At 53.5% G+C, this 115343-nt stretch carries 81 protein-coding genes and 4 pseudogenes (2 of these 85 cut by a window edge); 49 read left to right on the forward strand and 36 right to left on the reverse strand.

Going from position 1 to position 115343, the window contains the following annotated elements; all coding sequences use genetic code 11:
* The 14 genes from NQ519_RS12300 to NQ519_RS12365 all read left to right on the forward strand — a co-directional run.
* A protein-coding gene (locus tag NQ519_RS12300) for an ADP-ribosylglycohydrolase family protein (protein WP_019150856.1) crosses the window boundary here: on the forward strand, positions 1–1086 show its 3' portion. It extends 432 nt beyond the left edge of the window; the window shows 1086 of its 1518 coding nt (coding positions 433–1518); the start codon falls outside the window, past its left edge; its stop codon occupies positions 1084–1086.
* An 18-nt stretch (positions 1087–1104) separates the two neighbouring features.
* Complete coding sequence (locus tag NQ519_RS12305; protein ID WP_083871028.1) at positions 1105–2853, forward strand: ADP-ribosylglycohydrolase family protein; 1749 nt, start codon at positions 1105–1107, stop codon at positions 2851–2853.
* A gap of 44 nt (positions 2854–2897) precedes the next feature.
* On the forward strand, positions 2898–4454 hold the full coding sequence (locus NQ519_RS12310; RefSeq protein ID WP_019150854.1) for a glycoside hydrolase family protein: 1557 nt from the start codon (positions 2898–2900) through the stop codon (positions 4452–4454).
* A gap of 25 nt (positions 4455–4479) precedes the next feature.
* Positions 4480–6744, forward strand: a complete 2265-nt coding sequence (locus NQ519_RS12315) for a BACON domain-containing protein (RefSeq protein WP_083871024.1) — start codon at positions 4480–4482, stop codon at positions 6742–6744.
* 30 nt (positions 6745–6774) lie between these two features.
* Positions 6775–9924 (forward strand): DUF4838 domain-containing protein, encoded by a 3150-nt coding sequence (locus tag NQ519_RS12320; protein WP_083871022.1) that lies wholly within the window; start codon positions 6775–6777, stop codon positions 9922–9924.
* A 31-nt stretch (positions 9925–9955) separates the two neighbouring features.
* Positions 9956–11347 (forward strand): sulfatase family protein, encoded by a 1392-nt coding sequence (locus NQ519_RS12325; RefSeq protein ID WP_083871020.1) that lies wholly within the window; start codon positions 9956–9958, stop codon positions 11345–11347.
* 45 nt (positions 11348–11392) lie between these two features.
* Positions 11393–14512, forward strand: coding sequence for a SusC/RagA family TonB-linked outer membrane protein (locus NQ519_RS12330; RefSeq protein ID WP_227901107.1), 3120 nt, complete (start codon positions 11393–11395; stop codon positions 14510–14512).
* 12 nt (positions 14513–14524) lie between these two features.
* The gene (locus NQ519_RS12335) at positions 14525–16378 is read left to right on the forward strand and encodes a RagB/SusD family nutrient uptake outer membrane protein (protein WP_083871016.1); all 1854 of its coding nucleotides are present in this window, start codon (positions 14525–14527) and stop codon (positions 16376–16378) included.
* Between the two features lie 18 nt (positions 16379–16396).
* On the forward strand, positions 16397–19489 hold the full coding sequence (locus tag NQ519_RS12340; RefSeq protein WP_019150848.1) for a SusC/RagA family TonB-linked outer membrane protein: 3093 nt from the start codon (positions 16397–16399) through the stop codon (positions 19487–19489).
* 11 nt (positions 19490–19500) lie between these two features.
* Positions 19501–21195, forward strand: a complete 1695-nt coding sequence (locus NQ519_RS12345) for a RagB/SusD family nutrient uptake outer membrane protein (RefSeq protein WP_019150847.1) — start codon at positions 19501–19503, stop codon at positions 21193–21195.
* A 14-nt stretch (positions 21196–21209) separates the two neighbouring features.
* Entirely contained in the window at positions 21210–22232 is a 1023-nt protein-coding gene (locus tag NQ519_RS12350) for a DUF5627 domain-containing protein (protein ID WP_026076550.1), read from the forward strand.
* A gap of 11 nt (positions 22233–22243) precedes the next feature.
* On the forward strand, positions 22244–25420 hold the full coding sequence (locus tag NQ519_RS12355) for an alpha-mannosidase (RefSeq protein ID WP_227901106.1): 3177 nt from the start codon (positions 22244–22246) through the stop codon (positions 25418–25420).
* Positions 25421–25452: 32 nt separating this feature from the next.
* Positions 25453–28860 (forward strand): sulfatase-like hydrolase/transferase, encoded by a 3408-nt coding sequence (locus NQ519_RS12360; protein ID WP_147513183.1) that lies wholly within the window; start codon positions 25453–25455, stop codon positions 28858–28860.
* A gap of 101 nt (positions 28861–28961) precedes the next feature.
* Positions 28962–29939, forward strand: a complete 978-nt coding sequence (locus NQ519_RS12365) for a metallophosphoesterase (protein ID WP_019150843.1) — start codon at positions 28962–28964, stop codon at positions 29937–29939.
* A 117-nt stretch (positions 29940–30056) separates the two neighbouring features.
* On the opposite strand, the gene NQ519_RS12370 is transcribed toward NQ519_RS12365, so the two are convergent.
* The 10 genes and pseudogenes from NQ519_RS12370 to NQ519_RS16285 form a co-directional block, all read right to left on the reverse strand.
* Complete coding sequence (locus NQ519_RS12370; RefSeq protein WP_019150842.1) at positions 30057–32735, reverse strand: hybrid sensor histidine kinase/response regulator transcription factor; 2679 nt, start codon at positions 32733–32735, stop codon at positions 30057–30059.
* Between the two features lie 62 nt (positions 32736–32797).
* Entirely contained in the window at positions 32798–33295 is a 498-nt protein-coding gene (locus NQ519_RS12375) for a carbohydrate binding domain-containing protein (protein ID WP_019150841.1), read from the reverse strand.
* 71 nt (positions 33296–33366) lie between these two features.
* Positions 33367–34869, reverse strand: coding sequence for a DUF4185 domain-containing protein (locus NQ519_RS12380; RefSeq protein WP_161603983.1), 1503 nt, complete (start codon positions 34867–34869; stop codon positions 33367–33369).
* A gap of 45 nt (positions 34870–34914) precedes the next feature.
* On the reverse strand, positions 34915–36480 hold the full coding sequence (locus NQ519_RS12385; protein ID WP_019150840.1) for a DUF4185 domain-containing protein: 1566 nt from the start codon (positions 36478–36480) through the stop codon (positions 34915–34917).
* Between the two features lie 34 nt (positions 36481–36514).
* Positions 36515–38113: a RagB/SusD family nutrient uptake outer membrane protein gene (locus NQ519_RS12390; RefSeq protein WP_227901105.1), complete on the reverse strand. Its 1599-nt coding sequence runs from the start codon at positions 38111–38113 to the stop codon at positions 36515–36517.
* A gap of 11 nt (positions 38114–38124) precedes the next feature.
* Positions 38125–41061, reverse strand: coding sequence for a SusC/RagA family TonB-linked outer membrane protein (locus NQ519_RS12395; RefSeq protein WP_026076546.1), 2937 nt, complete (start codon positions 41059–41061; stop codon positions 38125–38127).
* A gap of 17 nt (positions 41062–41078) precedes the next feature.
* A complete protein-coding gene (locus tag NQ519_RS12400; RefSeq protein WP_052308431.1) occupies positions 41079–42665 on the reverse strand; it encodes a glycoside hydrolase family 172 protein in 1587 nt (528 codons plus the stop codon).
* Between the two features lie 24 nt (positions 42666–42689).
* A complete protein-coding gene (locus tag NQ519_RS12405; RefSeq protein ID WP_019150836.1) occupies positions 42690–43550 on the reverse strand; it encodes a carbohydrate kinase family protein in 861 nt (286 codons plus the stop codon).
* Between the two features lies 1 nt (position 43551).
* Positions 43552–44880, reverse strand: a complete 1329-nt coding sequence (locus NQ519_RS12410; RefSeq protein ID WP_026076545.1) for a sugar porter family MFS transporter — start codon at positions 44878–44880, stop codon at positions 43552–43554.
* Positions 44881–45146: 266 nt separating this feature from the next.
* A pseudogene (locus tag NQ519_RS16285) lies at positions 45147–45378 on the reverse strand (site-specific integrase); the annotation flags it as partial.
* A gap of 627 nt (positions 45379–46005) precedes the next feature.
* Between NQ519_RS16285 and NQ519_RS12415 the strand changes: the two are divergent.
* The 5 genes from NQ519_RS12415 to NQ519_RS12435 all read left to right on the forward strand — a co-directional run bounded on the left by NQ519_RS12415 (position 46006) and on the right by NQ519_RS12435 (position 51721).
* On the forward strand, positions 46006–47634 hold the full coding sequence (locus tag NQ519_RS12415; protein WP_019150834.1) for a tetratricopeptide repeat protein: 1629 nt from the start codon (positions 46006–46008) through the stop codon (positions 47632–47634).
* Positions 47635–47912: 278 nt separating this feature from the next.
* The gene (locus tag NQ519_RS12420; protein ID WP_019150833.1) at positions 47913–48287 is read left to right on the forward strand and encodes a hypothetical protein; all 375 of its coding nucleotides are present in this window, start codon (positions 47913–47915) and stop codon (positions 48285–48287) included.
* A 141-nt stretch (positions 48288–48428) separates the two neighbouring features.
* A complete protein-coding gene (locus NQ519_RS12425) occupies positions 48429–49049 on the forward strand; it encodes a tail fiber domain-containing protein (protein WP_227901104.1) in 621 nt (206 codons plus the stop codon).
* Positions 49050–49065: 16 nt separating this feature from the next.
* The gene (locus NQ519_RS16205) at positions 49066–50868 is read left to right on the forward strand and encodes a S8 family peptidase (RefSeq protein ID WP_018695190.1); all 1803 of its coding nucleotides are present in this window, start codon (positions 49066–49068) and stop codon (positions 50866–50868) included.
* Positions 50869–50926: 58 nt separating this feature from the next.
* Positions 50927–51721 (forward strand): class I SAM-dependent methyltransferase, encoded by a 795-nt coding sequence (locus tag NQ519_RS12435; RefSeq protein WP_019150831.1) that lies wholly within the window; start codon positions 50927–50929, stop codon positions 51719–51721.
* On the opposite strand, the gene NQ519_RS12440 is transcribed toward NQ519_RS12435, so the two are convergent.
* From NQ519_RS12440 to NQ519_RS12450, 3 genes are all read right to left on the reverse strand, one after another.
* Positions 51714–52187 carry a hypothetical protein gene (locus tag NQ519_RS12440; protein WP_018695192.1) on the reverse strand — a complete coding sequence of 158 codons (474 nt, stop codon included), beginning with the start codon at positions 52185–52187 and terminating at the stop codon, positions 51714–51716. The two genes, NQ519_RS12435 and NQ519_RS12440, sit on opposite strands and share 8 nt — an antisense overlap.
* Positions 52188–52561: 374 nt before the next feature.
* Positions 52562–53788, reverse strand: coding sequence for a conjugal transfer protein MobB (gene mobB / locus NQ519_RS12445; RefSeq protein WP_019150830.1), 1227 nt, complete (start codon positions 53786–53788; stop codon positions 52562–52564).
* Positions 53773–54192 carry a plasmid mobilization protein gene (locus tag NQ519_RS12450; RefSeq protein WP_018695194.1) on the reverse strand — a complete coding sequence of 140 codons (420 nt, stop codon included), beginning with the start codon at positions 54190–54192 and terminating at the stop codon, positions 53773–53775. The genes mobB (NQ519_RS12445) and NQ519_RS12450 overlap by 16 nt, the downstream gene beginning before the upstream one ends.
* Before the next feature lie 457 nt (positions 54193–54649).
* Between NQ519_RS12450 and NQ519_RS12455 the strand changes: the two genes are divergently transcribed.
* Positions 54650–55168 carry a DUF3408 domain-containing protein gene (locus NQ519_RS12455; protein WP_019150829.1) on the forward strand — a complete coding sequence of 173 codons (519 nt, stop codon included), beginning with the start codon at positions 54650–54652 and terminating at the stop codon, positions 55166–55168.
* A gap of 256 nt (positions 55169–55424) precedes the next feature.
* Here the strand turns inward: NQ519_RS12455 and NQ519_RS12460 are convergent, their stop codons facing one another.
* From NQ519_RS12460 to kduI, 4 genes are all read right to left on the reverse strand, one after another.
* On the reverse strand, positions 55425–56654 hold the full coding sequence (locus NQ519_RS12460; RefSeq protein WP_019150828.1) for a site-specific integrase: 1230 nt from the start codon (positions 56652–56654) through the stop codon (positions 55425–55427).
* A 242-nt stretch (positions 56655–56896) separates the two neighbouring features.
* Complete coding sequence (locus NQ519_RS12465) at positions 56897–57874, reverse strand: IS982 family transposase (protein WP_009598283.1); 978 nt, start codon at positions 57872–57874, stop codon at positions 56897–56899.
* A 113-nt stretch (positions 57875–57987) separates the two neighbouring features.
* Positions 57988–58782 (reverse strand): gluconate 5-dehydrogenase, encoded by a 795-nt coding sequence (locus NQ519_RS12470; protein ID WP_026076543.1) that lies wholly within the window; start codon positions 58780–58782, stop codon positions 57988–57990.
* Positions 58783–59103: 321 nt separating this feature from the next.
* The gene (gene kduI, locus NQ519_RS12475) at positions 59104–59946 is read right to left on the reverse strand and encodes a 5-dehydro-4-deoxy-D-glucuronate isomerase (protein ID WP_019150826.1); all 843 of its coding nucleotides are present in this window, start codon (positions 59944–59946) and stop codon (positions 59104–59106) included.
* A gap of 663 nt (positions 59947–60609) precedes the next feature.
* Between kduI and NQ519_RS16210 the strand changes: the two genes are divergently transcribed.
* Together NQ519_RS16210 and NQ519_RS12480 are read left to right on the forward strand one after the other, a co-directional pair.
* Positions 60610–60762, forward strand: coding sequence for a hypothetical protein (locus tag NQ519_RS16210; RefSeq protein ID WP_326929401.1), 153 nt, complete (start codon positions 60610–60612; stop codon positions 60760–60762).
* On the forward strand, positions 60759–61106 hold the full coding sequence (locus tag NQ519_RS12480) for a hypothetical protein (protein WP_015546599.1): 348 nt from the start codon (positions 60759–60761) through the stop codon (positions 61104–61106). Before NQ519_RS16210 ends, NQ519_RS12480 begins: the two co-directional genes overlap by 4 nt.
* Positions 61107–61157: 51 nt before the next feature.
* Here the strand turns inward: NQ519_RS12480 and NQ519_RS12485 are convergent, their stop codons facing one another.
* From NQ519_RS12485 to mobA, 10 genes and pseudogenes are all read right to left on the reverse strand, one after another.
* Positions 61158–64295 (reverse strand): helicase-related protein, encoded by a 3138-nt coding sequence (locus tag NQ519_RS12485; protein WP_019150825.1) that lies wholly within the window; start codon positions 64293–64295, stop codon positions 61158–61160.
* 201 nt (positions 64296–64496) lie between these two features.
* Positions 64497–66401 carry an N-6 DNA methylase gene (locus tag NQ519_RS12490; protein WP_026076542.1) on the reverse strand — a complete coding sequence of 635 codons (1905 nt, stop codon included), beginning with the start codon at positions 66399–66401 and terminating at the stop codon, positions 64497–64499.
* A 27-nt stretch (positions 66402–66428) separates the two neighbouring features.
* A complete protein-coding gene (locus NQ519_RS12495; RefSeq protein WP_019150823.1) occupies positions 66429–66605 on the reverse strand; it encodes a hypothetical protein in 177 nt (58 codons plus the stop codon).
* Positions 66592–67032 (reverse strand): DUF1896 family protein, encoded by a 441-nt coding sequence (locus NQ519_RS12500; RefSeq protein ID WP_026076541.1) that lies wholly within the window; start codon positions 67030–67032, stop codon positions 66592–66594. The genes NQ519_RS12495 and NQ519_RS12500 overlap by 14 nt, the downstream gene beginning before the upstream one ends.
* Positions 67033–67037: 5 nt before the next feature.
* On the reverse strand, positions 67038–68060 hold the full coding sequence (locus tag NQ519_RS12505; RefSeq protein WP_326929402.1) for a DUF4099 domain-containing protein: 1023 nt from the start codon (positions 68058–68060) through the stop codon (positions 67038–67040).
* A 12-nt stretch (positions 68061–68072) separates the two neighbouring features.
* Positions 68073–68303 carry a hypothetical protein gene (locus NQ519_RS12510; RefSeq protein ID WP_019150820.1) on the reverse strand — a complete coding sequence of 77 codons (231 nt, stop codon included), beginning with the start codon at positions 68301–68303 and terminating at the stop codon, positions 68073–68075.
* Between the two features lie 226 nt (positions 68304–68529).
* Entirely contained in the window at positions 68530–71661 is a 3132-nt protein-coding gene (locus NQ519_RS12515) for an SIR2 family protein (protein ID WP_227901103.1), read from the reverse strand.
* Positions 71662–71784: 123 nt separating this feature from the next.
* Positions 71785–73800, reverse strand: a pseudogene (mobC, locus tag NQ519_RS12520) (conjugal transfer protein MobC).
* 21 nt (positions 73801–73821) lie between these two features.
* A complete protein-coding gene (gene mobB / locus NQ519_RS12525; protein WP_019150817.1) occupies positions 73822–75114 on the reverse strand; it encodes a conjugal transfer protein MobB in 1293 nt (430 codons plus the stop codon).
* Positions 75099–75524: pseudogene (mobA, locus tag NQ519_RS12530) on the reverse strand (conjugal transfer protein MobA). The gene mobB (NQ519_RS12525) and the pseudogene mobA overlap by 16 nt, the downstream one beginning before the upstream one ends.
* A 581-nt stretch (positions 75525–76105) precedes the next feature.
* Here mobA and NQ519_RS12535 point away from each other — a divergent pair.
* The 6 genes and pseudogenes from NQ519_RS12535 (at position 76106) to NQ519_RS12560 (ending at position 81280) form a co-directional block, all read left to right on the forward strand.
* Positions 76106–76879: a ParA family protein gene (locus NQ519_RS12535; RefSeq protein ID WP_019150815.1), complete on the forward strand. Its 774-nt coding sequence runs from the start codon at positions 76106–76108 to the stop codon at positions 76877–76879.
* A complete protein-coding gene (locus NQ519_RS12540) occupies positions 76872–77255 on the forward strand; it encodes a DUF3408 domain-containing protein (protein ID WP_019150814.1) in 384 nt (127 codons plus the stop codon). Before NQ519_RS12535 ends, NQ519_RS12540 begins: the two co-directional genes overlap by 8 nt.
* Positions 77256–77257: 2 nt before the next feature.
* Positions 77258–77995, forward strand: a complete 738-nt coding sequence (locus tag NQ519_RS12545; protein ID WP_019150813.1) for a hypothetical protein — start codon at positions 77258–77260, stop codon at positions 77993–77995.
* Positions 77996–78195: 200 nt separating this feature from the next.
* Positions 78196–78453 (forward strand): DUF4134 domain-containing protein, encoded by a 258-nt coding sequence (locus NQ519_RS12550; protein ID WP_019150812.1) that lies wholly within the window; start codon positions 78196–78198, stop codon positions 78451–78453.
* Between the two features lie 3 nt (positions 78454–78456).
* The gene (locus NQ519_RS12555; RefSeq protein WP_019150811.1) at positions 78457–78771 is read left to right on the forward strand and encodes a DUF4133 domain-containing protein; all 315 of its coding nucleotides are present in this window, start codon (positions 78457–78459) and stop codon (positions 78769–78771) included.
* Between the two features lie 4 nt (positions 78772–78775).
* Positions 78776–81280, forward strand: a pseudogene (locus NQ519_RS12560) (TraG family conjugative transposon ATPase).
* On the opposite strand, the gene NQ519_RS12565 reads toward NQ519_RS12560, so the two are convergent.
* The gene (locus NQ519_RS12565) at positions 81277–81621 is read right to left on the reverse strand and encodes a hypothetical protein (RefSeq protein WP_173390131.1); all 345 of its coding nucleotides are present in this window, start codon (positions 81619–81621) and stop codon (positions 81277–81279) included. The pseudogene NQ519_RS12560 and the gene NQ519_RS12565 sit on opposite strands and share 4 nt — an antisense overlap.
* Positions 81622–81701: 80 nt before the next feature.
* On the opposite strand from NQ519_RS12565, the gene NQ519_RS12570 reads away from it, so the two are divergent.
* Genes NQ519_RS12570 through traN form a run of 6 tightly spaced genes read left to right on the forward strand, consistent with a single transcriptional unit; the run spans position 81702 to position 86364 of the window.
* Complete coding sequence (locus NQ519_RS12570; RefSeq protein ID WP_044118630.1) at positions 81702–82334, forward strand: DUF4141 domain-containing protein; 633 nt, start codon at positions 81702–81704, stop codon at positions 82332–82334.
* A gap of 9 nt (positions 82335–82343) precedes the next feature.
* On the forward strand, positions 82344–83363 hold the full coding sequence (gene traJ / locus NQ519_RS12575; RefSeq protein WP_026076538.1) for a conjugative transposon protein TraJ: 1020 nt from the start codon (positions 82344–82346) through the stop codon (positions 83361–83363).
* 13 nt (positions 83364–83376) lie between these two features.
* Complete coding sequence (traK, locus tag NQ519_RS12580) at positions 83377–84000, forward strand: conjugative transposon protein TraK (protein WP_019150805.1); 624 nt, start codon at positions 83377–83379, stop codon at positions 83998–84000.
* Positions 83990–84247, forward strand: a complete 258-nt coding sequence (locus NQ519_RS12585; RefSeq protein WP_019150804.1) for a hypothetical protein — start codon at positions 83990–83992, stop codon at positions 84245–84247. The genes traK and NQ519_RS12585 overlap by 11 nt, the downstream gene beginning before the upstream one ends.
* Complete coding sequence (gene traM, locus NQ519_RS12590; RefSeq protein WP_019150803.1) at positions 84222–85451, forward strand: conjugative transposon protein TraM; 1230 nt, start codon at positions 84222–84224, stop codon at positions 85449–85451. The genes NQ519_RS12585 and traM overlap by 26 nt, the downstream gene beginning before the upstream one ends.
* Before the next feature lie 7 nt (positions 85452–85458).
* Positions 85459–86364: a conjugative transposon protein TraN gene (gene traN, locus NQ519_RS12595; RefSeq protein ID WP_019150802.1), complete on the forward strand. Its 906-nt coding sequence runs from the start codon at positions 85459–85461 to the stop codon at positions 86362–86364.
* Between the two features lie 185 nt (positions 86365–86549).
* Here traN and NQ519_RS12600 read toward each other — a convergent pair whose 3' ends face one another.
* From NQ519_RS12600 to NQ519_RS12635, 8 genes are all read right to left on the reverse strand, one after another.
* Positions 86550–86822: an HU family DNA-binding protein gene (locus NQ519_RS12600; RefSeq protein ID WP_019150801.1), complete on the reverse strand. Its 273-nt coding sequence runs from the start codon at positions 86820–86822 to the stop codon at positions 86550–86552.
* Between the two features lie 116 nt (positions 86823–86938).
* Positions 86939–87181, reverse strand: a complete 243-nt coding sequence (locus tag NQ519_RS12605) for a hypothetical protein (protein ID WP_019150800.1) — start codon at positions 87179–87181, stop codon at positions 86939–86941.
* Between the two features lie 114 nt (positions 87182–87295).
* Complete coding sequence (locus NQ519_RS12610; RefSeq protein ID WP_147513181.1) at positions 87296–87559, reverse strand: hypothetical protein; 264 nt, start codon at positions 87557–87559, stop codon at positions 87296–87298.
* A gap of 50 nt (positions 87560–87609) precedes the next feature.
* On the reverse strand, positions 87610–89334 hold the full coding sequence (locus tag NQ519_RS12615; RefSeq protein ID WP_019150799.1) for a ParB/RepB/Spo0J family partition protein: 1725 nt from the start codon (positions 89332–89334) through the stop codon (positions 87610–87612).
* An 18-nt stretch (positions 89335–89352) separates the two neighbouring features.
* A complete protein-coding gene (locus NQ519_RS12620) occupies positions 89353–89583 on the reverse strand; it encodes a hypothetical protein (RefSeq protein ID WP_019150798.1) in 231 nt (76 codons plus the stop codon).
* Positions 89580–89837, reverse strand: a complete 258-nt coding sequence (locus NQ519_RS12625; protein ID WP_019150797.1) for a hypothetical protein — start codon at positions 89835–89837, stop codon at positions 89580–89582. Before NQ519_RS12625 ends, NQ519_RS12620 begins: the two co-directional genes overlap by 4 nt.
* 47 nt (positions 89838–89884) lie before the next feature.
* Positions 89885–90889, reverse strand: a complete 1005-nt coding sequence (locus tag NQ519_RS12630) for a hypothetical protein (RefSeq protein WP_019150796.1) — start codon at positions 90887–90889, stop codon at positions 89885–89887.
* 19 nt (positions 90890–90908) lie between these two features.
* Positions 90909–91184, reverse strand: a complete 276-nt coding sequence (locus NQ519_RS12635; protein WP_019150795.1) for a hypothetical protein — start codon at positions 91182–91184, stop codon at positions 90909–90911.
* A 314-nt stretch (positions 91185–91498) separates the two neighbouring features.
* Between NQ519_RS12635 and NQ519_RS12640 the strand changes: the two genes are divergently transcribed.
* From NQ519_RS12640 to NQ519_RS12710, 15 genes are all read left to right on the forward strand, one after another.
* Positions 91499–92158: an RNA polymerase sigma-70 factor gene (locus NQ519_RS12640; protein ID WP_019150794.1), complete on the forward strand. Its 660-nt coding sequence runs from the start codon at positions 91499–91501 to the stop codon at positions 92156–92158.
* A 166-nt stretch (positions 92159–92324) separates the two neighbouring features.
* Positions 92325–93263, forward strand: coding sequence for a FecR family protein (locus tag NQ519_RS12645; protein ID WP_019150793.1), 939 nt, complete (start codon positions 92325–92327; stop codon positions 93261–93263).
* 128 nt (positions 93264–93391) lie between these two features.
* Complete coding sequence (locus NQ519_RS12650; protein WP_227901102.1) at positions 93392–96862, forward strand: TonB-dependent receptor; 3471 nt, start codon at positions 93392–93394, stop codon at positions 96860–96862.
* 12 nt (positions 96863–96874) lie between these two features.
* Positions 96875–98641, forward strand: coding sequence for a RagB/SusD family nutrient uptake outer membrane protein (locus NQ519_RS12655; protein WP_019150791.1), 1767 nt, complete (start codon positions 96875–96877; stop codon positions 98639–98641).
* A gap of 29 nt (positions 98642–98670) precedes the next feature.
* Positions 98671–101445, forward strand: a complete 2775-nt coding sequence (locus NQ519_RS12660; RefSeq protein WP_044118628.1) for a SusC/RagA family TonB-linked outer membrane protein — start codon at positions 98671–98673, stop codon at positions 101443–101445.
* Between the two features lie 12 nt (positions 101446–101457).
* Complete coding sequence (locus NQ519_RS12665; RefSeq protein ID WP_019150789.1) at positions 101458–103146, forward strand: RagB/SusD family nutrient uptake outer membrane protein; 1689 nt, start codon at positions 101458–101460, stop codon at positions 103144–103146.
* Positions 103147–103195: 49 nt separating this feature from the next.
* Entirely contained in the window at positions 103196–104716 is a 1521-nt protein-coding gene (locus NQ519_RS12670; protein ID WP_019150788.1) for a BACON domain-containing protein, read from the forward strand.
* A gap of 12 nt (positions 104717–104728) precedes the next feature.
* Positions 104729–106216 carry a BACON domain-containing protein gene (locus tag NQ519_RS12675; protein ID WP_019150787.1) on the forward strand — a complete coding sequence of 496 codons (1488 nt, stop codon included), beginning with the start codon at positions 104729–104731 and terminating at the stop codon, positions 106214–106216.
* 17 nt (positions 106217–106233) lie between these two features.
* Positions 106234–107313, forward strand: a complete 1080-nt coding sequence (locus tag NQ519_RS12680) for a DUF4971 domain-containing protein (protein WP_229092003.1) — start codon at positions 106234–106236, stop codon at positions 107311–107313.
* 5 nt (positions 107314–107318) lie between these two features.
* Entirely contained in the window at positions 107319–108152 is an 834-nt protein-coding gene (locus NQ519_RS12685; protein WP_227901101.1) for a glycoside hydrolase family 16 protein, read from the forward strand.
* A 15-nt stretch (positions 108153–108167) separates the two neighbouring features.
* Complete coding sequence (locus NQ519_RS12690) at positions 108168–109787, forward strand: beta-N-acetylhexosaminidase (protein WP_083871008.1); 1620 nt, start codon at positions 108168–108170, stop codon at positions 109785–109787.
* Positions 109788–109816: 29 nt separating this feature from the next.
* Positions 109817–110785: a DUF6528 family protein gene (locus tag NQ519_RS12695; RefSeq protein ID WP_019150784.1), complete on the forward strand. Its 969-nt coding sequence runs from the start codon at positions 109817–109819 to the stop codon at positions 110783–110785.
* An 18-nt stretch (positions 110786–110803) separates the two neighbouring features.
* Entirely contained in the window at positions 110804–111955 is a 1152-nt protein-coding gene (locus tag NQ519_RS12700; protein WP_019150783.1) for a metallophosphoesterase, read from the forward strand.
* Positions 111956–111960: 5 nt separating this feature from the next.
* Positions 111961–114006, forward strand: a complete 2046-nt coding sequence (locus tag NQ519_RS12705) for a glucosidase family protein (protein ID WP_026076533.1) — start codon at positions 111961–111963, stop codon at positions 114004–114006.
* Positions 114006–115343, forward strand: the 5' portion of a protein-coding gene (locus NQ519_RS12710) for a beta-glucosidase (RefSeq protein WP_019150781.1). It continues 1137 nt past the right edge of the window; only the first 1338 of its 2475 coding nucleotides appear in the window; its start codon is at positions 114006–114008; its stop codon lies off the right edge, out of view. Before NQ519_RS12705 ends, NQ519_RS12710 begins: the two co-directional genes overlap by 1 nt.

Genomic DNA, 115343 nt, shown 5'->3' on the forward strand with positions numbered 1-115343 from the left:
AGCGGCCATTGGAAAAACAACCCGCATGCCGACGACATCGATTTCCAGATCGAGGCCGATTTCGCGGGATTGATGGCTCCGGGTATGGTCAATTCGGCTTCGGAGATCTGCGACAAGGTAGGACATATCATGTGCTACGGCGACGGGTGGTACGGCGGCGTCTACGTGGCGGCACTTTATGCTTCGGCATTCGTATATGACGACATCCATACCGTTGTGACGGAAGCCTTGAAGGTAATTCCTGCCGGGAGCAATTACTACAAGTGCATGCAGGACGTGATCGCATGGTGCAGCGAGAATAGGGATTGGAAAACGACTTGGCAGCTGGTCGAGGACAAGTGGGCCGATGAGATCAACTGTCCGCAGGGTACCAAGGCACCGTTCAACATCGACGCCAAGCTCAATTCGGCCTATGTGGTGATGGGGCTGCTCTACGGCGACGGCGACATGGACCGCACGTTGGAGGTTTCGACCCGTTGCGGCGCCGATTCCGACTGCAATCCCGCCACGGCAGGCGGTATCCTGGGCACGATGCTCGGTTACAGCCGTATTTCCGAAAAGTGGCTTAAAAATATCCGCGAGGTCGAGGACCTGAATTTCGACCATACCGATATTTCGCTCAACAAGGTCTACCGGATGAGTTTTGACCATGCGTTGAAGATGATCGAGCGAAACGGCGGCACGGTCGATGGCGACAAGGTGGTTATCAAGATTCAGAAACCCGAACCCGTGCGTTTGGAGCAGAGCTTCGAGGGGCTGTCGCTCGTTGAAAAACGGAGCGTCAACTACAAGAATTTCAAGAAACTCTACACGTATGATTTCGATGGCTCGGCCATTGTTTGCAGGGGCAAGGTCAATTCGAAGAAAAACCTCTGTCCGAAGGACTATGTGGCGGAATTGGCCGTGACTATCGACGGTAATAAGGAGATCGTGCGCATGCCGGCCGATTTCGCCAGCCGCAAATTCGACATCTATTGGAATTATGATCTGCCGGAAGGCAAGCATACGATGACGATTCTGTGGCTCAATCCCATTGCGGAAGCCAATGTGGTCTTGCAAGATGTGGTCGTCTATACAACGAAATAACCCGATGGAGGGGTGGCGATGAAAAAGTATGCTCTCTGCCTTGCGATGCTTCTCTCTCTGGCGGCGCTCCTGCCTGCGCAGGGCGCTGTCCGGGAGAGGCGTATAGCATTGTCCGAATACGCCGACAAGGTCCGTGCGGCTTGGTTGGGAAAGATGGCCGGCGTAGGGTGGGGCATCACCACCGAATTCAGGTACAGCCACCGGCTGGTTCCCGATTCGATGATGCAGCCCTGGCGGCCGGAGATGGTCAACGAGGGGTACAATCAGGACGATCTCTATCTGTCGCTGCTCTCGCTCGAACTGCTCTGGGAGTACGGCCCGGAGATTACCTCCCGGCAGGCTTGTCTCGAACGGCTGAACCGGCAGTTCGAATACGGCGGACGCAATGCACTCGTCACGCAGGACGGCATCGCCCCTCCCGATCTGGGCCATCCGCACTATAAACCTACGTCGGACGGTTGCGGCTATACCTGCGGAGCCGATTATTCGGGCATCGCTGCTCCCGGTCTTCCGGCAGTTTCCGTGCGCTTCGCCGCGACGTTCGGTTCCGACCGCTGCTACGGCGACGGCCTTTACGGCGGGGTCTTCGTCGGGGCGATGTACTGCGAGGCGTTTTTCACGGAGGACCTGCACTGCATCGTCGACACGGCATTGCGGTCGATCCCCGAACAGAGTCTGCTTGCTCAAGCAGTGCGCGACGTCGTTCGCTGGCACCGTCTTTATCCCGACGACTGGAAGCATACGTGGCGGCTCATCATGGACAAGTATTGGTGGAATGAAGAAAATAACTGGATTGCGTGGCCTTACGGCGGTGTGCGGAAGGGTATCAACCTCGATTCGAAGTCGATGGCGGCGATGAGCGTAATGGCGCTGCTCTACGGCGGCGGCGATCTGCACCGGACCATGCATATCGCTGTGCAGGGGTCTGAGGATTCGGACTGCAACGCCTCGATCGCGGCGGGCGTACTGCTCGCTTCGCGCGGCATGAAAGCCGTGGATGAGGAATTGCTTGCTGCGCTCGATCGCCGGCGGCGGTTCAAATACTTTGCACGGACCTTCGACGACATGGTCGCCCTTACGCTGGACGTGGCCCGACGGGTGATTCCCTCTTTCGGAGGCCGTATCGAGGAGCTCGACGGAGAGGAGTGGATCGTCGTTCCGGTTCGTGGCACAGACCTGCGGCGCACGGAATATCAGTCGTCGAAGACGCCCGGTCCGCTTACGGGAGCTCGTTATACGGCGGCGGAACTGGACCGTCTGGAACTGCTTACCGACCCCGGCTTCGAGAATGATGACCCCGCATGGAGTTTTTTCTCGGACCTGAGAAACAATCATATCCTTCCCGTGGAACGTGTAGGCCGTATCGAAGGTGTGGCCGAAAACCGGGCCCGGACGGGCTTCTGCAATGCCCTGCTTGGGTCGTGGTTCCGCAGCGGTTATCCGCGAGCCAATACGCGCCTGTTCTCCGGGGTCCGGCAGCTGGTCCGGGTCGCTCCGGGGCGTGAATATCGCCTGAGCTGCTTCGTGCGGACCGAGGGCGGAGGATTCGGCGGAAAAGGCGTTGTGCGGGTATTGACCCCCGGCGGCCGGGAGATGGCGTCGGTGACTTTCGGGGATAAACCCGAATGGACCCGGGTGGGACTCGGCGTGGCGAGCGGCGGCGAGGATTTGCTGGTCGTGGAGATCGGATTCCGGGGTGCTGAGGATCGGCACATGACGCTTCGCATCGACGATTGTTCGCTGAAAGTGAAACCGACGGCCCGATAAGATCCAGTAGCCGGAGATTGATAGTATGATAAAATCGAATCGGTATGAGAAAACTCTACTTTTTTACTGCAATTTGTCTCTTTTCGTTACTCGGAGCCTGTGGAAAGGACGAGACCCAGCCGGGTCCCGACGGCCCGGACGGTCCGGATATTCCTGTTTCCGAATGGCAGCTGGCATCCTATGACGACCCGGAGGGTTATCCCGGCGTGCCGCGCTCGACGATCTACTCCGTGACGCTCATCCAGGGCGACGAGCGGGAGACCATTCCCGTATTCCAAAGCTCCTGCCCGGTCTATCAGGCCGGTTATATGGACATGACGCCGACCGATTCCTATCCGCTCGGGATTTTCAAGGGGCGGAGCATCAGTTGGGCGAATTTCTCGTTCCGCGGCCGGGTTGAAGTCGAGGTTCGGGTGCTCGACCGTCAGAAGGTGCCCTTTTTCGGCGGTGTCAAAGTGCTGCCTTCCCGTTACGGCGTCACTCCGTCGGTAGAGGGTGATGTGGTGCGTTTCACGCTTACGAAGCCCGGCCAATGTTCGGTGGAGATTGGTTTTAACGGCTATAAGAACGGGCTGATGCTCTTCGCCGATCCGATGGAAGAGGATGCTCCCGCTCCGGACGATGCCGGGTATGCGGCACTCGAAAACGCCACGTCAGCCGATGTGGAAGCTGTCCCCGTTTCGGCGACGGGACTCTACTTCCGGCCCGGCGTCCATGATATAGGCGTTTATAAGGTTCCGGCCAACATTCGCGACATCTATCTCGAAGGCGGGGCGTGGGTTTACGGTTCGATCATTATGGAGGGACGTCCCGGTGTGCGGATTTTCGGTCGCGGCGTGTTGTCGCAGGGGCGGATGAAATACCGCGAGTCGCACATGATCGAGGCCACGGGAGGCAGTGACAATATCACCGTGGAGGGAATCACCCTTGCCGACAATAAATATTTCTCCGTGCGGCTTATCGGCAGGAACAACACCGTCCGTTGGACGAAGATCATCGGTGCCTGGACCTATAACTGCGACGGTATTTCGGCATTCGCGGGTTCCTCGGTTTCCAACTGTTTCGTCTGGGCGAACGATGACAATATCAAGGCTTACCGCGACAACATTACTTTCAGCGATATGGTGCTTTGGCAGCTGAACAACGGCGGTTGCATCCAGATGAGCTGGGGCGGTGCCACGGCGGCCGACGTGGCGATCCGGCGCGTGGACATCCTGCATGCCGAGTGGAACAACTCGGAGATCAACCGCGGGGTGCTGAGCTGCGTGGGGGACAAATATGAGGCGGGCAAGACGGGGTATCTGCGCAACTGGGTCATCGAGGACCTCGTGACCGAAACGGCCGTTCCGCTTGTATTCCGCATCTCGCCCCATCCGTTCAGCCCGTGTCCGATCCATGGCCTCACACTGCGCGACTGGAAAGTGCGGATGAATATCGAGACCGGCTTTAAGAATTACATCACCGGGAACGATCCGAAAGAGAAGTTCGACGGCTTCGTCTTCGACAACGTGACGATCAACGGTACCCGCCTGACTGCGGCCAACTGGATGTCGGCGGGAAATTTCGAAGTGGCGAACCTCGAAACGCCGGTGTTTGAATAACGAACCTAAAAACTACTGACCAGATATGAAAAGGTTTATTATGTTATTTTTCGTCCTCGCCGCGGGAGCGTTCTTCACGGGCTGCGACGACAAAGAGGACGATGCCGCCTCGAAATTCAACGTCCTGGCGGAACGGGTGAACAAAGACAACGCAGAGGCCATGAACGTTATCGTGATGGTCGAAGCCTCCTCCGATGTGGAATGGAAGGCTTCCGTACCTGAAGCCGACCGGAGCTGGCTGACCTTGGAGAAAGACAGCGGTATGGGCATCGGACGCATTATTTTTTCCCTCTCGGAAAACGAGACGATCGACACCCGTTCGACTTCGATTTCCGTTACGGGGCGTTCGACCCGCAGCGGACGGGAGTTTTCCGCTCCGGCGGTCGTCGTCACCCAGCTGGGTGCGGCGCCTTCGATCCTGATCGAACCTGCAGGCAGTGTCACTCTTCCGTCGGATGCCGTCGGGGCCTATACGATCGAAGTAACGGCTAATCTCGAATGGCGGACCGAGGTGGAGATTGTCTCCGGCGCTTCGGGATGGGCTTCCGTCGTCAGCCCCTCCGAACCCTTCACCGGTTCGGGACAGGCTGTGTTCTCGATTCTTGAAAATACGGACGAGGAGTCGCGAGCGGCTACGCTGCGTATTGTTCCCGTGGCAGATCCGGAGCTCTGCGCGGAGCTGACCGTCACACAACTGCGTGCCCCGGCCCGATACAATCTGACGATCGAGGGTATGGATGGAACGCTGCCGTTGGGTAACGCATCGCTGCTGATTGCTCCGGCTTCCGGGGAGAACCTGACTCGTTCGGGCAGTGTCGCTGTCATGGACTCGAACACCTCCATCAGCTATGATGAAGCGTTGCCGGCGGGTAAATATACCCTTGTCAGCGTGACGCCCGAAGGCGGCAGTTCCATCTATCTCGGCGGGCGTTTCACCATCGGCGAGGAGAGTGTTTGCATGGAGATGGAACATTGGCATGCCGTCTTCGAGTCGTTCGGCGGCGAATCGGCCGAACGCCCCATCCGGATTGCCAAACCCGCACATCTGTCGGGACTTGCGGCGACGGTTAACGAGGGGGATGATTATGCGGGATTCTATTTCCTCCAAACGACCGATATTTCGCTGTCGGAGTTTAGTAATTGGGTCGGCATCGGCTCGGCGGCCTGCAAGTTCGCAGGCGTCTACGACGGCGGCGGAAAGAACGTCACCGGGCTTACCGTCGCCTCTTCCGGAGCGGAGAGCCTTGACGGTGTGACTTGCGGGCATGCACTCTTCCGCCATGTAGGCGGTACGGACGCCGATCACAAGGCCGAGATTCGGAATCTTTTCGTTTCCGGCACGGCGATGGGCACGGCAGGGTATGTGGCCGGTATCGTAAGCCGTTGTGCCGATTTCACGCTTATCAGCGGCTGCGAGAGTTCCGTGACTCTGAAAGGGGCTGCTTCTGGGCCCGGCAACATAGGCGGTATCGTTTCTGTTGTCGCCGGCGGCAACGTGACGATAGAGAATTGCGTGAACCGCGGCGAGATCACCTCCGAGGGCTCGGGAGCCGTGAACAACGTCGGCGGTATTGCCGGACAGGCAGACGGATCTTCGGAAGAGGCCCGCGTGCTGATTGCGGACTGCCGCAACTATGCCAAGATCACCTATCAGGGCAATTCGGGAGGTATTTTGGGAACGACGATGGGAAATATCGACATTGTGCGTTGTGCCAACTATGGGGAAATGGCGAAGACCGGTACCACGGTGGTCCGTATCGGCGGCGTGGTCGGCAGTTTCCAGGGCGATGCGACCCTCCGCGAGAGCTTCAATCTGGGACGTATCGACGGCTACCGCCAGACGGGCGGCGTAATCGGCTGGTGCATGAACACGGGTACCGTAGAGAATTGTTACAACCGTGCCGAGATCGTTGCTCAGGGTTCGACGGGTAATACCGGAGGTATCGTAGGAAATATCAATACGAAAGGCTTCGTCGTGAAGAATTGTTACAACACAGGCCAGTTTACTCAGTATCTTGCAACGGATGCCAACCGCTATGCGGCCATTGCCGGGTCCGGCGGATCGAATACCTCCGGGGTGGAGGGTTGTTACTACGAAGCGGACAAGGGGATGATCGGCGGTCTGGGCCGGGGGCAAAAAAATCCGGCAGTGAATGTCGCTGGACAGTCCGAACAGAAAGATGCCGTGTGGTTCATTTCGGGGACGCCTATTGTCGGTTGGGACGCTTCCGTGTGGACTTTCTCTGCCGGGGTTTATCCGACGCTGACCGATAATCCCGAAAGACCGTAACCCGATTCCTCACTCCCGATTTCCGAACCGATGAAACCTAATCGCGTTTTCCGCTCCGGCTTTCTCCCGTTCCTGCTCGTTCTGGCATTTTGCTGCCTGACGGGCGGGAACGGCATGGCCGCGCCCCGGACCTTCTGGGTCGATTCCCGGACGGGTGACGACCTGCAGGACGGAACTTCGCCGCGCCGCGCCTGGCGGACGCTCGAACGGCTTTCGTGTTGCAGCTTACAGCCGGGTGATGTCGTGTCGTTTGCCCGGGGCAGCCGATTCGATGGGTGCCTTGACGTACATGCGTCGGGGAGTGCTGCGGCTCCGATCCGTTTTACGAGTTATGGCTGCAAGCACCTTCCCGCACCCCTGTTCACCAATTCGGATACTGCCGGTTTCGGGAATTGCATCCGCCTGCGGGGGGATTATCTCCACGTCGGACAATTGGCCTTTGCGCATACGCTTGCGGAGATTCCGCAGCAGCATCGTATCGCTTCCTTTACCGATATGTGGCAGCTGGGGGCCGTCGTGATAGACTCTTCTGCGCGCCATTGTGTCATCCGTGGCTGCGAATTCACCGACTGCGGCGTGGGTATCAAAAGTAACGGGGAGTATACCCTTATCGAGGGGAACCACCTGCACGACTGTACGCGCGTACTCAAACAGTGGAGTTGGGGCCCTATCGCCGTCTGGCTCGGTGCGGACCATCAGGAAGTGCGTTACAATGTCATTCGCAACTACCGGGCGGAGGATGCTTCGATTGTTTGGAAAACCGCGGGGCCGCTGGGAGCCGACGGCGGTGCCGTCGAGATTGACGATGGACGTACGCCTAAGCACGATATTGCAATACATCATAATTTCTCGCAGGGGAATCAGGGTTTCCTCGAAGTGACCTACAAGGATGTCGTTACGGCGCCGGATTACGGTGGATTGCACATCTACGACAACATCAGCGACGATTACCAGTCGTTCGCGCTGCTGTGGCATGGCCGGGACTGCTTGTTCGAGCATAACACGATCATCCGCCGCAAACGCAACGGGAACGAGCAGGGGGTATTCCGCATCATGCAGACGGCATCGGCGAATACCGTGTGGCGAAACCTGATTGTAACCGCAGACAGCGTGGTAGTCAGCCGCAACCGTCCCGGAGCCGGGACCGAACTCCGCGATAACTGCTACTGCCCGCTTGGGGGGCGCCTTCGCCCGGGGCGTGAACGGGAATCCGGAAAGCCGTTGACGGCATCTCTTGCAACACTTCCCGCTGGTTATGGAGCCCGTTCTACGGATGGACGGAGCCTTTGGTTCGACCGGCTCTGCGATGCGGCTGCTCTGACTTCCTGTGAATCGACAGATCCCGGTATGCCTGCCATTCCGGAGGACGAATCCGTCTGTGTCGTTCTCGCCCGCCACGGCAAGATGGCCGTCACGTTCGAAAATCTTGCTCCGCAGGATACGACAGTTGTTTATGCGTGTGAACAACTCAAAACCTACCTTACGCGGATGAGCGGGGCGGATACGGTCGCCTCGGCAGTTGCCGGTAAGATCGTTTTGGCGGCAGGCGGCATTTCCAAAGGTCAAAATTCCCCTCCCCTCGCGAATCCGGGGACCGGAGATAGTTACTCCATAACCGTCAGCGGCGGCGATATCCTGCTTTGGGGCGAATCGCCCCGGGCCTTGCTTTGTGCCGTTTACGGTCTGTTGGAGCGCTTGGGATGTTGCTGGCTGGCACCTGACTACGACTTCTATGAAGGTGCGGCCGAGGTGGTTCCGGAGACGAAAGCCTTGGTCTATTCCGGTCCAGAGCGGGTTGTGGTGAAGCCGGTGCTGCCCAGCCGTAAGATTTATGTCGAGGAGGGGCTTTCGCATGATGAGCGAAATCTCCGTCAACTGGTGGAGTGGATGCCCAAGGCGGGTTACAATACGCTGGTGGTGCCGATCGACTATCAGGGCAAGGGGCGCGTGATGTGGGATAAGATGCGCAGCTTTCTCATGCCGGAGCTTCGCAGGCGCAGCATAACGCTCGAAGTCGGCGGCCACGGCTATCAGAATTTTCTGAACGCTTCGTCCGACGGCGGTGCACTGTTCGGCGCACACCCCGAATGGTTCGGTATGGACGAGCAGGGGGAACGCCGCCGCGAACCGCGTTATGTGATCTGTACGTCGCAGTCCCGGGCCGTGGAGTACCTGATCGACTCCGTTAAAGGTTATCTGCGGGCGCATCCCGAAATTGATACTTTTGCATTCTGGCCGCCCGACGGTGCAAAATGGTGCCGTTGTGAAGCCTGCCGGGCGTTCGGCTCCGATTCGGAAAAGCATGTCCGGCTGGTCAACCGTGTGGCCGAAGCGCTGCGGGAGGAGTTTCCGCATCTTCGCGTAGAGTGTCTCGCTTATGAGGTGTATCTCGATCCTGCCCGTAAAAACGTTCTTTCACCGGCTGTAATGGTCGATTTCTGTCCCATTGATCAATGTTTCGAAACGCAGATCGACGACGCGGCGAATCCGAAGAACCGAATGTATGTCACGGCTTTTCGACAGTGGCGTGACCGTTTCGACGGACAGATCAACCTTTATTCCTATTATCGCAAATACGCCTGGCGGAGTCTTCCGCTGGTGCTACCGCATTATATCGCCGATGATGTGAGGTGGTATGCGGCCAACGGTGCGTCGGGAGTGAGCATCTACGGTGAACCCGGCGACTGGGCCGCCTACGAGGTCAACCATTACTTACTGGCGCGTGTTGCTGCAAATCCGGCACTCGACGTTGATTCGCTACTGTGCGGCTTTACGCAGGCGCGTTACGGCCGTCATGCGGCATTTGCGCGCGAAGTTCTCGACCTCTTCGAACGGCTTCCGCGGTGCGGAGCCGCTATTCCCAATACGACACTCAAAACCGTCGCCGAATACGACGGCTGGCTTGCCGAAATTGACGCGGTTGCTGCCGGGCTTGCCCGGAGAATACGCGGGAACGACACTTATTCCCGTGCCTTGAGACGTTTATCCCTGTCGCTGGAATACTTGCGCGATGAATTCACTCTTTGCCGGCTGCGTGCGGCGGGTGGTTCCGCGAAGGATGCCCAGGATATGATTGACCGGATGGTCCGCTGGGCCGATTCCTGTGCGGATCGGGGTGTGGTGGTTACTCGCAACTTTACTGCTTCGCGTCTCGGGTGGCGTCATGGGATAAAACGCTGATTATAAAATAAAACCAACAATTACGACCGATATGAATTCAAGTTTGTTTACTCCGGTTTCATCCTGTCTGCTGCTCTGTACGTCGCAGGCCGGCATGCCGTGTCGTGCCGCCGATCTTCCCGGGCGGAACGATCCGCGTCCCAACGTCGTCCTGATCTATGTCGACGATATGGGTTACGGTGATTTGAGCTGTTACGGCCATCCTACCATCCGAACTCCGCACATCGACCGCTTGGCGGCCGAAGGGGTGAAGATGAATTCTTTCTATGCGCCTGCGGCGGTGTCATCGCCTTCACGGGCGGGACTGCTCACGGCGCGCTATCCGGTGCGTTCAGGTATGTATGGCGACCGTGAGAGCGTGCTTTTTCCCGATACTCCGCGGGGACTTCCTGAAGAGGAGGTCACCCTCGCCGATGTGATGCGTGAAGCGGGTTACGCGACGGCACTCATCGGCAAGTGGCATCAGGGACATGCGCATCCTTACCTGCCCGACGACAACGGGTTCGACTATTTCTATGGTCTCTATTCGCCTAACAATTACCGGACGCTTCCTTTCATGGAGAACGAGACGGTGCTTCAGGAACATGCCGACCGGTCCAATCTGACGCAGATGTATACCGAGCGGGCCCGGGAATATATCCGGGAACACCGCGACGAACCTTTCTTTCTTTTCTTGTCGCATGCCTATCCGCATCTGCCGGTCATGGCTTCGAAGCAGTTCGAGCATGCCAGCCGCGCCGGACGCTACGGCGATGCTGTGGAGGAGCTCGATTGGAGTGTGGGCGAGGTAATGAAATGTCTGCGCGAGAACGGTTTGGACGAGAATACGCTGGTGATCTTTACCAGCGATAACGGTCCGGCCATCAAATTCACGCCCAACAATGGCGGCAGCGCAGGCCACCTGCGCGGCGGCAAGGGCAGTGGCTGGGAAGGAGGATTCCGCGTACCGGGGATTTTCCGTTTCCCGGCAGATATTCCGGCCGGAAGTGTCTGCATGGAGATCGGCACCCAGCTCGACTTACTGCCGACCATTGCTTCGCTGTGCGGTGCGAAAGTTCCGGAGGACCGCCCTATCGACGGAGTGGATCTGAGGCCGATGCTGACCGGAAAGCAGCAGTCCGTCCGTAGTGAATTCGCTTATTACCGGGGCAGCCGTCTGGCAGCCTTGCGTAAGGGCCGGCACAAGGCGATCTTCGAAGTGCCGGGTGATTGGTATACCCAGACGCCTTATTTGCAGGATACGGCTCGGGTCGAATTGCTGATTTTCGACCTGGACCTGGACCCGGGTGAGAAACGGAACATCGCTCCTAAGCGTCCGGAACTGGTGGAGAAGTTCATGCAGCTGCGCCGGAAATACATGCGTGAGGTGAATGTCGCACCCTCGATCAATGACGAACGTCCGTTCGGGTCGCACAATACCTGAAGCGGCGTGTTTCACGGAAACTACAAACCAAAAAATAAATGAACCATGGTAAAATTTACGAAAGCTGCTTTACGTGTCGCTTTTCTGTCGTTGCTGATGGTCCTGCCGTTGTGGGCGGGGGCGCAGGAAGGGCCGTTGTTCAAGGTGACAGGCAAAGTTACCGATAATGCGGGAGAACCGGTTATCGGCGCATCAGTGGTTGTGGTCGGTACTACGCGGGGCGTCTCTACGGACCTGCTCGGCGCCTATACGATCGAGGTCAGGCGCGGCGAGTCGCTGCGGTTCAGCTATCTCGGAATGACCGATCAGACGATCGTCGTACATGCTCAAAAGACCATCGATGTCACGCTTCAATCCGAGGCTCTCAATGTCGAGCAGGTCGTGGTGGTCGGTTACGGCGTGCAGAAAAAAGAGAGCGTGGTAGGCGCCATCACCCAGGTCAAGGGCGAACGACTTCAAAGCACGGGCGGCATGACATCGCTTTCGAGCGCCTTGAACGGACTGGTTCCGGGACTCACGGCCCTTTCGTCGAGCGGCAAACCGGGCGAAGAGGAGGCGCAGATTCTCATCCGCGGCATGTCGTCGTGGACCAGTTCGGCACCGTTGATTCTGGTGGATGGCATTGAGCGCCGCATGGAGGATGTAGACGTGAACGAGATCGAGTCGATGTCGGTGCTGAAGGACGCTTCGGCTACGGCAGTTTACGGCGTGCGGGGCGGCAACGGTGTCATCCTCATCACGACCAAGCGCGGCGTGGAAGGAAAGATGAGCCTGAACGTCTACGCACATACCACGCTGAAAACCATTTCGAAGATCCCGACGCTGCTCTCTTCCTATGAGGGGCGCGTGGCGCGGAACTTCGCCGTTGAAAATGCGTTGGGAGCCAAACCCGAGTTGTGGTCCTATATTACGACGATGAACGAACTGAAAAAATTCCGTTCGGGTTCCGATCCCTACCTCTATCCCAATGTGGACTGGCAGAACGAGACGCTCAAAAAGTTCGCCTGGTCGCACAAAGCCGGTGTGGATATCAGCGGCGGTACCAAATTCGTGAAATATTACGGATTCCTTTCGTATCTCTACGACGGAGATATTCTCCGCGGCCGGGATTTCGGGCAGGGATATGTTCCCAAGAACGATTTTCAACGTATCAATGTACGCAGTAATTTCGACTTTCAGATAACCCCTTCGACAGTGGTCAGTGCCGATATCGACGTGGTCGTCGGGCAGGAGCGCACCGTGGGCGCCAATGCCACCACTTTGTGGAAGGGCGTATGGCGCAAGGCTCCCGACGAATATCCGGTCCGTTACGAGGACGGTACTTTCGGCAACGACAAGGCCAAGACCGATACGGAAAACACCGTGGAGGTGCTCAACTATTCGGGACAGAACGTAGAGGTGCGGACCGATGCCAACGCTTCGCTCAAACTTAAACAGAATCTGGGTATGTTGGTGAAGGGGCTTTCGCTCAACGCCATCGCCAATTTCCGCAACTATTACACCTCCACGGGACCCAATATTTCGGGGGATCGCGCGCTGACCAAGTACGTCGATCCGCGTACGGGAGCCGTTACATGGAACTATCCGGGAACTTACAACAGTGCTACCCACGGGTTCGATTACTATCCCAATCAGGTGAAAGTAAGCACCTCGACAGCCGATAAGCAAGTCTATCAAGATCAGCTCTATCAGGTTTCGCTCAACTTCAAACGTTCTTTCGGCGAGGGGCATGACGTGACGGGGCTGTTGCTTTTCAAACGCCAGCAGTATGCCAAGGGCAGTGCATTCGCTTCGTACCGCGAGGAGTGGGCGGCGCGTGTGACCTACGGATTCAAAAACCGTTATCTGTTCGAGGCTAACGGCGCCTACAACGGTTCGGAGAAATTCGGTCCGGGCAACAAGTTCGGGTTCTTTCCTTCGGTGGCCGGCGGCTGGGTCATTTCGAATGAAAAGTTCTTTCGGGAACGCGTGAAATTCGTTGACTTCCTGAAAGTACGTTATTCATGGGGTATCGTTGGCAGCGACGAGGGTATCGCCAAATGGCTTTATTCGACCCAGTGGGCCAAAAAGAACAACGAAGGCGTTTTTGGCTATCCGATCGGACAGGCTCCGAATTTTTCGAGCGCTGAAGTGAAGGTGATCGGAAATCCCGACGCCCAGTGGGAGACCGCTTATAAGAACGATGTCGCTTTGGAAACCACGTTGTTCAACGGCATGTGGAAACTCGGATTTGACTATTACTGGGGCCGCCGTACCAATATCTTCATCAGCGGGGATCAGCGGGCCGTACCGCCCTGGTTCGGTGCGTCCGCAGTCTCGGCCAATATCGGCGAGACCAAAAACAGCGGTTGGGAGTTGGAAACCACGGTTCGCGGCAACATAGGCACGGACTGGTCGTATCAGGTCGGAGGTTCCGTCTCCTATGCCAAAAACGAGGTTGTTTTCCGCGAAGATCCCGAACTGGCGCCCGATTATCAGAAAAAGGCCGGCAAGCCGATCAACCAGCCTACGGGAATTCCCGGAACGGGTATCATCCAGAGTTGGGACGACATCTATACTCATGTGGGTGTGGACAATATGACCGGGTACGTGCCGGGCAACTACGCCCTGCTGGACTATAACGGCGACGGTGTGGTGGATGGTCAGGACAATGTCCCCTGCGATTACAACCACTATCCGCTTTATTCGTTTTCTCTCAACCTTTTCGTAGGCTGGAAGAATCTCTCTCTTTCGGCGCTGCTGGTGGGGCAGACTGACGTTTCGCGTCAGAATACCTATGAAGAGTTCCCCTCGCCCTCTTATTCGACGGCCATCGACCGCGATACGTGGGAGAATATGTGGATTCCCGGTTATAACGACAGCGGTTCGATCCGACATATATCGTTCATGAATTCGAACCGTTCGCTCTATGCGTCGCAACTCCAACGTGCGGACGGAACCCTGTGGCGGCTGCAATCGGCCGAGCTGAGCTATACTTTCAACGGGCCTAAACTCAAAAAGACCGGCATCCAGTCGATCCGTCTCTATCTGGCCGGCAACAACCTCTGGCTTTACTCCCACATGAGCGACGACCGCGAGGCCAATGCCACCCGTGCCAAGGAGAGCCATTCCGCCCAGTATCCCAAACTGAAACGCTACACGTTCGGTGTAAACATCAAATTTTAAAGGAGAAGGACCATGAAAAAGATACTATTACTGTTGCTTGCTGCCCCGCTGCTCTTTTCCTGCGAGGATTATTTGGAGCGGACGCAAAAATCGGACTTGGACGAAGAGCAGATTTTCGGCAGTTACCAGAATTTTACGGGATTCATCGACAATCTCTACGGGAAAAAACTCGTGCGTTATATCGACCAGGCTAATTGTGCGTGCCTCGATATGGGCGACGACGTTTATGGCTCGAAGGATTTCATCGCTTCGCAGACCTTTCCGCAGGGTAATTACTGGTGGATCTGGACCAATACGTGGCAGAATATGATTACCGAATCCTCGTCCGGCGGCAACTACGGTTTCTGGAACGGCTGGGAACAGATCCGTATCTGCAACCAGGGTTTCAAGAATCTGCACCTGTTGGTGGGCGCCACCGACGAACAGGTCCGGCTCATCAAGGGACAGCTCCATTTCTTCCGGGCTTGGTACCATTTCGAACTTGCCCGCCTTTGGGGAGGGCTTCCCTATATCGACCGTTTTTTGGAGCCGAGCGACAACATGCGCTTTCCGCGACTGTCGTTCAAGGAGACGCTTCTGCGTATTATCGACGATCTGAACGAGGCTGCGGAGTGTCTGCCCGTCGATTGGAATCAGACCCAGCAGGGGATTGCAGCTTCCGACGCCTATCTGGGGCGTGCGACCCGGGGCGCGGCGCTTGCGCTCAAAGCGCGAGCCTATCTTTATGCTGCGAGTCCGCTTACGACCCGCATCGAAAAAGGGGTGGCTGAATATGATCCTGAATTGTGTGAAGAGGCTGCCAAAGCCGCTTATGAGGTCATCAAGCTGGCCGATCAGGGTGTTTACAAACTGGTGGAGTGGAAGGATTATTCCAAAAATTTCATCAATAATACGACGGAGCAGCGTGTGGTTTACACCAAGGAGTATATTTGGTTCAAACTCACCACTGCACGCGGCAATAGTCAGTTGGTGCGTATCGGCAATATCCATAATTCGCAGCGTTTCGAGGGTAAGGGACAGGTGACGGCCGCCACGCAGAACATGGTGGATATGTACGAAACGAAGAAAGGGCTTCCGATCGACGATCCCGACAGCGAGTACGATCCCATGAATCCGTGGGCCGACCGCGATCCGCGTCTGTTGCAGACGATTTTGGTCGACGGTGTCAAGTGGGTGGCTACAAGCAATATATCACCTGCGGCGGATGCCTATGTGCAGCTTTATTCGACGGGCGGCTCGGGTGCCGGGAACGGTAAGGACATGAATTCCGGTTCAGGATCACTGACCGGATACCTGATCCGCAAATACATTCCCTACAAGGCCAATAAGTTTGATAAACAGACCGCGAACTACCAGTTCGGCATTCCTTATATCCGGCTTGCCGAGATGTACCTGATTTATGCCGAAGCAATCAACGAAGTCTGTCCATCGCCGACTGCTGTTCCTTCTTGGGCGCCCCTAAGCGCTGTTGAGGCTGTGAACATCGTCCGCCGCCGTGTGAAACTGCCTATCGACGAGGATGTCGCCAAGCCCTGTGAACTCTATACCTACGGCGGCGAATCGCTGCCCGACGTGGCCGCGAAATTCACGGCCGACCGCGAGACCTTCCGCAAGCGGATCTGGAATGAACGTTCCGTGGAACTGGCTTACGAGGGACACCGCTGGTACGACATCCGCCGTTGGTACGTGGCGCACCTGCCCGAATACAAGATCCGCTACAAGGGCGTATTCGACAAGCAGCACACGTATTTCAGAAAAGAAGTGGTTTGCAACGGCGTATTCGACCAGAAGCACTACTGGCTTCCCTTCAAACGCACCGATGTACAGCAGTATGAAGGCTTTACGCAGAATCCGGGTTGGAACTAACATTTAACGCGAAAAGTTATGAAAATCAAGATTATAATCATGTGTTTCCTTTTGCTGGCGTCAGGCCTTTTCCAGCCTGTATCGGCCCAACGGAAGCAGCGGAAACAGCAACCGGTACAGATCACGCTCTCGTCGAGAATCGTCGGGGCGGGGGGACAGCCGGTCGTCGGAGCCCTCGTCTACACCAACGAAGGCAAGACTGTCTCCCGGAGCGACCGGTCCGGGGCCTTTGCCGTGAAGGCGGAGCCGCAGGAAATGGTGCTTATCGAGGCTGACGGGTACGAACCGATGACGGTTGCGGCTGCCGACATCAACAAAGGTTCCGTCATGCTCACTGCCAGTGCTTACCAATCCGGAAAAAGCGATGAAGTGGATGTGCCGTTCGTGCCCCTCAAACGTCGCAATGTCATTGGCGCCGTGGATCAGGTGAATGTCGACAAACTTCGCGACACCTACTATGCCGACGATTGGCTGAGCTATCTCCAGACCTCCGGAACCGGTATTTTCGATGCCGCCAATATCCGTTATGCGGGTAACGTGGTCGTGATCGACGGCATGATGAAGGGAGACGAAGGACTTTCGTTCGCCGACTATCTTTCTCCCGACGAGATCGAGTCGATCAGCGTGCTGAAGGATGCCTCGTCGCGGATTCTCTACGGAGGCACCGGCCAGGGCGTCATCAACATCCGCACCAAGCGCGGTACGCCGCTGAAGAACTACCTGAACGTGCGTTATGAGTATTCGCTGGCGCGGCCGATCAAATATCCCGATTATATGGGGGCCGCCGACTATATGACCCTCTATAATGAAGCGCGTCGCAACGACGGACTGACGGATCGTTACGACGGGATGACGATTCAGAATACACGGATCGGATTCGACCCTGTGCAGTATCCCGACGTGGATTTTTACAACCGCGATTTCCTGCGTAACGTGAAACAGTCGCACAAGGCGGCCGTCGAAGTAGGCGGTGGCAACCGGATCGCATCGTACTATTTCTTGTTGGGTTACGACTATGACAAGTCGTTGCAAAAACTGGGCGAAGCGGCCGACGAGGGCGACAATACGTTCCGTGCTCGTGGTAACGTGGATGTGAAGATCACCGACTACCTGCGTGCCAAGGTCGATATGACCGTCGTGCTCAACAGCAATTACGTTTCCAAGGGTGATTTCTGGTCGATGGCCTCCACGCGACGTCCCAACCAGTTTGCGTTCTTGATTCCGATCGACCGGGTTGCAGCCGAGGATATGGACCTGGTGGAGGAGGCCCGCCAACAAAAATCGCTTATCGACGGCAAATATCTGCTTGCCGGAGACCATGTCTACACCACTAATGTTTACGGCGATAAGGTGCTTGCTGGTTACGACAAGCTCACGAATCGGGCGGCCAATGTCAACATCGGCTTTGACGTGGACCTGAAAGGTATCACGCCGGGCCTGACGTTCAGTACCTATGGTGGTATCGACAACAACAATGTCTACATGATTTCGCAGACCAACAAGTATGCGGTCTATACTCCTTTGTTCGAGATCAGCACGACGAGCGACGTGGACCGGATTCACCTGACCAAGCAGGGCGAGAACAATTTCGTCGGGGCGCAGTCCATCGGCAAGGTGGACATGAACCGCAAGATCGCTTGGTACAACGTGCTCAATTACAGCCGGGTCTTCGGCGGTGAACACGATGTGAACGTTACGGCTACGCACCGCATGAGCAGTTATGTGACCCAAGGGCAGATCTATTCCAAAAAACAACTGGACTATGCCCTGCGTGCGAATTACATGTACCGGAATCGCTACATCGCGGAGGTGGGCCTCGCGGCTATCGCTTCGCCCTTCCTTCCGGCCGATCACCGTTGGGGCGTGGCCAGCAGCTATGCGTTGGGGTGGATCGTTTCCGAGGAGAAGATCATGCGCAACAGCGGTATTGATTTCCTGAAAATAAAGGCGAGCTTCTCCAACCTCAAATCCGATCCCACCGACTACAACCTTTCGCGCGATACTTACAAAATCGGTAATAAGCACACTTACAACGACGGTTCGAACAGCAATAACTTCCTGCCCGTCGTGCTGGGAAATCCCAATCTGACGTTTGCCGACGTCTATGAGTTGAATGCCGGTTTCGAAATGGCTCTGCTGAAACGTTCGCTCTATGCTGAAGTGAACTATTTTCAGCGTCGCAAGACGGGGCTGATCGCCCGGACCGTCAATGAGTATATGGGTGTCGTCGGCGGCAGTGATTTCATTATGAGCCGCAATTACGGTATATCCGAAGGGCGTGGTTTCGAAATCTCGCTTGCTTACAACAAGCGTTTCGATCCTGACTGGTCATTGTCGGTCAAGGCCGGTATGGTCTATTACAGCGCCAAGAATATGAAAATCGACGAACTGAATTACGGCCCTGGATTGGAGTATAACCAGAAGACGGACAAGAGCCTCTCCGCATTGTGGGGATACGTTGCCGACGGATTCTACACGCAGGAGGAGATAGACCGGATCAATGATCCCGCCGACAAGACACTTGCCAAACCCTCTTTCGGTACGGTGCGGGCCGGTGATCTGAAATATCGCGACTTGAACAGTGACGGCGTGATCAACGACCGCGACCAGAAGGTGATCGGTGATTCGCGCAGTACTTGTGATTACCGCTTCGCGCTGACGCTGCGCTGGCGCAATTTCTCGTTCTACGCCCAGATGCGTGCGCAAACCGGCGGTTCGCAGTTCCTTTCGGGCGATTACTACCGGGTCAGCGGCGAGATGAAATACCCCTCTTACTTGATGAAAGCACGTTGGGCCTACGATTCCGAACGCGGTATCGACACCCGTTCGACGGCGACTTATCCCCGGTTATCGACCACGGGCAACGTGCACAATTTCCAGAATTCGACCTTCTGGGTTTCGGCAACCGGTTTCTTCAAGATCCCTGTCGTGCAGTTGACCTATCACCTGAGCGAACGTGTCGCCCGCAAGATCGGCATGAAGAGCCCGAACGTCTATTTCCGGGCGAACAACTTGTTGACGCTCGCTCCTGAAAAGGAGAAACTGTTGTTGAATATCGGGGCCGAACCTGCCTACACCTGGTTCGCTCTGGGATTTAAGGCTAATTTTTAAATTTCAGCACCATGAAACTGAAAAAACTGACCATCATAGCAGCCCTGTCTGTTCTTGCGGGTACGACCGGATGCACCGATTTTGTCGAGCCGGGCAAGGACAATGTGCTCACCCGTGAGGATGTCATTGCGAATCCGGTTCTGGCCGAAGGCATCTTGTTGAAAGCCTACGACAACCTGCCCACCACGCTCAACTATACGGAAGTGGCTGTGGACGACGCCCATTCGAACAACATTTCCAATGGTTACATGCTGGCCGCCCTGGGGGCCTGGCGTTCGACGAGCGATCCCTTTTCGCAGTGGCGGAATTATACGCAGATCGCTTATATCAACTATTTCCTCGATCGGATCGTCGACGACGTGAAGTGGTCCTATACTTCCGAGTGGCGTGCCGAGCACTTCCCCAACCGGCTCAAAGGCGAGGCCTATGCGCTGCGTGCTTACCACCATTCGCTCATTCTGCAAGCGCATGCCGGCCGATCTTCTTCGGGGGAGTTGCTGGGCGTGCCTTATATGGATCACTTCATCTCCTCGAAACAGGAGCAGGACGGTTTGCAGCGGCTTCCGTTCACGGAATGCGTCGGAAAGATCGAAAAGGATATCGAACGGGCGTTGCAACTGTTGCCCGATCGCTATGAGAACGCCCCGACCGGTACGCCCGACAAGGAGGATTACGATGCTGTTTACGGTTCGCGCAATACCAACCGTATTTCGGGACTGGCTATGAAGATGCTGCGGGCACGAGTACGGTTGCTTGCGGCGAGTCCGGCGTTCAACCCGGCGAACAATACCGTACTGTGGGAGAAAGCAGCTGAATCTGCGGCTGAGGTTATCGACGCTTTCGGCGGATTGAGCAACTTGACGCCCAACCGCGTGGTCTTCTACCTCGATAAGAGTAATAAAGATATCCTCTGGCGGGAAGATTACACCAACAGCAGTAATCTCGAAAAAGCGCAATTTCCGCCCAGTCTCAACGGCAGCGGGCGTGTAAGCCCTTCGCAGAATTTCGTAGACGCCTTCCCGATGAAGTCGGGTTATCCGATCGATGCCGACGGTTCCGGGTTCGACAAACGGAATCCCTTCGAAGGACGCGATCCCCGGCTGGCTCAGTATGTCATTTACAACGGAATGGTATTCAAAGGTTCGGTCATCAATACGGTAGACCATCCCAGCAACGGCATTAACCGTACGGAGTATTCCACTTGTACGGGCTATTACCTGCGGAAGTTTACCAACGAATCGGTGAGTCTCGAAACGGGGAATGTGGTCCCGGCCATCCATTTCAATACGCTGATGCGTTTTACCGAGGCGTTTCTGATCTATGCCGAGGCGGCCAATGAAGCCTGGGGGCCGGACGGAACGGGCCCGAACACCTATTCGGCCAGGGATGTGATGGCGAAATTGCGCGAAACGGCCGGTCTCGACCAGCCCGACTCCTACCTGGCTTCGATCACCTCGCCGGCTGACATGCAACGGCTGATTCGCAACGAACGCCGTCTTGAACTCTGTTTCGAGCAGGTCCGTTTCTGGGATGTGCGCCGCTGGCTGGACTACGATGCCATGAACGCTCCGGTGCGGGGAACTTTCGACGGCGGCCTGACGGCTGTCGATGTCAAGGAGCGTGTTTTCGAACGTTATATGATCTACGGACCCATCCCCAACGACGATGTGGTGAAGGGTTTGATCCAGAACGACGGATGGAATTGATAAATTTCGGAAAAATGAAAAAGATATTTGCTTTCCTGTCGGCAGCCGTGATGTTGAGTGCCTGCCATAACAAACCCTTCGACTACGAGGATTTCGACTATCAGACGGTCTGCTTCCCGTTTCAGTATCCTGTCCGGACGCTTTCGTTGGGCAACGACGTGCTCGACAACTCGCTGGACCGGGCCCACAAATTCAATATCGGCGTCGTGCTGGGCGGAGTCTACATCCACAACGACATTTCGCGCCGGGTCTATTACGAAGTGGACGAATCGCTGGTGAGCGACAACCTTTATAACCAAAACGACGAACGGATTCGGGTCCTGCCTTCGCGCTATTACAAACTTTCGACCGATGGCAGCGTCGAGATTCCCCAAGGCAAGCTCAACGGTCTGATTACGGTGCAGCTCGCTGATGAATTCTTCGACGATCCCGATGCCCATAAGGGGGTCTACGTGATTCCGATGCGCATTACCGAAGCCGACCGGATCGATTCGGTCCTTTCGGGGCGGGCCGCCGTGGCCAATCCCAACCTGCACGAGGCTGCCCATTGGGAGATTACGCCGAAGAACTACACCCTGTTCGGGGTGAAATACGTCAATCCTTATCATGGCAAATGGTTGCGACGCGGTGCGTTGATCGTGAAAAATCCTGCCGGCGAGGAGATCGACCGGATCGTTTACCGCACCGCCGACCTGGAGCTAAACGAAACGGTCAGCCTGACGACTGTTTCGATGAGCGACGTCGTGGGCGGCTGGCAGATCAAGGGGGAGAAATTCGCGCTGCGGCTCTCTGTGACCGACGGTGAGATCACCGTTTCGTCGCAGGAGAATGCTGCCATCGACGTTGCGGGAACCGGCCGGTATGCGGAGAACGACGCCGAGTGGGGCGGTACCGTCGAGAAGCCCCGCAAGCGCGATGTGCTCTACTTGAAATATGCTTACGACCGGGCCGACGGTAACAAATGTGAGGTATGCGACACGCTGGTCTTCCGCGACCGCGCTATCGTCTTCGAAGATAACAGACCCAAGATAAAATGAAACATTTCGGATTGAAATCCCTTCTTTGCACCGCTGCCGTGCTGCTATTCGCTGGCACGGCGCCGACGCAGGGACAGACCCCCGCGAAGAAATACCGTGCCTATCTCGTGTCGAACGCCCATTTCGACACCCAGTGGCGCTGGGACGTACAACGTTCGATTGACGAATTCCTGTTGAACACGCTGGACCAGAATTTCCAGCTGTTGGAGGATTCCCCCGATTATCTCTTCAATTTCGAGGGCGCCGTCAAATACGCCTGGGCCAAGGAGTACTATCCCGAGCGTTACGAGCGGTTGAAAAAATACGTGGCCGAGGGGCGCTGGCACCTGACCGGCAGTACGTGGGACGCCACGGACCCGAACGTGCCTTCGGCGGAGTCCTTCTTCCGGAACGTCCTGCTGGGACAGGAGTTCTTCAAATCGGAATTCGGACGCAAGGCGACCGATATTTTCCTGCCCGACTGTTTCGGCTTCGGATATACGCTGCCCACGATTGCCGCCCATTGCGGGCTGATCGGGTTCTCAACCCAGAAGCTCGGTTGGCGCACGCGGCCTTTTCACGGGGATAAGAAATATCCTTTCCAGATCGGATTGTGGCGCGGTGTTGACGGTGCACAGGTCATGGCGGCGCTCGACGGCGGGGGATACGGTTGGAATCCCACGGGCGACCTGACCCGGAGCGAGGAATTGGTCCGGCGCGCTGAAGAGAGCGGGATCGGAACGGCATACCGTTATTACGGGACCCGTTCCACCGAGAAGCGCGGCGACAGGGGAGGTTCTCCGCTGCCGCGCACTGTGCGAAACCTGTTCCGTTATCTCGGAAGCGACGGGCCAGTGGAGCTGATCGTGGCCCGGGCCGATCAGTTGTATAAGGACTATCTGCCTTTTTCGGAGCATCCCGAACTGCCCGTTTACGACGGGGAGTTACTGATGGACGTTCACGGTACGGGTTGTTATACGGCCCATTCGGAACTCAAACGTTTCAACCGACGTAGCGAACAACTGGCCGATGCTGCCGAGCGTAGCAGTGTGATAGCCGACTACCTCGGAGCATTTGATTATCCGAAACAGGCGCTTGACGAGGAATGGCGGCGTTTCATCTGGCATCAGTTCCACGATGACCTGACCGGTACAAGCATTCCTCGCGCTTACGAATTTACGTGGAATGACTATCTGATTGCCCAAAGTCGTTTTGCCGACATGACTCAGACGGCCACGGGGGCTGTCGCATCGCTGCTCGATACCCGTACCAAAGGGGAGCCCGTCGTGGTCTACAATCCGTCGGCTTACCGCAATCGCACGCTTGCCGAGGCGGAGGTGGCTGTTCCGGCAGGTTGGGAAGGGGTTTCGGTCTATGGACCCGACGGCCGCCGCGTTCCGGCACAGGTGCTTTCGGTGCATGAAGGCCGTATGCGGTTCTTGTTCGCTGCCGACGTGCCTGCGGTGGGATATGCCGTCTACGACGCGCGCCCCGTGCGCCGGGCGTTCTCGGGCGGTGTGTTGAAAGCTTTCGGACGGACGGTGGAGAATCGTGTTTACCGCGTTTCACTCGACGAACGGGGCGACATCGTTTCGGTCTTGGACAAGCGGTACGGCCGGGAACTGGTTGGCAAAGGCGGATTCTTCGGTCTCGTGGCTTTCCCGGAAAACAAGTCGGACCGCTGGCCCGCCTGGGAGATACTCAAAGAGGTCGTGGACCGCCAGCCCGAAAGAGTGGGCGAGTGTGCCGAGATCACTGTCGAGGAGTGCGGACCGCTGCGGGCGACGCTTCGCGTGGTGCGTCGTTACGGAGCCTCGGAAATCGTTCAGCGTATTTCACTTACAGGCGGTGCTGTGGACGACCGTATCGACGTATGCACGGAGGTTGACTGGCGGTCGCCGCGTACCTTGCTCAAAGCGCAGTTCCCGATGAGTTTCGAAAGTCCGAAGGCTCGTTACGACTTGGGAATCGGCACGGTCGAGCGAGGCAATAATACACCGACACAATACGAGGTCTATGCCCAGCATTGGGCCGGAATGGGTACGCCGGACGGTTGCTATGGAGTCGCGGTGCTCAATGATTGCAAATACGGCTGGGACAAACCTTCCGACGACAACCTGCGCTTGACGTTGCTTCACACCCCGACGGCCGACGGTGAATATTTCCCGTTTCAGTCTGCGCTCGACATCGGGCATCACCGTTTCACCTACTCGATTGTGGGGCATGCGGGCGATTACGTCGTTGGGGAGATTGTCCGCAAGGGCGAGCAGCTCAACCAGCGGTTGCTGACCTTCTCCGCACCCCGGCATGCCGGGGTGCTGGGGCGCAGCTACGGTTTTGTCGGATCGTCTGATGACAGAGTGGCGGTCAAAGCCGTGAAGAAGGCCGAGGACGGCGATGGATATATCGTCCGCGTCTATGAGACCGCGGGCGCTGCGCGGCAGGCCCGGCTGAAATTTCCTTCGGAGATAGTTTCCGCCGAGGAGGTGAACGGGATCGAAGAGCCCGTAGGTCCTGCGCTCTTTACCGGGCGAGAACTGTTGGTTTCGGTCGGTCGTTACGCTCCGAAAACCTATCGTGTGCGGCTGGCGGAGCCAGCCGTCCGGGTTCCGGAATACGGGCAGAAACAGGTGGCACTGCCGTTTAATGCGACGGTGATCTCGTCCGACGCTTTTTGTGCGCTGGCGAATATGGATTCGCTGTGGAACTCCTATTCCGGAGAATTGCTGACCCGGCGGGTCGTAGCGGACGGGATCGGTTTCCGTATCGGTGAACCCGATTTCGGGAACGCTGTTCGTTGTAGCGGACAGATGATCGCCCTGCCTGCGGGCGGTTACGACAAACTCTACCTGTTGGTAGCCTCTTCCGAGGGCGACCGCGATGCGGTCGTGGAGGTCGATGGCGTGAAACATGCTATCCGGGTGCCTTATTATTCCGGATATTATGGACAATGGGGCTGGGCCGATTACGGCACTTCTTACGTGCGTGAAGGGCGTCTGGCTCATGTTGGAACCCATCGCCACAATCCAGCCGACCGCAATGAAGCCTACGTGTTCACCTATCTTTACAAGGTGTGCCTCGAAATACCTCGCGGAGCCCGGGAACTGCGTCTGCCCGACGACCGGCAAATCGTGCTTTTCGCTGCGACGCTTTCCGACGATCCTTGTTCCGAGGTGCACTACCTGACCGAACCGCGGGAATTACCTTAACAATACCGAACCGATAATAAACTGATAAACCGATGAAAATTCAGAATTATGTAAACCGGGCGCTGTTATTCAACGCTGCAATGATCTCCGTGGCAGGAAGTGCTTCCGCCGCCGGGGCGCAGGGAGCCTCCGAGGATTCCGGTCGTGCGGCGGCCGCTCCGCAGCGACCCAATGTAATCTTCTTCCTGGTGGACGACCTCGGCTGGAGCGACATCGCCTCATTCGGCAGCCGCTTCTACGAAACACCCAACATCGACGCGCTGGGACGTGACGGTGTGCGCTTCACCAATGCCTATACGACCTGCCACGTCTCCTCACCGGCTCGTGCGAGCATCCTGACGGGGTGTTATCCGGCCACTATCAATATGACCGATTGGCTGCCCGGCCGTCGGGAGTTTCCTTTCCAGCAGTTACGCAACGTGGAGGTCAATCAGGATCTTCCCGCCGGAGTGCCGACCATCGCCGAGACACTGCACGATAACGGCTATCATACGGCCATCATCGGCAAGTGGCATCTGGGCGAAACGGGCTCCACACCCGAGGAGCACGGTTTCGACATGCACATTCCGCACGGTTACTTGAAGGGATGGCCCGCCCGCGGCTATATGGCTCCGTTTGGTATGAACGGCTTCGACGGTGAAAAGGGTGAATATCTCACCGATCGTCTTACGGACGAGGCGCTTCGTTATATCGAGAAGAACAGGAACGAGCCGTTTTTTCTTTTCATGTCTCATTTCGCCGTACACGATCCGATTCAGGGCCGGGCGGACCTGGTGGAGAAATATCGGAAGAAACTGCGCTCGATGCCGCCGTCGGAGCTGCCGCCCTTTATTCTGGAAGGAAACCCCGATGATCCCGATCCTGCTTCGGCTGAAGAGCTGCTGCGCTGTCTGGACGATCCGGCTTATGCTCCTCACAAGGCTTTGCCGCACCGCCGGGTGAAGATCAAGCAGATTCAGGACAATGTGGAGTTTGCGGCGATGGTCGAGAGCATGGACGAAAGTATGGGGCGTATTGTCGCCAAACTCAAAGAACTGGGGCTCTATGAAAATACGGTGATCGTCTTTTTCGCCGACAACGGCGGCATGTCGGCCGCCAATTACGGCGGTCCCAACCGCGTCATCCTGCCCGAGCAGCTCGATATGGCCTATTCCAGTTCGATGCTTCCACTGCGCGGTGGCAAGGGGTGGATGTATGAGGGCGGTCTGCGCGTGCCGATGGTTGTGAAGGCTCCCGGATCGAAGTCCGGCGATTGCGACGAACCGGTGGTCAGCGTCGATTTCTATCCGACGCTTCTCAGCCTGACGGGAACGCCGCTTCCCCGCGGCAACAGAGCCGAGGGTGTGGATATCTCGCCGCTGCTCCGGAAGAAAAAGATGAAGGACCGTCCCATTTTCTGGCATTTCCCACATTACAGCAATCACGGTTTGCAGAGTCCCGGCGGCGCGGTCCGTTACGGGGACTACAAACTGATCGAATATTATGAGAACGGCACCGTGCAACTCTACGACCTGTCGAAGGACATCAGCGAGAAGCACGACCTCGCCGCTCGGATGCCCGAAAAGGTTGAAGAGCTGAAACGTATGCTCCATGAGTGGCGCGAATCGGTCGGGGCACGTATGATGCCCGAAAACCCGAATTTTGATGCCCGCATTGCAGCCAAACGCGAAGCCGAAGTCTGTCCCGACCGCTGGTGGCCGATGTTTACGCAGTACGACGGCGGCCTGTTCGGCGAACGGGTGGACCTGTGGCGTAACCATCGTTTGTGGTATGTAGCCGGAGAGGATTTCATCCTCAAAGGTTTCGAGTCGCGTCCCGGCAAACATCCGTGGCAGGGTGAACATGTCGGCAAGTGGCTCCATGCGGCGACTCTTGCATATCATCATACCGGTGACAAAAAGCTTAAAGCGGCGTTGGACAGCGTCGTGGAGCGTCTGATCGCCACACAGCTGCCGGACGGTTACATGGGAACCTATGATGCCGCTTCGACCTTCATGGCCAAACCCGGCGACGGAACGAAGTACATGTGGGATGTCTGGACGCACCGCTATAATCTTTATGGACTGCTGACCTACGAATCGTTCTTCCCCGATGAGCGGGTGCTGGATGCCTGTCGCCGGATGGGCGACCTGCTGATTGCTACGTTCGGAGAAGGAAGAAACGATCTGACCAAAAACGGCACACGGGCCGGTATGTCTTCCACGACGCTGCTCGAATCCATTGTGATGCTTTACGAGCGGACAGGGGAACGGCGCTACCTTGATTTTGCCGAACATATCGTCTCCGTGAGCGAAGCCAATGCGGACCTGCATCTGCTGGGCGAGATGCTCACGCCCGGGGCCGATGTGGTGAAACCGGGCGATGGCAAAGCCTACCAATTGCTGTCGAATCTGCTGGGATATTTCCGGTTGTATCAGGTGACGGGCGATGCTCGGTATCTCAAAGCCGTGCAGGCGGCGTGGGGGAGCGTGCGCAAACACCATCTGCTTACGACGGGCGGTGTATGGAGCCGGGCTGCGGAGTATAACGGCAATAAGGAGTGTTTCGCTTATGAGACGGCATTCGACCCCCGGCAGATCGTGGTGGAAAATTGTAGTAATGCGACCTGGATTCAGCTCTGCTTGCAGCTTTTCGACCTGACAGGTATGAGCAAGTTCATGGACGAAGCCGAAAGGTGTACTTTCAATGATCTGTTCGGACACCAGCATACGGACGGCGTGGACGGTTGTTACTATACCGCGCCCAACCAAAGCCGTCCGCCTTATGTGAATAAGATTCACTGCTGTAATTCGAGTGCCCCGCGGGCGATGGAGCTTATGGCGGACCATATTGCAGGCGAGATTGATAATTGTTTGTCCCTCAATATGCTGACTCCGGCCGTTGTGACGGTCAATACCAAATTCGGCGGCGGGCAGTTGATCATTTCCGGCAATTATCCGTTGGGCGACGAGGTAAACGTTGCGGTGAATATTGCTCGCCAGCCCCATATATACAAGGAGTACGCCATTGAGTTCCGGGTGCCGGTCAACACGCAGCTGAAACGCGTGGAGGTAAACGGTGCAGAGGTGAAATGTACCACCAACAAGCGGGGTTATGTCACGGTCAAGAGAACGTGGAAACCGGGCGACCGGATGCGCATCGTGCTCGATTACCGGCTTCGGGCCGATATTCAAACGGGTGTTGACGGAAAGAAATGGGTTGCGTTCAGCTACGGCCCGCTGGCGTTGGCGCAGCGGATTACTGCTGATGAAAATCCCGAACCTTTCGCCGGCATGGCGTTGGATACGCCCGAAGCGCGCAAAGCTCTGCTTGCCCGATTTGAAAAGAGGATATCGGACGGGGTTCCGCATTTCACGGTCGGGAATACCGGGGTTGTATTGATGCCTTATAGTTATGCCGGCAGCAAGGAGTCGGGGCCCCGAACCTACTTTGCCTTGTAATGATAACTGATAGTACGAGGGACCGAAATAATCCGGTCCCTCGTACTATCAGTTTTTAAGAGGTTTGAACCTGATTCTGAAATGTTAAGTAAAATGTTGTCATGAAATCGGTAATCAAAATTCTGTTTCTGTGTCTGGCGGTGTTGGAGATGTCGTGTGCGGTACAAAAGCCTGTCCGAATTGTTCTTATGCCTGATACGCAAAATTATGCGGAAACCCATCCTGACATTTTCAATTCTCAGACGGAATGGATTGCGGCCCAGTGCGACAGCATCGCTTTCGTGCTTCAACAGGGCGATATTACGAACCGTAATGCTGAAAGCCAATGGAAGGTGGCGGTTGAGGCAATGAGCCGCCTCGACGGTAAAGTGCCTTATGTCATGGCTGTCGGGAATCACGATCTGGGATTGAAAGGACGTACGAGGAATCGGGATTCTGAACTTTTCAACCGTTATTTTCCTTATGACAAATATGCCCGGACCCAAAATTTCGGAGGGGCTTTCGAATTTGGGAAAATGGAGAACGTATGGTATACGTTTCGGACGGGAGGTGTGAAGTGGCTCGTATTGTCACTCGAATTTGGCCCTCGAGACAGCGTATTGGCATGGGCCGGAGCCGTCATTGACGCACACTCTCGGCATAAAGTCATTATTAACACACATGCTTACCTCTATTCGGACGATACTCGCATGGGGCCTGGGGACAAATGGCTGCCGGAGAGTTATGGTATTGGAAAAGACAAATCCTCGGGTTCGGTCAATAACGGTGAGCAGATGTGGGACAAGTTGATAGGTCTGTATTCGAACATCGTTTTTGTGTTCAGCGGCCATGTGCTGAACGATGGGACCGGATGTCTGATAAGTGAGGGCGTACATGGAAACCGAGTTTGTCAGATGATGGCTAATTATCAGGCCGGGACCGTTGGTTCGGTGAATGGAGGTAACGGTTTTCTGCGTATTTTGGGCATAGATGCGAAAAACGGGAGGGTGGTGGTGAGGAGTTATTCGCCCTATACGGATACTTTCCGGACGGAGCCGGATCGTCGATTCGTCATAGAAGGGCTTGACTATAAGCGGTAGTTTTTGGATTGGATTGGAATTGAAAACGGATGTTTTTGTAAATATCCAGCGATTGACATTTCGAGCCTTCCCAGAGATAGGGTCTGACTCAAGTGTTTTGTAATTAAGGCTATATCTCTATTTCTGCGTTCGATACATATATTCCGTCGGGGTCATATTGTAAACGCTTTTGAAGCATTTTGCAAAATAAGCGGGGGACGAGAATCCTACTGTATATGCGACTTCGCTTACATTGCGCCGTTGATCTGTTAACAGTTGAACAGCCTTCTGCAACCGGAAATTGCGCAGTAAATCCGACGGGGACATTCCGAAAATACTTGTGATTTTCCGATAAAGCAATATTCTCGACATGCCTAACATATCGCTCATCAGTTCGATTTTGAAATTGCTGTCGCTATGCTGCGCCTCGATCAGATTGAAGAGCTTATCCCGGAACACATCGTCCACGCAAGGGAGGTTTGCGGCTTCGTGCCTCGTCAGACGGCCGAATTTTTGGGCGAACGTATCGGCAAGGCGCCTCCGCTCTTCGATGATCCGGATAATTTTCAGACGGACATACTGCATATTGAACGGCTTGTGAATATATTCATCGGCTCCTTCTGCAATTCCGTAAATCCGTTGGTTGTCATCCGAAAGAGCCGTAAGCAGCACGATCGGAATATGACAGGTCGCTATATTCGATTTTATGTTGCTGCACAACTGGAATCCGTTGAGCGCGGGCATCAGCACATCGCTCAGAATCAGCGACACTTCATTATCCATCACGGCTTTGACGGCATCGTAACCGTTATTGACGGCAATAACGCGGAAGTTCGTTGAAAGTTCGTCCTTAAGATAGGCGAGTATCTCGGGATCATCTTCGGCAATGACGATCGTTTCGTCGTATTTCTTGGCTAATAGCGCATCGACCTTATTGTCGTCGATCACCTCGTCCGCAAGATAATTCGTCGGAAGAGTTTCGTCGAAAGCGGCATTTTCTCCGAAGTGCGATTTTCCCTTGAACAATTCGACCCGGAAAACGGTATAGGCCCCCGGAAGACTGTCCGCCGTTATGTGTCCATGATGCAGCTCGACATATTCCCGAGTCAGGTGCAATCCGATCCCCGTACTGTAATTCGACGTGTTTTTGAGCGCATAAAAACGATCGAAAATCCGGGGAAGGCTCTCTTTGTCTATACCTTTCCCGTTATCCTCGACTTCGATCAGCACACTCGGACCGTTGTCTGTCACCGACACCAGGATCGTACCGTATTTGGGCGAATATTTGAAAGCATTGGAAAGCAGGTTGAGCAACACCTGTTCGATTTTATCGGTATCGATCCACAACTGCTGATGCGGCGTGTCCGTACGGAATTTATAGACGATCTTTTCCGTTTCGGCATAAGTCTCGAAATAACTGAGTATCTCTTGCGTAAACTGCACGATATCCACTTGTTTCAGCGTAAGCATCATTTTATTATTTTCGATCTTTCGGAAATCGAGAATCTGATTCACGACATTCAGCAGGTGGCGCGCGTTACGCTGAATCGTCCAGATATTACGTTGAATTTCGGGGTCCTTTTCCCGTTTGACGATGCTGTCGAGCGGATTGAGGATCAACGTCAGCGGAGTGCGGATTTCGTGGGTAATGTTCGTAAAGAACTGTAATTTGTGAGCCGTTACATTCTCTATCTGGGCATGTTTGTCCATCAACTCACGGGTGGCAATTTCGATTTCTGTGTTTTTTGCGGTCAGAATTTCGTTGCGGCGTCGGAGACGCAGATTCAATCGGATGGCATAGATACCCATTCCTCCCGCAATAAGGGCGATAATTATGACGGCCCACAATGAATATTTCAGATTGTCAACGCTCCGGTCATATTGTTCAAGGACCGTTTTCTGTTTGTTGATCTGTTCCTGATAACTGACTATCTGTTCCTGCTGCGCCTTGAGCGTGTAGGCATTGTGAGAATCGACGAGTGCCGATTGCAGTTGGTAGCTCTTCTCTACCCGTTTGCCAAGAAGGATACGCCGGGCGATCGCCATGACCTTGTCTCCTCCCGTGGGATAGAGGAATGAGGCTTGCAGTCTGCCGTCGAGAACCGCATCTACTCCGACGAGCGCATCTATTCCGATGAATTTTATCCGCTGCGCACTGAGCGAATCGGCTTCATTGATCGCATCGTAGGCCGCCAGCGCCATATCGTCGTTGTGCGCAAAAACCAGATCGATATCGTCATAGTGGCCGATCGCCGCCACGCGCTCTTTTGCCACATCGGGTTTCCAGTCGCCGGGAATGGTATGCACCGAATAGCTTTCACTCGCTTCGGCAAGGAATCCCTTATGCCGTTCCACAGCGGGTGAAGAGCTCATCAATCCGGTAATTTCGAGAATCGTAGACCCTTCGGATAATATGGTGTTGATGTAGCGTCCCACATCACGGCCGATATCGTAATTATCCGCACTGATGCAGGTCGTGTAATGGTCCGAATGTATTTTGCGATCCCAAATGATTGTCGGAATTCCCATGTCGAAAGCTTCGACGGCGATCGGTGTCACCGGCTCCGATTCGTTCGGCGAGATGATGAGCAGGTCGACCTTTGCCTCGATGAATTCCCGGATCTGATCGATCTGTAACTGTGTATTGTTATGCGCATTGCTGACCACAATGCTCAATTCCGGATATTTGGCCGCTTCGGCTTGCATCTGAATCATCATGATCTGACGCCATAGGTCGTTGGTACATTGGGAGAATCCGATCACATAATGACGCTTGGGCTCCGAGATCGATTCACGACGGCAGCCGTTCGTCATCATACATATGGCAAGCAGTAAAAACAGACGGATTGTGCAATGCGGCATAATACGCGAATTTATAATTATTTTATCATATTCAGGCTGAAATCATCGACTAAATAGGTTGAATTCCGGTCTGTCCAGACACCGCAGAAAACAGTGAGTTCCTGCTCCTTGTCGGAATCGAAATCCAGCGCCATTCGGGTCCAATCTCTGCCGGACAGCAGGAACAGCCTGTCTTTCAAAACACTGCCGTCGGGCCGGCGTACACCGATATACACGCCGTTCGTCAATGGGGGCAGGGACATGCGGGCGAATGCGGAAAGCCGGTATTCCTTTCCGGGCATCACTATTATTTTCTGTATGCAGATGTCGGACCAGACGGGTATATAACGGGGTGTTTCGACATACAGGGCGCAGGCAAACTCTCCCGCATGTGCCTCGGATGTCAATTCGGACTTACCGATGTCCCACGTCTTCGCAGACTCTTCGAATCCGCCGTCGGCGAGCAGGTTTTCCCCGCCGTGCGGCGAGCAGGCGAACAGAATACAACTTATCAGCGGTAAAATGATCTTGTGCATAAAGTCGGATCTTAAAAACGGATGCCCGGCCGTGCATGACACGGCCAGGTTCCGTCGGATGTCAGAGGGAGTTACAGTTGCGAAACGATAAAATACATATTGTCGCCCGACGAGTAGGGATAAACGGATGGCGAGAACCAGCCGCCCTGATTGGCATTGTCGAGCGCCAGCAGTTTTTCACCCGACCAGTCGCCTTCGGGAGAACCGGCATCGCGGTAGACCAGACCGCCCGTTGTCCCTGAACGGTAAATCATAATATAGCGTTTGTGAGCCGCATTATAGGCTACACACATTTCGGATGCATTGCCATAGGTGATCGCCGCCGCCGATTCGGGATCTCCCGTCACCCAGTCGGTGCCGTCCCAATAGGTCCAGTTGGCTGCAGTTGCAATATCACCGTCGCTTTTGATGCGCGCGACGTATATCTTGGGCGTGGAACGGCCTGCGTCCGAACCGAACATGTAAAGATACTTGTCGCTCAAATAGAATGCCGCCTGCACAAAATGCCCGGCTCCGCTCCAACGTCCGCGGATCTCACGGGTCCAGCTTTTACCGCCGTCTGCCGATGACAACAACCCGGAAAAGTTTGCCGTCCATGCGTCGCTGTCTTCGGGATCGAGCGACTTGAACGAATAATAATGGATATACTGTTTGCCGTTGACGGTCACACCGGCCGTCGGAACACAGGCGGTTTCACCGTCTCCCGACGGTTCGAGAATGGGAACGATACCGTCGCTGCCGGGCGAAACCTGTGCGATATAGAATCCATCATCGGGATTCATGTCGTTCGACAATGCGAATGCGTTTGCATAATGCTTGCCTCCGGCCGAAACATCGGCCAGCGCCATGGAAACCGTATTGTTCGGTCCGGCCCAGATGACGGCTTTACCTGCAAACGAAATATCCGTAAACGAAGCGTTCGAAACGGTTCCCGTTGCCAGGCAGGCGTCCAATTTGGTCGAGGTCTGGGTGGTGCCGGTCGGAACGAGTCTGAAATCGTCCAGTGCGACCCATACTCCGGGATAGCCCCACGCTCCGCAAAACACATTGCCCTGCGTATAGTCGCCGGAATTGAACTCCTTGGTGAATTCGGTCCATACATCGGGATTCCAATCGCCTGCCTGTCCGTCGTAAATCGGGCCGCCTTCCAGCCGGACGCCCGTAAAGGCATTCATTCCGGTCCACGAAGCCTGTCCGAAGCAGGAGAAGGTGTAATCCTTTCCCTTTTTGAGTGCGATCGATTGCAGGCAGGCATCGCACCAGTTGCCGTCGTTGGGATTTTCGAGTTTCAGGGCGACCTGACCGTTGTGTGCCTGCGTGTGCTTCGACACCAGCGAAGGCTCCTTGTACGCTCCTTCGAAATACCAGAGCGAACGGTAGTCGATCGCTTCATCGGGGAAAAGCTCGAAGCCGGGTTCGGAAATCATATTGAACTCGTCCGCCGCGAACGTGGCTTTCATCAGGGTGATGTTCGAAAGCTGCGTCGGATCGGGATTGAGTTTGATGTCGCTGCCGCCCTCCTCTTTATCGTCGGTGCATCCGGCGGCGCATGCAGCGGACAGCAAAAGTAACATTGCGAAATAACGGTTTTTCATGGTTTTTTGTTTTTTGGTTGTAGGTTATTCTGTTTTTACGGGTTTCAGACAAATATCGTCTACGGTGAGCGTCATTCCGGGAGCGCCCCAAACTCCGAAAAAGACATCGGCACTTACAGCCTGACCGGCATTGAATTCACAACCGAAGCGTGTCCATTCGCCGGCCCGGGCTGTGCCTGTTATGTCGTGGATCGTGCCGTCGGGCAAGCGGACCCCGACGTAGGCACCCTCGGGAAGCGCCTCTTCGGATTTTACCCAGCACTCGACCGTGTAATCGGCGTTCTGCTGCAAGGAAACCGTCTGAGTGCATACGTCCTGCCACTCGCCGGAATTCGTATTCGAGAAACGGCAGGCGATCTTGCCGCTGTGCGCATCGCGCGAAGTGAGGGCCGCCGCATTCATATGCCACATCGTCTTGTAGCTCAACGCCTGAGTCGGGTGTTCTTCGAAACCTCCTTCTGCGAGCAGATTGATCCCCGCCTGATCCCAGTCGAGGTCGGCACGCATCAGGAAAACATTCCATGTAGGCACGGCATGAGAGATGACAAACCACAATTCGTCGTCTTCGTTGAACCACGGGTGAATGTAGGGAGCATAAAGCGCATTGCCATCCTCGTACATGATGATCTTCTCGCCCGACCAGTCTCCTTCGGGAGAGGGGGCGTCCCGGTAAACGATGGCCCGCTGATTGACCGACAGATACATCATCATATACCGTTTGTAACGGCTGTTGTAGGCAACGGTCATTTCAGACGCCGTTCCCCGTGCGACGGGCTCTGCCGCCTGTTCGTCGCGCTCCCAGCCGCCGCCCGTCCAGTATTCGTAGGCCGATTTGTCGAGGAGCTTCGTTTCGCTGACACGCGCCAGATAGACGTTGCCGTAACGTCCCGAATGTGTGCCGTACATATATACCAGCCCGTTTTCCTTCAGATAGGCGATCTGCGTGAAATTGCTGTCGGCATTCCATTTGACGCCCGAACGGGTCCATGCGGCCCCATAATTATCCGAGTAAACGATTTCGCTGTAATTCACCGACCAATAATCGTTATCACCCGTAGGGGTCCAGTCGTGGACACTCATGTAGTTCAGGTACTGACGGGTGCCGACCGCAATGCCTCCCGTAGGAATGCAGGTCACTTCGTATTCCGAACCATCGGGATACTGCCCGGTTTTGGCCCGGGAGACGACGATCTCCTTTACGGCATTGCCGTCCATCAGCATCCCCGAATAATAAAGTCCGTCCGTCAAGTCACGATCCGAAGAGAGTGCGATGGCGTTTGATTTCCAGTTACCGCCTCCGTAGTCGAAATTATCGCCGAATACACACATGACCGTCCCGTTGCCGGCATCCCACATATTGCTGTAATCGGTACGTCCGATATTGAACCGGGCGTCCGTTCGGTTGGGATTGGGAATCGTCTCTCCGCTTTCCGAACGTCCGGTGACGCGCGCCACGAGCGTTATGTTATCCGGCAGCAGCGTCCCAGTTTCGACAGGTTCAGGTCCCGGCGGTTCCGGATCGGGAATCTCCGTATCGGATGCCGACGAGCAATCCGGCAGCAGAAATAGGACGGCAATCAGGAACAACATGCTTCTGATCCCGGATATGGGGCATCTGTCTATTTTAATAAGAATATCCATCATTTTGGCGGAGGTTAATGTTGGAAAGCAGTTCGGAAGAGGGTATCGGATACAATTCGAGATATTTCTTCTGTTTGGGCGTGTGGAATGTCCAGCTTCCGTTTACATAGAGATCCCATCGGATCAGCTGTTCGCGCCGCATCCCTTCGCCCGTGAACTCGCGCCCGAGCTCTTTCAGAAATTCACCGTAAGGCACGGATACGCCGTCAACGACAGTCGAGGCGGACAACTGTTCGGCTGTCAGTTCGCGCACGGATTGGGGCAGAGATGGGTCGAAACTGCGTCTGCGCACCTCGTTCACGATGTCGGCGGCTCCCTGTGCATCTCCGCTGCGAAGCAGACATTCGGCCTTCATCATCAGGGTCTCTCCGAGGCGGAACACGACCCAGTCCTGATCGGTCTCCCACTTCTGACCGATCTTGATCTCGTACTTTCCGAAGCGGTAGCCGTCGAATTCACGGGCGGCGTCGATCGAGGCGATTTCGTTGACATAATTGAAGGGTGTCACACCGTCGGTAAAATAGAGCGGCTGCTTGGTGAGATAGTCGTACTGCTGTCCCATGCAGTAACTCTGCCTGTAACGTTTGTCATTGTAATGATCGGGATCGGAGGCATCGAACGTCTCTTTTACGTACGAAGGCACGGCGCGCAATCCATTGTAACCGCCCGATCCCGCGTTGTAGATCGGCTTGCAGGCCCAGTGCTGGGTTTTGGCATAGATGCAGTGAAAAATCGGCGATCCCGTCGTTTCGTCGTACGGCACTGCGAAAATGATTTCGGGCGACGTTTCGCTTTGCAGACTGAAAATATTGGAAAAGCTGTCGTCGAGCTGGTATTTCGTAGACCCGATTATCTCGTTGCAAAGGATGAGCGTACTGTCGCGCTTGGCGGCATATTCACTGCCGAGCCACGATTCGGCATTCAGATACACCTTTGCCAGCAGATGCTTGGCTGCCCACTTGTTGAAACGGCTGTACCGCTGCTCTTCGGGCAGTTTGTCCATGCTCTCGCGCAGTTCCCGTACGACGAAGTCATACACCTCTTTCCGGTCGCGCGTCGTGGGCATATAATCTTTCGGCACGTCGTAGGTCTCCATGATCGGCACATTCCCGAAAAGAGACAGCAGGTAATAATAATAGAATGCACGCACGGCACGAACTTCAGCCAGTGTTTGCTCGTCGAGCTCCAGTCCGGCCTCTTCGAACTGATGCAGCACCCGGTTGCAGCAGGTCGTAATGCCATACCACAAGTGGCTCCAACAAGTGCTGAAATGGGGATCGGTCGATTTCCATTCGTGATTGTCCAGCCGCAGCCAGATACCGCCGTCATACCAGCCTCCGTCCGAATTGGTCGGAATGACCCAGGCATCGGTTCCGAGTTCGGTCAGATCCCAGATGCTGCGGTCCTCGTTGAACCAGCGCATCTGCCCGTACATGGGCGTCAGCAGGTAGGCCGAACTCTGTTCGCTGTCGTCCAGAATCTTGTCGATTGTCATATCGCTGTAAATATCCGGATCGAGATTCGTGCATGAAGCCAGCAGGAGTGCGCATGCTCCGGACAGACGTATTATTTTTCGTTTCATGGTTTTGATCATTAGAAGTTAAACGATGCACCGATGATGTATGAACGCAGGTTAGGGTATTTGTTGATCGGGTCCACGCCGGGTGTGAGGCCGACGATCGCCACTTCGGGGTCCAGGCCGGAATAGCCGCTGATCGTAAGCAGGTTCATGCCCGTACAGAAGACCCGGATGCTGCGTATCACCTTGTTGCGCTGCGAAAGATCGAATGTGTAACCGATGGTCAGATTGTCGAGTTTGACATAATCGCCCGGCTCGATATAACGGTCCGAATAGATCGACGGCGCGAAATTGTAATACTCTCCGACCTTCTGATAGGCCGACTTCGGCACGTTGAAACTCGACAGCCAGGCGAGTGTTTCATACTTCATCCGGTAGGCGTTCAGAATATCGAAGCCGAAGGCTCCGCGAAAGGACACCGATACGTCAAGTCCCTTCCAGCGATAATCGGCCTGCAAGGCGGCGAACATTTTAGGCATACCGTTACCGATAATGGTCTTATTGTCTTCGCTCGGGTCCGAGTTCTCGGCTCCGACAACATTCCATGTCGTGCTGTTCTTCAGCCCATCGACACGCCATCCGTAAAAGTTGCCGACGGCCCAACCGTCTTCAAGCCGGTGCGTATAGGTTTGCATGGGCTCCCCGGTCGCCCCGAGCGTCAGGTATTCCATCGTGTACCTGTCATTGGAAAGAGAGATCAGCTTGTTCTTATTGTACGAGAAATTTCCGCTGAGCGACAGCGCCATATCTTTGCGGGAGATCAGGTCGCCGGAAAGCATCACCTCGACACCCTGGTTGCGCATCGAACCCACGTTGGCCAGGATTGAATTGGTGATATTGGGAGGTGTCGGGACCGTGTAGGTGTAGAGCAGGTCGTCGGTGCGACGGTTGTAAAAATCGACACTGCCCCGGAACCGACTGTCGAAAAGAGCGAAATCCAGACCGACGTTAAGTTCCTTCTTCCGTTCCCATTTCAGATCATCGTTCGCGTTGTTCGTCGGGACGATGCCGTTTACCCATTTACCTCCGTCATATCCCATGTACGCCGTACTGAAGTTGTATAGCGGTACATATTGGTAGGCAGACGAGGGTGCGGTGCCGGTTATGCCGTATCCGATCCGTAATTTGAGATCGGAAACCCAGTGTACATCCCGCATGAACTTTTCCTGCGTGATCCGCCATCCGGCACTTACGGCCGGGAAAGTACCCCAACGGTTGTTCTTTCCGAACTTATCGCTTCCCTCATGGCGCAGGCTCGCCATAAAAAGGTATTTATTGTCGAAATTATAGTTCACACGGCCGTAGAAGCCGATCAGCTTGACCCGGTATTTGTAGCTGGTCAGCTTCGAGGTGCCATCGAGCGTCGAATTCGCCGAACCGATATTCCATGCGCCGAATCCGTCGATCGGGAAATCGTAGGCATACATTTCGGAAGATTGGTGGATATAGTCATTGTAACTGTATCCGACGGTTGCCTGCAACGTATGGCGGTCGAATTTGCGCGAATAGTCGGCCTGCAATTCGAGTGTTTTGTCTTCGCCGTGGCCCCCGGAGAGTCGGGCCTGTCCCTGCGTGCTGCCCATCGTCGATGAATAATGCTTTTGGGTCGTGCTGTAAGCGTAATCGTTGAAGTCGCCCATGTAAATACCCGTAGCACTGAGCGTCAGGTCCTTGACCGGCTCGATCGAAATCCGTCCCGACATCATCAGCTGGTCGTATTTGTTTTCGGTGCTCTGCTCTTTCAGTAAGCCTACCGGGTTGGCACCGTTGCTGTTTTCATAATAGGAGCCGTCGGCGTTGTAGACCGGGATGGTCGGGTTCCGGCTGAGCGCCTGCATATAGAGATCGTCCGGAACGATCCCCTGTGTCACGATTTTGTTACTGACATTCAGGGCGATCTTGAGCCGGTCGTCGAACATGGCGTGGTTGATGCTGAGTTTGGCGGTCAACGACTCGTCGAAAGAGCCCTTGTAGATACCTTGTTTGTCGTTGTAGGTTACCGAGGCGAGGTAATTCGTCCGGGCATTTCCGCCTTGGAGCGAAACGTAGTGCGTCTGGCTGACCGGCGTGCGGGTAATCTCCCGGACCCAGTCCGTGTCGCCCTTGAAATCGTTGATCAGGTCGAAGCGGGAATCCTCTTTTGCAAGCCGGGATTTCAGGCTGCGGAGTTCCGCGGCATCCGGATAGTCGGAGGTCTCGTCGAGCATTCGGTCGATGGTGACATAACCTTTGTATTCCAACGATACGCGTCCCGACTGCGGACGTTTGGTATTGATGATAATCACGCCGTTCGTTCCGCGCGTTCCGTAGATGGCCGCTGCCGAACCATCCTTCAAAACATCGATGGATTCGATGTCCTCCGGTGAAATGGCGTTGAGGGACCCGCCTGCCACACCGTCGATCACGATGAGCGGTGCCGAAGAGGCTGCCAGCGTCGAAATGCCGCGCAGCATGATGCTCAGCTCGCCGCTGGGATTGCCCGATGTTTTGGAAATGCCCAGACCTGCGACTTTTCCCTGAAGCAGTTGGAGCGGATTGCTGACGCTGCCCTGTAAAAATTCATCGGATGACACTCGGGTGATCGAACTGGTGATCTCCTCTTTGCGGATCGTGCCGTAACCGATCGCAATCACTTCTTCGAGGCCGATGGCATCGGCTTCGAGTGTGAAGTTCACTTCTGTCCGGCCATTTACAGCGGCTTCGGCACTCTTCATGCCGATAAAGGAACACACGAGCGTTGCATTCCCGTCCTTTACGTTCAGCGAGTAACTGCCGTCGCTGCCGGTCGAGGTGCCGGTCGTAGTTCCCTTGACGATGACCGATGCCCCGGCAATTCCGTTTCCGGTCTGATCGGTCACCTTTCCGGAAATGCCGTAACTCTTTTGAGCCGATGCCGGCATGCCGGACAGCAGCATCAGAGCCATGCATAACATGAAATAGAGTTGTTTCATAATTGATGGTATTTAGGTTAATTTTTCTCCGTTGCCGCAGACGCTGCCGTCCCGTACCAGAAAGCTGCTGCCCGGTAATCGACCGCACCGGGATTCCAGCTCAGCATTTCCAGGTCGAAACGCAACCGTTGCCCGAAAGGCATTACATCCAGATTGCGGGTTCGGACGAAGGTATTGTGTCCGTGCGACGATGTTTCATCGGCCCGGGGAGCGCCGCCGAACGGCGTTGCGAACGGCACCACAGGCGCCCAGGAACAGTTGTAATAGTCTTCCGTTCCAGTACCCATGAACGACGGGAACGTATCGTTGTCGATCCAGATCTTTTCGTCGCCCTCACCGTACCAGTCGGGACAGTGGTTGTAAAGCGACAGCACATCGCCGCAATAGACCCCGCGACCGGTTATGGTCGTAAAATTCCAGTCGAGATTGTCCGGCGAATTATAATCATTGTTGACCGGAATACCCGTTTCATCGTGGTAAGTCGCATGGAAATAGAGTGTCTGCGCTGTACGGTCGAAATCATCGACATAGCCCGTGATTACGGCTGTAAAGGGAATATCGGTCTTTTTTTCGATACGCAGGTCCGCATGTTCCGCATAAGGCATCACCCAACGACTCGTAAAGGAGCCTTTGCCGTCGGATGAGACGTACCAGTTCGATGAAACCGGTGCACCGGTGCCGGCTCCGAAGAAACAGTCCAAAGGACACCACACACAGCGTGTGCCGTCGAAATCGATACGCAGCCAGGTCTGCTGCATGATCTCGGCAAGATCTGCCGGATCGAATTCCGAGAGCGTTATGGTCAACGACCGGATCGCCTTGTTTCCGTCGGGCAGGTGCAGCGACGTGGTGCCGTTCGACATCGGGGTGACTGTCCGGGTACACTCCGTTCCGTCGGTATACGTTTCGGGTGACAGCAGTTTGCGGTTCACTTCCGCAATCCTGTCCGCAAACTTGCGCACTTCTCTCAACGAGAAAGTCCGAACATTCGTTCCGTTGGCGTAGGTTCTGTATCCGATATGATAGTATCGGGGTATTTTGACCGTGTAGTCGGGCTCTTCGAGTGTGATACGGCAGGATCGGGCATAGGGCAGGGGCAGAAAGAACGTGTTGCCGCCGGTTTTGGAAAGTTCGTCTTCATAATGCGTATGTGTCAGCGAAAGGGCCGTACCGACAGTTGCCGGAAAGCGAGCCATGTCATAAGCCGGAATCTCGATTTCTGGCGTGTCCGCTCCGTCGAAATAGAATCGCAGCGTTCCCCGTTTATCGTTGGTCGTCATCCAGATGCGCGTTATGGCCCCGGGCCCCTTTTCATCGAAGAGCACCTTTTCGACACGGCCGCGAATCGTGTCGAGCCGTTCGAATCCGGCTCCGTCGTCGTTGGCGAACCAGCCGGGTTCATGAGGGGCAACGGTACGGCGGTCGTAGCTGCTGACCTGAGCCGCACGGTAATCCACGGCCGGATAACCGGCCACTGCGTCGTATGAAATCATTTCATCCAACAGTGACGCCATCGTCACCTGTGAAGCAGCGTCCGAGGGACTGCCGTGCGTTCCGCAGCCTATGGTGCCGAGCGCCATTAAGATCGTAGTCAGTCGTTTCATGGTAAATTCGGGTTTTAGGTCGGGTTATTCTCGGGGCGGAGGCCATGCGCCTGCGCAGGTGCAGACATAAGCCGCGGTTTCAACGGCCGTCCGGTGCGCTTCCTCGATCGTCCGGCCTGTAAGCAATGCTCCGATCAGGCTTCCCGAGAAGGCATCGCCCGCACCAACGGTATCGACGACCTTCACCCGAGGAGTCGGCAGCACGGAGGTGCGGTCGCTTGTATAGATGGAACTAAAACGATCCCCTCCGGTAAGCACGACCATACGAAGTGCATATTGTTCCGCCAACTTGCGGCATGCAACGTCCGTATCTTCCGGCAGCGCGAACATCTTCTGTAACCGGACGAGTTCGTCATCGTTTATTTTCAGCACGTTCGCCATACGGAGCGACCGGTCGATCAGCTCTTTCGAATAGAAATGCTGACGCAGGTTGATATCGTATATGCGATAGGCTTCGGCCGGGACGGCTTCGACCATGGCGCAGGTGGTCCGATGCGAAACTTCACAGCGCTGTGCCAGCGTGCCGAAACAGATGGCACCGGCTCGGTGCGCCAGAGACAGCATCTCTTCCGTGAGCGGAATATAGTCCCATGCGACATGTTCGTGAATCGTGTAGGAAGGCTGGCCGTCGCAAAGCGCGACATCGACGGTTCCGGTCGGTTTATTCACTGTGGCGACAAGCGTACGAATGCCATAACTGTCGGTGAGCGCCAACAGATCGCGTCCGGCATCGTCATTGCCGACAGCGCTGACTGCCCAGCCTTCGACACCGTTCTGCGAGGCGTGATAGGCAAAATTCACGGGGGCTCCTCCGGCTTTGCGGCCAGTAGGCAAGACATCCCACAGAAATTCGCCGATACCGATAACAAGGGGTTTGGAATACATCTTACTCTTTTTTTAGCAGTTGTTTTTCAATTTCTTCGAGCGAACGCCCTTTGGTTTCGGGAATCCAGATGCAGATAAACAGCCAGGCAGCCAAGCAAAGGAGTCCGAATCCGGCAAAAACGATTGCCGCACCGAAACTCTCCAACATGACGGGAAAGAACTGCACGACCAGAAATGCGCAGGCCCAGCTGATCCCCGTTGAAAGCGCCATGGCTGTGCCCCGGATGGCCGAGGGATATATTTCGGCTGTAACGACGAACATAAGCGGGGAAAGCGACACCGCAAAGAACGCGATGTAAACAAGCAGGGCGATCAGAATCCCGATACTGTCAGGCTGCGGCTGAGCGAAGGCATAGGTCAGGTACGCCAGCGATGCGACCAATCCGGCACACCCCCACAGAAGCAGTTTCTTGCGGCCCAGACGGTCCACCAGCCATACGGCGACTATCGTGAACAGAAAGTTCACTATTCCGACATAGATGGCTTGCATAAGCGCCGTATCTCCGCCGATACCGGTCTGCCGCAATATTTCAGGGGCGTAATTGATGATAACGTTGATTCCGGTGATTTGCTGGAATACGGCGAGCAACGAACCCAGCAGGACGATGTATGCCGTCGATCCGCGGAATAATTCGGATAATTTGGGCCCGCCTTTCTGCGAAGCTTTCGGCGTTTCAAGCATGACTGCCGCATCTTCGGAAGAAATCCCCATGCGGGCGATGGCTTTTCGGGCAGCCTCATATTCCCCCTGTCTGATCAGCCAACGCGGACTTTCGGGCAGAAACAACAGCATCAGCAGATTGCCCGCTGCGAACAACAACGGCAATCCGAGCATCCAGCGCCAGTTGTTTCCCCACGAAATCATCCCGAAATCGGCGCAATAGGCAGCAAGAATGCCGATAACGATGAATAACTGGTAAAACGAAACGAACGTGCCGCGCCATTTGGCAGGGGATATTTCGGATATATAAATAGGTATTACGGCCGAGAGGACTCCCATGCCGCAGCCGCCCAGGAAACGGGCTGCAATCAGCCATGCGGCATTGCTTGCCAGAGCACATCCGGCGGCCGACAGTGTCAATATGACGGCGGAAATGACCAGCATGTTTTTGCGGCCGTATTTATCGCTGTAACGCCCTCCCAGCAATGCTCCTATCAGGCAGCCAATCATAATGGCGCTCGTCACGAGCCCCATGGTCATGGCCGAAAGATCGAACTCGGCGGTAATGAATTCGAGCGCTCCGGAAATTCCTCCCAAATTAAGCCCGACTACGAATGCCCCGAACGAGGCGGCAAAGACACACCCGAATAGCAGTAACTTGTTCTTCATATCAGATTAGTTGATTTATTTTGGTATGACAAAAATAGTCTGTCGTGTGCAACGTTTCGATAACGATTGTTACAGATGTGATAAGCCTTGTTACAAATCGATCCAATCCGATTGGCGTGTTTGCAGTTCTGGTTACAAATCCGCAACACGGACATGGAGCGGTCGTATTCGTGCGGGTCGCTGATCTTCCGGCCCTGCTCATCGACGCGCAACGATACGATGGGGAGATGTCCTTATGCTTGAAGACAAAGGCATCAAAGTCCCGTAATATCCTTTACACGGGATTCGTATTCGAGGAGAGCGGCAGATGGTTACGCATTTGCGGTAATCGTTATAGCTCGAACAAGTGCGGTCTTTGCACGCATGTTTGAGGAAGCCTGCAAGGTATTCGTCGAAGGGCTGTAACAGCAGGCGGCAGTCATCATCCATACCGAGGAAGGCATTGCGAACCTTTTCAGTCGTAATGTATGAATCACGGTTGCAGAGCCGTACTTTTTGGATGGGTTAAATGTAACGTTAAGTTATTTGTTACGCGAGCGTTCGATGCAAGAATCTGAAAACGAATCTTTTAATGCAAATCAAAGCATTTCGGGCAGGTTAACGGATAAGTAGCACGACTTACCGTTGAACCTGCCCGAATTTGCAATTTTATTGTTCGGAGTATATGCGGAAAAAGAGAATTGAATACTTGTAAACAGGATATTTATTCTTTTCTGCGCTTTCGTCTGACTGAAAAAGCCCCTGCTTCCGAAAGTGTGGGATTAAAGTGATGTAACGACTTGATTTATCGGGTCGTTACATTTTTGTATAGGGATAATAGGTAACGAAAAGGCAACGGTTTATTTTCAGCTTCTTGCGCTCAAATACCGCATTTCAAATAACCTACTGCAAGATACGAAAAATTTTTGGAATTGGCAAATCAAACAATGCATCGAAAACATTCTAAGATTCACCTCTTTATGATTTAAGTTCAAAAGCAAGAAGAAAGGGCCTCACGTAAAGTATAGGTTCTTGCGAATTTATGCCTCTTCCAGAACCTTCAATATATATGCCACGTTAATTTTGTCAAATACCAGTTAAGTCGGTATTTTTTCGTATATTGGATAATAATTATTTGGGCTGTTTATGAAACGATTTATTTATGTTTGCGCCTTTTTTCTATGCTTGTGTTCATGTTCCGAGAGCAAATACATAGCCGAAGAACTAGAACGCACGCAGGAAATAATTAACGATTACCCAGACAGTGCGTTACACTCCTTGCAAGCTATCGTCCCCGGCAGTATTCGCAAAAAATCGACTAAAGCACATTATGGGCTGCTTTATTCGCTGGCGTTGGATAAAACAGGACAAACCATAGATACCGATTCGATGCTCCGTCCTGCAGTAAACTATTTCATGCGCAAAGGCACGAACCGACAAAAGTTCCTTTCTTGGTATTGTCTGGGGCGCATGGAATACAGCACAAATAATTATCAGAAAGCAACCGAATCATATCTTAAAGCGTTGGAGTATCGGGATATAATAGATGATCCTTACCTAATCGGAGTATGTAACTTCGTGTTAGGAGAATTGAATTTGAAGCAGAATAATTATCAAAGGGCTTTGTTTTATTATCAAGAAGCCTACGAAAACTATCAGGCTGCAAATAAAACCAAACACCAAGTCAGCGCTAAAATTGCCATTGCCGCTGTTTACTACATGGAGAACGAAGACGACAACGCGCTCCGGGATTATCGAGAAGCATTGAATCTATCCGAACAATTCGGGTATAAGGATTTTCAGGTGTACTGCCTGCGTTGTTTAATCGGGATTCTTTCGAACAAAGGCGTAACCAACGAAACCAACGATTATGTAGGCCGTTTTCTCCAGTTGTCGGATGATTTATCGCCGAATGATTGCTGTGTTTTGGGGGAATATTATTTGCGTATCAATAAACCGGACAGCGCCGAATATTATTTGAACGCAGCGATTTCAGCCAATATTGGAGGGCCGCGCGAAAACGATGCGGCAGCTAAAATTCTCCTTGCCGAAGCCTATACGCTAAATGAGGATTACCGAGCGGCCTGCTATATGCAGAAGGAGTGTCTTGCTTTATGTGATTCGATACATTTAAGCTATATGAATAATTCTGCGGCTGAAACCGAACTGCGATATAAAGACGAACGCTTGGAATTTGAACGCTATCGCTCCAGTGTAAGACAAAATGTAATTTATATTATCGCTTTGGTTTCAGTCATAGCGATCTGCGGCATTATTTATATCTTCTACCGCAGAAATAAGATGCAGAAACAAAGAATCGAGGAATATCTGACGCTGATTGAAGAACTAAATAAGACCAAATTGCAAATACCCGATGCCGCAAAAATTAGTGAACTGCTTAATACGCGCTTTCAAGTCCTGAAAGAACTTGCAAAAACCTATTACGAGTTTGAAAATTCCCCGGCTCTTACCAAGAAAGTCAAAGGCATTTTATCCGAAAAGATTTTGGATAAAACGATAATATCGGATTTAGAGAATACCCTAAATCAACAATACGATAATGTGATTTCTAATTTCAAGTCCGAATATCCGAAAATCAAGCCATGTTTCGTGGAATTGCTATGCCTGCTCTATGCCGGATTTTCACCGCAACAGATAAGCGTTATTACCAATGAAACGCTAAAAACAATATACATGCGGAAGTTCCATTTGAAAAAGAAAATAATAGCTTCGCATATTACAACCAAAGATGTGATTCTCAATATTATTTCGTAAATATCAGATAATCAATATTTTTGCCAGCAAAACTTGTTGACAATAAAGATTTGCTGGTAATTTGCTGATTTAGAGCATATTAGAGCAAGGCCCGAAAACTGAAAAATTTTCGGGCTTTTTGATGTGTATAATAGCCTGTATTTCAGGCAGGAATTCTCCTTGTTTGAAAAATTTTAGCGGCCCTTATTTTTGGGGTTTCGGGGACATTTGCTCTAATTTTGAAATACACAAATATCTCACTCTAAATCGAATAAACTTATGAAAAATTATCTTTTGCAATGTTCGTAATTGTAGGTTTGTTCATGCTGTTTTCCGGCATCCATTCAGTATATGGTGGCGGCAAGCAGCAAGCAAAAGAAGCGGTTATCGTCAAGCAGGTAAAAGTCGGCGGCGGCCCCGTTTGTCTATCAGAAAACACACCGCTTGTATTCTATGATCGTTCGATGGATATAATAGAGGTCATTTTTACATCGGGCACAGAGAGTAAAACGGGACTGTTGGTAATTTCCGGCAACTATGGTCAGGTTACAGAACAGTTCGACCTTTTCAACGGGAAAAGCATCATTCCGATCCCCGAACTGGAACCGGGATTTTACACGATCGAACTGTCGATAGACAAAAATATTTTTGCAGGTGATTTATTCATCGAATAACACAATGTAAGACAAAGAAAGGGAGGACAGAAGTAGCTACTAGTCGTATTGTCAGACTGCTAATCCACCATATTCCAAACTCTCTAGTGCAAGTCTTTATTACACACACAAAAATTCACTACTAACTTAAACTTCAAGGCCATGAAAAAAGTATTAGCATTAATTGTATTGTGTTTCATCGCATTTAATAGCCATGCACAATTAAGATATCAGAATGGTTATTTGGTTTATAACGCTATGGAGCGTTATAACGGATATATGACTAATTGGGAGGGTTGGGCACATTGTTGGAAATTCGGCGATCGGATGATAAAATTCGACCTCGGCCCCGCAGATTCGCGCGTTTCCAGCAACTCCGACAAACTCGTACTCTACGATACGGAGAATGGCGGTTTCATCGACCTGTACGCCCGTAACGTCTATACGAACTCCGATGCCGCTTCGAAAACTAATATCCAGTCGTTAGGTAACGCAATGGCAACCCTTGCGCAACTGCGTCCCGTATCGTTTGAATGGGCCGATAAGGCGCATTATTTCAAGACCAGCCGACGTTCGACGGGTATTTCCAATCCCAAAGAAATGGGATTCATTGCCCAAGAGATCGAGCAGGTACTTCCCGACATCGTGGCCGTGGATTGCGAGGGCCACCGCGTCGTAAATTACAGCGCATTGATTCCTCTGCTTACCAAGTCGATTCAGGAGCTTAACAGCCAGATCGAAACTCTGAAAGCAGAAATCGAAGCGCTCAAATCCGGAAAATAATTAAACGCCAATTATTATGAAAAGAATACTGAATATAATCGGTATTTTCTTTCTGTCGATAATAGTATTCACCAGTTGCCAGAAGTCGCCGGAAGAACTGAACGAGGGTTCTCCGCAAACGAGGGCCGCGGGTGTAACTGGAACCTATTATTGGTATAACGGAGAGAAAATTTACCTGACCCCGAAAAATGATAAACAGTTCATCCTTTTTAAAACATCGGATGCCAATAGTTTATCATCGCTCTTTACAGCGTCCGCACCGGGCACAAGCAAGGCGGAAACTTCTATGCAGAAAGTTGTTCTTTCATCTCATTTGGAGCCAATCGACGAAAACAACTCTTTGCCTGCGGAGGATTATAGTTGGGCTACGATTTCCACAAATGATTTAAACGCAGCGAAATCATCAGCTATAATTTATTCTGCCCCCTATTTCACGTTACCCGACGGAAAAGAAGCGGGATTGAGCCATCTATTTTATGTAAAAGTGAAATCTATAAAAGATTTGCGTACTCTCCAACAGTTCGCCGAAGAAAACAAAGTGACGATACTCGGCAGAAACGGATATATGCGTGACTGGTACACGCTTTCCTGCACCAATGAATCCGCAGGCAATGCGTTGGACATGGCTAACATATTTTATGAAACCGGGCTTTTCGAGGCTTGTCAGCCGGATTTGATGTGTGACGATGACTTATATGCCGTGGTAAACGATCCGCTTTACAGTTCGCAGTGGCATTTGAAAAACACGGCGACCGCTGGAGTAGACATTAACTTCGAAAACGCGCGGGCAGAAAGTTTAGGATCTGAAAACATTATTGTCGCTGTTGTCGATCATGGAATACAGTTAGATCACCCCGATTTGAATGTCCACACAATCAGCTACGACAGTGAAACCGGAACTCGTCCGAGCAAGGTTTATGGCACTCATGGGACTAATTGTTCTGGATTTATCAGTGCTAAAACCAATAATGGAATCGGCATCGCTTCAATAGCTCCTAACTGCAAACTGATGTCTATAAGTAATACGCTTATGGGAAATCCCGACAGTCGGCAGAAAAGGGCCGATGCAATCAATTTTGCCTGCAATAATGGCGCTGCCGTTATTTCGAATTCATGGGGTTCTTCGGTCAAATACCAAGTCATTGACGATGCTATTTCCAATGCGTTGAGAAACGGACGTTCGGGAAAGGGGTGCGTCGTTGTGTTTGCATCAGGCAATGATTATCAATCGACCGTTGGTTATCCGGCAAATTGTAATCCCGAAGTTATAGCGGTGGGTGCAATCAGCAGCAGCGGTATGCGGGCATCGTTCAGCAATTATGGTTCTGCTCTGGATGTTGTTGCACCGGGTGAGGATGTTATTACAACCACCACTAATAGCGGTTATTCATCCGCCATTAGCGGGACTTCGTTTGCTTGTCCGCTTGTCGCAGGGGTTGCCGCATTGGTTCTTTCCGTAAATCCGGATTTGACGCAAAAGCAGGTTGCGGATATTATCGAAAGTACGGCTAAAAAGTGTGGCAACTATTCCTATACGACCCAATCGGGCCACACCAACGGAACTTGGAACAACCAAATGGGCTATGGTTTGGTAGATGCTTACGCCGCTGTTATAAAGGCAAAAAACACAGGTTCTACCGTCTATTTCAACGACAAGACGGTAACAACCGATACTGTTATTTCGGGTGATGAGATTTCCGCGACGAACGTAACCGTTAAGAATAATGCCAAGCTGACGTTTACCAACGCCAAGAGCATTATTATCACACAACCTTTTACCGTCGAACTCACTTCGTCATTAGAACTTTCCTTACAGTAATTTTTACCGATAAGGCGGAGAATCGGATTCTCCGCCTTTGTTTTTTCAAATTTCCACCATGCAAACACGCCATCAGGATCGTTCCGCCTACTTTGAAGAAACAGCAACTTCCTGCCGGAACTATTATCTCCCTTACATTGAACAGCACACATCCTTGAAATTCGGCCGTAACTGCCGGGTAATGGAGGTCGGTTGCGGCTTTGGCGGCATTCTTTCCATTTTTGCGGCAAAGGGGGCCACGGTAACAGGAATAGATATTCATAAACCGTCAATCGAAACCGCAAAGACACTTTTCGCCGAAAGGGGGTTGAAAGGGACGTTTATCTGTTCGGACATTTTCGATTACAGCGACACACAACCTTACGACCTGATTATCCTGCACGATGCGTTGGAGCATATTCCCGAAAAAGAGCGGTTGATGTTGCATTTAAAATCCTTTTTGAAAGCTGACGGCCTTTTGTATCTGGGATTCCCCGCATGGCAAATGCCGTTCGGGGGACATCAGCAAATGGCGAAGAACCGGATTATCGCCAATTGTCCTTACATCCACCTGTTGCCCCGATCTCTTTTCCGTTTCGTGTTCAGGGCATGCGGCGAAAAGGAAAGTACTGTGAAATGTTTTTTTGAAATTCGGGATACGCGCATCACTATCGAGGGTTTCCATAAATTAGTAACGGCAACGGGATTACGTATAGTGAATCAGCGGCTATATTTCATAAACCCGAATTATCAAGTGAAATTCGGATTGAAACCGCGCATACTATCTCCAGTTATCGGGAAAATACCTTATGTGAGAAATTTTTTCACGACGACCTGCTACTATCTGCTGGCAAAGCAGGAGGAGGCTAATTAATCTCCAGATCGAGCGATATTTTCGCTTCGCTCGGAACAAACGGAACCAACTGCGCTACACGCCATTTCGGGGCTTCGGTGGTGTCGTTCAGCAGAAAAGTTACGGAATATATATATTGAGCATCCGCCTTTACAAAGTTTTTTTTGACGCTTTCGATTCCGTTTGTGGCCTGTCCTGCAACCAAAAGGAGCGTGTTCTTTTCGAAGTCTATATCTTCGGGCAATTTGTCGTTGGGAAATATAAAATCCGCCAGTTCCGCTTGGCTGCGAATCACGATCAGTTGATTGGCGGGCGTTTCAGCCCAGTTCCAAAGAGGATTCAGCGTATAATCGGCGCAGGACAAAGTAGTAGCGTTTCCCTGCGTATTATCATCTGGGGTATCAGTCTTTGTTTGATTCATCTCCACGGACGTACAACCCGTCACGGTAAACAGAGCCATTGCGATAAGACAAATGATCTTTTTCATAGCTTTGGTTTTTCAGTTTGACGATCAAATAGCGTTCCCGATTTTTATTTCGGCACAGCATCCTTGCGCATATCGTCTGAAATATAAGGTATTCATTTACAAAGATAAGAATTTTGGATAAGAAACAAACTATTTAAATAAAAAGCCGGACTTTATGGCTCCTGTTTGACATTATTATAGCGACTTCCACATAACGAAAACAACTGCGTCAATCAATCCTCTTCCTTTCGAAGGATTCGACATTGACATTGAAAATACGCCCTTCATATCTGATGCTCGACATCATATATCCCGTAATGTGAGGCATGCCGTGATTAAAATGAATGATGCAACCCTGTGAACATATCATATAATTTTTAATACATCTATATCCCTTACTTATGTGATCTCCGTTTTTTTCGCCGTTGTATCAGCCGTTGCTGTTCTTCATAAGCCCGCGTGTCGGCCAAATCCAATACCGTATCGACAATGCCAGAAATAGGATTGGCGGCATGGTTTTGCTCTTCGTGTTTCTGTTCCGCTTGTCGTTCTGCAACCTGCCGCACCTCTTTCGGAGCCGGATACAATTCGTTGAAGACATTCGCCGAAAACTCTTTGCCCAATACCGACCCGTTGGCAACGATACCTTTGTTATGGTCAATGAAAGTCACGCCATAGATTCTGCCGACCGGGTTGATGCGAAAGATCGCGTCGATGTTCTCCGCTTTGAGCAACTGCCGAAACTCGTCCCGTGTATTGTTCGGACTCATAGCATCTTTGACCGTTTGCCGCAGCTGGTCGAGTGTGCCTTCTTTTTTCAGTTTTATTTTCGAGTTTTCATAATACCTTTGAAGGGCTTTATAACCTACATCTTTCCCTATTTTGCTCGATTTGAACGGCGTGCCGATTCCATATCCGTCGTCGGTCAGGGCACCGTAGATAATCCCCGCATAATTTCTGCCGTCGATAGTTCCCGTACGTTCTTCGACCGAAATATTGAAGCGTTCCAGCAGCGTGCGAAACTCTCCGTAGGACGAGCATTTGTAATTTCGCAGGCACGACCGGACGACGGACGAGATCCGTTGCTTGACATTCCCCTCGGGATAATTCACTTTCCGCAGGCCCTCCCTGTCCGTCAGTTCCTGCCCCTTGACACTCGGCTGCAGGCCGTATTTACACTCCAGATCACGCAATATCTCCATCGAACGTCGGGCCTCGAAATCATGCGGGAGTTTGCGGCCCTGCTCATCGACGCGCAGCGACACGATATGGAGATGCTCTCTGGAAATGTCCTTGTGCTTGAAAACGATATAAGGCTGTTCGCCGTAACCCATGCGTTCCATGTACTCACAGGCGATTTTCCGGAGCTGTTCGTCTGTCAGCCTGTCCTCCGGTGAAGGGTTCAGCGAGGCATGGAAAACCGTGTTCGTAGTCCTGCGGTTGGCTTCGAGGTACGGCATGAAGCTCTCCATGCAGACGTCAATATCAAGGCGTCCGCATTTATCGTATGGTTCGAGCATCTTCTGCCAAAGCAGCACCTCGGCTTCATCCTTATCCACTTTCTCCTTATTGTAGTATAACGCTCCACCGGGCGAGGAGCCCGATCTTATATTCGCAACCATTCCTTAGCCTGTTTTGTGAGGTTCAGAATCTCGATGCTCAGGGCCTTCAACTCGCGGGTTCGCTGCTCCAGCATAGCGATCTGATGCGGGATAGCAACGTTAGAAAAGTGCGCGTTGATGGCTTTTACAATCTGGTTATAGTTGTTCCCGAGCTTTTGAAATTGGAAATAAAAGTCATTCAGACGGGCAATAAACTGCACTTTCGAAGGGTCGCGTTTAACGACAACGAACTCCTCGCCGAAGATGCGTTTTACGATAAATCGGCTGCGGTTATGCTCCAATCCCGCCTTACAAAGCATCTGCTTAAAGCGGATATTCTCTTCCGTGGTGAGTTTGAAATTATACCTGTGGATTCTGGGATCTGTCGTTGTCGGGCGTCCGATCCTCTTTTTTGTGGTTGTCATCAGTCTGGTAGTTTAAGTGGCGTGACTCGGGAACGCCACCCGGCCTCGCAGAGCGAGCACCTTTCGTATGCCGAAAAACTTTTCGGCATACAAAGGTACAGCTCGCTGTTTCTTTGCAGAAACAAAAATCCGCGCCGGAGAATTTCTATCGAAAGTTTGAAAACTCCTCCGTTACGGCTTCCGGGGACGGGTCGGTTCCCGGTGCAATATTACAACCGTCCGGGCGCAAAAAAAAGCCATCGGTGCGGACTGGAGCGGTCGTGAGCGGACATCGGAACCGAGGTATTTCAGTCGGTTGTATCTTGCAGCATGAAAGGTCGGTTTTCTTATTCCGGTCATTATCCCGATATAAACCGCATGAAACGGAAAACGGTATTTTGAATGGTTTAAAACATAAAACCGGACATACACGCTTTACGACAGTATAGCTAACAATCAATCTCAAAAACGTTGCACCATGGATTCATTGAAAGAAACAGACAAACCTGCACCCAATCCTTCTAAACATCCCCGTATCGAAGTCGACGAGGAGCTGATGCGTCAGATGATCGCCGGACAGGCCCCTTTGGATTCGAAAGTCGTCCGCAGGATTCCCGAACCGGAAGAGGAAGATACGGACACTCCTGAGGGAAACACATCGGAAACGGTATCCGGAGTATCGGCACCGACTGCTGAAAAAACAGACGTCGGCACCCAAACGACTCCCGTAAAGGAGTCTTCCGGATTCCGGCGTAAAAAGATCGCGCTGCCGGATTTCGAACGCACGTTCTTCGCGTCGGTGGATTACCGTAACCGCTCGGCGATCTATGTCAGTACCCGAACCAAGCACAAAGTGTCGGAAATACTCCACCTGTTGGGTGATGACACGACAAGGCTTACGGCTTTGGCCGACAATATGCTGCGCTTCGTAATCGCAATTTACAGCGACGAGCTGAATTATCTCCACGAAAAAAAGAACAACAGACGACCGTTTTGAACAGGCAATGCAATGACCGGTTACTTCGGGCTTCTGATATGCGTGCTGCGGAGCAGCCGCCCGTTGGGTAGCGTCCGGGGCGCAGAAAGTCGCCTATTCCGACGGTAGCGGCCAGCAAAATGCCGGAGATGGAAATCCGCAAGGCTCGCCTTTCGGGCGATTCGCATGGCCTTGCGGATTTTCAGCTCCGGTGTTTAATTCCCTGCCGGCGGAAATAGGGAATATTAGATATACGATATTCCGGGATAACGCCGGGTTATTGCGCAATCTTGAAGACGCTGTCGAGTTTTTCGCTCAACGCCGCCATATCCTGCCCGATTTTGTCATTGGTAATTTGGGCGTAGATTTGGGTCGTGGTGATATGTTTATGTCCCAGCATCTTGCTGACCGTTTCCAGAGGTACGCCCTGCGTAAGCGTGACCGTTGTGGCAAAGGTATGCCGCGCCATGTGGATCGTCGGGTTGAACGACAGACCAGCATGTCTGGCAACATGACGTAACGACATGTTCAGTGTTTTATAAGTGCCTTTAAGCGGAAAAACCTTCTTGCTTGTGCGATATGTATCCTTATAACGCTTGTAGAGCATTTCAGCGACGGGAAGGAGCTTGACACGGAACTGCGTACCCGTCTTTTGCCGTTTGTCGATGATCCAATGATCCCCGTTGTCGTCCGTGTGAATATCGGCGTGAGTCAGCTTTGCAACGTCCGAATGGCTCAGGCCCGTAAAGGCGCAGAAAACGAAGACATCCCGGTTGATGCCTGTTCGGTAGTTGGGAAGTTCGACGTCCATGACGGCCTGCAATTCCGAAGCGGACAAATAGCGTCGTTCGGCGTATTGGGGTCTGACATGGAACCCCGCGAAAGGATCGACAGAAATCCAGCCGTTCTTATACGCCGTGTAGGTCATCAGACGCAGTTTCTTGACTCCGGCACAGATCGTCCCGGAAGCAAGCCCCTTTACCGTAGAGAGGTAGACGACGAACTTTTCGATAAAATCCCGCTTCAGCTCTTTGAAAGGAATGTCCTTGACGTGGTATTCGTATTCGAGGAAAGCGGCGAGACGCCTGCGACGCAGACAGTAATCCTCGTAGGTGGAATAGGCGCGGTCTTTGCCCACACGTTTGAGAAAGCCTGCGAGGTATTCGTCAAAAGTCTGCAACAGCAGGCGGCAGTCGTCACCCATACCGAGGAAGGCGTTGCGAACCTTTTCGGCCGTGACATACGAATCACGGTCGCAGAGGCGTTGGTATTGCTTGCCGATATTGGTCTTGATATTTTCCAGCTTCTCGTTGATGCGCTGCGATTCGAGGCTCTTACCTGCCGCCTTGTTCGCTTTGGCATCCCAGAGAGAAGAACGAACGGTGAGTTTGCAGCTGAACTGCGACATCGTGCCGTTGATGGTGATACGGCCCATAATGGGAACCTGACCCGATTTCTCGGCTTGCCTTTTCACATAGAAAAGGACTTTGAAAGTGCTGCGTTGCATAATAACTTGAACTTTTGGATGGGTTAAACGTAAATGTCAAGTTATTTGTTATGCGGAAATTCGATGCAACGAACTGAAAACAAATGCCTTAAATGCAAATCAAAGCATTTCGGGCAGGTAACGGATAAGTAACATAACTTACCGTCAAACCTGCCCGATTCTGCAATTTTATTGCTCGGAACACATGCAGAACAAAGAATTAAATACCTGTAAACAAGATATTTACTAACCCGTTGGTTGAATTAAAATAAAGCATCTTTAACAAGACCAATTTTACGATGGTTACAGAAGTTGATGTATTGCAGCACGGTCATAGCAGCGATTTTTGCGGCAGTACGTGTAAACAGTCCGCCTGTCTGCTTTGCATAATTGCGTACCATCATGAATTGGTCGTTAAGTTGAGAGAAAACGGTTTCGATTCGCTTCCTGAAACGCCTGTAAGCCCACGAAGGATTTCTCCAATTCTTTTGGTTCAAGCGATACGGGACTTCAAGCTTGATATGAGCCGTTTCGAAAAGGTCTTGTTGCACCTCAGCACTTAAATACCCCTTATCTCCAAGCATAAGACAGTCGTGATAATCCCACTTTGCATCATCCAGATAATGTATATCATGAACATTTGCAGCCGTTATATCATAAGAGTGAATAACACCACTTATTCCACAGATAGCGTGGAGCTTATACCCATAGTAATACATTTGTTGGGAGGCGCAAAAGCCTTTGGAAGGTGCGCTTTGCGGATTATCATTTCCCATAACGCAACGCTTGGCTCGTGCCAGCTGGCATACTTTGACAGGCTTGGAGTCTATCACAAAGACATTTTCCCCACCGTCTATGCTCTTGGCAATATCCCTGCGGATGTCTTCTGCAAGACAAGCCGTGAGTTTGCGACGGACGTTGAACTGTCTTCTGGATATAAGGTTAGGGATATGTTCGGGAGATTCAGCCAATCTCTTAAAGAGGTTGTTCTCGCTGTCATAACCGAATGCTTCGGCTGTAAGAGAAAGAGCTATAACTTCCAAATCAGAAAAGGTGGGAATAACTCCACGGCGAGATACATTGCCATGTTCATTTACACGATTTCCTGCAAATTTCTTGCAGATGTCGTTGATTTTTGTGAATTTTTCGATGAAGTTGTGCATACGACGGTTTGAACTCAATAGTTTGGATGCTATTAAGTTACTAAAAACCAGAAATATGCACAACCTTTCATTTGTCATTTTACTAACTTTTTAATTCAACCAACGGGTTTTACTATTTTCTGCATATTCGATTACCTACAACACCCCGGCTCATTGCTGCAGGGGCTTTTTCGTCGGGTCGGAAGTCCGGCCTACTGCGGCTGTTTGCCGATGTAGGCCAGGATGCCGCCGTCCACGTAGAGGATGTGGCCGTTGACGAAGTCCGAGGCGTCCGACGCAAGGAACACGGCGGGACCCATCAGGTCTTCGGGCGTTCCCCAGCGGGCCGCGGGGGTTTTGGCCACGATGAACGAGTCGAACGGATGGCGCGAACCGTCGGCCTGACGCTCGCGCAGCGGAGCGGTCTGGGGCGTTGCGATGTAGCCCGGGCCGATGCCGTTGCACTGGATGTTGTATTCGCCGTACTCCGAAGCGATGTTGCGGGTCAGCATCTTCAGACCGCCCTTGGCTGCGGCGTATGCCGACACGGTCTCGCGGCCCAGCTCCGACATCATCGAGCAGATGTTGATGATCTTGCCGTGGCCCTTCTTGATCATCGAGGGGATGACGGCCTTCGAGACGATGAACGGACCGTTGAGGTCGATGTCGATCACCTGGCGGAACTCCGCGGCGGTCATTTCGACCATCGGGATGCGCTTGATGATGCCGGCGTTGTTGACGAGGATGTCCACCACGCCGACCTCCTTTTCGATCTGCGCTATCATGGCGTTCACCTGCTCCTCGTTGGTCACGTCGCAGACGTAGCCTTTGGCCTCGATGCCCTCGGCCTTGTAGGCGGCCAGACCTTTGTCCACCAGCTCCTGTTTGATGTCGTTGAAGACGATCTTAGCGCCCTGGCGTGCGAAAGCCGTAGCCAGCGCGAATCCGATGCCGTAAGAGGCGCCCGTCACGAGCGCGACCTTACCTTCCAAAGAAAAGTTTACCATAAGATTATCGTATTGTTTGAGAAATTATTAGTTGTCACTGCATTTCTGCCGGTTGTATTCGCGGTGTTCCACCGCGTATTCAAATCTGACCCACCCCCAAACCCCCGCCTCAGGCAGGGGCTTATCGCATGCGACCGGGATTTCACCTGGAATGCGGATGGACGATTCTTGACTTTTTCGCAACCGGTTCCCATAAAGTCCCCCTTCTCAAAGGGGGATTTTAGGGGGATTGTCTGTATTGGGGACTTTCGAAAATAACAGACCGGCGATGCGGGGCGTTGTCCTGTTGACGGTCCGGGTTACTGAAAATCCCCGGATGAATTATTTCAGGTCTGTTATTTTCGAAAAGTCCTGATCGCCGTAGTCGAGGTTCTCGCCGCCCATGCCCCAGATGAAGGTGTAGTTGTGGGTCGCTGCGGCGCTGTGGATCGACCATTCGGGCGACAGCACGGCCTGGTCGCCCTTCATCCAGATGTGGCGCGTCTCCTCGACCTCGCCCATCAGGTGGCACACGGCATGCTCCTCGGGGACCTCGAAATAGAAATAGGCTTCCATGCGGCGCGAGTGCACGTGCGCGGGCATCGTGTTCCACACGCTGCCGGGCAGCAGCTCGGTCATGCCCATCTGCAACTGGCAGGTCGGCAGCACCTGGTTGACGATCATTTTGTTGATATTACGGTCGTTCGATCCTTCGAGCGAGCCCATGTGAGCCACCACGGCGTCGGCTTTCGTGACCTTCTTGTCGGGGTAGTTGCGGTGGGCCGTCGTGGAGTTGAAATAGAATTTCGCGGGATTCTTGGCGTCCTTGCTCTCGAAGGTCACCTCGCGGTCGCCCGAACCGAGGTAGAGGGCCTCCTTGTAGCCGAGTTCGAACACCGAGTCGCCGGCCTTCACCACGCCGGGGCCTCCGACGTTGAAAATACCCATCTCGCGGCGGGTGAGGAAGAAGGGGGCTTTCAGCGGGTCGATGGCTTCGAGGCGGAGCGTCTCGGCGACGGGCATCGCGCCGCCGACGATCATCCGGTCGTACATCGAGTAGACCATGTTGACCTCGTCGGCCGAGAATACCTTCTCGATCAGGAAATCGCGGCGCAGGCGCGCCGTGTCGTAACTTTTCGCATCCTGGGGGTGCGCCGCATAGCGGATTTCGTAGTTGGTTTTCATATAAGTCGCTAAATTTTAGTTTGTTGCACTCGTTTTGACTGGGGTTGGCGTCGGCCGTCTAAATTGGTTCGCCAATTCCATCCTTGCAAAGATACGAAAAAAATCCGGAATTGGTTTGCCAAAATGCGGATTTTATCTGCTGTCTCCGTCCGGTTCCGGTCCGTGGGCCGGAAAAATGCGGTCCTCCCGCACGGCTGACTGTTTTTGAGATACCGTTCTGTAAATCAGAACGGTATTTTTATTGAAAAGAGGAAGGGTTACGAATTGGTGACGGAAGTCTTACATTCTATTGCACCCTTATACAATAAATCTAAGAACTCACGACAAAGATAGTTAAAATATTCTACATAAGCAAATTAACGAATATTAAAGCATTAAATCTTATTTAAGCATATCCAACTCGGATATGCTTTTTTTGTGCTACGAACGGGTTGATTATTTAGTTGCCTGTTTTAACTAAATTATTGCTATCGGGATGTTTCCTATCATTGCATCGTCTAACCATCGATCATTGTAATGAAGCCATTGAAAGGTAATCCGACTCTGCGTTTGTTACGTCTGGTATTGCGACGATTCAATCGTCTCGAACTACTGATCCAAAACAATTCTCGACCTTTACCCGATGACCTGATCGACACTCCGGCAGTCCGCATGCTTACCCGGATGTCCGACCGTACCCTCTCTCGTCGTCGGAGCGACGGCACGATCCCTTATGTCAAGCACGGCGGCAAAATCTATTACAGCAGATCGCGCGTTCTCGAAGCCCTCCGGAATGAACCCAACACCACATCAACTAATAAAGTAAAGAAGTCATGAAAAAGATGATTCTTATCGAGCGAAGCAAATTCGCTCTGCTCGTTCGCAGCCACATGAAAGCCTCAAACATGCTCCTCGTATTGCAGCATGTCTGCCGGGAGCGCCGTATTTCTCTTTCGATGACGCAGGAGGAAGTCTGCCAGCTCATCCGACTCGATCCGGATTTCGTCGAGAAATACAAACGTCGCGGAAAACTCTGTCCCGTCGAAGATCAGGATGGCAAGCAATATTATAATGTACTGGATTTCATTAATCTGAAAGACATGCAGGAGAGTAAGCGTATCTTCTATCAGACAATGGAACAGGCAGTGCCGGATACGGCGATTACGATTGATCGGGAATAACCACTCAAATTCAACGAGGCTGCCTAACAAATTTTAGACAGCCTCGCTTTTTTATAACTTCGGCCCCTTGGCCTTCACGTTCGTCGCGGGTCGCACGAGAAGAATATGATTGCGGATAAAGTCCGATTCGGGCGGAGGCACGACGTGCTCCCGTTCTTCCGGCGGTTCTTCTTGGCTCCCGGATGCCGTAGAAAGCGACTCTGCCTTCGACGGTTTGACGACCTCGTCCACCACCTCCGCGTTTTCGATCTTCAGCCCATTGCCGTTATTTGCTGTTTTCGCCTGCATCTCCTGCTGCTTCTGTGCGATGTCGAGTTGAATCTTCCGGGTCAGCGACTCTGCCTCGGCCTTGAGCCGCTTCAACTCCTCCTCTTTGGGCCATACGGCTGCGATCTGTTGCTCGAAGGTCGGAATGTCGCGGGTGAATTGCTTCTTCTCTTTCTCGTAGGTCGCCATCAGTGACGGTATCGTGTCGAGCGCCCGGATGAAGTTCATTGCCGCGGTTTTCGGCTCCGCAGCCAGATGCCCGTTGTTGAACGTATACTTGATGCCGTCCAACCCTTCGACCATGAATTTATTGACTGTAAGCGCCAGCCCGTCTTTCTGCATCCGCTCGGTGCGGACGAGAATGCGGAAATCGAACAGCGTGCCGATTTTCTGGTAATCGTCGCCGGTATTTACCGTGCGGTCGATCTCCACGAGGCGTTTGCCATGGGCGACAATATCTGTGGATTCCACGCCGTCGATTCGCAGGGGATTGGCCCGCTTGCCTTTGGCGTCCGGCGGCGCCACCTCGTTGATATAGTCCCAGTCGCGTTTCAGACGTTCGAGCATCGCATCCCGTCGTCCGATCTCCGCCGTGTAGCGTTGCAGTTGGCTCTGCGCCTCGTGCCGGGTGCGCATGAAGATCGTCTGCTCGCTCTCCAGCGCCGCGATCCTGCCTTCGAGCTTGGCTTTTTGCAGCAGGTCGGTATTTCCCGACACCACGGCCATCCACTCCGCGAAGTTCATCCCCGAATCCTCGCTGATGGCCCCCTCGTCCAGCCGCCGCGCACCTAACCGGTTGCGCTTGAGCTGGTCGATGAACTGCTGTTTGTTGTGCAGCAGATTCAATTTGTAGGCATCGAGCGTGCGCAGAACGGCATAGACATAGGCTTTGACTTTATTGCCGGCATACTCCTTGGCGACTATGTTGCCTTTCCGTGCGCCGCGGCCGTTGCGCTGTTCCAGATCCATCGGCCGCCACGGAATGTCGAGGTGGTGCATGCAGACGATTCGTTTCTGGGCATTGACTCCCGTTCCGAGTTTTTGCGTCGAGCCGAAGAGCACCCGGATTTTCCCGTCGTTCATGGCGTCGAACATCGCCTGCCGCACCTTGTCGCTCGCGGCTTCCTGTACGAAGCGGATCTCCTGCGCCGGAATACCGTGGTCTTCGACCAGTTTGCGTTTGATCTCCGAATAGACGTTCCAGATGCCGGGTTTATAGGTCGAGAGGTCGCAGAAAACCATCTGCGTGCCTTTCTGATCTTCGTATCGCCGATAGTATTCAGCGATGTTGGCGGCACTGCGGCTGGCCTTGTTGCCCGGTGAATCCGCATACGCAGGACTTATCAGCCGCATGTCGAGCGAGAGCTTGTTGGAGTACATCGTCACCAACAGCATCAGGGCTTTGACCTCCCCGTCGCTCAGGTCGGCGCGTCCGATATGTTCGGGATCTCCCGTCTTGGCGAAGAGCACCAGCTTGTCCAAAAATGCCTGCTGATCGTCGGTCATAGGTATCTGGCATAGCTCCTCGTCCAGCTCGGGACGGTCGATTCCCACGTCTGCGGCCGTGCGGTAGTCGGTAATCTCGTTGTAGAACATGGCCAATTCCGGAACCTTGATGAAATAGCGGAAACGCTCTTTGGAGATCACTTCGTTGGTCACCGAAAACTCGAACTCCGATGTTTTCTGCGCGAATACCGCGGCCCACGCATCGAAGCAGGGAATGTCCTGCCGCTCCAGCTCTTTGGGACGCAGATACTTGAACAGCAGATACAGCTCCGTCAGGGAGTTGGCAATGGTCGTTCCCGAAAGGAACGTCGCGCCGAGATCGCGCCCCGTGCGCTGCTGAATGGTGCGGATGGCGTACAGCAAATTCATGGCCTTCTTACTGCCGTCGGTATTTCCCAGTCCCGACACACGGCTGTGGCGGGTGTTGAACATCAGATTCTTGAAGTTGTGCGATTCATCGACGAACAGATGGTCTATTCCCATCTGCTGAAAATCCACCGTATCGTCCTTTTGCGCGTCGATTGTCTCCTGCAACTCGTGGAGCTTGGCATCCAGATTCTCCTTGCGTTTCTCCAGACCGCGCAGAATCCAGCCGTCCACATGTCCGCCCTGCTTTTCGTAGGACGCCAGATTTTCATCTATGTCGTCCATCTCCTGCCGGAGAATCCGTTGCTGCACCTCAGCCGACTGGGGTATCTTGCCGAACTGTTCGTGCGTAAGGATGATGCAGTCCCAATTATTGTTCTTGATGTCGCTGAAGATCCGCAGGCGGTTTTCCGGCGTGAAGTCCTCCTTGCCGGGATAGAGCAGACGGGCATTGGGATAGGCCGCGCGGAAGGTTCGGGCGATCTCGTGGATGTTGGCTTTGATACCGATGATCATCGGCTTGCGGGCCAGTCCCAAACGATGCATCTCATACGCTGCGACGCACATGATGAGCGTCTTGCCCGTACCGACCTCGTGGTCGCAGATGCCGCCGCCGTTCTGCTTGATCATCCAGATCGCATCCTTCTGACTGGGATACAGGTCGTCGATGCCCAGCCCCCGCAGGTCGAGCCCCGGAAACTGCTGGTGGCTGCCGTCGTAGCGTGGACGGACATAGCAGTTGAATTTGCGGTTGTAGAGATCGGTCAGCCGCTCCTTGAAATCGTCGGGCTGCGCATGCAGCCATTCGACGAACGCCTGCCGGATTTCGGTGATGAGCGTGTCGGCCTTCTGCCGGGCCTCGAAGTCGGGAATCCGGATGGTCTTGCCGTGTTCGTCCTTGCCGCCGTCCTTGTTGATGTTGGGCAGCGTGTTGAGCATGGCATGATGCAGCAGATCCATACCGTCGTAGACCTCGAAGTCTCCTTTGACGACGTATTTCTGGGAGATCAGAGGGCTGTACCCGTGGTTCTCGATGCCGAAGGCATCCATCTTCGCCGAATAGCTTACCGATACGGGAACCTGAAAGAAATGCTCGCAGAAGCCTTCGTAAATATCGGTCGGTATCCATCGCTCGCCGAGGTTGAAATCCAGCTCCTCGAACTCGATGCGTTTGGGTGCGGCCTCACGAAGCAGCGCGAGCGAACGGCGGCTGGCATCGTCGTCGGGGTTTTCCTTGAGGTAATTTTCGATTCATTCGGCTTTGGCGACGACATTCCCTGCCGCGAGCCGTTCGCGGATTTCATACCCCTTGACCATCGGATTGTAGAAAATGCGATCGCCCAGCTCGTCGATCAGCTCTTGCCGGGAACGCGATGCGAGCGACTCCATATAGGAAAACTCCACCCGTCCGAACTTGTTGAGCGAGGCGGCCAGCGCTTCGGCCGCCGTATCGACGTGTTTGATCTCGTTAGGGTCGAACGATACGGGGCGTCGGAGGATGTCGGAGAGCTGTTTTCGGCCTTCGACGAAACGTTCGAGCCCCAGCACCTCCCGCCCGCCGGGATCGTTCAGGATGAAGGCGGCATTCTCCTTCTTGTTCAGATCGCCCAACAGAGCCGTGAAGTTCTCGTAACATCCGTTGAGTTTGCGCCGCAGGCCCTTGTATTCGATCTCGTTCTGCATTTCGAGCCGGTAGAGCAGCTGGTAGGTATCCCGTAGCGGGATATAGCGTTCGGCCCGGTATCGGGACAAGGTTCCCAGCTCTTCGGGATGGAACGTGCAGCCCTGTCGTGTCAGGCCGCCCAGACGTCCGACCTGCCCTTCGAACAGAACCAACGACCGCTCTTTGTAGTGCGGAAGCATCGTGCCGGTAAAGGGCCGCGGATCTTTATTCTCCGAAGCCGGCGCAGTGATTGCTGCCGGGGCATCCGCTGCCTCCGCCGGTTGTGTGAACAGATTTCCCTGCGTGAAGAGATCGGACATGCCGGTCGTATCCGTTCTGCGCCCGGCCCGCCGCTGTCCCAGCGGACGGCGGGCGATCGGAACGGCGGCAGCGCTGCCGAAAAGCGATGCGGCCGGAGCCGGTACTTCCGGAGTCGGTGCAACGGATGCCGGCTCCGGTGGCAGCACGGATTGCGGAGCCGCGACCCGATTTTGCCTCCGGGCGGTCGGCGGCACGGTTTGCGCCTGAGGGATATGGAGCGGACGGAGATATTGTGTATATCGTTCGGTGTCGAGGCGGGCTGCGAAATCATTTGCGAGGATTCCGCGCAGCCGCTCGGCGATCCGTTCCGGGCCTCCGTCGTAGTGCAGTACGAGAGCGGATTGTCCATAGAGACTTTTTTCATGCGAAACCGTCGTATGGATCGCGTGCTTGAAATCCCGGTGGTAGTCGTTCAGGTAAATTCCGTTGCCGATCTCGGACGAACTGACGAAGCGTTGCTCGTCGGGGGTAAGCTCCCGCTTTTCGCTCCATTTCTGAAGGACGATGAGATCGCTGGCCACTTCCGTGCCGGCATACTCCGTAAAGAGGTTGTTCGGCAGCCGCACGGCCGAAACCAGCCGCGCATGCTCCATCAGATAGCGACGGACGGGTTCGTTGCCGGGAGCGTCCATGACGCCCGCCGAGGTGACGAACGCCAGAATACCGCCTTCGCGGAGCGTATCCAGACCCCTGATGAAGAAATAGTTGTGAACGGCCTTGAGCGCTTGCCGTCGAACCGGGTCGTCGCTCTTCCGAAAGGCAGTGTCGAAAATCCGGGTATCTCCGAAGGGAATATTGGACGTTACTACGTCGAAATAACTGTCATAGGCCGATTCGATGGTTTGGAAACCGTCGATAATGACCTGCTCTCGTTCCCGGGCCAGTGTGGAGAGCACTTGTCCGGTCAGCAGGTCTTTCTCGAAAGAGAGGATTTCGACTTCGCTGTCGGCGGCCTTCCGGAACGACGAAGGGAAAATCCCGGCTCCGGCACTGGGGTCGAGCAATCGCCGGGGAACGATGCCGGCATCCCGGAGCGTCTCGGCGAGCGCACGCACGATGGCCGGCGGAGTGTAGAATGCTGTCAGCGTAGAATTGCGCATGCTCTGCACGAAGTCTTTATACCGCTGTTCACTGTCGGCATAATGGCGCAACAGTTCGTGCAGTTCCCTCACCTGCGGGAAGAGTTCCCGGTCTATCTTTCATTGCGCGAGATCGTCGTCCGCAGCGGCCGGTTGCAAGACACATTTCAACGCTCCGAAGCCACTATACGCAATCAAGGCTTCACGCTGCTGCGGAGTAAGTACCGTCGATGGAGCGAAAGCGATGCGCAGGGCGGCGATGTTCGCCTCCAGATGTTTCCTTTTATTGTATGCCATGCAGTTCGATGTGGGTTTGGATAAGTCCGGTGAGTTCTAAAAGGAGATTTTTATAGGACGGGCTGCTCTCGAAGTCGTCGGTCAGGTCGTACATCTCGAATGCCTCTTCGCAGACGGGAAGCAGTTTCAGGCAGAAAGCGGTGCGCTGCCGGGCTGCGACCTCCGGGAACCATTCCGACACGACCTCGAAGATCGCATCGTATTTCGAAAAACGCAGGTCTTGGTACAGAACGGCGTTCGAGAGTTCCAGAGCCTCGTAGACGCTGTTGCCGTTACGAACGGCACGTTCATAGGTCTGGGCCGCATGGTCGCTCCGCTCGGCGATGAAGTGTTTGTCGGAGAGCAGTTCGGGATGGCTTTCGCGCAAATAAGCGGTAAGAGTTGTCGCGAAGTACGGCAACTCTTTCTCTTCTACGTGTCGTTTCATAATGGCTAACCGATTTTCATGCCTTTGGGTTGTGCGCCGGGAAGCGACGGAAGACGCCGGCGGACGCGCTGGCGCGGACGCGGGTTCTCCTCGCCCAGACGCGAACGGTAATTGCGGGCGTTGTTGCCGAACAGGGGCCGGCCCGTGTCGCTGTAACGAAGGTCGGTGCTGATCGTCTTGTCGCCGACTTTCATGCCGGGGATGAAGACGACCTCGTGGTTGGCCAGTTTCGCCTGAATGTCTGCACTTACCTTGACTCCGAAAACCGTATCGTGGATGCGCAGATGCGGATTATTGTCGTTGCGGAACACCACGTCTCCGCGGTTGGCGTCCACGCGGGCATGGCCCGAGATGACCCGGCCGTCCTTGAGGTGGATGTCTTCGACGAAGATCTCCTTGCCGGAGCGCAGCGCCTCGATGTCGTTGCCGATCTCTTTGCCGTAGATTCGGGTGGGGAGCGTCAGCGCATCGACCGGAAGCGTCGTCAGACGGTTCGTCGCCTCATGGACGCTGACATAACACTCGCACTCGCGGCCCGAGGTAAAATCTTTCATTTTTTTGGTGGAACCCAGATGTCCGTCGGTTTCGAGGCGCTCGATCTCCTTGTCCGTGAAGAGCTCCTTATACGGCGATATTTTGTACTGTGGCTCGTCCAGACGTGTAAAGATACGGAGTTGGACATTGCCCGCATCGTCGCGGATCGGCGAAATCGTGCCGAGTCCCAGATCGACCCAGCGGCCGTCCATCTTATGTTTGAGCGGCACCAGTTTGTTGGGAATACGTCCCTTGAGGATGTCGCCCATGCTTTGATTCTCCAGCAGGATCTCCTTGTTCAGGCCTAACGCCTGAATCTGATCCCACGGAAGTTCCCGTTCCTCGAACTTATAACGGTCAGCGAACTTGGCGATACGCCCCTCGTTGTTGAGTTCGTAGTCGGAGACCTCCTTGGCCAGGGAGCCGTTCTGATCCTTGCCTTCGCGGACTTGGATGATGGAGTCGAGGATATGGTCGAGTTTTTCGGTACCGATCCGGAAGAAACTTCAACCCAGGTCGGACGGGCGTCCGTATTGGTTGCGAAGGTTCTCGAAAAAGGTTCCTAAAACCGTTCGGCTGTCGAACGAAAGGGCTTTGCGCCGATCGCCCGGAGCCGTGCTCACGGTGTTGAACTCTCCCGTCTGCTCGTTCATCTCGCTGACCAGACGCAGATCGTTCGTCTTTTTGTCGAGGACGGCCAGCACGTCCTTCGATAGCTTTTCCTGTTCTCTTGCCATAATGCAGATAATTAAATGAGTAGATTGAATGAATGGTGAAAATCCGCCGGCAAGATAAGACCTTTTTCCAGTTCATAATACCAAATGCGCCCCTTCTGGCGGGAAGAGGCGCGGATTGGCAGGAATTAGCTATATCTAAAATGAATGCAAAATATTATTTTCAGCATTAGATTACTCTATGTATAATATATATTTAAGCCTCCTCCGTTAATACCATAAATATTCATTAAATAAAATACCGATAATCATAAGTCGCCCCATTGTATTGATGCAATAAGTTTCCTACTTGTGCTAACGTATTAGAGGTATCAATGGTTGCCGGTAATTTTGTATATAGATTAAATGAATTCCAATTCATCTTTGTAAATCCAATAATTTCAGAGGCAATAGTTGCGAGATCTCCCTTGCCATAATATTTGGTAATTTTTAGAGGAGATGGAATGCACCTACCTCCGGGATAGTAACGACGGTTATCCCGAATTGATGGTACAACACCATGCGTCCATAATAAAGCACTTCTTGATGACAATTTTATGCAGGTTCCGCGCGATACCGGATATGAATCATCAGAAATATTATCGTAATAAACTTTTTGGGCTATAAATTTAACATTGTATTCATAATTGATGGTTATCAAATCAATATTCTTGATACCAGCTTGTGTCAATGCGTGAGTAATACCCTCAATCTCTTCTTTTTTGAATGGTGTCCGTTTATGGATAACAACTCGACGAGGTAATTTATCCATAGATTTGACAAACAATTCGCGTATGGTTATACCAAATTTGAACGCTTCTTCATAGGTTAAATACGGATTCTTTTTCCCATCGAATTGAGGTTGCTCAACTTTTGATAGCTTATACCTTAACCCTTGACCTTTAGCATTGTATATGTGACTACAACCCAAAACGATATCCACTTCCCCTTTACTATTCGTTTTAACGCTATAGCCTATACCTGCGTATGCCGTATCAGGATCAAGACTGGCTAATGCCCAAGGGATACGCATTGCCTTGACAAATAAAGCTAACGATAACCACCAACAGATCTCGCACACCATTGGGTCACTCAAAGTCTTTTCTTCTATGATTTGAGTCGTAAAACTGTGTTGAGCAGCATAAGCCTTTATATAATTGTGTAAATCAAACGATTCACCATCATGCTTGAATTGTTTGTGAATACTCCAAGATGCAGGTATGTAAATTACAACTACAATTCCTGGATATTTATCTGCTAAACTACCAGCTTGGCGACATATTGATTGTGCAAGGTTTATCGTATCTTTTGGTGTATCTTCTGTTTTTATCCATTTATCCGTATCGCTATCCGGTATTTCCAGTAATGTTTTATATATACTGTGAAATCCTGTATAAGGCTGAATGTAATCCGAATTATCGTTCGCCTGTATGGTTGTGTTTAAGCGTTGTAAAAAAGAGTTGAATCTATCGGTGTGAGTATGAGGGCAGATCACACCCAGTCTAACATTTTGAGGCAAAACATCTTTTTGCCAAGAATCATAAGGCTTATGATTAGACAATCCTCTCATAGGATTTGAATCTAAAAAAGGTCTATCTGCAAATGTGTTTACAAACTCCAATTCAGGCTCTTTGAGTTGAAGACCTCGATAGATCGTTCTTCTATTATCATACGATCTTGAAAAATATCCTCGTTCGGTGTTGTCTTGATATTGTATTTCGGAAAATCCGCTATTGTTGCTTATTTGGAACTTAAATCCACTGCCAGAATTTTGAGGGAACTCAAAAATAAGACGCGCATTGCCAAATACGATATTTTCCCATTGAATAAGTTTATTGCTATATGCCTGGTTCCACATTTTATCCAGATACATCCGCGCATATTCTTGTTTTTTCTCTTTCGAAACCGCGCGCGAGTTTTCTATGTATATAGTAGGTCGCATAGAAAGCAAAGCATATTTTTGTTGTGGTACAAAAACGAGTGAACATTCTATTGCTTCATGGATCAATGTGCCATTATCATTTCTAAAAATGGCAGGAAGCCAGAGGGTATTATGTCTAATATCGACATTGAGACCTCGAATTGTCGCAATACTTTGAAGCGTTGCTCTTAAAAATAGTTCTCTATAACTGCTATTTTGCTCTATATCGTCTATTGAAATAGGAATCCGTTCAATATCGCCTTTTAGTCTGGAACCAAATATATTGTTAATGGCAGATCCTGTGGACAAAGCATATACTTTTTGCTTATATGGAACAGCCATAATATTTTGGTCTTTAATTGTCTCTCTTAAAAAAGCCCAAGGTTTTTCCCCTTCTTTATATTCAATCTCAAATTGGAATAGTTCTTTGGGGAAAATTATAGGATAAAGGTTGCTTTTTAGGTATTTATTAGTTCTCGTTATATGTATTGAAAAGGGAGATATATCATTCTCTTCAGGGATGCTTTCCATTATGGACTTGATTTCTGCCTGTTTCTCAACATCAGAACTAAAGCAATTTGATACAAGAGATAACATCGTTTTATCAAAACCATCGGTATCAATATAAAATGCCTCTCTATTTGCATTCCGTGCTGTCTTTAACAAGGTAGAAACATCAGAAGAAATCTCATTACCATAGCCACACCAATATATACGACCAGAACCTTTTTCAGAAAATGCTTCGGTTAATGCAGACATTAAAGATTTATCGCGGCCACTATACCCAATTACTATAAGATTTTTATCATTGAAGTAACGTTTTAATGCTGCTACAAATGTTGGATGCTGACTATCCAATTCCTTAGAGGTGTTCTTTAACGAGCTATATTTATAATCGCCATGTAATGATATGCATAATAGTTCATTAGAACTTTCTGTTCGATATATTCGATCTGCGCAATCTAAATTTATACAGATAGGTGTAATGAACGCATTATGTGCTGCACGTTCGACTAAACCATCAAAATTGGTTGTCCATATAGATTTTACAATACCATATTTGTTTAAGAGGCACAAAAACTTATAACCGATATAAGGTTGTTTCCCTTGCGCTAAATGCTCAAAATATTTTACTCTGTCATCTTCAATCTGCAAGGCCTTTTCTGCATAAAAAGAATATTCATTAGAATCTCCAAGGGGAGGAAATTTGCCTTGACTGTCAAGCCATTTTTGAATTATATTCTTACACGTATCGGATTTTGGATCAATGAATGTTGGAACGGATTTCTGTGAAGAACAAAAAATCTGCTTCTTCCAGTCCCATATACAATCATTGGCAGATGGAATTCCTGATGTAATAGATGCCCCAGCCCCTAATAGAAATGCAAAAGAAGTATCTCTGTTCTGAACAAACGAACGAATGAAAGCATCAAAATCCAAATTAAATTCTTGCGGAATCATAATTCAATTAATAACAGTCTCGCGATTTCACGGAAACAATTTCAATTATGTCAAAGATAGTGAATTGTTTGGCAAATGGTAAAAAAATCGTATTGTGAAATGGCAATTTTACCCAAACTCCATCTATTCGGCTTTCCCTAATAACTTTTCCGCCAATTTTTCGTCCTTCTCTATCCTCTTCATTTCAGTTTCGATGATGTCGAGCGCATCCTGCTTGATGCGGCGGTAATTCTCCTTGATTTTCTCCTGCATGATGTCCCGTTCGTCGGCGTCGAGGAACGACGATATTTCAGGTATGGGTTTGTACTCCGCCATTTCTTTTTTCACAGCCTCGTTGTCCACGACGATCCGGGCATGGAAAATTTTCTGCTCGATCTCCTCTCCGAAGTTGTCGCTCACGGCTCCGACGAATATGCCTTGCGAGAGCGTCGAGATTTTCGACGCAGGAATAAGACTGTCGAGCTGGGTGTTTATTGACGTCGAGGTATCGCTGCGGTTGATGCTTACGGATTGTCGTTTCTGCACGATCTTTCCGAATCGTTCGGAGAGCGTCCGGGCCGTTTCTCCTACGACCTGTCCGCTGAAGATATTGCCCACGGTATTCTGAATCACGGCGGCTTCCTTGTCTCCGTAGTCGCGCTTTAGCTGGCTGAAATCCTGAAAACCCAGACATACGGCGACCTTGTTGGAACGCGCCGTTGCGATCAGGTTATCCAGCCCCCGGAAATAGATCGTCGGCAGCTCGTCGATCACCACGCAGCTTTTGAGTTGCTTCTTGCGGTTTATCAGTTTGACGATGCGCGAATTATACAATCCGAGCGCTGCACCGTATATGTTCTGCCTGTCGGGATTGTTTCCCACGCAAAGAATCTTCGGTTCCTTGGGGTTGTTGATGTCGAGTGTAAAATCGTCTCCCGACATGACCCAGTAGAGCTGCGGTGAGATCATGCGCGAGAGGGGAATCTTCGCCGAGGCGATCTGCCCCATCAGCTGCTCTGCGGCTCCGCCTTTCCATGCATCCACGAAGGGCGAAAGATAGTTCTCTAACTCCTCGTGAGCCATCAATACGGTGAACAGATCTTCGTAGGGTTTGTTCAGCAGCTCGATGGCATGGGGAAAGGTACAGTATTTTCCTCCGTCGTAAATCTTCAGGAACCAGATGATCGCCGCGAGCAGCACGATCGGCGATTCGACGAAGAAATCTCCCTGCTTCTGTATCCACGAACGGTTGAGATTAAGCATGATGACATAGCTGGCCTCGTATGCGTCGGTGATGTCGGACATGAGATTCGGCGCGAGCGGATTGCATCGGTGCGAACGGCGCGGGTCGTCGAAATTTATGACATAGAATTTCGGCGGCGTCGCTCCGTAAGCCTTGAGATTCTTGCGCAAATGGTTGTAAGCGATAACCGACAGGTCGTCGAACTTGAAGTCGTAGACGTAGAGCGCATATCCCTTTTCGATGGCCTGCTTGATGTAATTGTTGATGAGGGCATAGGATTTTCCCGAGCCGGGCGTTCCTAAAACGATACTCGCCCGGAAAGGATTCACGACGTTGATCCATCCGCTGTGCCTGCGTTTCCGGAAGACGAACTCGGTCGGGAAGTTGAACGAATCGTCGTTTTTCAGCAGGCGTGTCTCCTGCATGAAACTCTCGTTTTCGGCATTGAACGGATCATCCGTCATACGGTTTTTCAGCAGACGGCTGCTCCATAGCCCGGCCGCCAGCATTCCGAGGAATCCCGCCAGCAGCGTCGCCGTATAAAGCGCCGCCCGCAGGGTCGTAGCGACATTCATTCCGAGCAGCCAGCCGTTGCCATAGAATAGCAGTATGCCGATGCCGCCTGCCGCGGTGATATGCTTCCACGATATTTTCTCGTCCTTCACGCCACGGTTTCCCATGCACGACAATGCGAGAAATACCGTGCAGAAGAGCTTGGTGCAGAGCGGCGATGAGAACAAGGCAGCCGTCCGCTGGAAATTTTGCAGGATGCGGTCTACGACAGGGAGCGTTCATCCCGCCTGCGCAAACCACTCGTAACAAAACCAGTAGATGTGAATGGCGAGAAACAGAAAACTGATCGCCCGCATGAAATCCGCAACTTTGGCCAAGCCGCGCAGATCGTCTTCTTCTTGCATGATCGTAATGTATCGAGGTTGTTAAATTCTTTTCCGGATTTTCCGCCGCCGCTTCTTCCTGCGGGGGAAGAGCCGGTATTCGGGAGCTGTTTCCCACTCCTTCTCAGGCGTATATTCCATGAGTTCGCCCATTACGTCGGGCATCGAAACGTAGTGGGTTTCGATATATTCCTCGAACTCTTCGACCGAAGATAGTCCCGGCTGGGGCGGTTCGAGGGGCAGCAACGGCCGTAACTCTTCCTGTATGGGTGTGGACGACTCTTGCTCCCGACCGTTGAACCACGCCTCGAAAGCGTCGGCCGCATACTCCTTTCCGAGCCGGGAGCCGTTGAACACCTGATGTGTCGTGCGGTCGATGAAGGTGACTCCGTAAATCCGCCCGGCATCGTTCTCCCGGAAAACTGCGTCGATACCGTTTTCCCGAAGTTCGGCTGTGAACTCCTTGCGGTTGCGGCTTCCGCTCCGGGCACGGTCGATTTCGCGGCATGTGCGGTCGAGCGTTTCGGGATGTTGCCGAAGCCGTTGTTTCGAGGCGTCGAATTTTTCTTCCAGCGCCTTCCATCCGAAGAAATCGCCCAGCCGGGACGCTTTGACCGCCGCTCCCGTGCGCTGCCCGTCGTCATCGAGCACGTGGTAAACGAGCCCCCGATACGGTCTGCCTCGTACGTCGCCTCGGATCTCTTCGGCTGCGACGCCATAGCGTTCGAGCAGCGTATTGAACTCCGCGAAGGACTGGAATCCGTACTGCTGTTTGAGCGTCATCACGACGTTGCGCAGCTGATGCTTCAGATCGCTCCGATGGTAATCGACCCGGCGCAATTCTTCCGGTTCTGTTTGCACGCCGCCGTCTTCGGGCACATGCAGGCCGTACTCGTGTTCCAACGCCCTGCAAACCGCCATGGCGCGCCGCAGTTCGTTGTTGTGGTCGATCTTCCGGCCCTGCTCGTCCACCCTCACCGAGACGACGTGCATGTGTCGCCGTGCGATGTCTTCGTGCAGAAAGACGACGTAGGGCTGGCGGCCATATCCCATACGTTCCATGAACTCGGCGGCAAGTCGCGTGAGCTGCGCTTCCGAAAGCCGGTCTTCGGGCGAGGGGTTGAGCGAGAAATGCACGACCGGTTTTCGGACACGGGGATTGAACGCCGTGTAGTACCCGAAGGCTTCCGCACACTCCTCGATACTGAATCTGCCGTCGCTGCGTTCGGGTATTCCCTGCATGTATAATACCCGGCCTTCGCCGGCTTCGACCTTGATGCGGTTATACTGGAGTACGCCGTATACATTGGCCCCGGAGTTTACTTTCGGCACCATTGCAACAACTCCTTCGTAAGTTCGACGACCGCCTTCACGAGTTGTTCCAACCGTTGTGTTTCGAGCGTCAGACGGTAGAGATAGGCCAACGCTTTCTTATCGCCGAAGGTCGTGTGTATGGCTTTGACGCACTGGTTGTAGTTCACCCCGACAGCCCGGAACTGGGCGTAAAATCCCGTCAGCCGGACATAGAAATCATAGGTGTTCTTGTCCCTAACGACGACCGTAAAGGGTCATCCGAAGATGCGGTGGCAGATGAAATCGGCTTTATTCTTCATTCCGGACTGTTCGTACATGCGCAGGAAACGCTCGTTTTGCTCGCTTGTCAGGCGAACGTAATAGCGGTGTATGCGCGGGTCGCCGAGGGCTTTGCGGCCCGCAACGGAGGTCGGTTTATCGGCAGCATCCATAGGGCATCGATGTTTTGAGGTTACGACTCGGAAGTAACCGTCCGCCGCGCCGCAGGTCGCGGCGGCACTTTCGGCGGCTCGGAATATTCCGAGCGGCTGAAAGTACCCCTTGCTATATGCGGGCGCATATAGAAATCCGGCCAGGGGCCGGATGAAGGTGCGCGCCTTCGGCGTCGCAGCGGGATTACTCCTTTCGGAGACAAAGGTAGAGCGTTTTATCTTATGTTGTATCAGATATATACCTGCCAACGGACGCCGATACGCGCCTTTGGGCGCCACCCGTTTTCGGAGCCGCCGAACGAGGGTGTTTTCGCATTTTCTTTGTGTGCGGATCGGTACTTACGAATCTACCTGCCCGCGTAGCCTCTTCCTCCCGTACATCCGTCATTGCGCGGCTATGCGGATACGGATGTAGATGTCTGCATAGATGCCGAAGTTCGTATGTGACAGCTTATATCCGTATCTGCCGACAAAAGTATGTGAATCCGCAAAGGCGTATGAATCGCCGAAGATACGTGAATACGCAAGTACGTATCCGCGTATCGGAACGAATTAAATATTAATCGCTTAATTATTTTCGTATGGAACAGAATCCGTTGTGCATCGCTTTCGCCTCCCAGAAAGGTGGCGTCGGCAAATCGACCCTCACGGTGCTGGCAGCCTCGTGGCTGCACTACCTGCACGGTATCCGCGTCGCGGTGGTGGACTGCGACTACCCGCAGCACTCCATCCTCAAACTCTCGAACCGCGACAAGGCCGTCGTGCAATCTTCGGCGATCTACGGCAAACTCCTCGTTTCACTCGCCGAGAACAAAGGGGTGAAACCTTATCGTATTCTCTGCTGCAAACCTTCCGAGGCAATGTCGGAATGGCGGAAATGGGCCGCCGTCGCCGAAGAACGATACGATGTCGTGCTGTTCGACCTTCCGGGAACGGTGGGCAACGAAGGCGTCCTCTCCACGATCGTCGAGTTGGACTACCTTTTTATTCCGATGAAAGCCGACCGCATCGTATTGGAAAGCACGCTCAATTTCGCCTCTGTTCTCAACGACCGTCTGATCAAGACGGGACGGGCGCATCTTCGGGAGCTGTTCCTGTTTTGGAACTTGGTGGATCGCCGCGAGCGGACGCCGCTCTATGAGCAGTACGAGAAAGTCCTCGATCAGTTGGGGCTGCGGCATCTGCGCACGCATATTCCCGTGCGGAGCAACTTCAACAAGGATATTCAGGAAGCAGGCGGCCCGGTGTACCGGTGTACGCTACTGCCGTCCGACCGGGCTTTCGTCGCCGAGTGCGGTTTCGACCGCCTGATGACGGAGATCTGCGCCGTGCTGAAACTTCCGAGCCATGAGTAGCAGGAAGGCTCCTGCCCAACAGGAGATCGACGAAGAGTACCTGCGCAGCCTGATGGCTGGCCCCGAACCGGCTGCCTCGGCGTCAGATGCCATAGCCCCGGAGCCGACGGAAGCGTCTGCTTCGGAGCCGCGCGTCAGGCGTTCGGATGCGGAAGACTATGCGTCGCGGTTTCTGAAGAATACTCCTTCCGAGGCCCGGCAATGCGTTTACATCGACCGGCGGCTGCACCGCAAGATCACGACTCTCGTGGGCGTTGCGGGCAACCGGCGATTTACGGTCGGGAACTTCATCGACAACGTATTGGAACAGCACTTCGAGCGGCACCGAACGGAGATACGGTCGCTCTGCTCCAAAGGACTCAATAAAATCCTGTAAGAATGACACCCGTTATGAAAATCACGGAGGCTCTGGTCGTGCTGTTCCTTGTGCTGTTCTGCTACCTGTTTCTGGATAAGTTCCTCTTCCGGGGCGAGTTGGGCGAGATTTGCTTCGGGGCGATGCGCCGGGCGCTGGCGCGTTGGCATCGGCGGCAAGCCGATCGTCTCGACCCGCCGCGCCGCCGCAGGCGTCGGACGGCAGCCGTTACCCCTAAAGACGATGCGCTGGTCGTCACCCGGGACTACGGCGCCGGTCAGCGGACGCCAGCACGCGCCGCGTCACGCCACTCCCGGCGCAAGGGGAACAATTCAGACAAAAGCGACCATACATTTGTACCGGCAAGCGACGGCGATAAGGAACATCGCGCCGTGCAAGCGACCGTTCAGGGGTGGATACATAAGGAACCTACGGCGCTCACCGCGGAGGAAGAGAACACCCTGACGCGCGAAGCTGCGACCGAAGAGGTGATGGACATAGGATGCGAAACGACGGCCCCGCCTGCCGGGACGCAGAGTTTCTCTCCGCAGCAGTTGGATTGCATCCTCGCCTTGTGCAAGGGGCAGGCCGTGCCTGAAGAGCAGCGGCAAACCCTGGCCGGAGTGCTGCGTGACATCCGCCATACGGAAGTGCAGCGTACACTCATGGACGCCATCTCCGGCGCCAGCCCGATCATCGCCCGTTATCTGGACGATGCCGAGAAGGAAGCGGCGCAGCGTATGGCTGCCGCTCCGAAATAGATTGTTCAACTTAAAAAATGCGAAGCTATGAAAGCTCCCGGATACTACGATTCAGGCTGACGGCAGGATGAGCAGCACGCATGAATCACGGGCCCAGCGCCCGGAGAGAAAATCTGAAGTCGAATTAAAAAACACAATCATCCATGAAAAGAAAACTCATTTTCAGTTCGGCATGAATCGCCGTATGACTGCTCGCCACGGTGCAACACGCCGCAGCGCAGCAAGGCAACGGCATGGCCGGCATTCAGGAGGCTACGCAGATGGTCACGTCGTATTTCGACCCGGCGACCAAGCTGATCTACGCCATCGGCGCCGTCATCGGTCTGATCGGTGGTGTCCGGGTCTATCAGAAGTTCAGTTCGGGCGATCCGGATACGTCGAAAACCGCTGCGAGCTGGTTCGGAGCCTGTATCTTCCTGATCGTCGCCGCCACGATTCTGCGTTCGTTTTTCCTTTAGACGATGGTCGAATATCCGATCAATAAAGGCGTGGGCCGCCAGGTGGAGTTCAAGGGGCTGCGGGCGCAGTACCTCTTCCTCTTCGCCGGCGGCCTGCTCGCCGTTTTCATTCTCGTAGTCGTACTTTATATGGGCGGGGTCGATCAGGTGGCATGCCTTGTCGCGGGCGTGGGGCTGGGCGGCGCACTCGTGGCGCTGACCTTCCGTCTGAACCGCAAGTACGGGGCTTACGGACTGATGAAGCTCCTCGCCGCACGGCGGCATCCGCGACGTATCGTCTCCCGAAAAAGTGTGGCAAGAATTCTAAACCGACATTAAGACCATGAATAACACCCTGAAAACCGAAACCCTCGAACGGAAATTTCCGATCTGAAAGGTCGAACACGATTGTATCCTCTCTAAAGACGCCAACATCACGGTGGCGTTCGAGGTTACGCTTCCGGAGCTATTCACCGTCTCCTCGCAGGAATATGAAGCGCTGCACGGCGTATGGCTCAAAGCGGTGAAGGTGCTTCCGGACTATACCGTGGTGCACAAGCAGGATATTTTCGTTCAGGAACAGTATCGTCCTGACATCGGGAAAGACGATTTGAGTTTCTTGAGCCGGTCGTTCGAGCGGCATTTCAACGAACGACCTTTTCTGCATCATACCTGCTACCTGTTCATTACGAAGACAACCCGTGCGCAAAGCCGCCGTCAGAGCGATTGCAGTGTGCTGTGCCGGGGTACGCTCGTCCCGAAAGAGTTGCAGGACAAAGATACGACGACGCGCTTTCTGGAAGCTGTGGAGCAGTTCGCCAGCATCGTCCGCGAGAGCGGTCATATCCGGCTGCGGCGTCTCGGAGCGGACGAGATTGCCGGGACTCCCGAATCTTCGGGAATCCTCGAACGTTATCTCACGCTGTCACCGTCCGGGAAGACCCCGTTGCAGGACATGCGTCTCGATCCCGACCGGATGTGGATCGGCGACAAGGCGTTGTGTCTGCATACGCTTTCCGATCTGGACGACCTCCCCGGCAGTGTTCGTACGGATGACCGCTACGAACGCCTCTCGACGGAGCATTCCGATTGTCGGCTTTCATTCGCCGCTCCCGTAGGATTGCTGCTCTCATGCAATCACATCTACAATCAATATCTGTTTTTGGATAACAGCGACGAGAACCTCAGGCAGTTCGAACGTACGGCCCGCAACATGCAGTCGCTCGCGCAGTACAGCCGTTCGAACCAGATCAACAAGGAATGGATCGACGATTACCTCAATGAGGCGCACTCTTTCTCTCTGACCTCGATACGCGCCCATTTCAATGTCATGGCATGGGGCGAAGGGAGCGAAGAGCTGAAGCAGATCCGTAACGATGTCGGGGCGCAGCTGGCGCTTATGGGGTGCACGCCGCGTCATAATACTGTGGATGTTCCGACGCTTTTCTGGGCGGCGATCCCCGGCAACGAAGGGGATTTTCCCGCCGAAGAAAGTTTCTATACGTTTCCCGAACAGGCGTTGTGCTTCTTCACGGAGGAGACATGCTATCAGGACTCCCCGTCGCCTTTCGGGATCAAGACGGTCGATCGTCTGACCGGGAAACCCGTGTTTCTGGATATTTCGGATCTGCCGATGAAGCGCGGCATTACGACGAACCGCAACAAATTCATCTTAGGGCCTTCGGGCAGCGGCAAGAGCTTCTTCACGAACCACATGGTCCGGCAATACTACGAACAGGGCACGCACGTGCTGATCGTCGATACGGGCAATTCGTATCAGGGGTTGTGCCGGTTGATTCACAGCCGTACGCACGGCGAGGACGGCGTCTACCTGACCTACCGGGAAGACGAACCTATCGCGTTCAATCCGTTTTATACCGACGACAATATCTTCGACATCGAAAAGCGCGAGTCCATCAAGACTCTTCTTCTCACATTGTGGAAACGCGAGGACGAAGCCCCGAGCCGTGCTGAAGAAGTGGCGCTCTCGAATGCCGTAAACCTCTACCTGAACCGTCTCCGGGATGACCGGCGTGTCGTACCCTCTTTCAATACCTTCTATGAGTTCATGCGGGACGAATACCCGAAAGTCTTGGAGCAGAAACACGTTCGGGAAAAAGATTTCGACCTGTTGAACCTGCTGAACGTTCTGGAACCCTTTTACAAAGGCGGGGAATACGATTACCTGCTCAACAGCGACAAACAGTTGGACCTGCTGTCAAAGCGTTTTATCGTTTTCGAGATGGACAATATCGCCGACAACAAGGTGCTCTATCCAGTCATCACGCTGATTATCATGGAGAGTTTCATCTCCAAGATGCGTCGTCTGAAAGGCGTCCGTAAGATGTTGTTGCTGGAAGAGGCTTGGCGGGCAATTTCCAAAGCCGGTATGGGAACTTTCGTGAAATACCTTTACAAAACGGTCCGTAAGTATTTCGGGGAAGTCGTCTGCGTCACACAGGAGGTGGACGATATCATCTCCTCACCGATCGTCAAAGAGTCCATCATCAACAATGCCGACTGCAAAATCCTCCTCGACCAACGCAAATATGTCAACAAATTCGACCAGATACAGGCGTTGCTGGGACTTACGGATAAGGAGCGTGCGCAGATTCTCTCCATCAACCTTTCGAGCGATTCCAAACGTCGCTATAAGGAGGTGTGGATCGGATTGGGCGGCGTGCAGTCCGCAGTCTACGCCACGGAAGTTTCGGCCGAGGAGTATTATTGCTTTACGACAGAAGAGACCGAGAAATTGGAACTCCAGCATCTCACGGAGAAGCTCGGCGGCAATATCGGGCTGGCCATACGCCAGTTAGCCGAGCGAAAACGCAATGAAGATCATTAACCTAAAAACCGAAAATCATGTTCATATCCAAAAAAGAACTCGCCGCGCGAGACGAACGGCTGCGCCAGGCGCAGGAAGAGATCGAGTCGCTGAAACAGACCATCCGGGAGTTGCAATCCGAGGTTGCCGACGACCGTATCTGCGGCTGCTGAAAGAACGAATACGGAGAGCGGATCACGATCCGCAAAACGGCTCCGGGATATGCCGCGACGCTTTTCTGCGGCGAACGTCCCGTAAGGGATATGGTCATTCTCAAACGCGATGACAGTCTGTGGCTCCATGTCTTGTACAGGCAAACCGGCGGATGCGTCGTTCATCACACGACCAACGATATTCTGCATATCGGATGTTTCGGGCTTTTCATCCGCGACGACCGGCCGCAGCGTATAGGGACGGAAGTAATCCTTCAGGCTCCGGTGCGATGGGACGGCGAATAGGCTTCGGCCTGCTGGCAGCGATGCTGCTGGCAGGCCATCCGCTTCGGGCGCAGTGGGTCGTGAGCGACCCCTCGAATCTGGCGCAGGGCATCGTGAATTCCACCAGGCAGGTCGTCGAAGCGTCCCGGAACGGAAGTACGCTGCTTCAGAGTTTTCAGCAGACGGTAAAGATTTACGAGCAGTCGAAGAAATATTACGATGCGCTGCGGTCGGTGCATAACCTCGTCAAAAGCGCCCGTCGCGCGCAGCAGACGATGCTGCTCGTGGGCGACATCTCCGACATATACGTCTCGAACTTCCGGTCGATGCTTAACGATACGAATTATTCGGCCGAGGAACTCACGGCAATGGCCGCAGGCTATACGAAGCTGCTGTCGGCGAGTGCCGACCTGCTGAACGACCTGAAGCAGATCATCACTCCGTCAGGGCTTTCGATGACCGACAAGGAGCGGCTGGATATTATCGACAGGATCTACTACGAGATGCTCGAATACCGCAATCTTACGGAATACTATACGCGCAAGAATATCTCCGTGTCGTTCCTGCGCAGCCGTCAGCGCGGGGATTCGGAGCGTGTACGGGCCTTGTACGGCGGTCATAACGACAGATATTGGTAACCTATGACGATGCCGTTAGCCGTAGAGTGGACGAACCTGCATCAGATTCTCCGCTCGTTGTACGCCGATATGTTGCCGTTGTGCAGCGATATGATGGGCATTGCCAAAGGACTCGCCGGATTGGGCGCCTTGTTTTTCATCGCATACCGGGTCTGGAAATCCCTTGCCGCCGCGGAGCCGATCGAGGTATTCCCGCTGCTGCGGCCCTTTGTGCTGGGGCTGTGCATCATGGCCTTCCCGACCCTCGTATTGGGGCCTTTGAACGGTCTGCTGTCACCTATCAGCAATGCCACATCGCATTTGGTCGATCGACAGGCGTTCGATCTGGAGAAATACCAGACACAGAAGGATGAATTGCAGCGTCAGGCGATGCTCCGCGATCCGGAGAAAGCCTATCTTATCAGTAACGAAGAGTTCGACAAACGGCTTGACGAATTGGGCTGGAAGCCCAAAGACCTTATGACGATTGCCGGGATGTATGCCGAACGAGCCGGGTATCAATTCGGTCAGAAAGTCCGTGAGGCATTCCGGGCGTTTCTGGAAACGCTCTTCCAGGCGGCATCGCTGACCATCGACACCGTGCGGACGTTTTTCCTGATCGTCCTGGCGTTACTGGGGCCCGTGGCCTTCGCCTTCTCCGTGTACGACGGCTTTCACAATACGCTGGCGTCTTGGCTGGCACGCTATATCTGCATCTATTTGTGGCTGCCCGTCAGCGACCTGTTCGGTGCGATCCTTTCGCGCATCCAGATTCTAATGCTCCAGCAGGACATCGAACGACTGCAAGACCCGACGTTCATACCCGACGGAAGCAATACGGTCTATTGCATTTTTATGATTATCGGAATCATCGGATATTTCTGCGTGCCGACCGTTGCGTCGTGGATCATTCAGGCCGGAGGCGCCGGAAGTTACGGCGATAAAGTCGCAGGCGCAGGACGTGCCGTGGCGATGGGCGCTGCCGGAGTCGCCGGAGCGGCGGTCGGAAATGTCGGAGGCCGTATAAAAGGGGCTTTGAAGAAACGATAAAACGTAATAAAATATGGAATTCAAAACATTGAAGAATATAGAATCGTCCTTTCGCCACCTGCGGCTCTTCAGCATACTCTTTCTGGGAGCCTGCACGCTGATCTCGGTGGCAGCAGTGTGGACATCCTACCGTTTCGCGGAAGCCCAGCGGCAGAAGATCTACGTACTCGATCAGGGTAAGTCGCTGATATTGGCCCTGTCGCAGGATATGGCCCAGAACCGTCCCGTCGAAGCCCGCGAACACGTGCGGCGCTTCCACGAGCTCTTCTTCACCCTCTCTCCCGACCGCGAGGCCATCGAAGGCAATGTCCGCAGGGCGCTGTACCTTGCGGACGGAAGCGCCATCGCCTATTACCAGAGCCTCGCAGAGAAGGGATATTTCAACCGCATCATCGCCTCGAACGTATCGCAGAGTGTCGTCGTGGACAGCATCCGCTGCGATTTCGACTGCTATCCCTATGCTGTCGAGACCTTCGCACGGCAGAAGATCGTCCGTGAAAGCAATGTCACGGAACGGACGCTCGTCACGACATGCCGTCTGCGGAATGCCGTACGCTCGGACAACAACCCGCAGGGATTCCTGATCGAAGATCTGCGTATTCTCGAAAACAAAGACCTCGGAAGTTATGAGCGCTAAGGATTTGCAGACGCGGGCCGAAGCGTGGCTGAAGGCCCGCATGGAACGTCTTACGCCGCGCCAGCGGCTCGGGCTGGTTACTGTGCTGTTGCTCGTCTATGCGGCGGTCGCCCTGATGATTCTGTTCGGTGGAATGCGGAGTCGGGAGACGTCGATTCCCGCCGTCGAACACCTCCGGCAGCCACTACTGCCGGAAACGCGCCCGTTACCTCTAAATATAGATGAAGATGATACGCAGGAGCGATAACGGAGCGGTTGAAAAACTGTCGCAATTTCTCACGCCGCAGCTTCTCCGGCAACTTAAGTTCGCAGGCGTCGTGACGGTTATGACGCTGCTGTGCGGCATTTTCCTATGGCACCTGTTCGCCCCGAAACCGGCTCCGCAGCAGGCGGGAACGGGCGGATACAATGTTACGATTCCGGAAGCGACGGTAAAGCCGGCGGAAACGGACAAGCGTAAGGTCTACGAACAGGAGCAGTACGAGCAGCAGCGGCGCGAGAAACTACAATCGTTGGGTGATGTTCTGGACGACCGCTTGCCTGTGACCGGGGAAATGGCGGACGCTACGGCTCCGGCAGCACCGACGGCGATCGACGAATCGGATGCTGCTTACCGGAGGATATCGGGCGAAATGGCGGCTTTCTACACCCCGGCCCCTTCTTGCAACAATACCGAGGTCGAGGCCCTGAAAGAGCAGATCGCGGCCCTGCAATCCCAGCTCGACGCCGAGCGGCAGCAGCCCGATCCGCTGGAACTGGCCGAGGAGCAGTACAGGCTCGCACGGAAGTATCTCGGAGGCGGAACGGCCGTAGACGAAGAGACCGGGCCGACGAAGCAGCGAAGGGATTCGCGCCTGTCCGTCATGCGGCCCGTTCGGGAAGGTGAGGTCGAAGCCTCGACGCTCGACACGCGGGCGGATTTCACCGTTGAGCGCAACCTCGGATTTCTCACGGCGGCAGGTGGTGTCGCGCATGCCGATATTCCAAGCGTCAGGGCTTGTGTCGCTCAGACGCAAATCATACGTGCCGGGAGCACGGTGCAGCTGCGGCTATTGGAAGCCGTGCGCATCGACGATACGGTGATCCCACGCAACACTCCGTTATACGGTCTTGCGACGATCTCCGGAATGCGGCTGCAGGTCGTGGTGTCGTCCGTCGAATACGGCGGGCGGATCTTCGCCGTCGAAGCCGCGGCTTACGACATGGACGGCCAGCCGGGGCTGAACGTCCCGAACTCCCGCGAACGGACAGCCCTCAAAGAGGCGCTGGCATCCGTCGGACAGACCGCCGGAACAAGTGTAAATGTCACCCGTTCGGCCGGGCAGCAGGTGTTGTCCGAGCTGGCGCGCGGAGGATTACAGGCTTCGTCGCAGTATGTCGCCGGGAAGCTCCGCGAGGTGAAGATAACCCTCAAAGCCAACCATCAGCTATTATTGATTTCAAAAGAATAGAACGTTTATGAAAAGAGACCTTATTTATCTGATTCTGATCGTCGCGGCAATCGCGGCGGTTAAAGTCACGGCACAGACGGCACCGGAAACGCCGGTGGAGATCAGCCCCCTGCGGATCGAAGCGGGATTTACGAAAACCGTGCATATCCTGTTCCCGTCGCCTGTTACATATATCGACATCGGCTCGATGGACATCATCGCTGGCAAAGCCGACGGGGCAGAGAACGTCGTGCGGGTGAAAGCCGCCGTGCGGAATTTCATAGCCGAAACAAACCTGACGGTCATCACCGAGGACGGCGGATTTTTCACTTTCGATGTCCACTATGCCGAGAATCCGGCTGTCTCGACCGTCAATCTTACAGTGCAGGAACCACAGACGAAAGGTGTAAAGGAACCGACTGCTGCGGGCGATCCGCTGTCGCCGGCCCCAGTAACCAAAAGCCGGGTGCTGCTGCGCGAGGTAGGCCGTGAGAAGCCCGCGACCGTAAAGCGCATGTTGAGCGACATATACCGGCAGAACCGTACGGATGTGAAAGGCATTCGCACGAAAAAGTACGGCATCGAAGTCGAAGTACAGGGGATTTATGTTTCCAATGATGTCGTTTACATACATACTTGCATGTATAACGACACGAATATCTCCTTCGAGGTGGATTCACGGCGGTTCATCGTGGCGGATCGCAAACTCACCAAGCGCACGGCACAACAACAGACGCCGCTCGAAATCCTGCGCGTATGCAACGACCCGGCAGTCGTGAGGGGACACCAGCGTCAGCGGACGGTATTCGCACTGCCCAAACTGACGATCTCCGATGACAAAGTGCTTTTGCTGGAAATCATCGAGAAGAACGGAGCCCGGCATCAGACGGTGGAAATACCAGCCAAAGAGTTGTTAGAAGCAAAACTGCTGTAACGGGAAAAATAAGATTCGATGCTCGTACACTTTCTAACGGCTCTTTGCCTGACAATGGGAATATTGTCGGTACTGGTCGCCATCGGACTATGTTGGTTGATCCTCTTTCCGGAGTATCCGAAACACAAGTATTGATTCGGACGAATCCAACGATAAGCACCCGTTTTTTGGACGGGCGCTTATCATTATTTTACAGCCTCTTCAAAATTTGGCGCCGGCTTAAAGGCCGGAATATCATGCGCAGGAATTTTGAGCGTCGTATTCTTTGAAATGTTACGCGCTGTCTTCTCCTTGCGGTGCTTGATGAGGAAGGTGCCGAATCCGCGGAGGAAGACGTTCTCCTTACGAATCTGGGCGGCGCGCACCTCTTCCATGAAACCCTCCACGACAGCTGATACAGTCGTAGCCTCGACACCCGTTTCACGGGCAATCTGATTCACGATTTCGACTTTTGTCATATTGTTTGTTCAACTTTATATATCTGTGACAAAGGTAGAAATTTTATCGTATAAAATAAGAAAAGCCGCAAAGCGAAGTGTTTTGCGGCTTACAACTCTCCGGTGTGGCGGGCAGGTCATTCCACGACTTGTCCGCCATAGTGCAATGTGCATATCTCACGGTGTATCTGCCGACATAGCAGCTCGATAACCCGTTCGGAAAGATCGTGCCGCACCGTGTGCATGAAGCGGCGGTTCTCGATGCGGCTGAACAGGCTTGTGCCGTCTTCGGCGACGGCGCAGCAGATTTGCTCCTCGCGGAAGCGGTCGTAATCGGTGAAATACTCCACATCGGGAGCGATACGTATATAAGATTTCATAGGTTCGTCAGATGATGTTTTGACACAATTCGGGGTGGCGGTATGGCGGGAGCCGCGGGCGTCCGCCCGTTCGCGTCTGCGGCATGACTGCCGCAGACGGAAACCGGGACTTATTTATGGTGTCGCAAGATCGTTGAATCGCAGTTCGATAGTTGTCAGCAACAATCCCGGCGGACAGGAATAAGTGCCCCTTATGTCCGATTCTTCGGAGAAGATATGCACGGTATAGCGGCGTGCCGCTCGCTCCCGGGAAATCCGGATCCCCCAAGTATGGCCGTTTCGGCGTGCGAAAAAAATGTGATTTCCCGCACCTGCCTGGATCAGATCGAAAACGGCGATTCCATGACGGCGAAGAGCGTCGATAAATTCTTTCAACATGATTCATTCGGTTTTATGGGGACGGCCTGCGGGCCGTCCCCGATCAGACTTTAGGCGGCTTTCTTTGTCGTTTTCTTGGTGCTCTTACCCGTTTTGCCCTCTTTCTTGGCGGCTTTGGTCTTGGCTTTCTCCTGCGCTTCGGCCACGGCAATACGCTCGTCGAGACGGTCGTTGCGTTTCGTGTATTCCTCGTCGAACTGCGCTTTCACAACCTCGCATTTCTCTTTGTGGTGCAAGGCTGCAAATTCCATCAGCAGTTGCTTCCCCGTTTTGTCGAAACCGATGTCGGATGTAAGGCTTTTTACAAGAAAATCGCGGGTGATGAGGTCGCGTTGTTCGTCGGTCAGCGCATTGACGACAGCGATTTTCTGTTCGGATGTCAAATAATACGCTTCGGGGAATCCCACGGCGGCGAGGTGTTCGCGCCGCAGGCTTCCGAGCATGATGTAATAGAGAATGTTGTCTTCCAGCTGGGTAAACGGCGTCGGGGCGATCTCCTCGTCGCGGACGATCTGCCGGACGGCTTCGACGGTTTTTTCGTGTGCGAGTTCCGTGTTGCGGATTTTCTTCTCCTCAAGGCGGGCGATCAGTTCCCCGGTCGATTCCCTGCCTTTAGCGGCTTGGTTCACATAGACCAGCCGGGCGTCGTCGCGCGAAGTCTTGACGAAGATACGGATCGCCCCGGCGTCGTGCTTGGCCAGCAGGTCGGCGGTCTTTTCCTCGGCAGCCTTTTTCTGCTGTTCATAGATCTGCATTGCCGCGGTATAATCGGCATCGGTGGCATAATCTGCCGGACATGGTTCCGCGGGTATAGCGGGCATTTCCTGCACCTGCCCGTATTCGAACGCCTTGCATTCGACCCCGTTTTCGGTCATATGCTCTACGGCCTTATCATGGTCGTTGCATCCGTAACGGTCTTTGCAAAGGATGAATTTCGGGTTTTGCGCGAGCAGTTCTCCGCTTTTTCGCTCGATGAATTCGCGGTTCTTGGCTTCGAGACATTCCCGGTTCGTACACCGTCCGCTTCCCGTGGCGAACATATCGTATAGATTGGTGTTGTGCTTGCATGCGGCGCACGCCGTCTGGTCGAAGCGATACCGGGCCAGATCGTTCGTATAATGGGCGTCCACCATCCGCTTGAATTCCTTTACGGAGTATTTCCGCCACCCCTCCTCGTCTTTGAGGCGGTCTTTGCAGATCGTCTTTTGCAGGTCTTTCCCGTACCGTGCCAGCTCCATGGCGAGGCCCAGCGTAATGGAGTTTTCGCGCAGGAGTTTTTTTACGTCGGGGATCAGTTCGTTGAGTTTCATCCGGTAGTAGATATACTGCTCGCTCTTACCGAAGCGTGCGGCCACGGCGGCGGCATCCCCGCCGAGGGTCTGCATGGCGGCTTTGTAGGCTTCGGCCTCGTCGAGCGGCGGCATCTCCTCGCGCTGAATGTTCTCCGAGAGCGCGAGGTCGAAGATCGCCCGTTCGTCCGCGGGGGCGGCATCGACGATGGCCTCGATTTCGGTCTGGCCGAGCAGTTGCACGGCACGGTAGCGGCGTTCGCCGCAGACGATGATATAACAGCCTTGTTCTGCGGCTCGCACCCGGATGGGCTGAATAAGGCCGTGTGTGGCAATGGACGCGGCCAGTTCCGCGAGGGCATTTTCGTCGTAACTCCGCCGCGGATTGTTGGGGTTGGGGCGGATTTTGTCAATGGAGAGCAAAACGGTCGATTTCGTGCTCTGAGCGGCGATTGCGGTCGTGGTGTTGTTTTCGTTCGTTTTCATGGCATGATGGTTTTAAGATTATTTTGAAAGGTATTTAATCAGTTGCTTGTGGCGGTCGTACGGTATTTTGAACAGCAGGTAGGTAATGCCTATGCCGTTGCGCGATGCGTTGTGAAGGAGTTGCCGCAGATCGGGGTCTTCCTCGGCCGTGACGCCGAATACCTCCGGCATGTATTTTTCCGGCAACCGGGTGCGCATCATGTAGTCGAAATCCGCCGTGCGCTGTATGATTTCTTCGTATGATTTCATAATAAAGTCGTTAAGAATGAGAGGATCGAATCGCCGGACATGGCATGCGCGTTGTCCCAATTCCGCCATTGCTGTCCGTCCTTGTTTTGTAACGAGAGGTTGAAAAGAGGGTCTTTCCCTTTCGACCACTTGCCGGAATAAATCCGGATGCTGAAAGTGCGTACATGGCCGCTGAAATCGAAAAAGGCGGTGTATTTTTCTTTGCCGTTGATCTCCAGCAGGAGCGCGGCGATAGCTGTTATCTGTTCGTTCATGGTTTCGGGTGTTGTGGGGCGGGCGGATGCCCGCCCCGGGTTGAATGTTATTTGAGATAGGCGGCCAATGCGCTGCGCACCTCTTGTTCTCGGCGTTTGGAGAAAATCCACCCGGCGCACCGGGTGCCGTCGTGCGTAAGGTAGGCGCGAAACAGCCCGTTCAGATCGCGGAGCGTGTCGCGCAGGGGTTTCGTATCGCCGAATACGGCGATCGACTTCGCGGAGTATTCCACGATCTCGACACGTGCGTCGGCCACGGTTTCGGGGGCGGCGTTCTGCACGGGTGCAGGGTTCTCGATGCATACATTGTCGGAATTTCCGGCCACGACGGCGAAACGCTTGATAATGCCCTCTTTGTCGCGGCACGATTCCTTGCTGACCTGCCAGCCCGAATAACGGTGCGTGCCGAGGTAATAACCGTGCCCCATGCTGTACTTTTCACGGTGTTCGTACTCGGCATTACGCTCGGCCAAGTGTGCCGTGCCCTCGAACCGGACCGCGGCCTTGCGCATTTCGGGGAACAGATCGCGCGAGTGGGTCGAGAAGCCGAGAATCACCGTGCGCACGATGCGCGAGCCGAAATAGTCCGTATAGGGGTCGCATTCGCTTTCATGCTGTTCGCCGATGATGACGGCCACGGCATCGTCGGGAACGATCTGCCGCAGACGCTCCGCGCCGATGGTGCGTAACCGTTCCGCGTCTTCCGCCGCCGCACGTCGGGCGGTTTCCTGTTCGGCTTTGAGGGCGTCGGCACGGGTGCGGAGCGCCGCGACTTCGGCGGCATCCATAAATTCGGGGTGCTCGTCGTCGTAATAGTGCCCGATACCGAATTCGTCCCGCAAGGGGCGGATCAGATCCGCGGAGTGCTCCTCGGCGGTTTCGGGGTCGATCAATCGGTAATTGTAACCGGATTGTGTGTGTTCGATTCCGGCCACGACCATGCGCTGACGCATGTTGTAAGGGCCGTCGAAAATGACGATCTGATTCTCCCGCACGCTCTGTACGTCGGTGTCGTAATTCTTTCCTGCGAATAACAATGTGACTTTTCCCATAGTTGTAAGGTGTTGAATGTTAGTAAAACAGCCGCAGAAGAAACCGCACGAGGACAACCACGGGGGAAAGGACGAGACACACGATGTCCCGACACCGCAACAAGAGCCACAACGAGAGGCAGAAACCCCAAAAACCGCCCGCACCGAGATAACCGCCCGCGAGAAATTTGAACGCCGCAAACGCGCCGAAAAGCACAGCCGCGAAACCCGCCGAAGACCTCCAAAACCCGCAGATGCCGGTGGGAGCGGTGCCGCTCCGTTTCAAAATTTCCCGTATGTCTTTGTGCTGTTTCATAACTACGACCTTTTTTTTATGCCGTATGGGCCGCGTTTGCCTTGCTTCCGTTTCTGTGGGCTATATTTCAGAGGGGCGAAATACAAACAAGATTTCAGGACAAAAAAATCAGCCGCAACTTATACATTGCGGCTGATTTTTTTGTCTGAACCCGAAGGGCCCCGATCTTGGTTGTTTTCCGACCTCCTGCCATAGCTTCGCCCACGGAAACGGAAGCAAGGCAAATGCGGTGCATAACGTGCTAAACGGGGAGTAGGTAGTCTCGGAAACAGCACAAAGACATACGTGGAATTTTCAAATTATTTATAATATAATTGATAGCCATTTTTATCAAGCCTCAAATTGAATCGGGATTTGCGAATGTCGAAATATTTTCTCTAACTTTGTATTATAAAGAAAAAGGCCGCGTGGGTTCAAATCAAACCGACATACGATTTCTGGGCGACGATTTCAACCGTTATTACCAAAGGTGTGTCTTGTTTGCGAAATCTTATACTTATGATTCTGCCCAGGCTGAATGTATGGCCGCTGAAGCCATGGCCGTTCTGTGGGAAAAGATGGCTGCCGGTGAACAGGTCGAGTTCGTGCTTCCGTTTTTGTTTTCGGTCATTCGCAACAAAGCGCTTCACTATTTGAGGCGCGAGAGCCTGAAATATCAGATACACGGAAGCATCGGATCGGATGCTTCCCGGGAAATACAGTTCCGGATCAATACGCTCGAAGCATGTGACCCGCATGCGCTTTATGCCGAGGATGTGCAAACCATTTTGCACAAATCACTGGATGTGCTGGGAAGGCAGACCCGCCGGGTTTTCATGCTCAGCCGGTTCGAGGGAATGTCTAACCGGCAGATAGCCCAGGAACTCGGCATCAGCGAAAAGAGCGTGGAGTACCATGTTACCAAGGCGCTGAAACAACTTCGCACCGACCTAAAGGACTACCTGCCGCTCATCTATCTTTTTCTGGGGATCTAACCGCCTTTCAATACATACGTTTTCTGCGGGTTAACGTGCCTGCGGTGCATTTGCCGCAACTGTTGCCTATCTTTTTATTTCATCAATCGCCCGAAAAATATTATTTTTCGTTTAGGGTTTCCCAATTCTCGGGGAACTAATATATACATGCGCATATTTCATTTTTATGAAAAAGAATTTTAATCTGATCGGAAAATACCTGCGGGGAGATGCCTCGTTGGCGGAACGTATCCAAGTGATGAAATGGGCTGAAGGGAATGATACGCAGCGCGATGAATTCAATGCATTGCGGCGGATCTACGATGCCACACTACTCATGGATGATGACATTGCAATGTCGAAGCGCCGGACAGGACTCCGCCGTTACTGGAAGTGGCTTGCAGCAGCGGCGGTCATTGCTTTCGTTGCGGGCATCTCTTATCTCCCGGAAAATTTCAGGGATGATCCGACGCCGCACTTGCAGTTCCGATCGCTCTCCGCGCCGATCGGTCAGCAAACCAAAACGGTGCTTTCCGACGGTACGGTCGTATGGCTCAACTCCGGATCGGAACTGGAAATTTGCGCGCAGGCCGAGGGCGAACGCCGGGTGAAACTCTGTGGCGAGGCCTATCTGGATGTCGCGCGCGACATCGACCGTCCCTTTATCGTGGAAACATCGCACATGGAGGTCCGGGTTTTGGGTACCCGATTCAACGTCAATGCCTACGATGAAAAACAGTCTGTCGTGCTGGTGTCGGGTTCGGTGGATGTCACCGCTCTCGAACAGGGAGAGAGCAGCCGCATTCGACCCGAGGAGATGTTCACCTACGACGCCCGCACCGGGGAGCGGCAGATACGCTTGGTGGATACCAATAATTTCGTTTCCTGGACCGAAGGCTTCCTCCAGTTCAAAAGCGCGCCTCTGGAACAGGTATTTATGCAGTTGCAGCATTTTTATGGAGTTCGGATCAATTGCGATTCGCACCTGACGGAAGAGATTACGATCAGCGGCAAACTGGAACTCAGAACCGGACTCGAAAGCGCTCTGAACCATCTCAAACTGTTGGCTCCCATTTCCTATACGCGCTCCGGCGAACGGGAAATCGACATCACGATTCGACAATGATACATGCGCATGATATTTACCGACTTAAACTACTGCCTATGACGATACGAAAACCATCCTGAACTATTCGCGGGGACCGTTCCGTTTTTGCGAATTCCGATAGTGTTATATCTGAAAATCAAACCTATATGAATCAAAATCTACGAACCCATGTTCTGAAAAAGGGATGTTTGCTGTGCCTGTCCTTCTGTTTGTGGGCAGGCGGCGCTCTTCTGGCTCAGAATACGAGTATCTCTCTGCGTGTGAAAGACAAACCGCTGAAAGAGGTGCTCAAACAAATCGAAACGGACGAAGGTTATATTTTTCTGTACAAGGACAAGACGATGGATCTTGAACGGAAAATAAGCCTCAATGTCCGTAACGCCTCGCTGGAAACAATACTTCGCCGAATCTTGGATGAGAAGACCGAATTCGGGATTTCCGAACGGCAGGTCGTCCTGTATACGCGGAAAGAGGCAGCGAAGACGCCTCCGGCCGATACGCCTTTCCGTAAGGTTACTGTTCGGGGAACGGTCAGGGATGCCGGCGGCAATGTGTTGATCGGTGTCTCCGTCGTCGAGAAGGGAACGACGAACGGAACCGCTACCGACGCCAATGGTCTCTACACCATCGACGTGAAGAGCGCCGAAGCTATTCTGACTTTCTCTTATCTGGGTTATAAGACCGTTGAGTCTTCCGTTTCGACCCGTACGCAGCTCGATGTTACGCTGGAAGAGGATGCCGCACGGCTCGACGATGTGGTTATCATCGGCTACGGCACGCAGACCAAGGCGTCGATTACCGGAGCTTTGGCAACGATCGATACCGAGGAACTGGTCAAGGCGCCCGTCGCAAGCATTACCAATGTATTGGCCGGTTCGGTTCCCGGCGTGGCGACCGTACAGACCTCCGGACAGCCGGGTAACGACGCCGCAACGATCTATATCCGCGGTGTTGGTTCGCTGAACAGCAATTATGCGGCACCTCTGGTGTTGGTCGACGGTGTGGAACGCGAATTTTCGCAGATCGACCCGAATGAAATAGAGAATTTCTCGATTCTGAAAGACGCTGCCTCGACAGCGGTTTTCGGTGTTCGTGGTGCCAACGGCGTTATTCTCATCACGACCAAACGCGGACAGGAAGGTCGCCCCTCAATCTCCGTCAGTTCGATTACAGGTGTGCAGCAGCCGCTTTCCTATGTCCAGCAGACTGGCAGCTATGAGTATGCCCGTTTCTGGAATATCAAACAACAGAACGACGGCGTGACTGACAAAACGCAGTATTTCAGCCGGGAGGCCATCGAGGCTTATCGTACCGGTTCCGATCCGATTATGTATCCGAACGTCCGGTGGAAGGATAAGATGTTCAACAGTGTTTTTCTGCAAACGAAGAATAATATCAACATTTCGGGCGGCGGTCAGAACGTGCGTTATTTCGTTTCGCTCGGGTATCTCTATCAGAACGGCGTGTTGAAACAGACGAAATACCTCGATTACGACAATAATTACAGCTACAACCGCTATAATTACCGGGCGAATGTGGATTTCGATCTGACGCGGACGACTGCCTTGAAAATCGGCATCGGCGGCAATGTGGGCAAGAGTCAGAATCCGCTGACGGTCGCCGATGGCAACGAATGGGTCTATGCAACGATCTGGGCCGTGCCGATGTCCAGTCCGGGCTTTGTCAACGGTAAAAGGACGTTGATCCCGGCAGGGTTCATTCCGTCTACGATCGAATTGCGCGACGGATACAGCACCTTTTTCGGCTACGGGTATGAGCAGATCTACCGTACCACGCTTAATTGTGATGCGGAGATCATACAAAATTTTGATTTTCTGACTAAAGGTCTGTCGGTTTCGATCAAAGGCGCTTACGACAATCGTTTTAATCTAACGAAAAGCCGTACTGCCAATGGATGGCGGCAGGAATATCAGAGGGCTTATTATAAATCGTATCTTGAAGATCCGACCAAACCACAGACTGATCCGGATTACGATAAGACCATCGTTTACATTCCGGCCTCGGAGGCTGCACCCGATTATAGCAAAGATCAACCGCTGAATTATTCGGAAAACGATTATGGGCGTGATCGGAACTGGTATATCGAAGCCAAAATCAATTATTCGCGTTCGTTCGGTGTGAGCGGCGACCACAAGGTGTCGGCCATGTTTCTCTACAATCAGTCGCGTGACTACTATCCTGTGGCGGGCGGCGGTACGTTTCAGTATATCCCGCGCAGTTATGTGGGGTATGTCGGCCGGGTGACCTACGGCTATCGGAACAAATACCTCGTCGATGTGAATATCGGGTACAACGGATCGGAGAATTTCGCGCCCGGGAAAACACGTTACGGAGCTTTTCCGTCGGCATCAGTAGGCTGGGTTTTGAGCGAAGAGGGATTTATGCGTCATCAAAATGCGATCAGCTATCTCAAATTCCGTGCATCCTGGGGACGTGTAGGTAACGATCTGAGTGGGGCGCGTTTTATGTATATGCCGAGCGTTTGGTCACAAAACGGCTCTTACAGCTTTGGAATTAACAACCCGAACAGTTTGGAAGCTTACGGGGAAGGTACGTTGGGCAATACCGATGTAACATGGGAAACGGCCGACAAGCAGAACTACGGTATCGACGCAAACTTCTTCTCGGATCGGCTTTCCCTGAATTTCGATTATTTCTTTGAACACCGTACGGGCATTCTCCTGTCGCCTAACTCAACCCCTGGCATTATTGCGGCGGGTCTGCCCGCGCTGAATATCGGCGAAGTGGACAATCACGGTTACGAAATCGCCTTGGGGTGGAAGGAAACGACACGGCGCGGATTCAACTATTACGTCAATGCCAACGTGTCGTTCGCCCGGAACAAGATTCTGTACATGGACGAGGTGAAGAGCCAGTTCGCTTATCAGCATCAGACCGGCGGTCCGACCGGACGCTATACGGGACTTTACAAATTCGAAAGGCTGTATCAGAATAGCGACTTTACGGTTGATTCCAAAGGAAACATGGTTCTCGATTCTTCCTTGCCACAGCCTTATGTCGCTGTTGCACCCGGCGATGCCATGTATGCCGATCTGAATGGCGACGGGATTGTGGACAGTGACGATACGATGGTGACCGGCTACTCGACCCGACCCGAATACGTTTTCGGTCTGAATGCCGGATTCAATTGGAAAGGGCTTAACTTCTCAATGCAGTGGACGGGAGCGACGCATGTCAACAAGATGATGGAGATCGAGTACCGTATTCCCTATACGAATGCGGGTGGCCGCGGGTTACTCCAATATTTTTATGATGATTGCTGGACACCCGAGCATCAGACCGGAACGTTACCGCGTGCTGCTGAAAAATCGGAGGTTTGGAATTCTTCCGCTTCTACGCTTTGGCTACGCAATGCCCGCTATCTGCGTCTGAAAACATTGTCGGTCGGTTATACGTTCTCGAACAGCAAACGCCTCGCTTCGGTAGGAATCAAAAAACTGGGCATTTCGTTGACTGGATACAACCTGTTGACATTCACTCCACTTGATTTCATCGATCCGGAATCCCTGACTAACAATAATGGAGCTTATCCGCTGGTCAAAGTGTATAGTGTCGGTCTGAATGTCACCTTTTAAATCTTTCTGATTATGAAACAAATCCACATATGGGCAGCGGTAGTCTGCCTGTTGTTAGCGTCGTGTTCGGATATCCGTTTCGGAGATGATTTTCTCGGCGACCATCCCGAAAGTTCGGGAGCTACACTCGACGAAATGTTCAGTTCGGCGGTCAATGCAGACCGAGTCCTAACCAAAGCGTATACTTATTTGCCTTATGGTTTGCCGACAGGAGATCGTCCTTATGACAAATTAGGGGTGAATATTCTTGAAGCTATTACGGATCTTCATTACAGTTTTCGCAACAATATGAGTGATGGTCCGGTCAACCTTTATTATAACGGTGCGTTGAGTTCCAATATCGGCACGAGCGATCTTCAAGGACGCGAAGCCTATCGCTTCGGTTCGGAACCGGAATACAACGCGATCCGTTATGCATGGATCTATATCGAGAATGCGGACCGGATTCCGGATATTACCTCCTCGGCCCGCAGGGAACGCGTGGCCGAGGCGAAGATGATCATTGCGCTTGCTTATGCCGAAATGTTGCGTTATATGGGCGGCGTGCCATTGTTAAAACATTCGGTTGCGGCCAATGAAGAGATGCATTATCCGCGCAATACTTTCGCGGAAACGGTTGATTATATCGTGCAGCTGCTCGATGAGGCGGCTCCAGCTTTGGAGTGGAAAGCATCTGATACGGATGCAGGCCGTATGACGAAGGCTGGGGCTATGGCTCTCAAGTTAAGGGTATTGTTGTTCGCCGCGTCCCCGACTTTCAATTCGGCGACGCCGTACCATGCCAAAGCCGATGCATATTCTTGTTACGGGAATTACGATCGGGAACGTTGGGGCAAGGCAGTTGAAGCGGGCAAGGCTTTTCTCGACGAGTTGGATAAAAACAGGCAATATGAATTGGTCCGACCCGTAACGGAGAAGCCTGAAGATCGTCGACAAGCATACCGATCCGGATATTTCGAACGCAGCAGTCCGGAAATTCTTATTTCGACCCGTCGGGGATATGACAATTCGATTCATGCGGATTTTTATAAAGAGCGCGTACGCTCCGGCCCGACGCTCAATTACGTCAATATGTTCCCTTGGGCCGACGGTGCGGAGTTCCCGGAAGATTTCGACTGGGAGCGTCCTTCGAAACAACCGTTTTTCGCATTGGACGGCACGCCTACGAGAGACCCGCGCCTTTATGAAACCTGCGTCGTGCCGGGTGACACCTATTACGACGGGACATTGGCACCTTTGTATACCAACCATTTGAATTATGTCAGCCCCAGCAGCGGATTCTTTCAGATGAAATTCATTTTGAGAGATTTCAATGACCGCAACGGTCAACCGGCACATTGGCCTTATTTGCGTCTGTCGGAAGTATTGCTGAGCTATGCCGAAGCGATCAACGAGTATGTCGGCATGCCCAATACAACGGCCTATGATTGTGTCAATGAAGTTCGAGAACGTGTCGGATTGTCTGCGCTCCACGAGAAAATGGGGAAGGACGAGTTCCGGGAGGCTGTGCTGCGCGAACGGGCGCTCGAATTCGGGTTCGAGGAGGTTCGCTGGTTCGATCTCATCCGCTGGGGCCGCGAAGCGGATTTCCGTAAACAGCTCTATGGGCTGACATCGACCGGAAACAATTCTCAAAACCCTACGGCTTTCTCTTTCAAACCCTTTGTGTTGGATGACCGGACATGGAGAAACACCTGGGATACCAAATGGTATCTGGCACCTGTCCCTCTTACGGAGATAAACAAGGGATATGGCATGACCCAGAATCCGGGCTGGTAGCATGTGGGGTCTCTAAATAATTACAGAATATGAAAAATACCATTATAATATTGCTGTTTGCGGGGTGTCTGTTATCTGCCTCCGCCCGGCAGAACGAAGGTTTTCCGGTCGTAGGTGCTCCCGATACCATAAGTCTCGGCTACGGGATCGGTGTCGACCGGGATCGGAGCGCCTGGACACAGGCGGGAGTGGGCCGCGAAGTGCTGGACAATGCGCCGCAGATTGATGCGGCCAAAGCCCTTTACGGACGAATCGCCGGACTGAATGTTTATCAGGGAGTCGGCACGACGGCCGATAACATCGCTTCGCTGTCGATTCACGGACAGGCTCCGCTGGTACTTGTCGATGGTTTCCCGCGGGATCTTAAGAATCTTACGGTACAGGAGATCGAATCGGTCGTCGTGCTGAAGGACGCCGCAGCGGTTGCACTCTACGGTGTGCGCGGTGCGAATGGGGTCGTGATGGTCTCCACGCGGCGGGGAACGCCCGGCAAGCTGAAAGTGGGTGTCGGCTATCAGTACGGCGTCAGCACGCAATTTCGCGCACCGGAATTTGCCGATGCCTTTACCTATGCCCGTTCGCTCAACGAGGCGCTTACGAATGACGGCCTTTCGCTTCGTTACAATGCCTACGAACTGAATGCGTTCCGCAGCGGAAAACATCCGTCGTATTATCCGAATGTTGATTGGTGGAATGAAGTCTACAACACCACAGCGTCGAATCATCGCCTCAATCTTACATTCGATGGAGGGTCGCGCAAGTTTCGTTATTATACGGCCGTGGATTATATGCACGACCGGGGCTTTTTTCGCAGCAATGAAAACGAATCCCGGTACAAAACCGATCCGACGGATGTTCGCTTGAACATTCGGGCCAACATCGATGTGGACATAACCCGTTCGACGCGGATGCGGCTGAACGTGATGGGCAAGATCGCTGAGACAAACCGTGCCAATTACGGAGATATTTACAACATCCTTTATAACACGCCTTCGGCTGCTTTTCCCATACGATACGATGACGACGGCCTTTACGGCGGTACGAGTATTTACGGGGCCAATAATCCGGTAGCTTTGTTGATGGACAGCGGCAATTACCGGCAGACCATCGGAATGCTTTTGGGGGATTTGTCGTTACGGCAGAATCTTGATGCGCTGACCCCCGGCCTCTCGGCAGAGGTGTCGGTGGCTTTCGACAATGTCGGCTCCATGTTCGATCAGGCGACGAAGACTTATCGTTATAAGGATGCGCAGGCCTCCGTTTCTACGGACGGAACGCTGATCACCCATCCGGCCGTTTACGGCAAGGATTCGGAAGTTGTCGGCCACAGTCAGAATTTCTACTCGTTATACATGCGGTCCGATTTGCAGGCTAAAATCGGTTATGACCGTTGTTGGAGCCAACATCATGTGCAGGCGGCCGTGATTTACGATCAGCAGGCCTACACGGCCAACGGTCGGAATAACTCGGTTCGTCGGCAATCGGTTCTCGCTACAGTCGGCTACACGTTCGACAATCGCTATACGGTGAATGTCGTCGGCAATTATTCGGGTTCGGCCTATCTGCCCGAGGGCGATGCGTTCCACTTTTATCCGGCGGTAAACGCCGCCTGGGTCCTTTCCGAAGAACCCTTCCTGCGAAACGCAAAGCAGCTCGATCTGCTCAAATTATCCGCTTCTTACGGCATTTCGGGGTGGGACGGGAATCTGTCGCACGAACTGTGGCGTCAGTCGTTCGGGAATACGAATGCGCACGGTTACTATTTTTCCAACAACGTCGCGGCCTATTCCGGTTTGGCAGAAGGGAATCTCGCGGCCGAAGGGCTTGTCCCCGAGGAGTCCCGCCGGGTAACCGTGGGGCTCGATCTGCGTTCGTTCGGTAATCGTTTCACGGCTTCCGTCGAGGGATTTTTCGAGCGGCGCAGCCATATCCTGATCTCTTCCGGGGCCACCGTGTCGGGTATCATCGGCATCGGCGTGGGGCTGCAACCGGCCGGCGAGCATGAGTACCGGGGATTCGACGCCTCGATTGCCTGGAACGACCGCCGCAAGGATTTCTCCTACGGAGTTTACGCCAACGCCTCCTATCTGGACAGCGAGGTGATCGTCGACGGTCAGGAGTATCAGCCCTATGATTATCTCTACCACCGGGGCAACCGGGTGGGGCAAAGTTACGGGCTGGAGGTCGTCGGCATTTTCCAAAGCCAGATGGAGATCAACGAAAGTCCCGTACAGACGTTCTCGACGGTGCGTCCCGGCGATTTCAAATACCGTGACCAGAACGGCGACAACCGGATCGACGATCTGGATATGGTCCGGATGCACGGATCGAGTGTTCCCCGTTTCTATTTCGGCTTCGGGTTCCATGCCGGTTACAAAGGGATCGAACTGTCTGCCGATTTTCAGGGCATGACGGGGCGCACGGTCAATCTGCTCGACTGTCCGCTCTACAAACCGCTGATCGGCAACGGTAACATTTCGCAAACGCTGCTCGATCACGAGATCCCGTGGTCGCCCGAACGTGCTTCGGAGGCGACCATGCCGCGACTGACAACCCTGTCGAATGCGAACAACTACCGGAACAATTCGTATTGGTATCGGGACGGTTCCTTCATCAAACTGCGTAACCTGACCGTTGCCTATACGCTGCCCAAACGGATTCTTCGCTTCGCGGATATGAAGATTTATCTGCAAGGTACGAACCTCTTCAGTCTGGACAATCTGAAAACCGTTGATCCCGAACAGTTGGGGGCTGCGTATCCTTCGGTGCGGTCGTACTGGGCAGGCGTGAAGTTCAATTTTTAACCGGTATACAGGATGAAAACATATCGAATCATAACGACCTTGTTGAGTGCTGCCGTTTTCGTTTCGTGCAATTACCTCGACTTCGACGAAACGAACGGACTCAATACGCACGACAATATCTATAAGTATTTCGACAATACCAAGCAAATGCTCACCAACGTCTATTCGTACATTCCCCAGGATTTCGGGGCGGTCGAAGAGGCGATGCGCGACTGCGCCTCGGACGATGCCGAATTCGGCAATACCGGGGGCGGCGTGCAGGATTTCAACAACGGCAACTGGTCGGCGCTCAGAACGCACGATACGGCCTGGTCGCTCTATAACGGCATCCGTGCGGCGAACGAATTCATCGCTTCGATCGCCGATGTGGACTTTTCCCGGTTCGAGTACGGACCGAGTTATCCGAATTGGGAAAGGCAGCTCCGCTATTTCCCCTACGAGGCTCGGATGCTGCGGGCGTTCTATTTCTTCGAACTGGCCCGGCGTTATGGCGACATTGCCATGCCGACCCGGGTGCTGACCATCGAGGAGGCCAATACGATCGGCAAGATGTCGTTCGACGAAGTGATCGGGTTCATTGTCGCCGAATGCGATGCATGTGCCGCCGACGGCAACCTGCCCAATACGTATGTCGGCGAGCCGGGTAACGAGACGGGACGTATCACCCGGGGCTTCGCACTCGCACTCAAATCCAAGGCACTGCTCTATGCGGCGAGCGAGCTGCACAATCCTTCGATGGATGTCGAGCGTTGGAAACGTTCGGCGAAGGCAGCGCTGGATCTGATCGAGACGGGTCTCTATTCTCTCGATCCGGCGGATAAAAGCAATAACATCACTTCGCCGGAGGTCGTCCTGCTGCGTATGAACAGCGATGACAACACGTTCGAACTTCGCAACTTCCCGATCCGCTTTACCGAAGGCCGCCGAACGACTGCCGCCACGGGGACTTTCCCGACGCAGGAATTGGTCGATGCCTTCCAGACGAAGAACGGCTATCCGGTGACTTTGGGCGTGAACGGCTGGCAGTGCGACGACCCGCAGTTCAATGCTCAAACTCCGTATGCAAATCGGGATCTTCGTTTCGCCCGGACCATTCTCGCAAACGGCAGTCAGTTTAAGGGCTCGATGATCGAAACTTATGTCGGCGGCAGTGATTATGCGTCGATTGCCGAGGGCGGTTCGCCCACGGGGTATTTTCTGCGCAAATATATTCAGGAATCCACGAATCTCAATCCCAACACGCCGGTTTCCAACAAGCACCATTGGATCGTTTACCGTTATGCCGAGACGCTGCTGACCTATGCCGAGTCGATGATCGAGGCATTCGGTGACCCGGACTACACGGATGAAACCTATCTGTATTCGGCCCGGTGGGCGATCAATCAGGTGCGTGCCAATGTCGGAATGCCCGATATTACCGTCACTGGCAAGACCGACTTCATTGCCGCGCTCCGCAACGAGTGGCGTGTGGAGTTCGCTTTCGAGGATCACCGGTTCTGGGACGTTCGCCGCTGGAAAATCGGCGACGCGACCCAGCGCCGCATCCACGGCGTGGAGATTACCCGCACGGGGAGCGAGTATACGTTCCGTCGGAAAGTCTGCGAACAACGGACATGGGCCGACCGGATGTATCTCTATCCGATCCCCCAGTCGGAACTCTACAAAAATCCGAATCTCGCTCCGCAAAATACGGGCTGGTAACGGACCCCAAGCAAAACAGTACGAAAAAATCAAACAACCTATTACGATTATGAAAATTCGAAAATTCATGCAGTCATTCCGGTTAATGACCGTTATCGCAGCTGCGGCGGGGTTCGTCGCCTGCCAGGAAAATACGGTGGATACGCAGGGCGAAATCCTGCCGAAACTCGCTACGGACGCCCAAAATACGTATGTCGCTGATCCGACATTGCCCGAGAACATTACTTTCAATGTCAGTTCCAATACTCCATGGCGAATTACGGTTGATTGCGGCGAGGGTTTCGCCGAGCGTCCGTGGTGTTCGGTTTCGCCTTCGTTGAGTGCCGTAAGTTCGCTGGTCGAGGAGGTTACGATCAAAATGAAAGACAACCCGACTTATGAGAGCCGAACGGCCGCTATTACGATCGAGGCAGACGGAATTGCCGAGCCGACGGTTATTACGGTCAGACAGACCGGTCAGGGCAATCTGACGCTTTCGGAGCTGCAACCCCGGGAGGAAATTTCAAAAGATGGCGGTTCCGCATCCTTTACCGTGGTTTCCAACCGCGACTGGACAGCCGAGTCGGACCAGAAATGGCTGACGCTGGACAAGTCATCCGGTACTGCGTCAGACGATCCCATAACGGTAACTGTAACGGCTTCTGTCAGCGACGGTTTGCGTCGCACAGCGGTGGTGACCGTGAGGACCGATCTCGAAACCGAAACTATCGAAGTCGTACAAGAGGGATGGAGAATGGAGTTCCGCCCGTTGGAAAACCCCGAAACGGAGCTGTTTTTCGGATATGCGGGTGACACGAAAACCTACTATGTAGACGCCAATGTCGAGTGGATCGTATCTTCGGAGAATACATATGCCGAGGTTGAGAAAATTGACGGGGAGTCGTTCTCAGTGAAACTTCCTTTTGCCCGGGCTTTTGCGGATGAGAAGATCGCGGTTGTGCTGAAGGCGGCGGCTGAAAATTCGCCGCTTGAGACACAGACCATGACCGTTACGCAGGAGACGGCCGTTACCCCTGAAAGCGGGCAATTGGACGGCAATACGCTGACCGCAACCGCTGGCAATGCGCGTGTCAAGAGCAAAGGCGAGTACAAGTACGGTGAGTTTATCTGGAAATTCTCCGAAGTAAATCTCGAGTCGGGTTATTTCTCGATCAACAATTGGGCCGGTAGTGTGTATCTGATGCTGCGTTTCGGCAACAACGATCATCAGTTGACGGCAGGAGGTGAGGTTACGGTTAACGGACAAAAGGTTCATTTTGGTTTTGACAACGGTTGGGGCGGACTTTGGAATGACGCCAAGCAGTTTACCGAAGGCTCGTATCCCACGGATGTCAGGGAACTCCGGTCGCTCCGTTTGCGAATCGAACCGACCGAAAGAAGCGGCACCCAGCAGAACAAGACTCTTTCGAGAAAGGTCTGGATCAATGACGTGCTGGTACTCGACAACAGTGCCAATGTCGGCGATGTATGGCAAGAAGGCAGCACGCAAGCCGGATTCAATTATCTTTTCGGCATCGAGTCCGGCACCGGTACGATGACGATCGAATCGTTCGAGTATAAGCCTCTCTAAAATGTATCTGGCATGAAACTCCTATTTCGAAAATCTTACGGTCGGAGCGTCTACGCGGCGCTTCCGGCCTTGCTGACAATGCTGTTCGCAATGGCATGTCAGGACGACGAACCACAGAAATGGGTCGATTTGCGCTATAAGGCGGAGGATGCCTACATCCTTGAAGCGACCGCACCCAGTCCGATCCGATTGCAGGTGAAATCGACCGATCCGTGGAGAGTCTATGGACTGCACGACGATTGGTGTACGATTACTCCCGCCGAAGGAACATCCGGTGAAATTTTCGATGTCGAAGTCCGCTATTCGGACAATTCGGCCCTCGACGACCGGATCGATACGCTGATTATCCGAAGCGATTATTGGATCGGTAAATGGATTCAGGTCCGACAGAAAGGAATCGCTTATCTCGATCTGGAAGATGCCGATAACGTCGAATTGATTCAGACCGGCAGTTCGGGTAGTTTTAAGATCCGTTCGAATCAGGATTGGAGTGTGCGTCTTGGCGAGAACGCCTCGTGGCTGAATGTTTCGTCGGATTTGGCTGGTTCAGGCGATGGTGAGATCGCCTTCTCTGCCGATGAAAATAAGGGCGAACGGCGGTACGCTGATCTTGTGATTTGCGACCGCCACGGCGAAACGGTACATGTAGTAACCGTAGCACAAGTCGGCGTACAACTTGATCCGGCGGAAACATTAATTAAAACCGATTATACGGCGAAAACATATAGTCTTGATGTTGTTTCCAATGCTTCATGGACTGTTTCACGTGAAGACGAACAGCAGGTGTGGTTCTCGTTTGAGAAAACCTCGTTCGAAGGCTCGGATAAACTGGTTATTACGATCGGTGAAAATCCGAACACCTCGATCCGCAATGCGACGATTATCCTCCGGACAATCAAAGCGGAGGGCGTAACGCAGGTCGAAAAGCGCATTGTTCTCCGCCAGGCGAACGATCCCGTTCCGGAACATTACGAGTTCAACAGCGGGGAACAGACCAAATGGTCGGTAAATCAGGGAACTGCTTCATTTGCCGACGGCGACGTTACCTTCTCGCCGGGTCGATTGCTGCGCTATGAGTTCCGTACGGGAAATTACAAGATTCGTATCAAGAAATGGGATGCGACGGCAGTGTCGACGCTTTATTTCTGCAACGGCGATTTTGAAATCCGCTGGCATCTGAATGCCGGAAAGAAAACTACGGATATATCGGTGCGTAACGCCAATAGTACAGCCGTGCACAAAAATATTGCATTCGATCCTTCCGCGCCTCATGAAATCGGATTACGGATGTCGGAAACTGTTGACGGATACACACGTTACGAATGGTTGCTCGACGGAGTGGCGTTCAATTCCTATGCCGCCGACGGGTCGGACGGAGGATCGAGCAAGATTAAGTTCGGCAGTAAATATTCCGTATTCCTCGGATGCTCGTCCGGAACTGTGACCTATGATTGGTGGGAGTATGCGATTCCCTATGAGTATTTCGATTGGGATGATTGATGAACCTAAGAATTAGAATGAATATGAAAATAAATGCTTTATTGCTCGGTGCATTGTCTGTTCTGACGGCAGCTTGTTCTTCGGACAGTTCCGGAGAGCCGGCGGATGATGCACTGCTGAAATCGTTTGTTCTGACGATCGGTGAGTTGAATTATCATGCCGACATCGATCCGGACGACCATACGGCTCGTATCGGGGAGATTCAGTACGGCGGACAGATAAGCGGAGTGGATTACCGGCTGGCCGAAGGGGCCACTATCGCACCCGATCCCAAGTCGCTTGTGGGCGAATGGCCCGAAAGCCAGGAGTTTGCTGTCTCCAAAGACGGACGTACCGAGAATTACACCGTATATCTTTCGGCTTATGTCGCCAAATGGCCCGAGGCCGAGAACGAAATTATTTTCTACGATGATTTCGACCAGGCAGACGGGTTGGATTACGATAGTTGGTCACATGTTCCGTATGGTACGGCAGCCTGGCAGATTTATATGTCGGGCAGTCCGGATCAGGCTTATGTCAAGGATGGCAAGCTGATTCTTACCATCGAGAAGAAAGACGGCAAGGTCGTTTCGGGCGGTATCAAGACTCAGGGCAAGAAATGGTTCAACAACTGTCGGATCGAGGTTTGTGCTCGTTTTGTCGAAGATGCAGGCAGCATAGGTCAGGCAATCTGGCTAATGCCGGAGCCTATGTACCAGATCTACCCGGGATGGCCTCATGGCGGAGAGATCGATATTATGGAACACAGCTATCTGAACGATTACGTTCAGCAGACGCTCCATTCCCATTATATTGATATTTATCAGGAAACACCGTCCGGGAAAGCTGCTTATGCAGATTACAACAAGGGAACGTTCAATGTCTATTCGGCGGATTTGACCGATGAAGAGATCGTGTTCTACACGAATGACAAGGAGACGATGCGTTATGCGAATCAGCATTTTCCGAACGAGTCGGAGTTGATGCAGTGGCCTTTCCGAGGGCAGTATTATCTGATACTCTCGATAGGTGCGGCCGGGCGTAGTGAGGTTCAGGATGCAGATATCCCGTCGTTTATGGAGGTCGATTGGGTTCGTGTAACCAGACTCGGCAACTGATGCGGATGAAAACTCAACTGTTTTTCGGGGCGCTTGCATATTCGCTTTCTTTACTTTCGACGGAAGTACAGGCCGGAACACCGGCTTGTACTTCGTTGAAAGAGAGGTCTGCGGAACGGCATGAAATCGTTGTCTTTTCGGAAGATTTCGATCAAAAGTCGCGCATCCCTGATTCTGAATACTGGAGTTTTATTCCAGCCGGTGCGCCTGTCTGGCAGAAACATATGTCAGGGAGTGTCAGGGAAGCCAGTGTCAAGAAGGGGAAACTGATCCTGCGGGCACGGAAGAAAGACGGGATTTACAGATGCGGCGGTATATGGAGTTTGGGTAAGATCGCTTTTGGTCCGGGACATCGGATCGAAGTCGGAGCACGGTTCGGCCGACTGGCGCCAGGAGCCTGGCCCGCCATTTGGCTGATGCCGGAAAAACCGATATATCCGGGGTGGCCCGCCTGTGGGGAGATTGATATTATGGAACATCTGAATTGCGATGATTTCGTTTATCAGACCGTGCACAGCCACTTTATCCATCATCATACTGCTGTGGGACCGTCCGGCGATCAGCGGACTCCCAAGATCGACATCAAGGCGTTTCATCGCTATGCGGTCGAGATTTCCGACGACGCTCTGGTGTTTTATATCGACGACGTAGAAACGTTTCGCCATATGAACCTGCATCTCCCGGATGAACGGCAAAAGATGCAGTGGCCGTTTAAGACTCGTTATTATTTGATTCTCAATCTTGCACTCGGCGGTTGGGCCGGAGAAATCGAGGATGCCAAATTGCCGGTCGAAATGGAAGTGGACTATGTGCGGGTGACTAAACTTTCCGAGGAATAATCAAATATCGAACGAATGACTCTGATAAAAAGATTTATTACACTTATTGGCATTTGTTGTCTGTATCCGGTCGTCGGTCGGCCGGGAACATTCGACATTGTTCCATGTCCGCTCTCCGTCGAACGGGGTGTCGGCGCATTTCGGCTGAAAGCCGGAGCCGTTGTATCGGCCCCCGACTCTTTGCTCGGGGCCGCCCGGCTTTTTTCGGAAATGGCAGCTCCGATTCTCGGAGGAAAACTCGCTCTCGAATCCCATGCTGCGGCCCCTGCGTTGTCGCTTGCGGGCGATTCTTCGCTGGCCAGGGAGGAATACGTGCTTGATGTTACCCGTCGGGGTATCGAACTGCGGGGCGGTTCCGTAAGCGCTGTCCTGTACGGACTGCAAAGTTTGCGGCAACTGGCGTTCGAAAACCGAGGAACGATTCCCGTTGTACGGATTCACGACAAACCGTTTTTCGCCTATCGCGGAGCCATGCTCGACGTCTGCCGCCATTTTTCACCCATTGGCGAGGTCAAGCGGTTTATCGACATCCTTGCCCTGCACAAACTCAATGTCTTTCATTGGCATTTGACTGACGATCAGGGTTGGCGGATCGAGATTCGCCGTTACCCGGCTCTGACCCAAACCGGGTCCGTACGCCGCGGGACGGTTGTCGGCGACCATCGGACCTCTTCCGAGTATACGGACGAACCGTACGGCGGCTACTATACGCAGGACGAGATCCGCGAAGTCGTGGCCTATGCGGCCGAACGGGGTATTATGGTGATTCCCGAAATCGAGATGCCCGGTCATGCCGTGGCGGCATTGGCGGCTTATCCCTGGCTCGGGTGCACCGGAGGTCCTTATGAAGTGATGCGGACGTGGGGCGTGAGCGAGGACGTTCTGTGCATCGGCAAAGAGTCGACGCTCGGATTCCTGAAGGATGTGCTGACCGAAGTTCTCGAACTCTTTCCGTCGGAATATATTCACATCGGCGGGGATGAATCGCCGCGCAAACGCTGGAAATCGTGTCCGTTCTGTCAAGAACGTATCCGTCGGGAGGGGCTGCGGAACGAGGCCGAACTGCAAAGTTATCTGGTCCGCCGGATCGAGGAATGGCTCCGTGACCGCGGCCGCCGTCTGATCGGCTGGGACGAGATTCTCGAAGGCGGCGTATCGCAGGACGCTACCGTCATGTCGTGGCGCGGGACCCGTGGCGGCATCGAGGCGGCGCGACACGGCAATCGGGTCGTCATGGTTCCCTGCGATTACTTCTATTTCGATTACTATCAGACGCATGATCCGGCACGGGTCGAACGGGAAACGGTCGCCACGGGACGACCCGACGACGTTCCGTACGTAACCGTACGCCGGGCATACGAATTTTCGCCTTACGAAGGTCTCGACGGCGGTCAGCGACAGTGCATACTGGGCGTGCAGGGAAATATATGGCGGGAATATATGGTCGATTTCCGACAGGTCGAGCATATGCTGTTGCCCCGTTTGGCTGCGCTTGCCGAAGTGGCGTGGAGTTGCGATCGACGTGATTTTCCCGATTTTTCCCGTCGGCTGTTTCGCCTGAAGGAGTTGTACGATCAGGAAGGATACCGTTATGCCCCTTATTTTTTCAACGGAACCGATACCGTTCCGCAGTGACATGAATCATTAATAGCCAAACTGAAAAAATGAATAAATCGATTTTTATAATTGCAGTCAGCCTGCTGTTTGCGGTCGGAACCGCAGTCGGGCGGCCGGCACCCGATAAAAAGACGCGGTACATCGTTCTGGCCGAGCAGGCCCGGCATTATGTGGCGATCGCCGATGCTGCGACGCAGCGGATCGTATGGACGTGGGATGTTTCGAAATCCGGACTCCCTGCCGAACACCGGAACTGGTTCAACTGCCCGACGGAGATCAAGCCCGTCTACGGCGGGCTGTGTATTCTCGTCGTCTCGAACGGCGGCATCGGACTGATCCGCATCGCTGACCACCGGATGATCTGGTATGCCGCCAGCGGCGGCGGATTTCCGCATTCGGCCGAAGTATTGCCCGACGGTAACATCGCTGTGGCTTGCAGCACCAGTAACACGCCGGCTGGCGACAAACTCAAGATCTACCGGGTGGACTACGACCGTTTCCCGGCAACCGAGGCCGTCGCAGTCTATCCGCTCAAGTCGGGCCATAATGTCGTCTGGGACCGGAAGAACAAGGTGTTATGGGCAACAGCTTACACGACGCTCAATGCTTATGCTTACGGGCTGAAGGAGGGAGTTCCCGCCCTGACGCTTTGCGAATCGCTTCCGCTGCCCGACGGCGGCGCGGACCCGCACGATCTGTTCCCGGCTTACGGCGAGCGTAAATTGTGGCTGACGACTTCCGAACGGCTCTATAAGTTCGATCCGAAACGCAAACGCTTCGACGAGGTCGTCGTAGCCGAAGAGCTTCGACACTTGAAGAGTGCCTCGTCGGGCCCTTCCGGCTATCCGACCATCGTGCTGCGGCCGACCGAACAATGGTGGTCCAATGCGTTGGTCGCCATCGACGGAACTCCCGTATACACGGGCCCCGAATATTTCAAGATTTACAAAGGCCGATGGCTGTTGGACAATACGTTCAGTTATCCGAAAAATCATCGGCTTCCGGCAAAACGATAACCGAAATATCCGCATCGAATGAAAAAATTGATGATGTCGCTGATCGCAGGATCGGCGGTACTGACGCTTTTTGCGCAAGTGCGGCACAGCGAGCCGCAAATTCCCGTACGGCCGACACTCGAAGAGGAGGGGTCGTTCTCCATGATTCTGATACCCGACCCGCAGAGCCAGATCAAATTCGCCGCCAACCAGCCGTTGTTCGAACTGATGACGGCGTGGGTCGCTCAAAATATCGATCGGCTGCGAATTCGGGCCGCACTGTTCACCGGTGACATGGTGGAACAGAACGATCAGCTTACAGGCGGCGATCCCGTGCATTTCCACAACGGCGACCAGACGTCGCGGCAGCAATGGAGTGCCGTTTCACGAGCCTTGGAACGGCTGGACGGCCGGATTCCCTATATCGTTTGTCAGGGGAATCACGACGTGGGCTACGTTGCGGCGGAAAATCGTCTTTCGATGATGCCGCAGTACATCTATCCCGAACGCAATACCGAGATCGTCGCGCATCTGGCCGCTGCCGGCCTCAATCACGAAAATGTTCATACGCTGGAGAATGCCGCCTATGAATTCCATGATGCGGCGTGGGGCGATCTGCTGGTGATCGCTTTCGAATTCGCGCCCCGCGACGAGGCGCTCGACTGGGCGCGCGGTCTGATCGAGTCGGAAAAATACCGCAACCACCGGGTAATCGTTCTGACCCATTCGTTTCTCGATACGGACGGCAGTCGCAAAAAAGGCGAGGGCTACAAACTTACGCCCCGAAACTGGCCGCAGGCCGTTTGGGAGAAACTGGTCTATCCTTCGAAGAACATTTGTCTGGTGCTCTGCGGCCATACGGGGACTCCTCCGAAGATCGACATGGAGAGCGGTGCCGACGGAGTTGCTGGGATCGATTACCGGACGACTTCGGCTTATCGTGTGGACCGGGCGGCCGACGGGCGCCGGATTCCCCAGATGATGTTCAACTCGCAGGCCGGCGACGGCGGCTGGTTCGGCAACGGCGGCGACTGCTGGCTGCGGATTTTAGAGTTCAGGCCCGACGGACGGACGATTGGCGTGCGGACCTTTTCGCCGTTGTTCGCCCTGTCGCACATCACGGCGCGGAATGCCTGGCGGACGGCTGATTACGACCGGTTCGATATACGGATCGACGATTTGAAAAAGTAAAAAAGATGAATAGTAGATTTTTAGCATGTTGTCTGCTTGTTCTGGCCGTCGTGCCGGCATCCGGACAGCGCTGGCAGATCGGAACAGATCAGCGTCATATCGTTTGGCGGCCCGGAGCCGATCTTCCGCATGAAGACTGTGTGGAGATGACCGGCGAAGCGACTTCCCTCGTTTTGCGGTGGGGTGTCGATGAGCGGGGAGCGTTCCGCGAAGAGCGTTCCTTGATCTTTCCCTTGCTGCGTACCGTTCCGAACGATACGCATGCCAGCCTCGTGTTCCGTATGGCGACCGACATACCGTCATTGCTGAGCGTGGACGGCTTCGCCCTGCAGTCGGAAACGGTGGAGCAGGTGCGGTTCGATGGAGTGATGGAGGTGCGCAGCACGTGGCGAACGGGGCGGTCGAAACTGGGATTGGTGTCGGACTATGCTTCCGAACCTGCCGTGACGATGACCCAGACTATTTTTCCTTCCCGGACCCTGCCGTTGACATGCGAGCGTTATGTGCTGCGCAACAGCAGCCCGAACCGCACGCGTACGATCTATATCCCGGAATATATGCAGACGTTCGAAACCGATCCGGCGAAAGGTGTGGAGGGCAGTTACGTCCTGCGGGCCGATATTTCGGGCAGCGGACGTTTCGAGGTCGCGCCCGGCGATTCGGTGGTTTTCGATGCGGTGTTTCAGGCATACCGCAAGGGTGAAAATCCCCGACGTCCGGACGTCGCCGCGGAGCTGGCTGCGCGCCGTGCGTTCATACGGGAGGACATCGGACACAGCCTTGTGCTCGAAACGCCCGATTCGGTGCTGAATACGGCGTTCCATTTTTCCAAACTCCGGGCTGCCGAAAGCATCATCCGAACGCGGGGCGGATATATGCACGCTCCCGGCGGCGAGGTTTTCTATGCGGCGGTCTGGACCAATGACCAGTGCGAATACGTGATTCCGTTCTTCCCTTTTCTGGGTTATGCGACGGCCAATGAATCGGCCATCAACACATTCCGCCATTACGCCCGTTTCATGAATGCCGACTATCGGCCTCTGCCCAGTTCGATCATCGCCGAGGGTACGGACATCTGGAACGGGGCGGGAGACCGCGGCGATGCGGCGATGTGTGCGAACGGGGCGGCCCGTTACGCCCTTGCGCGTGCCGACCGCACCGAAGCTGAAGAGTTATGGCCGTTCGTCGAATGGTGTCTGGAGTATTGTCGTCGCAACCGGACCGCCGACGGGGTCGTGGCGTCGGATTCCGACGAACTGGAAGGGCGTTTCCCTGTCGGCCGGACCAATCTGGCCACCTCTGCGCTCTATTACGACGCGCTGTTGTCGGCTGCTGCACTGGGCCGGGAAATCGGTGTGAAACCGTCGCAGACGAACGCCTATTTGCGTCAGGCCCGGGAGCTGGCCGCGGCCATCGAACGGTTTTTCGGCCGTGACGTGGCCGGTTATCATGCCTACCGCTATTCGGAAATCAACGATAAACTGCGCGCCTGGATCTGCATGCCCCTCGTCGTCGGTCTTTCCGAACGTCGTGAGGGGACGGTTGCCGCGCTGCTCGGCCCCGAACTCCATACGGAGGACGGCCTGCTGACGGAACAGGGCGATTCGGTTTTCTGGGATCGCTCGACGCTCTATGCCCTGCGGGGTATTTTCCGGGCAGGCTGCGCCGATAAGGCGGGCGATTTTTTGCATCGGTTTACAGCTCGGCGCCTTACGGGCGATCATGTCCCCTATTTTATCGAGGCATGGCCCGAAGGCTCCGGTTCGATGCGGCAGCTTTCTGCCGAGAGCGGCCTCTACTGCCGTATTTTTACCGAAGGATTGTTCGGCATTCGTCCGACGGGATTCAGATCTTTTGAGATGACTCCTTCGTTGCCGGCCGCTTGGGATCGTGCGGCCTTGCGCCATATACGGGCTTTCGGGAGCGATTTCGACCTCGAAATCGAGCGTGTTGCGTCCGACAGGCTCCGCGTCACGCTTCGCCGGCAGGATAAGAACCCGCAAATCCATATCCTGAAGTCCGGCATGACACTTCGTATTTCGCTTAAATAATGTTTCATATGATTGTAAGGAAAATTTTCAGTTTATTGTCCCTCGTCCTCTCATGCGCAGCGATGGGGCAGACGATTACACCCGAAATAGAAAAGCGTGCCCTTGAGTTGGTTGCGCAAATGACACTCGAAGAAAAACTTGCCTATATCGGTGGCTACAACGGTTTTTTTATTCGGCCCATTCCCCGGTTGGGGATTCCGGAGATACGTATGGCCGATGGCCCCCAAGGGGTTCGCAACGACACTCACAGTACGATGTATCCATGCGGTATCGCGGCTGCCGCGACATGGAACCGGGAATTGGCCCGGACTTACGGCCATTCACTCGGTCAGGACGCCCGGGCACGGGGTGTCCATATCATGCTTGGCCCCGGGGTGAATATCTATCGCTCGCCGCTTTGTGGACGCAATTACGAATATTATGGCGAGGATCCCTTTCTGACGTCCGAAACGGCCGTGGCGTATATCGAAGGTATGCAGGCGGCCGGTGTAATGGCGACGATCAAGCATTTTTGCGGCAATAATCAGGAGTGGAACCGTCATAACGTTTCTTCCGATATTGATGAGCGGACGCTTCACGAAATCTACCTGCCGGCGTTTCGCAAAGCTGTACAGAAAGCCCGAGTCGGCGCTGTGATGTCGAGCTATAATCCGGTTAACAGCATACATACCACCGAAAGCCGCGAACTGATTATCGGCGTACTGCGGGAAAAGTGGAATTTTAAGGGTATCTACATGTCCGACTGGACTGCGACCTATTCTACTGTCGGAGCAGCCAATAACGGTTTGGACCTTGAGATGTCGTGGGGCCAGTTCATGAATCCGGATAAATTGCGTACGGCCTTGGCGACGGGAACTGTGACGGAGGAGACGATCGATGAAAAATGCCGTCATATCGTGCAGACGCTCATAGCTTTCGGGTTCTTCGATCGGGAGCAGCGGGATTGGTCGATCCCCGAAAAAAATCCCGTCTCTTCGGAAACGGCGCTCGCCGTGGCGCGCGAAGCCGTAGTATTGCTTAAAAACGATGGCGATATGCTGCCTTTCTCTCGAAAGATACGGAATGTGGTTGTGATGGGGCCCAATGCGACTAATATCCCTACGGGCGGAGGCAGCGGATTTGTTATGCCCTTTGAAACCGTATCTGTGGCAGAGGGGATTCGCAATGCAGATAAGCGCATCCGCATGAAGGTATTGGCACCTGAACTGTCTGTGGATTTAACGGCTTGGGGGTGTTTCTTTACGCCGGATGGCAAACCCGGATTGCGAGGGGAATTTTTCGCCAATCCGAAACTTGAAGGGAACGCCGTCGGAACGGTCGATGCCACTGCAATCGAC

It is taken from the genome of Alistipes senegalensis JC50 (genome assembly GCF_025145645.1).
In the GTDB taxonomy this organism is placed as follows: Bacteria; Bacteroidota; Bacteroidia; order Bacteroidales; family Rikenellaceae; genus Alistipes; species Alistipes senegalensis.

Coding starts and splice junctions, on each gene's coding strand:
- NQ519_RS12305 (WP_083871028.1), top strand. CDS start 1,105: ATGAAAAAGTATGCTCTCTGCCTTGCGATGCTTCTCTCTCTGGCGGCG.
- NQ519_RS12310 (WP_019150854.1), top strand. CDS start 2,898: ATGAGAAAACTCTACTTTTTTACTGCAATTTGTCTCTTTTCGTTACTC.
- NQ519_RS12315 (WP_083871024.1), top strand. CDS start 4,480: ATGAAAAGGTTTATTATGTTATTTTTCGTCCTCGCCGCGGGAGCGTTC.
- NQ519_RS12320 (WP_083871022.1), top strand. CDS start 6,775: ATGAAACCTAATCGCGTTTTCCGCTCCGGCTTTCTCCCGTTCCTGCTC.
- NQ519_RS12325 (WP_083871020.1), top strand. CDS start 9,956: ATGAATTCAAGTTTGTTTACTCCGGTTTCATCCTGTCTGCTGCTCTGT.
- NQ519_RS12330 (WP_227901107.1), top strand. CDS start 11,393: ATGGTAAAATTTACGAAAGCTGCTTTACGTGTCGCTTTTCTGTCGTTG.
- NQ519_RS12335 (WP_083871016.1), top strand. CDS start 14,525: ATGAAAAAGATACTATTACTGTTGCTTGCTGCCCCGCTGCTCTTTTCC.
- NQ519_RS12340 (WP_019150848.1), top strand. CDS start 16,397: ATGAAAATCAAGATTATAATCATGTGTTTCCTTTTGCTGGCGTCAGGC.
- NQ519_RS12345 (WP_019150847.1), top strand. CDS start 19,501: ATGAAACTGAAAAAACTGACCATCATAGCAGCCCTGTCTGTTCTTGCG.
- NQ519_RS12350 (WP_026076550.1), top strand. CDS start 21,210: ATGAAAAAGATATTTGCTTTCCTGTCGGCAGCCGTGATGTTGAGTGCC.
- NQ519_RS12360 (WP_147513183.1), top strand. CDS start 25,453: ATGAAAATTCAGAATTATGTAAACCGGGCGCTGTTATTCAACGCTGCA.
- NQ519_RS12365 (WP_019150843.1), top strand. CDS start 28,962: ATGAAATCGGTAATCAAAATTCTGTTTCTGTGTCTGGCGGTGTTGGAG.
- NQ519_RS12370 (WP_019150842.1), bottom strand. CDS start 32,735: ATGATGACGAACGGCTGCCGTCGTGAATCGATCTCGGAGCCCAAGCGT.
- NQ519_RS12375 (WP_019150841.1), bottom strand. CDS start 33,295: ATGCACAAGATCATTTTACCGCTGATAAGTTGTATTCTGTTCGCCTGC.
- NQ519_RS12380 (WP_161603983.1), bottom strand. CDS start 34,869: ATGTTACTTTTGCTGTCCGCTGCATGCGCCGCCGGATGCACCGACGAT.
- NQ519_RS12385 (WP_019150840.1), bottom strand. CDS start 36,480: ATGTTGTTCCTGATTGCCGTCCTATTTCTGCTGCCGGATTGCTCGTCG.
- NQ519_RS12390 (WP_227901105.1), bottom strand. CDS start 38,113: ATGAAACGAAAAATAATACGTCTGTCCGGAGCATGCGCACTCCTGCTG.
- NQ519_RS12395 (WP_026076546.1), bottom strand. CDS start 41,061: ATGAAACAACTCTATTTCATGTTATGCATGGCTCTGATGCTGCTGTCC.
- NQ519_RS12400 (WP_052308431.1), bottom strand. CDS start 42,665: ATGAAACGACTGACTACGATCTTAATGGCGCTCGGCACCATAGGCTGC.
- NQ519_RS12405 (WP_019150836.1), bottom strand. CDS start 43,550: ATGTATTCCAAACCCCTTGTTATCGGTATCGGCGAATTTCTGTGGGAT.
- NQ519_RS12410 (WP_026076545.1), bottom strand. CDS start 44,880: ATGAAGAACAAGTTACTGCTATTCGGGTGTGTCTTTGCCGCCTCGTTC.
- NQ519_RS12415 (WP_019150834.1), top strand. CDS start 46,006: ATGAAACGATTTATTTATGTTTGCGCCTTTTTTCTATGCTTGTGTTCA.
- NQ519_RS12420 (WP_019150833.1), top strand. CDS start 47,913: ATGTTCGTAATTGTAGGTTTGTTCATGCTGTTTTCCGGCATCCATTCA.
- NQ519_RS12425 (WP_227901104.1), top strand. CDS start 48,429: ATGAAAAAAGTATTAGCATTAATTGTATTGTGTTTCATCGCATTTAAT.
- NQ519_RS16205 (WP_018695190.1), top strand. CDS start 49,066: ATGAAAAGAATACTGAATATAATCGGTATTTTCTTTCTGTCGATAATA.
- NQ519_RS12435 (WP_019150831.1), top strand. CDS start 50,927: ATGCAAACACGCCATCAGGATCGTTCCGCCTACTTTGAAGAAACAGCA.
- NQ519_RS12440 (WP_018695192.1), bottom strand. CDS start 52,187: ATGAAAAAGATCATTTGTCTTATCGCAATGGCTCTGTTTACCGTGACG.
- mobB (WP_019150830.1), bottom strand. CDS start 53,788: ATGGTTGCGAATATAAGATCGGGCTCCTCGCCCGGTGGAGCGTTATAC.
- NQ519_RS12450 (WP_018695194.1), bottom strand. CDS start 54,192: ATGACAACCACAAAAAAGAGGATCGGACGCCCGACAACGACAGATCCC.
- NQ519_RS12455 (WP_019150829.1), top strand. CDS start 54,650: ATGGATTCATTGAAAGAAACAGACAAACCTGCACCCAATCCTTCTAAA.
- NQ519_RS12460 (WP_019150828.1), bottom strand. CDS start 56,654: ATGCAACGCAGCACTTTCAAAGTCCTTTTCTATGTGAAAAGGCAAGCC.
- NQ519_RS12465 (WP_009598283.1), bottom strand. CDS start 57,874: ATGACAAATGAAAGGTTGTGCATATTTCTGGTTTTTAGTAACTTAATA.
- NQ519_RS12470 (WP_026076543.1), bottom strand. CDS start 58,782: ATGGTAAACTTTTCTTTGGAAGGTAAGGTCGCGCTCGTGACGGGCGCC.
- kduI (WP_019150826.1), bottom strand. CDS start 59,946: ATGAAAACCAACTACGAAATCCGCTATGCGGCGCACCCCCAGGATGCG.
- NQ519_RS16210 (WP_326929401.1), top strand. CDS start 60,610: ATGTCCGACCGTACCCTCTCTCGTCGTCGGAGCGACGGCACGATCCCT.
- NQ519_RS12480 (WP_015546599.1), top strand. CDS start 60,759: ATGAAAAAGATGATTCTTATCGAGCGAAGCAAATTCGCTCTGCTCGTT.
- NQ519_RS12485 (WP_019150825.1), bottom strand. CDS start 64,295: ATGGATGCCTTCGGCATCGAGAACCACGGGTACAGCCCTCTGATCTCC.
- NQ519_RS12495 (WP_019150823.1), bottom strand. CDS start 66,605: ATGGCATACAATAAAAGGAAACATCTGGAGGCGAACATCGCCGCCCTG.
- NQ519_RS12500 (WP_026076541.1), bottom strand. CDS start 67,032: ATGAAACGACACGTAGAAGAGAAAGAGTTGCCGTACTTCGCGACAACT.
- NQ519_RS12510 (WP_019150820.1), bottom strand. CDS start 68,303: ATGGCAAGAGAACAGGAAAAGCTATCGAAGGACGTGCTGGCCGTCCTC.
- NQ519_RS12515 (WP_227901103.1), bottom strand. CDS start 71,661: ATGATTCCGCAAGAATTTAATTTGGATTTTGATGCTTTCATTCGTTCG.
- mobB (WP_019150817.1), bottom strand. CDS start 75,114: ATGGTGCCGAAAGTAAACTCCGGGGCCAATGTATACGGCGTACTCCAG.
- NQ519_RS12535 (WP_019150815.1), top strand. CDS start 76,106: ATGGAACAGAATCCGTTGTGCATCGCTTTCGCCTCCCAGAAAGGTGGC.
- NQ519_RS12540 (WP_019150814.1), top strand. CDS start 76,872: ATGAGTAGCAGGAAGGCTCCTGCCCAACAGGAGATCGACGAAGAGTAC.
- NQ519_RS12545 (WP_019150813.1), top strand. CDS start 77,258: ATGACACCCGTTATGAAAATCACGGAGGCTCTGGTCGTGCTGTTCCTT.
- NQ519_RS12555 (WP_019150811.1), top strand. CDS start 78,457: ATGGTCGAATATCCGATCAATAAAGGCGTGGGCCGCCAGGTGGAGTTC.
- NQ519_RS12565 (WP_173390131.1), bottom strand. CDS start 81,621: ATGCAGAATATCGTTGGTCGTGTGATGAACGACGCATCCGCCGGTTTG.
- NQ519_RS12570 (WP_044118630.1), top strand. CDS start 81,702: ATGGGACGGCGAATAGGCTTCGGCCTGCTGGCAGCGATGCTGCTGGCA.
- traJ (WP_026076538.1), top strand. CDS start 82,344: ATGCCGTTAGCCGTAGAGTGGACGAACCTGCATCAGATTCTCCGCTCG.
- traK (WP_019150805.1), top strand. CDS start 83,377: ATGGAATTCAAAACATTGAAGAATATAGAATCGTCCTTTCGCCACCTG.
- NQ519_RS12585 (WP_019150804.1), top strand. CDS start 83,990: ATGAGCGCTAAGGATTTGCAGACGCGGGCCGAAGCGTGGCTGAAGGCC.
- traM (WP_019150803.1), top strand. CDS start 84,222: ATGAAGATGATACGCAGGAGCGATAACGGAGCGGTTGAAAAACTGTCG.
- traN (WP_019150802.1), top strand. CDS start 85,459: ATGAAAAGAGACCTTATTTATCTGATTCTGATCGTCGCGGCAATCGCG.
- NQ519_RS12600 (WP_019150801.1), bottom strand. CDS start 86,822: ATGACAAAAGTCGAAATCGTGAATCAGATTGCCCGTGAAACGGGTGTC.
- NQ519_RS12605 (WP_019150800.1), bottom strand. CDS start 87,181: ATGAAATCTTATATACGTATCGCTCCCGATGTGGAGTATTTCACCGAT.
- NQ519_RS12610 (WP_147513181.1), bottom strand. CDS start 87,559: ATGTTGAAAGAATTTATCGACGCTCTTCGCCGTCATGGAATCGCCGTT.
- NQ519_RS12615 (WP_019150799.1), bottom strand. CDS start 89,334: ATGAAAACGAACGAAAACAACACCACGACCGCAATCGCCGCTCAGAGC.
- NQ519_RS12620 (WP_019150798.1), bottom strand. CDS start 89,583: ATGAAATCATACGAAGAAATCATACAGCGCACGGCGGATTTCGACTAC.
- NQ519_RS12625 (WP_019150797.1), bottom strand. CDS start 89,837: ATGAACGAACAGATAACAGCTATCGCCGCGCTCCTGCTGGAGATCAAC.
- NQ519_RS12630 (WP_019150796.1), bottom strand. CDS start 90,889: ATGGGAAAAGTCACATTGTTATTCGCAGGAAAGAATTACGACACCGAC.
- NQ519_RS12635 (WP_019150795.1), bottom strand. CDS start 91,184: ATGAAACAGCACAAAGACATACGGGAAATTTTGAAACGGAGCGGCACC.
- NQ519_RS12645 (WP_019150793.1), top strand. CDS start 92,325: ATGAAAAAGAATTTTAATCTGATCGGAAAATACCTGCGGGGAGATGCC.
- NQ519_RS12650 (WP_227901102.1), top strand. CDS start 93,392: ATGAATCAAAATCTACGAACCCATGTTCTGAAAAAGGGATGTTTGCTG.
- NQ519_RS12655 (WP_019150791.1), top strand. CDS start 96,875: ATGAAACAAATCCACATATGGGCAGCGGTAGTCTGCCTGTTGTTAGCG.
- NQ519_RS12660 (WP_044118628.1), top strand. CDS start 98,671: ATGAAAAATACCATTATAATATTGCTGTTTGCGGGGTGTCTGTTATCT.
- NQ519_RS12665 (WP_019150789.1), top strand. CDS start 101,458: ATGAAAACATATCGAATCATAACGACCTTGTTGAGTGCTGCCGTTTTC.
- NQ519_RS12670 (WP_019150788.1), top strand. CDS start 103,196: ATGAAAATTCGAAAATTCATGCAGTCATTCCGGTTAATGACCGTTATC.
- NQ519_RS12675 (WP_019150787.1), top strand. CDS start 104,729: ATGAAACTCCTATTTCGAAAATCTTACGGTCGGAGCGTCTACGCGGCG.
- NQ519_RS12680 (WP_229092003.1), top strand. CDS start 106,234: ATGAATATGAAAATAAATGCTTTATTGCTCGGTGCATTGTCTGTTCTG.
- NQ519_RS12685 (WP_227901101.1), top strand. CDS start 107,319: ATGAAAACTCAACTGTTTTTCGGGGCGCTTGCATATTCGCTTTCTTTA.
- NQ519_RS12690 (WP_083871008.1), top strand. CDS start 108,168: ATGACTCTGATAAAAAGATTTATTACACTTATTGGCATTTGTTGTCTG.
- NQ519_RS12695 (WP_019150784.1), top strand. CDS start 109,817: ATGAATAAATCGATTTTTATAATTGCAGTCAGCCTGCTGTTTGCGGTC.
- NQ519_RS12700 (WP_019150783.1), top strand. CDS start 110,804: ATGAAAAAATTGATGATGTCGCTGATCGCAGGATCGGCGGTACTGACG.
- NQ519_RS12705 (WP_026076533.1), top strand. CDS start 111,961: ATGAATAGTAGATTTTTAGCATGTTGTCTGCTTGTTCTGGCCGTCGTG.